Raw genomic sequence first — 106,523 nt, forward strand, 5'->3', positions numbered from 1 at the left:
TTATTCCTGTAGTTTTAGGACTGTGGACTAAAATTACTAACGTAGATGTCTAACATTGACTACTTTTGGGTAGCTTTGTCCATGTTTTTACGAGCGGTTAGATGTACGAAAAGACGGATCGCAGCCCTAGAACAGAGTTAAAAAACTCAGGTTTAAAAATCTGGAGTGCCTAATCAATGATTTTTTTGGCAAAACTTAATATTTTCAGGGAATAATTGGATTTGTTTTTACGATAAAATATGGCAACAATTCGGTTAATAGGAGTTGGCAATCTAATATCGGGATCAAAAAAAACTAGGAAAAGGCACGTCAGTCAATGGACTTATCTAAAAAAATCTCTGTATGCTTAGTTTGAAAAGGCTTGATGAATCATTTGATTTTCAGGAAATTAATTTCTCGCTTCATTAAATAATTGACCTGCTAACAATAGACAGGAAAAATGGCTCTAGAAAAAAATGGTAATTGACAAAGAAAGCATTCACATTTTAGTTATTGATGACCAGCCTAACAACCTTCGGTTTATATCAAATATCTTAACGAAAGAAGGGTATAAAGTTCAGCGGGCTATTTCTGGAGGAATGGTTGTAAATGCTAAATTTACCGTTCTACCAGACCTGATTTTGCTAGATATTGCCATGCCCCGAATGAACGGCTACGAAGTATGCGAAAAACTGAAGGCCAACGAAAAGACTCGGGAAATTCCGGTAATTTTTCTGAGCGTTTTTAATGAAACTTTTCATAAGGTAAAAGCTTTTGAAATTGGCGGTGTTGACTACATTTCTAAGCCTTTTCAAGTGGAAGAAGTTTTAGCGCGGATCGAAAGTCAATTGACTATCCAGCAGCTATCGAAACAATTAAAACAGCAGAATGTCCAACTGCAACGAGAGGTAGAATTTCGGAAGCAGACAGAACAAGCACTCCGGGAAAGCAAAGCGCGGTTGCAGAAATTGGCGGTTAATATACCGGGCGTTATTTACCAATTAGTGCAAAATCCACAGGGAAGTTATAAGTTTGAATATATCAGTTATGCTTGTCGGGAAATTTACGAATTAGAGAGCGAAAAGATTTTAAAAGATGCTGGCTTGGTATGGGATCGAAATCATCCAGATGACCGAGAATATGTGATGGAAACGATTGCAGAAAGCGCTCGAACTTTAGAACCTTTTGCCTTTGAATGGCGGATTGTTACGCCGTCGGGAAAACTCAAATGGCTGCAATCTAATTCTCGACCAGAAATGCGCGACAATGGCGATATAGTTTGGTATGGCGTGCTTTTTGATATCAGCGATCGCAAGCAAGCAGAAATAGAAACTGCCGCAGCTAAATCTGCTTTAGAACGGAAAGTTCAGCGAGAGTTGCTGATTGCCAAAATAACTCAAGAAATTCGATCGAGCTTGCATCCAGAACAAATTTTTCAAACAGCCGCAACTCAAATCGGTCAGACATTCTACGTCAATCGCTGCTTGATTCATACTTACATTACTACTCCCCAAGTCGATATTCCTCTGGCGGCGGAGTATCTCGAACCCGAGTGGGAATCTATTTGGAACGTACCCATTCCTATTTGGGGAAATCCTCACATCGTACAAATGATGATACAAGATCGGCCGATCGCCTCCAACAATGTTTACTCAGACCCTCTTTTGCAAGCTATTAGACCGATTTGCCGCGAGATTGGGTTAAAATCGATGCTGGCAATTCGCACTTCCTACCAAGGCAGGGCAAATGGCGCTATCTGCTTGCACCAGTGCGATCGCTACCGGGAATGGACGAAAGATGAAATCGACTTGTTAGAAGCGGTGGCGGCTCAACTAGGGATAGCGCTGGCTCAAGTTCAACTGATCGATCGAGAGAAAAAGCGAATTGGGCAGCTCGATCGGCAAAATAAACAGTTGCAAGCAGAAATTCGCACCCGCATCCTCGCCGAGCAAGCTCTGCAAGAGTCAGAAGCAGAATTGCGGACTATTTTTGCTGCCATGACTGACATAGTTTTAGTGAGAAATGTAGAAGGGCGCTGCATCAAAATCGCCCCGACATCAGCGACGAATTTGGTAAAACCTGCCAGCGAAATGATTAACCGAACAGCCCATGAAGTCTTGCCGGAATCCGTGGCAGATTTGGTATTAAATGCCATCCAACAAGTGCTCAAAACGAAGCAAAGCATCAATGTTGAATATAGCTATACAGTCGGAGATCGCGAAGTTTGGCTAGATGCTAAAGTTTCTCCGCTGTCAGCAGAATCAGTAATTATGGTAGCGCGAGATATTACCGATCGCAAACAAGCAGAATCTGCACTCCGAGAAAGCCAGCACTTCATTCAGGCGATCGCCGATTCCAATCCCAACCTATTGTACGTTTACGATTTAATTGAGCAGCGGAATATCTACACCAACCGCCAAATTGCGACGATCCTCGGCTACGGGGCAGAAGAAATACAAGATATGGGTAAAGCCATGCTCCAAACTCTGGTGCACCCCGAGGATTTATCGGCTTTTTTTCAACATATTCAAAAGTTCGATCGATCTCAAGGTGGTGACATCATCGAATTTCAATACCGGATGAGGCACAAAAACGGCGAATGGCGGTGGATGCACAGTTGGGATACAGTATTTCTGAGACAAGCTGATGGTAAACCGAAACAAATTCTCGGCACGTCTAATGATATCACGGATCGCAAATTAGCCGAAGAAAAACTGCTAGCATCGCAGCAAAGAATCTCATTTTTATTGCAGCAAACGCCGATCGCAGTGATCGAGTTAAACCTGAGTTTAGAAATTATCACTTGGAATCCCGCAGCAGAAGCTATTTTTGGCTACAGCGAGCAAGAAGCCAAAGGGAGAGTCGCCACCGATTTGATTGTACCTGAAAGCTACCGCCAACAAGCATCTGAGATTTTCGATCGTGGCTTGAGTGCCAAATCCAGCGCCACTTCCGAAAATCTGACCAAAGACGGCAGAATTATCATCTGCGAGTGGTACAATACTGAGCTAATTGACGAGAATGGCAAAGCAATCGGTACGGCTTCAATGGCTGTAGATATTACCGAACGCAAGCAAGCAGAAACCGAATTGCAAGAAAGTGCTTTGCGCCAAAGAGCGATCGCCCGCATCATTGAAAGAATGCGGCAGACTTTAGATCTCCGAGAAATTTTTCACGCGACAACCCGAGAATTGCGCCAAACCATGAAATGCGATCGAGTCGGGCTTTACCGTTTCAATCCTGACTGGAGCGGCGAATTTGTAGCCGAATCCGTTGACAGCAAGTGGATTTCTTTCATCCAAGCACAGCAAATAGACCCCAACTTCACAGAAGGCGCCTTAGAAAGCGAAAATTGCCTCGTCCAAAAATTCGATAGCACCTCACAAGAAATCTGCGATACTTATTTGCAAGAAACCGCAGGTGGAGCCTACAGCAGAGGTAAAACTTACCTTTGCGTCCAAGATATTTACAAGCAAGGCTTCAGCCCTTGTTACATCGAATTGCTAGAAAGATTTCAAGCCAAATCCTATATTACCGTCCGAATTTTCTGCGGTGACAAGCTCTGGGGATTGCTAGCATCCTATCAAAATTCAGCTCCCCGTCAGTGGAGCGAAGCTGAAATCAACGTTGCAGTTCATGTAGGCACCCAGCTAGGAGTAGCATTGCAGCAAGCCGAATTGCTCGCTCGCACTCAAAGGCAGTCAATGGAACTGATTAAATCCAAAGAAAACGCGGAAGTTGCCAACCGCGCCAAAAGCCAATTTCTCGCTTCCATGAGTCACGAATTGCGGACGCCTCTCAATGCCATTCTCGGTTTTTCCCAAGTCATGGCTCGCAACATTTCTATCACACCAGAACAAAAAGAATACATAGAAATTATCAACCGCAGCGGCGAACATTTGCTAGAACTCATCAATGATGTTTTGTCAATGTCCAAAATAGAAGCAGGTCAAATTACCATTAATGAAAGCCGCTTCAACCTCTACAACATTCTCGACAGCCTCAGAGAAATGCTGCAACTAAAAGCCAACTCCAAAGGCTTGCATCTAATCTTTGAAAATATCGGCGATTTGCCGCAGTACATTCAAACAGACGAATCTAAATTGCGGCAAGTTTTAATTAACTTGCTCGGCAATGCAATTAAATTTACTCAACACGGAATTGTTACTCTGCGCGTTAGCAGCCAAGCAGAAACCAACGTGACTGAAGAAAATCAATCTCAATTGCTGTTTGAAATTTCCGACACCGGCCCCGGCATTTCCCCCTTGGAACTTCCCACATTATTCAAGCCCTTCGTACAAACCGAAACAGGTCGAAGATCCATGCAGGGAACCGGGCTAGGATTGCCGATCAGCCAACAGTTTGTCAGGATTATGGGAGGTGATATTTCTGTGGAAAGTCAACTCGGTCAAGGCACAACTTTCACGTTTAATATCCAGGTTAAGTTAGTAACAGAAAGCGACGAACAAGAAAAAACGACGGCAAAACAAGTTATTGCTTTAGAAGCCGGACAGCAAATTTATCGGATATTAATAGTTGAAGATGTAGCCGAAAATCGCCAACTGCTGCTTAAGTTGCTCGCACCGCTGGGATTTGAAGTCGAGGAAGCAACTAACGGTCAAGAAGGAATTGCTTTACAGTCAACTTGGAAGCCGCACCTGATCTTAATGGATATGCTGATGCCAGTGATGGACGGGTACGCAGCAACCAAACTGATCAAACAAACTCCAGAAGGAAAAGAAACCATAATTATTGCCCTGACTGCTAGTGCTTTTGACGAGCAGCGACACATAATTTTGTCTGCTGGTTGTGATGATTTCATTTGTAAACCGTTTCGGGAAGAGGTACTATTTGAAAAGATAGCTCATCACCTGAACCTGCGGTATATTTATGAGGAAGAAAACTCATCTACTTCTGGTTCGGCACCGCAACTGCTGAAAAGTTTGACCGCGGAGGATTTGAGTGTAATGCCCAGAGACTGGGTAGTCGATTTGTACCAAGCAGCACTTTGCGTTGACGACAATCGCATTCTCCAACTGATCGAGCAAATTCCCGAAACTGAAGCAAATCTCGCTAACGCTTTAAAAGATTTGGTCGAGAATTTTCGGATAGATATCATTATTGATTTAACTCAATTATATTATGATGAACGACCAGCCACTACCAGCGACTCCTAGAGACATTCTGATCGTTGACGATATGCCGGACAATTTGCGACTTTTATCCACTATGCTCGGATCCCACGGGTATCAAGTCAGGAAGGCGATTAACGGACAACTGGCTCTGCAAGCGGCACAAATGTCTCCTCCGGATCTAATTTTACTAGATATTAATATGCCGAAAATGAACGGCTATGAAGTTTGTCAGCAGTTAAAAATAATTGAAAATACTAAAGATATTCCGGTGATTTTTATTAGTGCGCTAGATGACGTGCTGGAAAAAGTTAAAGCTTTTCAAGTAGGAGGAGTAGATTATATTACTAAGCCTTTTCAAGTAGAAGAAGTTTTGGCCCGCGTCGAAAACCAACTTTCGCTGCGATCGCTGCAATCGAAACTGCAACAGCAAGCCAGGGAATTGCACGATCGCAATTCGAGATTGCAGGAGGAAATCGCGGAACGGCAGCGGGCTCAAGAATCAATCCGGTTTTTGCTGGAAATTACGCGGGCGATCGGCGAAGCTGTAAACTTTGACTCAGCTTTAGAAGTAATTCTGCACCAAGTTGGCGAAACAATCGGATGGGATTTAGGAGAAGCTTGGATTCCCAATGCAGAAAGAACTTTCCTGGAATCTGCCAGGGGTTGGTATGCGGGCAACGCCAGCATGGACTGGTTCCGCAGGGAAAGCAAAAAACTGACATTTGCCAGGAATATTGGGCTGCCGGGACGAGTTTGGGTATCCAAGCAACCGGAGTGGGTAGAAGATATTACCCAGGGCTACCCGCCTTTTACTCGAAGTGCAATAGCACAAGCAACCGGATTCAAAGCAGCTTTTGGTGTGCCGATTGTGGTAGGCGATGAACTCTTGGCAGTGCTGGTTTTCTTTAAAATTTTGCCAGGTAGGAAAGACGCGCGATTTATAGATGTTTTTGATGCTGTAGGCAGTCAATTAGGTTCTTTGATTCAGCGCAAAAAAGCCGAAGAATTACTGCGAATTGCTGAAGAAAGATATCACAGCATTGTCGAAAATGCGATGGAAGGCATTTTTCAAAGCACGCCTTCAGGAGGGTTTATTAGCGCTAATCCAGCTTTAGCAAAATTGTATGGTTATAACTCGCCAGCAGAACTGATGTTATGTATTAAAAATACTTCTCAAGTGTACATTGAGCCGGAACGCCGCCAGCAATTCGAGGCGGCTATGGATGCACAAAATGCTGTGTTGGGCTTTGAATCTATGGTCTATCACAAAGACGGCCACCGGATTTGGGTATCAGAAAATGCCCGAGCTGTTAGAGATGAAAAAGGTGAGCTGATGTATTATGAAGGTACTGTTTCTGATATTACAGAGCGTAAATTAGCTCAAGAAGCGCTCAAAGTTCAACAGGAACAAAGCGAGAAGTTGCTGTTAAATATTTTACCGAAACCAATAGCTGAACGTTTGAAAGCGGAGCAAACTACAATTGCTGATAGTTTTGCAGAAGTCAGTGTTTTATTTGCTGATATTGTTGGCTTTACTGAACTGTCGGCGAGAATGTCTCCGACGGAGTTGGTGAAGCGATTGAACGTGATTTTTTCGCACTTCGACCAGTTAGCTGAAAAGTACGGTGTGGAGAAAATTAAGACGATTGGTGATGCTTATATGGTAGTTGGGGGATTGCCGACGCCGAGAGACGATCATGCTGAGGCGATCGCCCAAATGGCCTTGGGAATGCAGGCAAAAATAGCTAAGTTGTCGGCCGAGACAGGAGAAAAACTGGCAATTCGCATCGGTATCAATTCCGGGCCGGTGGTAGCGGGAGTGATTGGTGTGAGCAAGTTTACCTATGATTTGTGGGGAGATACGGTGAATGTGGCGGCGAGGATGGAAGTTACGGGATTTTCCGGAAACATTCAAGTTACTGATGTCACTTATGAGCTTTTGAAAGATAAGTATTTGTTTGAGAGGCGAGGAATGATTCCGGTAAAAGGTAAGGGGGAGATGATGACTTATTGGTTGTTGCAAAAAAAGTAAAAATTGGGAATGGGGCATGGGGCATCGGGCATGGGTCATGGGGCATGGGGCATTGGGCATTGGGCATTGGGCATTGGGCATTGGGCATTGGGTATTGCAACTGACAACAAATAACCAATAACCAATCACCAATCACCAATCACAAATCACCAATCACCAATCACCAATCACCAATCACCAATCACCAATCACCAATCACCAATCATTAATCATTAATCATTAATAATTCATGACTACTGACTACTGACTACTGACTTCTTCCTTCTGCTATGATGAAAGTAGTTAACGAAACTTTACATAATAGCCGTGACTGCACAACAATTAGTATCTGCAACCAGCTTTGAAAAATTAATTTGGACTTGGAAAGGTCACAAAATCCAATATACCGTCCAAGGCACGGGCCGCCCTCTGATTTTGATTCATGGATTTGGGGCTTCGATCGGGCATTGGCGGCAAAATATCCCCGCACTCGCTGCCGGCGGCTACCGCGTATTTGCCCTGGACTTGTTGGGATTCGGGGCTTCCGCGAAACCGGCCCTCGATTACACCCTGGAATTGTGGGAAGAATTACTCACCGATTTCTGGGCAGATTTGGTACAGGAACCGGCGGTATTTGTCGGAAATTCGATCGGCGCATTGCTAAGTTTGATGGTAGTCGCCAACCATCCAGAAATCTCCGCCGGCGGTGTCTTAATCAACTGTGCCGGCGGACTCAACCACCGACCCGAAGAACTGAGTTTTCCCCTGGGATTAATCATGGGGACTTTTGCTAAATTAGTTCGATCGCCCATCATCGGCCCCTTTGTCTTCAACAACATCCGGCAAAAACACCGCATCCGCAACACCCTGCGCCAAGTCTACGGCAATCGGGAAGCCATTACCGACGAACTCGTAGAACTCCTCCACGCGCCCTCCTGCGAGCCCGGAGCTCAACAAGTATTTGCCTCGATTCTCACGGCCCCAGCAGGCCCTCAACCGTCGGAATTGCTGCCAAAGGTCGATCGTCCGTTATTGGTACTTTGGGGCGCAGATGACCCCTGGACGCCGATCGCCGGTAGCCAGATTTACCAAGAATTGGCCACCAACGGTAAACCCGTCAAATTTGTCTCAATTCCCAACACAGGCCACTGTCCCCACGACGAACGACCAAATGAGGTGAATACTCTGATTTTGGACTGGCTGGTTGAATTCAAGTAAATTTTTTCGGCTTGGATGGATGTGCAGGGCGATCGGCTAAACCCTTGCATTACAAAGGTTCTGCCTCGATCGCACGCACCCGCAGCAGACTCAAAAAAAAACTTTTGTTAAAAGTATTGACACAATGTACTGAGTTAGCTATATTAATGGACGTGTGAGGAGCGAACCAGAAGAAGCACCGAGACGAAACACGGCCAGTCGTCGGTGCTTTTTCTGTTGAAAGACATTTTTAAAATTATTATTGCTACAAATATCAGCGATCGCCCAAAACAAATTGTTCGATCGCCAACGCCACCCCATCTTCCTCCACATCCGGCGCCACCCAATTAGCAACAGCCTTCACCCCATCAGGAGCATTCCCCATCGCCACGCCCACACCCGCGTAGGAAATCATTTCTAGATCGTTAAAATTGTCGCCGATCGCCATCACATTCGCCGCCTGCAAACCCAAAATTTCCTCCGCCAAATACTTCACCGCATCTCCCTTATTCGCCAAAGGATGCGTCGCTTCAAAAAAAGTAGCAACGGATCGAGTTAAATAAAGCTCCGCAGGCGTGTAACGCTCGCGCATACTAATGAGCAAGCCGTCGAGTACCTCCGGATTCTGGCACAAAGCCAAGACTTTCGTCGGTTCCCCCGGAATATCTCGCCGCAAATCTTTAATTACATTTGGTTCAATACCCGATCGTTCGGCATAAAGTCGGGTAGCTGTGGTAATTTCCGGTACATACAGTTTATCGTCAATGTAGAAATGGATCGACAGGAGCGATCGCAATTCCGGTACTTCAAAATGCTCTAACAATTGCAAAGCCCTTGGTATCGACAGCGGTAAGTGGCGCAGCCGCTTTTGACTCGCGACATCTTGAATCCACGCGCCCTGGTAGCAAATCAGCGGCAGAGTTGAGCCGATATGCGAGTGGAAACGCAAAGCAGACTGGTACATCCTGCCCGTAGCGACAGCTACTTTCACTCCCCGCGACTGGGCTGCCGAAATGGCCTGCTTGACCGGTTCTCGGATCTGATTTGACAAACCTGCGATCGTCCCGTCGATATCCACTACCAGTAGTTTAATGTCTGCGGTGCCCAAAGCGCGATCGGTCGCAGTAGCTGGATTTGAGGCAGTTATATTCTGCATGATTGTTTTGAGATTTTACCTGTTGATTTGCACGCACCAGTTTATTTTGGCACTGGCGCGATCGCAAAATACAATTTTTGATTTTTTGAATACTACAATATAGATAAGTATTACCTGAAGTCAGGACACGGCAGTGCCGTTTCCCTACGATTAATCTGGTGTAGAAATCAGGACACGGCAGTGCCGTTTTCCTACGATTAATCTGGTGTAGGGACTAAGGCCAAGCCGTCTCCTCTCTATCATTCCAGCCCAGCCGAAATTTATATAAAACTTCAATTTTTAAATCACTCCCAAACAGCATGATTACTATTCCAGGATACCGCATTGACGGAGAACTTTATACAAACCCCCACACAGTTATTTATCGAGGGATGCAGCTTGAAGAACAAAAACCAGTTATCCTGAAAACTCTCACACCGACCTACCCTACCCCAGCGCGAATAGCCCAACTCCTGCACGAAGCAGAAATCCTTAAAAATTTAAATTTACCAGGAATAGTCAAACTTTACAAGCTTGAAAAATACAATCACTTTCCTGTTTTAATTTTAGAAGATTTTGGTGGCATTTCCCTAAAAGATTTTCTCAGCACCAACCAGCTAGAGTTACAACAATTTCTCCAAATAGGCATAAAACTAGCAGAAACTCTCGGACAACTCCACGAAAATCACATCATTCACAAAGATATTAAACCCAGCAATATTATTGTCAATATCCAGACTGGGGATGTCAAAATTACTGATTTTGCGATCGCCTCCCTGCTACCAGGCGAAAACCCCACCCTGGCCCACCCCCATTTACTCGAAGGAACCCTCGCCTATCTGTCTCCCGAACAAACGGGACGCATGAATCGGGCGATCGACTACCGCACCGATTTTTATTCTTTAGGCGTCACTTTTTATGAAATGCTCTGCGGCGAATTGCCTTTTAATGCGATCGATCCGATGGAATTAGTGCACTGCCATATTGCTAAAACGCCCGTTTCTCCTGGCGAAAATAGAAAGCAGAAAGTCAAAGGCAGCATCAATCAAACAGAAAGCGACGAGATTCCTCTAGCCGTTGACGATATCGTAATGAAGCTATTAGCAAAAACTGCCGAAGACAGGTATAAAAGTGCTTTCGGACTTTTGTACGACTTGGAAAATTGTCTCGCTCAACTCCAAACAAGCGGCGCAATTTCTCACATCACCCTCGGCGAGCAAGATCGGTCAACTCACCTGCAAATTTCCCAAAAACTTTACGGACGAGAAGCCGAAGTTAATCTACTTCTCAATACGTTCGATCGCATGAAGCGAGGCTATACAGAAATCCTACTTATTTCCGGTTGTGCCGGCCTTGGCAAATCGTCGCTTGTCTATGAAATTTACCAACCCATACTCCGGGAAAATGGGTATTTTATTGACAGCAAATTTGAGAAATTCAAGCGCGATATTCCCTACGCTTTTTTGCTCCAAGCTTTTCAAGACTTGTTGCAGCAAATTCTCACAGAAACAGCCGCCAAAGTGCTAGTTTGGAAACAAAAAATTTTAAATGCTCTCGGTAGCAACTGCCAAGTAATTATTGAAGTTATTCCCGAAGTAGAACTGATTGTCGGGTCGCAGCCTTCTGTGCCAGATTTAGGATCGAATGAATCTCAAAATCGCTTTAATTTAGTATTTCAAAAATTCATCCGCATCTTTACTCAAAAAGCACACCCGCTGGTAATTTTTCTCGATGACTTGCAGTGGATTGATTCAGCCTCGCTCAAGTTAATCCAACTGCTAGCAACTGACATGCCCAGCCAATACTTATTAATAATCGGAGCCTATAGAGAATCAGAAGTAGATGCAAATCATCCCGTAATGCTAGCCGCAGAAACAATTAGGAAAGCAGGCGGGAATGTAAGTACGATCGCCCTTTTGCCTTTAGATATTAACAGCGTCAATCAACTCGTCGCGGATACTCTGAGCTGCGCCCCAGAAAAATCGCTACCTTTGGGACAATTACTGTTTCACAAAACCGGAGGAAATCCATTTTTTATAGCCCAATTGCTGAAGTCTCTTTACTCCCAAAAAATGCTACAATTTAAATTTGTAGCCTCTGAAAATTCGGTCGATCGAGCCGAACCTCACTTGTCTGACTTTGCCGAACAAATCCCAGAACAAGCTGTGAAAAAATGCAAAATCACAGGCGAGTGGCAGTGGGACATTGAGCAAATACAAGAAATAGGAATAACTGACAATGTTGTGGAATTAATGATAGACAACATTCAGAAACTTTCAGGTAATACGCAGGAACTGCTAACATTAGCCGCTTGTATAGGCAACAAATTTGATTTAGCAATTCTCTCCCAAATCAGCGAACAACCTCTGACTTCCGCAGCAACACACCTCTGGGAAGCAGTTCAGTCCGGTCTGATTTTGCCCGTGAATAACGCTTACAAAATTCCGATCGCACTAGCAGCAAGCACAGGGTTAACAGACCAAATATCTAGAGACGTTACAGATGAATTGTCCCTACCAGTTGCTGATGCTGGTAGCGCAACTTATAAATTTTTGCACGAGCGAGTTCAGCAAGCAGCTTACGCTTTAATATCCGAATCTCAGAAACAAGAAATTCATCTCAAAATCGGCAGATTCTTGCTGCAAAACGCGCATCCAGAGCAATTAGAAAACCATATTTTCGATTTAGTCAACCAACTAAATGCAGCCCAACCAATCATCAGCAGTGAATTAGAAAAACTTCATTTATGTAAATTAAATTTAATGGCGGGCCGCAAAGCAAAAGCCAGTGCAGCTTATGAACTCGCTGTCAAATATTTGGCCGCAGGTATTGCATTGCTTCCCATGCAAAGTTGGCAAACCGACTACGACTTGACTCTTGCACTCTACGAGTCAGCAGCAGAAGCAGCTTACCTCAATACCGATTTTGAACAAATGGAAAAATGGGCAAAAATTGTCTTGCAATACGCCAAAAATGAACTAGACAAAATCAAAGTTTTTGAAATCCGAATCACAGCTTGTGCGATGCAAACCAAACTGCAAGAAGCGGTAACAATTGGTCGGGAATCACTCACAATGTTAGGAATAAACTTTCCAAAATCGCCAACTCCCCTCCACATTCAGCAAGCACTTACCAAAACCTCAGCTTATTTAACAGGAAAAAAGATAGAAGATTTAATTGACTTGCCTATGATGACCGAGCCGCGTAAATTAGCAACTATGCGCGTCCTTTCCAGTATGTTGTCGGCTACCTCGATTGTTGAACCCATACTGTTGCCGTTGATTGTCTGCGAGCAAGTTAATTTATCTATAAACTACGGAAACTCTGCTTTTTCTGCCTTCGGTTATGCTAATTACGGAGCAATTTTAAAAGGAATAGTTAGAGACATTGAATCGGGCGAGCGATTTGGTCAATTAGCATTAAATTTGATCGCTCGGCTAAATGCTTTAGAATTCAAAAGCAAGACTCTTAATTTAGTTGCCTTCATTTTGATGCACGGCAAACATCACGTTAAAGATACTTTACCTCTGTTAGAAGAAGCCTATCAAAGCGCGCTCGAAAATGGTGATTTAGAATCGGTTGGATATTCTGCCGTAAATATTTGTCAGTCCTTGTATTTTATTGGTCAAGAATTGCCGCAACTGGAACGAAAAATGGTAAATTACAACCATTTGCTATTTCAACTAAAGCAAGAAACGGTATTGACTTGGAATCAAATATATTGGCAAACAGTTTTGCAATTGATGGGGAAAATGGAAAGCCCCGACATTTTATTACGTGAAGCTTACAGCGAAAAAACATTATTGCCGCTGCTGTTGAAAGTTAACGATCGAGTGGGACTTCAAACTTTTTACTTACAGAAATTAATATTAGCCTATTTATTTGGCAATGTCGAGCTGGCGCTAGAAAATGCAGCGCAAGCCGAAGTTTATTTAGACGGAGTTGTGGGGTTTATTAATGTTCCTGAATACCATTTTTATGATTCTCTAGCCCGACTCGCAGCATATCCATCGGCAACAAAAGAGGTACAAGAAGAGCATCTTTTTTACGCAAACACCAACCTAAAAAAAATGCAAAAAAAAGCACTTTCTGCGCCGATGAACCTCCAGCACAAATGTGACTTGATTGCTGCTGAAAAAGCTCGAATATTGGGAGATATTGTGAGAGCAATGGAATATTACGACTCCGCAATTGCTGGAGCGCAAACAAACGGATACATACAGATACAAGCACTAGCAGCAGAATTGGCAGGAGCATTTTATTTATCGATTGGACGAGAAAGAATTGCGAAAACTTACTTGACAGAAGCGCGTTATTGCTATCAGCGCTGGGGAGCTAAAGCGAAAGTAGCGCATTTAGAATCAAAATACTCGCAGTTGCTGACTTCACCCTCGATTTCAACTAATATCGAAACTCACAAATCTACGAGTAGCGCTTGCACTACGAGCGACGGTGCAGGCGTACTAGACTTGACAACAGCAGTAAAAGCATCGCAAACCTTAGCGGGCGAAATAGTTCTAGACAAACTGCTGGCAAAACTGATGAAAATTGTTATTGAAAATGCCGGGGGACAAAAAGGCTTTTTAATACTAGAAAAATCTGGTCAATGGGTGATTGAAGCATCAGGCTCTGTGGATGTCGAGCGGGTTAATGTAATGCAATCAATTCCGATAGATTTTGTATGTGAGGATCGAGAAGTAACTTTGCTGGCAGTTTCTGTTGTCAACTACGTCGCTCGTACCCAGGAAAGTATAGTTTTAAATGATGCCACCCGCGAAGGACAATTTACTCGCGCACCTTATATAATTGCGGTTCAACCTAAATCAATTCTTTGCACTCCCTTAATCCATCAAGGCAAACTCAGTGGCATTTTATATTTAGAAAACAATCTGACTACAGGCGCTTTTACGCCAGACAGGTTGGAACTATTAAAACTGCTGTCTTCTCAAATTTCTATCTCGATTGAAAACGCCCAACTTTACATGAACTTGCAGCAATTCAATCAGAATCTTGAAAACTTAGTTCAGCAGCGTACCTGCGAATTGTCCCAAACTTTAGAAGACTTAAAATCGGCTCAAAATAAACTGGTAGAAGCGGAAAAAATGGCTGCTCTCGGAGGGTTGGTTGCAGGTGTCGCCCACGAAATAAATACTCCCATCGGCGTAGGTATCACTGCCGCCTCGCTACTGGCTGAAAAAGTCACCAAATTTTTGGATCTTTACAGCAAGGGACAAATTAAACGATCGGAGCTAGAAAAATTCCTGGATACGGCGCTGCAAAGCAGTAATATGATCTTATCCAACCTCACGCGGGCGGCAGATTTGATTCACAGTTTTAAAGAAGTGGCTGTAGATCAGTCGAGCGAATTAAAACGCACGTTTAACGTGAAAAACTATCTAGAGGAGATTTTGACATCCTTAAGCGCCAAACTCAGAAGAACTAAGCACAAAGTAGAGATTAAGTGCGATGAAAATATTGTACTGGACAGTTACCCCGGTGTGTTCTCTCAAATTGTGACAAATCTGGTGTTGAATTCCCTAATTCACGCTTACGATGGAGAAAATGGGGGGATTCTGGCGTTTGATTTGAAACTAGAGGGCGATCGGCTAATATTTGAATATGCCGATAACGGCAAAGGAATTACCCCAGAAAATCTCAGTAAAATTTTTGAACCATTCTTTACGACAAAAAGAGGTCAGGGCGGCACAGGATTGGGACTGCACATTATTTACAACCTTGTCACGCAAAAACTAAAAGGCAGAATTCGCTGCGAAAGTCAAGTACAAAAAGGCACAAAATTTATGATAGAATTTCCTGTTATAAGAAGAAATTAGTTATTATACTGTCAGTTTTAATATAATTCTATTTAGGAGAACGATAAATGTCAGAAGCTAGTAAAAATGTGTTGGCTGCGGGCGATGACGAATTAATAGTGGCAGGCGACGATGAATTAATATTTGCCGACGAAGACGAGACGGAAGACAAGCCGATCGCAGGCAGTTGGAAAATATTGATTGTAGACGATGAAATAGAAATTCATAATATTACAAAACTCGCTTTAAATGAATTTATATTTGAAAACAAAGCGATCGCATTTATCAGCGCTTACTCAGGTAAAGAAGCCAAAGAAATAATCGAAGCCCATCCAGACATAGCCTTGATTTTACTCGATGTAGTCATGGAAACAGAAGAGGCAGGCTTGGAAGTAGTAAAGTACATCCGCGATATTTTAGAGAATCAAGTAGTACGGATTATTTTGCGTACCGGACAGCCAGGACAAGTGCCAGAAGATGTAGTAATTGTCAGCTACGATATTAATGATTACAAAACAAAAACAGAACTAACAAACAAAAAGTTATTTACCACGGTAGTGACAGCACTCAGAGCATTTCGCGCCCTGACTCAAATTGAAGCCAGCAAAAGTGAACTAGAAAAAATAGCAGCAGCGTCAGCGCGCTTTGTACCCAAAGAATTTTTGAAATTCCTCCAAAGAGAAAGCATAGTTGATGCCAGATTGGGAGACTCTGTACAGGCAGAAATGACGATTATGTTTGCTGATATTCGTTCATTTACAAGTTTGTCAGAGAGTATGTCTCCCCGAGAAAATTTTGAATTTCTCAACTCTTACTTAAGCCGAGTTGGCCCAGTTATCCGCCAGTACAACGGTTTTATAGATAAATATATTGGCGACGGGATTATGGCTTTGTTTCCTAACTGTGCTGAAGATGCTGTGCAAGCGGGAATAGAGATGCAGCAGCAAGTTAAAATTTATAACAAACACAGACAAAATTGTGGATACAAACCTATTTCTATAGGGATTGGCTTGCATACTGGAACTTTAATGTTGGGTACTATTGGCGAGGCGGAACGGATGGAAAGTACAGTCATTTCTGATGCTGTAAATTTAGCCTCTAGGGTGGAAGGATTGACAAAGCTTTATGGAGTTGGTATTGTTGCTAGCGTTCAGACTTTGTGCCGGATTGACGACCCCCAACATTATAAGTGCCGATTTCTCGATCGCGTTCAAGTAAAAGGAAAACAAGCGCCGGTGGCTGTGTTTGAGATTTATGACGGCGATTCGGATATGATGATCGAACTAAAAGGAAAAACCCAAACTGATTTTGAACAGGGCATTTTTTTTCACTACCAGCAGCAATTCGCGCAAGCGAGGCAAATGTTTATGCGTGTCTTGCAAGTGAACAAGTATGATAAGGCTGCATTGTTTTATGCAGAACGCTGCGATATGTTGATGAAGAATGCACTGATTATGACTTTGGAAGGGATAGAGATATAGGGCATGGGGCATGGGGCATGGGGCATGGGGCATGGGGCATGGGGCATGGGGCATGGGGCATGGGGCATGGGGCCGAAAAGAATTAGGAAATGGGCATCAGCTAAGACAGTGAACAGTGAACAGTGAACAGTGAACAGTGAACAAATAACTTAATTTATGCGATTAAAATCTCTTGATGTTTTTCGCGGAATTGCGATCGCCTCAATGATTCTAGTGAACAACCCCGGCAGTTGGAAACAGGTGTATCCGCCGCTAGATCACGCAGAATGGCACGGGTGCACCCCGACAGACTTGGTATTTCCCTTTTTTCTGTTCATCGTTGGCTGTGCGATGTCCTTCTCGCTGTCAAAATATACTGAAACTACTACAAAAATAGAAACAAATATTTATTGGCGAATTGCGCGGCGGGCGGCGATTTTATTTGTATTAGGATTGCTGCTAAATACATCTTCGATCGCCCTTGACGTACTTTTGAACGGCGCCCCAGTGGAAAATTTCGGTAAAATCAGGATTATGGGAGTATTGCAGCGCATCGGTTTAGCGTATGCAATTAGTGCGATCGCGATTCTGAACCTTTCCCCCCGCAATCAAAAACTGCTCGCTGTTGCGGTGCTTTTAGGCTATTGGGGCGTATTATTCGTATTTGCTGTAGGGGGGTACACTGAATACGCACTGACGCCAGAGGGATATTTGGGTGGATATGTCGATCGGCTAATTCTGGGTAGCCAACACCTCTACAAAGGCGGCCCCTTCGATCCTGAAGGACTGTTGAGTACGTTACCAGCAGTTGTCACAGTTTTGTCTGGCTATTTTACAGGGGAATGGCTGCGCGTGCAGCCAATCAAAACCCGGACGAGTTTAAATTTAGTAATTAGTGGATTGTGTTGCTTAGTAATTGGTCATTTGTGGGGATTTTTATTTCCGATCAACAAACAATTGTGGACGAGTTCCTATGTAGTTTTTACCGCTGGTTGGGCTTTGCTTTTGCTAGCAGCTTGCTACGAAACAATAGAAGTGCGAAAGTGGAAATGGGGATGGCCGTTTGAAATCATGGGATTGAATGCAATTTTCTTGTTTGTGGCCTCTGGTATTGTCGCTAGACTTTTGTTAAAAACTCATATCGGCATTGGTAAAACTGCTCCAACTACCTACAGTTGGATTTATGAAAACTGGTTTGTGCCTTGGGCTGGGCCGTTGAATGGTTCTCTGGCTTTTGCGGTGACTGCGGTATTGTGTTGGTGGTTGATTTTGTATGGAATGTACCGCCGAGGTTGGACGATTAAAATTTGATAAGTTTGGTGTAGTTGATGTAACTCTTTTAATAATCTCAGATAAGGGCGATCGATCTTTCTAGCAAAACACCTGTTTAAGTTATAATTGAAGGCAGGAGGATATATTATGCCGACTAATGTTCGAGAAATTTATCTTCAAGTTGTCCGCACTTTGCCACCAACGGAGCAACTACACTTAGCAACTCTAATCCTCAACGATTTATCACAAGAAAATGTCTCTGTCGTGGAGCAAAGTGATACTTCGACTCAGGAAGATTGTCTCGATGTAACAACTCGATCGATTCAAATTGAAGAAGTCCTAGCAGGGGTGAATAATGATAGTGGTTTGGAGAATATTCAACAACAGCTTTGTCAAGAAATTTGCGATCGCCAACAAGCTGAAATTAATTTGCAACAAACCCTTGCTACCTTACGGGATGCACAAATGGAACTACTACTAAAGGAGAGGGAGCGATCGCACCTATTAAACCTCTTACAAAAATCCTTTTGATCAATTGATGGGACGGGCTCTCCGGCCCATCCCACAAAAAAAATAAATCTTGTGGGATGGGCCGGAGAGCCCGTCCTAATTATTTTTGCAAGAGTTCTATTCTTAAAGCTGAGTTAGATCGATACCCAATTCTTGCAGTTTTGCAGCCATGCGATCGCGCTGTTGCTGAATTTCATCCCGCTGTTGCTGAATTTCATCCCGCTGTTGCTGGATTTCATCGCGCTGTTGCTGAATTTCATCCCGCTGTTCCATTAACTCGACATAAGATAAAAACCTTTGTCCGTCGGGACGAATTATCTCTAATTCTGGTTCTGCAAATACGAACCGAACTCCCAAACGCGGACTGATCCAGCCATCTAAAGACTCAATTACTGTTAGTCCTGCTTCAGTTCTTTGCCATCCAGTCAGATCGTTATTATCTGGATCGTAGAGATAATATTCTTCCACACCAAAGCGGTTGTAAAACTGCAACTTCAGCGCCATTTCCGATAGCGTATTTCCCGGCGACAAAATCTCAAAAACCACCTGGGGCGCGATATTATCTTCAAGCCATTGCTGATAAGACCCGCGATATCCTTTTGGTCTGCCAAATACCACCATAGCATCGGGGGCACGCCGAGTTTTATTGTCACCTTCGACGGGATACCACAATAAATCTCCGGCTACGAATACAGTTGGATTGTCTTTAAATAAGGCTTCGCACCCTTCTTTGAGTTTGACAATCCAACCAAATTGAAGGGTGTTATCTGACATGGGCTGTCCGTCGCTGTCTGGATACAGAACTTTTTCTGGTTGTTGAGTTGGCAGTAACTTAGTTTGTAATTGAGAAGTCATTTCATTTCTACCAGAAACTTCCACACCTAATTATAACCGACGAGAATGCCTCAACTGGTTTCAGCTTCAAGCTTTTAGCCTTCAAAGCCGATCGCCCGCCACCGCACCCTAACTATAAATGAGCCCAAATCGCTAAAATAAAAAAAAGATACGTAATAGGCAGGCCCGTTCAATGATCCCAACAGTTATAGAACAATCCGGTCGCGGCGAACGCGCCTTTGACATTTACTCGCGACTCCTGCGCGATCGCATCGTCTTCTTGGGCCAACAGGTTGACTCCGACTTAGCCAACCTGATCGTAGCCCAATTGCTATTTTTAGACGCCGAAGACCCGGAGAAAGATATTTACCTCTATATCAACTCCCCCGGCGGATCGGTAACAGCAGGTATGGGCATTTTTGACACGATGAACCACATCCGCCCCGACATTTGCACTATTTGTCTTGGTTTGGCCGCCAGCATGGGCGCTTTTCTGCTGAGTGCGGGCGCTAAAGGCAAGCGCATGAGTTTGCCTCACTCCCGGATTATGATCCACCAACCTCTGGGCGGAGCTCAAGGACAAGCTACCGATATTGAAATTCAGGCGAAAGAGATTTTGTACCACAAACAGCGCCTGAATCAATTTTTGGCAGATCATACCGGTCAGCCGCTTTCCCGCATTGAAGAAGATACCGAACGCGATTTCTTTATGTCGGCTGAAGAAGCAAAGGACTATGGTTTGGTCGATCAAGTGATCGATCGCCGTCCTTCTGCTAGCCGCCCGATCGCTGCTGTGGCGTAAATAGTCCTAGACGCACGGGTAGTCAGAAACCGGGTTTTTTGCGAAAATCCTTCGTTGTAATCCACAGATTAAGTAAAAAACCCGGTTTCTTTGGCCGGAAGCATCTCAGCTTTGCAAAAAGCATTTTTTTTTATAGTGCGAGCTGTCGCGAGCTCGCGTATTCTACAACTCGCGAGCGGGGACGCTCGTTGTAATCCACAGATTAAGTAAAAAACCCGGTTTCTTTGGCCGGAAGCATCTCAGCTTTGCAAAAAGCATTTTTTTTTATAGTGCTGTCCCCGCTCGCGTATTCTACAACTCGGGAGCGGGGACAGCACTATAAATGCCAAACTGAGATGCCCCCCCTTTGGCCTCAATTCGTCCAGAACTGGTAAATTAAAAATTAAAAATGGAGAATATTTCCCTGTTTTTAATTTTTATTTTTTATGAACCGCTCAATTACTGTTAATAAAAACAGTTTATAGTGATTCACTAAAGTCCGCAAGAAAGAAGGACTGAAGTCCTCACTACAAACCTGCAAGAAAGAAGGACTAAAGTCCTCACTACAAACCTATTTTCCTGATTGTTAAGGTAAAGATTCGAGATATTGCAGGAAGTCGAACAATTCTTCTCTATTTAAGAAATGTCGTGCTTCTTTGCCGTAACCTTGTTTGAGATAATCTTTTCCTTGGTTGGCTGTCCATCCCAATCTCTTGATTTCTTCGGTGGTTCTGCTGTAGATTTCTAGATATTCTAGGAAATCTGCCAACTGTTCGCTAGCAAGTTCTCTCTGCGATGACTTGCCATAATTTTGTTCGAGACAGTCGGTTTCCTGTTTTTTTGTCCATCGCAGCCGTTTGAGAATTGCGTCTATTTGGGCGATCGTATCAGAATCATCTTCGATCGCATCGCTGGGAATTCCTACCGCGATCGGTTGCAATTCCCGGACTTCGGCCGCACCTTGCGACAGTTCGCTTTGGCTAGTATTTGGCACTTCCAATTCTGGAAGCGGTTCGCCGTAGCTGGAAGACAGCCAAGCGTCCGAGTCTAACTGCTTCGGTACAAATCCCACCGCCGGAGGTAAATCGACTGTTGGCGGCAAAGGTTCCGCTACAGGTGCGATCGTCGGCTCTGCATTTAATTTGGTTTCCCTATTGACAAAATTGCTTTGATGTGGTATGTCAATTTTGTCTGGAACAGGCATTTCTAAAACCGGAAGCGGAGCAAGGGCTGGCCCAACGGGAACGGGAACGGGAACAACAGGAGGGGGGGCTACGGGAACGGGAACAACCGGAGCCGGAGCCGGAACGGGAACAACAGCAACCGGAGCCGGAACGGGAACAGCAGCAACCGAAGCCGGAGCCGGAGCCGGAACGGGAACAGCAGCAACCGGAGCCGGAGCAGCAGCAAATGCGAGGACAGCAATCGCTCGCGATCGGGCGCGGTCTTCAGCATCCTCAACAGACTCAGCAGCGGACATACCAGTAGCGAGAGTTTTGCCGTCAACCTGAACCAGACAGCGAACCACAAACTTACCGTGATGAATAGTCAGCAACTCACAGATCAACTGTCCAGCGGGATAAAGGGCGCGAAATTCAGCAAACATAATTTTTTGACCCCGAAACCAGAAGGGGCTGATGACTTAAGTTTAGTACAACCCAGAGAAAACATTTTTCTGAAAGCACATATTCAACATACAATAAATGTAAGGTGAATCATCCGCGCAACCTTTCACGCGACTAAACCCTATCCCACATCCGGCGGTTTAAGCTAACAAGCACCGGGCGTCATTTCTACCTATAGGAGATGACACAGCAACTAGGCAAAAGTAGTAAAAGTCTCCGGTTTTGTGTACCTTGCACTTTCTACAGCACAGATTGCTCCCTACCCTGAATTGCACCTCCGTCCGCAAGGGCAGAACGCTTGCAAAAACAGGGGTATCGCAGCGGCGAGCTACTAGCAATTTTGCCTTGAGACGGTAAAATCTTTGGCTTTAGCACAAGGCAAGAGGCACTTCAAAAAGCAGAAGAAAGCAGGAAAAAGGCAGAAGGAAAAAGGCAGGAGGCCCAAATGCAAATTTTCTCCCTCTGCATCTCTCCATCTCCCGATCCAGGACTCAACCCGTCGCTTTCAGCATCGAGTCATCTTTTAAGAACCGACAGGGGCTTTCTACTTCGCGAAGAGCTCGGCGCTGCAAGCCAAAAGCAAAGGAACCAACGCTAAAAAATTGTATTGGGGAATAGGGTATGGGGTATTTGTCTGCACCATCATCTGTCATTTGCTGACAGACAGCAGACAATTAGCGACTGCTGGTGTGGGGAAATAATCTGAAAAAATCCCCGCGCACGGGTAGCACCGACTGTGCTGGTATCTCCACCTACTAACCCGCGCATTTGTTGGGAAGCAGGCACAGCGAGGGCAAGAGAGGGTGCGGCTGATTTCGCCAAAATTAGACTAATTGCTGGAAACAAGAGGATCGATCGCTACATGGAATTTTCTATCGCTGCACTGCTGGCAAATTTTACAGAAGACAAATTAGTGGCTCCCAAAGCACTAGAAAAAAAACTCGACTGCAATGATGAAACCAGTCAACTCAAACTTCAAATCGCATTAGAAGCTCTAGAGAAAATTGGCATATTAGTCAAAGACAAAGGCCGCTATCGTCGAGTAGCTGAAGATGACGTGGTAGAAGCAAAACTGCGCTGTTCGAGCAAAGGATTTTGCTTTGCAATTCAAGATGCTGAAGGTTCAGAAGACGTTTATGTGCGGGAAAGTCACCTCTCGACTGCTTGGAATGGCGATCGAGTTTTAGTGAAAATTATCAAAGAAGGTAGCCGCCGCCGATCGCCCGAAGGCGAAGTTATGCTGATCCTCGAACGCGCTAACCCCTCGGTACTGGCGCGAGTCAAGCAAACCGCCACCCCCACCGGCCGCGTCAGCTACAGAGCAATTCCCCTGGACGATCGCCTGTTGTTTGAACTAGACTTGCTCGCCAACGGTACAAATCTCCAAGAGGCGATCGACCATTTAGTACACGTCGAAGTCAAACGCTATCCCCTGGGAACCCACCGCCCAGTCGGGAAAGTAGTACAGGTACTCGGTTCCGACGCCGAAGCCGCCGACGACCTCGACATCGTATGCTGCAAGCACGACTTGCCGCGCTCCTTCCCCGCAGCCGTCATCAAAGCAGCCGAAAATTTGCCCAGCAAAGTCAAAAAAACCGACATCAAAAAACGGCTAGATTTGCGGAACATCTTGACTGTTACCTTCAGCAGAAATGAACCGATAGAAACCAACGGCGAAAATGATGCCCCGAAAACTCAGCAGGAAAGTTTCTCAGACGACGCAACCGAAAACGAGTTTGACCCCACCTCATTCCTCTCAGATCCGCCAATAGAACACGCATTGTCGATCGAAAGTCTGAAGTCCGGCGGCTGGCAAGTTGGAATCCACGTCACCGACGCCGCCGAGTACGTACAGCCCGAAACTCCCCTAGATCGCGAAGCCCGCAAACGAGGCACAGCAGCCCATTTGGGAGAAAAAATCATCGCCGTAGTGCCAGAACTCCTCAACGAGCGCTGCTCCCTGCTGCTAGACACCGAACGGCTGGCATTCAGCATCATGCTCACCCTAGACGAATCAGGAGAACTCCTAGAATACGAAATTCAAACCAGCGTCATTCACATTGACTACCAGCTAACCTACGAGCAAGCTCAAGCAATTATCGAACCAGGCTCCGATGCCGAAGATCCCGCTTTATCCTCCGCCCTCCGTCCTTTCCTCGCTCAAATCTCCGCAGCCTCAAAGGCTGCCAGACAGGCGAGGCTCAAGCGGGGAGCTTTTGAACTAAATTTGCCAGATGCTAACTCTCACTTCGACGACGAAGGCGAATTAGGAGCTTTTGCAACGGCTCCCGCCGCCCAGTCGGCTGTCTCGGAGTTGGTCGTACTTGCCAACGAAGCTGTCGCCACTCACCTGCAAGCCTTGGGAGTGCCAGCAATCTACCGCGTCCAACCGATGCCAGATCCAGCAGACATTCAAGAGTTCATCAAACTCTCCAACAACCTCGGAGGCGAACTGTATCTCGAAAACGAGGAAGAAGTTCTGCCCTTTGACTTCCAGCGATTTACCCAACAGTTTGCCGGCCTCAAGTCCGAAAGAGTTCTCACCTACCTGCTCGAAGACACGATGAAGCCCGCTGTTTACAGCACAACTCCCAAGCCGCACTTCGGTTTGGCCCTGTCAGATGGCTACACGCGCTGCACTTCGCCGCTTTCCCGCTACGCCGATTTGCTGGTGCTGCGGGTGTTGCACGCTGTGTTAGAGCAAGGCCGCAGCAGCCGCACAACTCGTGCGAAAGAAAAAGTCAACCTGCACCATTCCTCCTGTCACGGTCAAATTACTTGGAATGTCCTGCCGCCAGACTTGCACCACGAGTTTGAGACAGAGTTTGCAGCGGCGGTGGTACACCTGACGGAACGCGAAAGGGTTGCTGAGGATGCCGAAAGCGATTTGCAGGGATTGAAGAAAACTGGATTGATGAAAGAGCGCACCGGTCAAACTTTCCAGGGTTTGATTACAGGGGTGCAGTCTTACGGTTTCTTTGTGGAAATTGAGGTGCGGCCGCCGGAAAGTGAACTTTTGCGAGTTGAAGGGTTGGTGCACGTTTCTTCGCTGAAGGATGATTGGTATGAATATCGATCGCGCCAGCAAACTCTAGTTGGTCGCAAAAACCGCAATCAGTACCGTTTGGGCGATCGGGTAGAAGTTCAAGTCAAAAGCGTTGACTACTACCGCCAACAAATTGACTTAGTTGCAGTTGGTGGTGGCAGCCAAGCTTTTGATGATGAGGAATAGTCAGGTGACAGTTGACAGTTGACAGTTGACAGTTGACAGTTGACAGTTGATTTTCCTCAATACTTAGTTGTCATTGTCTAGCAACTAAGTATTGATAAATTGGGAGCAAACTATAGTCATAAATCATCCAAAAATAATTAACAACAGTCAACAGTCAACGGGAGCATCTCAGTTTTGATTTTATAGTGCTGTCCCCGCTCGCGATCTATCCAACTCGCGAGCTCTTAAGCTCGCACTGTGAAGAAATTGCTTTTTTGCAAAAGGTGAGATGCTCCCACAGTCAACTAATAACTAACAAATAACAACTAACAAATAACAACTAACAAATAACAAATGACAAATAACTACCCGCTGATTGTAGGAGTGACTGGAGCATCGGGACTGATTTACGCCGTGCGGACTTTAAAATATCTGTTGGAAGCCGATCGCGCCGTCGAACTGGTAGCATCAAAATCTACCTACATAGTTTGGCAAAGCGAACAGAACATCCGAATGCCCGCAGAACCGACTTTGCAAGAAGAATTCTGGCGAGAACAAGCAGGAGTACCCAATTCTGGCAAACTCCGGTGTCATCCCTGGCAAGATGTTGGTGCTAATATTGCTAGCGGATCGTTTCGCACCGAAGGGATGATGATTATTCCCTGTAGCATGAGTACACTAGGCAAGTTGGCGGCTGGCTTGAGCTCGGATTTACTCGAAAGAGCGGCCGACGTTCAGCTCAAGGAAGGGCGAAAATTGGTACTTGTACCTAGAGAAACCCCTTTTAGTTTGATTCACCTGCGGAATTTAACTACCTTAGCGGAAGCTGGAGCTAGAATAGTGCCAGCGATTCCTGCTTGGTATCACAATCCGCAAACTATTGAAGATTTGGTAGACTTTGTTGTGGCTCGGGCTTTAGATCAGTTGGGGGTTGATTGCGTTCCTCTCAAACGCTGGAAGGAAGAAGAGTAGTCAGTTGGCAGTTGGCAGTTGGCAGTTGGCAGTTGATAGTTGATAGTTGGCAGTTGGCAGTTGGCAGTTGGCAGTTGGCAGTTGATAGTTGATAGTTGGCAGTTGGCAGTTGGCAGTTGATAGTTGATAGTTGATAGTTGACAATAATCAATAATCAATAACCAATAACCATTACCCATTACCAATTACCAATTACCAATTACCAATTACCAATTACCCATTACCAATTACCCATTACCAATTACCCATTACCCATTACCCATTACCCATTACCAATTACCAATTACCCATTACCAATTACCCATTACCAATTACCCATTACCCATTACCCATTACCCATTACCAATTACCCATTACCAATTAAAATTTGATATGCGTCCTGTATTATTGCTCGTGATTGTGGTAGGGCTAACTATTTTTGCCTTACAAAATGTGGAGCCGGCATTATCGCTGGTATTTTTGGGAATTCGATCGCCCGCTTTACCCTTATCTATCTGGATTTTGCTCAGCATGGGGACGGGAGTTGTCACGTCTTTATTGATTTCTGCTTTGCTTTCCTTTTCAAATTACCTATCTCAAACACGAACTCCCAGCGGGCGCAACATTCGCAGCCGTGAGGCTGTCTCAGCAGACAGGAGAACAGCTTACGCGCCTCCTCCTCCTCCCAGAAAACAGGAGATTGACCCCGATTTTGAGACGGAAAATAGCCAAACTTCCGATCGAACTGAGTACGGGACACCGGCAGGCTACACTCCGCAGACTTTCCAACCAGAAACTCCAAACCCTGCTGTTGCCAAGAATTACAATCAACCGACAATTATTCAAGCCGCAGATGATGAAGATGATTGGGTTTCAGATGGCTCAAAATCGGTCTCTGGCGGCAGCGATGATGATTGGGGGGACGATCGCGATTTTGCCGATCGACCGCAGGTAAATGACGTTCCAGCAGCAAATCCGAGGGCTTACGAATCGAAGCAGGAACCAAAAAGCAAGTCTTGGGCTGGCTCAGTATACTCCTATGGCTATCGAGATCCCAGCAAGTCGGGGGTGGGACAAACAGAGTCTGTCTACGATGCAGAGTATCGAGTGCTGGTTCCCCCGCAAGATCCCATACCTCCAGGGGGTGGCGCCCAAGTACCCCAAAATCCTAGTGCAGACACAGAGGATGATTGGGGATTGGATGAGGATGATGTCTTTGATGAGGACGACTCACGTCCCAGCGACGGCCCGATTAACCTGAAAAAATAGCAAAATATTGGAGGATTTGACGGTGGATTTGTTGAGGGGAGTTAATATCTATCTCGTCGGGATGATGGGTGTGGGCAAAACCACGGTGGGGCGGATTTTGGCAAGGGAATTAAAATACCGTTTTTTTGATACGGATGAACTAATTGTGCGAGTTGCTAATCAGTCAATTGCTGAGATTTTCGATCGCGAAGGCGAAGAGGCTTTTCGGGAATTAGAAACGAAAGTGCTCGGCGAATTGGCTGCTTATCAAAATTCGATCGTGGCTACGGGCGGCGGTATTGTTGCCCGATCAACAAATTGGGGTTACTTGCATTACGGTATCGTGGTGTGGCTGGATGTGCCGATAAACCAATTGTGCGATCGACTGCGATCGGACAGCACTCGGCCCCTACTGCGGGAGGGAGACCTCAAATCTAAGTTGGAAAGCCTTTTGAGCGAACGAGAGCGTTTCTACGCTCAAGCAGATGTCCGAGTTGGCATTTCCGGAGGCGAAAGGCCTGAAGAAGTTGCGCGTCGGGCGATCGAGGAAATCAAAAAAGTTCTAGAGGAAGGAAGAAGGAAGAAGGAAGAAGGAAGAGGGAAGTCGGAAGAAGAAAGCAACGGTTTCGACAATTAAAAACGTCCTAACCCTCTGGCTCGGTTGCTCGATCGGATCTAAAACAGAGTCTGATATCAATTGAGACAGTCATAAAGCGGGTTTCTGGGAAAATAGCCGATTTTTGATGACTTGTGAATTCCGTAAAAATACTGATTTCTGGGTGAGTGTGTCGGTTTTACCACCGAATATTTGGGAATCAACCGGGTTTGAATAAATGTGGCGCGTAAGTTTTATTAAGTGTGAGGATTAAGCGATGGAGCTTTTGTGCAAAAACTAATGGCAGACTCGTCTGATGCGTTAAAGTCGGCTATTGAGTTCTCTCTAAAAATAAAATGGCCCCACCGCTGAAGGGCTGTAGGGCGCAAGGACAGTTAAACGCTAACCTCATTGTCGGAAAAATTAGCATTGATGTTATCCTCCTGTGTGACGATTTTGCGATCGTCCATTGACTCATCAATGCTCTCGTATCAAAAAATGTAACCCAAGATCGATCGAATTCAACCTGTCCTATTCTAAAAACAATACCTCATGCATTCTGACGAGCAGCTCCCTAAAGCTGCTTTTTTATTGGGATTTAGTTTTTGGCTGCCGGAGTTACGGATCTTGGGAATAAGATTTTGAACAACAGTCGCTACAGATTGATATTGCCATAGTGGTTTTCAGTTGCACTCCAGGTTCATTAATTGGTAATGGGGAATTGGGAATTGGTAATTGGTAATTGGGAAGCTCTACCTCATGAAATTTGAAAACTGCTAGAATTAAGGCCCGAAGACCTTAGTCGGGGGCGGTGGGTATTGAAAAAAACGATATGTATTTATTGATGAGCGATCGCATAGTTTTGCGCTAAATATCCGTTGCGAGTTGTAGAATTTGGTTGGGTGAATTGCCCGTTCCTCATTAAGGTAATACTAGCCTGCCTGTTCTTGACAAAAACTCGATCGCTCCGCCCACCCCCAAACCAGTTAAAGAAATAGTAGCTAATATCGCAAAAGTCCGCCATCTTTGGTGCCCAAACATTTGAATATCTAGTCTTGCCAAAGCTCCGGCTGAAGTCAAGACTAAAACCGTCACAAAAAGGTGCATCCAGGTAACAACTATAACTGCCAAAAAAGCTCCTACAATAATCGAAATAAAAGCCCCACTATCACTCGAAAACCAGCGCATGAGCCATCTTTTTATCTCCTTCAGCGGGAATGACAACGCGATAGCTAACACTAAAACAGCAGCCACGGCGAAAAACCAAGTCAGGTGCGGGGGAATATCAAATTCAGATAATTTCCAGCCAAAAATGAAATAAGTAACAAAAAGTAGAGTTAAGGAAAACCAAGAATTTAGTTTCATTCGATATACAAATTAGGGGAACCAAGCAACATAAAGATGACCCCGCCCAAAAACGGTTATTTGCTTGCCGGCACTCATAATGGTCGATTCCAAAATTTTAGACTCATGCTTAAACTTCCAGATTCACGGCGCTACGAGTAAATCTAAAATTATTCAATCTAAAATCTAAAATCGGCTGACCCGATAAATTTGTGTGCGGGCTTAGAGGTTAGTAGAAATAGCTTGCACCGGACAAGTAGGGATGCACTGCTCGCAGACGATACAGCGCGATCGAGCAAACGTTAGTTTAAAGCTTTCTGGGTCAAGGGTCAAGGCTTCTGTCGGGCAAACCCCCGTGCACAAGCCGCAGTGAACGCAGGTATCTTCGTCGATGAGTATTTCCCTGCTGGCTAGGGAAACGCCGATATTTTGCGATCGCATCCAGTCGATCGCCGCTTCTAGTTGGTCAATGTCCCCTGATAACTCTAGCACCAGTTTGCCCACTTGATTCGGAGCCACCTGAGCGCGGATAATGTTGGCTGCAACATTAAAATCCTTGGCCAGTCGATAGGTGACAGGCATTTGGATCGATCGTTGTGGAAACGTCAGCGTTACCCGTTTTTTCACTGTTACCTCGGTAATTTACAAACACAATCTTTCTTATCTTATTGTTTTAGCGCACTTGCTCTAATTACTGGCCTCAGCCAATTTTTTGATGAGATTGGTCTGATTATCTCAAAATGTGGTATAATTTAAAGTGTTTATTAAAAATAAAAACATAGAAATAAGATCCCAATTTATTTTATGAGTCTTAATTCGCCCAACTCAACTCCTGCACCCGCAGATTCCGAAATAAATGCCGCCGCGCGCGTCAGAAACTTATTGATCGTATTAGCAGCGATCGCCCTTTCAGTATCCCTCTTCTTAGGAGTGCGAACTCAAACGCCATCAAGCAGTCTCACCGAAATGGCAAAAGCCTCCGCACCGATAGCAACAGCCTTAACAAACGGCAAGCCAACACTCATGGAATTTTACGCTGATTGGTGCGGTAGCTGTCAAGCAATGGCTAAGGACTTAAGCGCCATCAAACAGAAATATGCCGAACCAATGAATTTTGTCATGCTGAATGTAGACAATGACAAATGGCTGCCAGAAATCAGCAAATATCGAGTAGATGGCATTCCACACTTTGTCTATTTGAATAATAAAGGCAGCAGCGTTGCTGAAACGATCGGCGAAACACCGCGCAGTATTATGGAAGATAATTTAGAGGCTTTAATTGCAGGAAAACCAATACCGCACTCGCAATCTTCCGGTCAAGTTTCTGATTTTACTCCCGCCACAGGCCCTGTAAAAACAAGCAGTTCAGACCCGCGCGCCCACGGAAGTCAAGTACAGTAAATTAAGGAAGAAGGAAGAGGGAACAGGCATCTTGCCTGTTGCTATTTGTGGGAGCATCTCAGTTTTGCATTTACAGTGCTGTCCCCGCACAGCAAAGCTTGTACAAGCTTTGCTGTGCGGGGACAGCACTACGATAAAAAATGCTTCTTGCAAAACTGAGATGCTCCCCTATTTGTGATAATGCAAGATGCTTGTTCCACAATCAATAAACATTCTTGTGGAACAGGCATCTTGCCTGTTCCTATTTGCGATAACTTACAGAAATTCAACAGCCGATCGCAACTTATGTCAATTTCGGTTGAGGGCGACTACCTCTAAAGGAATATTCAAAAAAACTTTATTTACATTTTATTGAATTTTATTATAATTGCAAAAAGTGGAGTGTAAATAGTCGATCGCTCCCAATCAACAATAAAATGCGATCGAAAAGAAGTTGGTCGCAATCCCCCGATTCATGCCTTCGCAGGCTGAGTGAGACCCTAAACTTTTCAATCTAAAATCGAATAATCCCCAATAGTCTAATCTAAAATCTCTAATCTAAAATCGCATGACAGCCGACAAACCCGGATTCAGCATTAGCAGCATCTCAATCCGCCGCCACATCGGCACTATAATGCTGACATTGGCGATCGTCGTAGTGGGCATTTTCTACATCACCCAACTGCCCGTTGACTTGCTACCCTCCATCACCTATCCCCGCATCAGCGTGCGCCTAGACGCACCGGGAGTCTCCCCAGAAGTCGCAGTTGACGAAATTACCCGCCCCCTCGAACAAGGACTTTCCGCCACAGAAGGAGTCACGCAAGTGTTTTCCCGCACCCGCGAAGGACAAGTCAGCGTCGATTTATTCTTCAAACCCGGCGGAGATATCAACCAAGCCCTCAACGACGCCACAGCCTCCGTCAACCGCATTCGCAACCGACTTCCCGATACCGTTGCATCCCCCACTCTATTTAAATTTGACCCTTCCCAACAGCCGGTTTACGAATTTGCGCTGACTTCAGACTCGCGCCAAGGCGTAGATTTGCGAGTATTCGCCGATGACGAATTAGCCAGGGAAATTAATGTAATTCCCGGAGTAGCTTCCGTTGACGTTTCCGGCGGCGTTCAAGAAGAAATTCAAGTTAATATTGACCTGAACCGGCTGCAAAGTTTAGGAGTTAATCTTAACGATGTTTTTAGTGCTTTGCGCGATCGCAATTTAGACACTTCCGGCGGCCGACTGCGCCAAGAATCCAACGAACCGCTGACTCGCACAATCGGTCGATTTAAAACAGCCGCCGAAATCAACAACCTTTCCTTTCAAATATCCGGTTCCAACCCGCCAAAACGAGTTTACCTGCGCGATTTTGCCAAAGTCAACGACGGCACAGAAGAACAGCGAGTCAAAGTTTTTCTCAATCAAAAACCCGCCGTTAAAATCAGCATTTTGAAACAGCCGGACGCCAACACAATTACTGTTGTAGACGGCGTAAAAAATCGCCTCAAAGAAATGCAGAAAGCGGGCTTGATTTCGGCAGATATGAAAGTAGTTACTACCTTAGACGAATCCCGCTTTATCCGCAATTCCTTAGCCGATGTAGCGAATGCGGGAATTTCCGGGGCCGTCTTGGCTGCGATCGCCGTTTTGTTCTTTTTAGGTTCCCTCAGACAAACGCTGATTATCTCTCTGACTATTCCCCTGTGTACTTTAGCTGCGATTATTTTAATGCGGCTGTTCGGCTTGTCGCTGAACTTGTTTAGTTTGGGCGGTTTAGCCTTGGGAATCGGTCAGGCAATTGACACCAGCGTAGTTATTTTAGAAAATATTGTAGTCGGTTTAAACAGCAACCCCGACCTCAAAAAAGGCAAAATCAAAAATCGCAAAGAACTCACAATAGAAGAGTCGGTAATGCGAAGTCAAGAAGTAGAATCAGCAATGGTTGCTTCCACGGCGGCGAACTTAGTATCGGTGCTGCCATTTTTGCTGATTGGCGGCTTCTTTTCCCTGCTATTTAGCGAATTAATTTTGACAATTTGCTTTGCAGTAGCAGCATCTTTGCTAGTAGCTGTAACTGTAGTACCGATGCTGACTTCTCGCTTGATGGGAATGTCTTATTCTAGCGGCGTCAGTCAATTCGGGCCGATAAAACATTTCAACCGCGGCTTTGAAAACGGCACGCGGGCTTACGGTGCGGTGCTGTCAAAAGTGCTGGGTTTGCGCTTAATTATCATTCCACTGGCTTTTATAATTTTAGGCTGCGGAACTTGGGTGATGGCAAGTCAAATTCCCCAGGAAATATTGCCAAGAATCAATACCAGCCAAGCCCGATTATTTGCTTTGTTTCCTCCCGGTACTAACTTGGAAACCAATCAAAAAGTAGTTGCAGCCGCCGATAAACTGCTGCTCGCACAGCCAGAAACCGAGTATACTTTAACCACAGCCGGAGGGCTGCTGTTCGGCAACAATACGATCGAGAATTTGCTCCGGGGAAGCAGCACGATTACGCTGAAAAAAGGCACAAATACGATCGCCTTTACGGAAAGAATGACTGAGGAATTAAGGAAAATAGACGTTCCAAAAGGCACTCGCCTGCGCTTAGTCCCAGAGGGAATCAGGGGTTTAGTGTTAACGAATTCCCCAGTCAGGGGCGGCGAAATTGATGTCATACTTCAGGGCCCAACCGAAAAATCATTGCAAGAAGCAGGCCGTAAGATATTAAAAGAATTGGATGAAAAGGTAAAATTAGCGCGGTTTCGGCCGGATGGAGACGCGCCGCAGTCGGAAGTGCAAATCCGTCCTGACTGGGAAAGAGCTTCTTTGTACGGGCTCAGTGCCCGAGACATTGGGGAGACGGTTCAAACAGCAATTGAAGGTTCTGTTCCGACTCAAGTGCAGCGGGGAAACCGTTTGGTAGACGTGCGCGTGCAGTTCGATCGCACTTCTGTCAAATCGATCGCCCAACTCGGACAAATTCCCTTATCTGGCAATAATAGCATCGTCCGTTTGAGCGATGTGGCAAAAATTGCGATCGGCCAAGCGCCGGGAGAAATTCAGCGTCTCAACCAGCGGCAAGTTTTCTTAGTTGTGGGAAACTTAAATCGCGGTGCAAGTTTGGGCGATGCTGTCAAACAAGTCGATGCAGTTTTATCAGAAATAAAGCTGCCGCCAGGAGTTACAATTGTGCCGAGTTCGGCTGCGGAAACCAACCAGCAATTGCAAACTTCTCTGAAACTTTTGGGCGGATTGGCGACTTTTTTAGTGTTTGTCGCGATGGCGGTACAGTACAATTCTCTAGTCGATCCGCTGGTGATTTTGCTGACAGTGCCGCTGGCGTTGGCTGGGGGTGTTTTCGGGCTGTACGTGACCAAAACTGCGATCGGGGCGACGGTGATGATCGGGGCAATTTTGCTCGTAGGAATTATCGTGAATAACGGCATTATTATGGTAGAATTAGCCAACCAAATTCGGGAAGACGAAAAGGTCGATCGCGCGACAGCAATTGTCAGGGCGGCACCTCAACGTTTGCGTCCGATTTTGATGACAACTATTACCACAGTTTTGGGTTTGTTTCCCCTCGCTTTGGGAATTGGAGAAGGTTCGGAGTTTCTGCAACCTTTGGGGGTTGTGGTGTTTTCGGGTTTGTCGCTGGCGACGCTGCTGACGCTGTTTATTATTCCGTGTTTTTATATTTTGCTGCACGATTTCTTTGGGATGTTTGGGGCGAAGAAGAAACCGCAAGCGGTTGCTGTTCCCGTGCAGAAGGCGGGGGGGAAAACTACGAATTGATGATAATTTAGTGCCAGCAAATACGCGCTTTACCGCAGTCCGGCAGGGGTTTAAACCCCTGCCTCAATATCTACAGTCGGTTTTTAACCGACTGTAGATATTGAGGGAAAGTGCGATGATTTTAGTTCTCTTCCAGAGGACTTTTGCTATGAGACAGGGGTTGAAAACCCCTGTCGGACTGGGAAACTTAGCAACAATACCAATACAGCATTTGATGTTAAGCGCGATCGCCCTTCACAAGATTTATCATCGCCCCCCATCATATTTCAAGCCTTTAAGGGACACCCCAGCCACCCCAGCCGACGCCCCACCAGCACCCCACAGACTGATATTTTGTAGCCTCAGTCTCATAAAGTTACATTCCGTTACAATAAAAAAGTAAACAGAACTTGCAGGCGAGCTTAAGAATCAATGCGCTTAATCTTAATGACCGGAAAAGGCGGCGTCGGGAAAACCTCCGTAGCCGCTGCTACAGGGCTGCGATGCGCCGAATTGGGATACAAAACCCTAGTGCTGAGCACAGATCCCGCCCACTCCTTGGCCGACAGCTTCGACATGGAACTCGGACATGACGCCCGACTCGTAAAACCCAATTTGTGGGGAGCAGAATTGGACGCCCTCAGAGAATTAGAAGGCAACTGGGGAGCAGTAAAACGCTACATTAGTGAAGTTTTGAGAGCCCAGGGACTTGATGGCGTACAAGCTGAAGAACTAGCCATTTTGCCGGGAATGGACGAAATATTCGGTTTGGTGCGGATGAAACGGCATTACGACGAGGGAATATATGATGTTTTAATTATCGATTCTGCTCCCACCGGCACAGCATTGCGGCTCTTGAGTTTGCCAGAAGTTGGAGGCTGGTACATGAGAAAATTTTACAAGCCATTGCAAGGCATATCAGCCGCCCTCAGACCTTTAGTTGAACCAATTTTTAGACCAATTGCGGGCTTTTCTTTGCCGAACAAAGAGGTGATGGATGCACCTTATGAATTTTATGAGCAAATCGAGGCTCTGGAAAAGATTTTAACTGACAATACTGTGACTTCGGTCAGGTTAATTACTAATCCCGAAAAAATGGTAATTAAAGAGTCTTTGCGCGCCCACGCTTATTTGAGTTTGTACAATGTTGCCACAGATTTAATCGTAGCAAATCGGATTATTCCCGAAGAAGTAACCGATCCCTTTTTCAAGCGCTGGAAAGAAAACCAGCAGCAGTACAAGCAGGAAATTCACGAGAACTTCCGGCCGCTACCAGTGAAAGAAGTGCCGCTTTATTCCGAAGAAATGTGCGGTTTGCCAGCCTTGGAACGCTTGAAAGAAACGCTTTACAAAGACGAAGATCCTAGCAAAGTTTATTACACAGAAAATACGATTAGGATTGTGCAGGACAACAATCAATATGTTCTAGAACTGTATTTGCCGGGAATTGCTAAGGATCAGATTCAGTTGAGCAAAACTGGTGATGAGTTGAATGTTCGGATTGGGAATCACCGCCGCAATATGGTATTGCCGCAAGCTTTAGCTGCACTGCAACCTTCCGGGGCGAAGATGGAGGATGATTATTTGAAGATTAAGTTTGCTTAATTTAACAGGACTTACGCAGGCACAATATAAATAGTTTGCCTGCCTAAGCTCTGTTGAATAGTTCTCTACCGATTCCTTGCCCAGCAAATTCTCTGCGGACGAACAACAACGACAGATGATTCCCTCTCCGAAATGCAATAAAACCAACAACTATCCCATTCCATGTAGCGACTAACTTTTTCTCGCTACTAAAGATTCTTGCTCTTAATTCTTCTAGGTCAGAAATCTTTTTCCATTCGGCAACGCTTTCTGGTGTTCCATCTGTGAGCTCCCATAGATCCGCAGAAGCCCACATACAAGCACTAATTTCTTGTTCGTCCCCAAGCTGCGGAGGTCGATAGGCAATTGAATTCATCATTGTGGTGCGATCGCGATATCAGTCTTCATTCATGGTTGAAATGGTGTACGCTGATGAAAGCGAAGTACCCAACCGCTGGTTGTTCGCGACCCAAGAGAGCTTCTGTGTGTATTAGTGTTAGTCTGCCGATCGCAACAGACGAGTAAAACCCTCTTGGTCAAAGTGTCTATCAGTGGTCAAGGCTTCCAGAATACCTCGATCGCGCATCAACACAAAAATTATACCCTTATACAGAGAATAAGTTCGATCATTTCGCTAGACCTTCCTGTTTGATTTCGTATCCCAATAGTCTAGAGAAGTAATCGAAAGTTTCTTGATGTCTGTCATACATATGTATGACCGAAGCCAATTTCCCATCTACAGTGAATACTCCATCAGGACAAACTTTAAAGCGATTCAAGGATTCGCCAGCAATTGTTAGTACAGGGCCTACGGCATTTTCATGAACTTCAAACGGAATATTATTAAACCCATCAGTATAGAAAAGATGATTAAAGACTGATTGCTCGATACCAATAAAGGGAGTTTTCAAAATTTCTGCACATAGAACTTCAAGGAAAGCATCGACTCCCTTGGAGCTTCCCATAATTGTGCCAATGCAAATAGCTGGTTTGCCTACCACCTTTTGCAAAGCCTTGGAACCGTAGCTATCGCCATACCACTTTGTATCCCAGTAATCGTCACCTCCATATTGGACATCCTGCTTAAAAAAGTGTAATTCTGAGGAATCTACCTCATCAAAAAAGGGTGACTGAAAAGCTACATCTTTTACATCTGACATAAAGACTTTCTTATACTGTGGATTCGTTTTTAGGAAGTCTCTGTAACTGAACCACCGGACAAAATGAGGATGATGCCATAGCTTCAATAGTTGAACGTACATTTCGTAAAATATAACTCTTAATGACGGTATATTTTGAGTTGATAGTGCTAGCCATTTTGTTGGGTAGAGTATACTTCTATTTAGAAGCTTCGAGAACTTATTTACACTAAAGGAATAGGTATTTGGAGTGTATGAAAATGTTACCGAATACTCTTTGGCTATTTGACAAAGCTGATTGTTAACATTATTCGTGCAGATTACTAAGTCGCATACTTGAGGAGCATAAACGCTACGAAGAGTTTTTGCAAATACCTCTAGTCTCTCTGGATTTAGATTAGTTGCAAATCCAAGGACAACATTCTCAATTTGGTAATCAGACATAGTTATAATCCTTCCTCAAAACAGATAAAACCTAACTATAGCAGCCCTAAATCAGTCGAAAAATTGATGGATGCCAGAACCTTTGGAGTGTAAGCGTTTTACTAGCGTATAATGCCAGCAAATCATTTAGGATTGGTATATCTAATATTACAGGCCGTTTAGGCTGATTGTCAAGTTTCTGGCTAAACACCCTATATGGGTTCAAAAGCCGAAAGTTTATGCCTAAAATCCCTATTTTATCTGATTAGACCGAAAGTTTCTGCCCAATCACCCAAATCGTGGTGTTATGTGGAAAATTTCGGGCATTATTATTTAGACCTGCACGCGATCGAGTGCGAGTCAAGCATTAGTCGTAGGGAGTGATTAGTCCGCTCGATCGCTAGCAAGCAACATCAAGTCAGCGCCGATCGCAATCTATTAGGTGATGGATTAATCGTCACACCCACGCTGAGGATCGCAAATTAAATAATTTACACAAGTTTGTGGGATGGGCGGGAGAGCCCGTTCTTTCTGGACGGGCTCTTCTGGCCCATCCCACAAGAATCATCAAATTATAAGTTATTTAATTCTCATTCCTTAGTGCGTCTAAATTAGGCATTCTCACTGTTTTTGAATCAGGATTACTCCAATCAGCAATAATGCAGTTCCTAAGATGCGAGACACGCTGAGAGAAATCTGGGTAACACCAAATGCGCCAGTAGAATCCAAGACAAGTGCCGCAATCATCTGTCCGGCAATCACCAATGAAAAAACCACCGCCACACCTAATTTCGGGATTGCGATCAATGATGCAACAAGATAGTATGCTGCAAAAACCCCACCGAACCAGGCCCATTGTGGAAGAGAATTGAATGCGGGAATGGAGCCCCGATTAGTCGCTCCGCTGGCCCACACTAAAGCGAGTGAAAGCAGAGTTACGAATACTGAGATCATTGTAGTGAGAACCGGAGAGCCGGTTGACGATCGCAAACGCGCATTCCAAGCCATGTGGTGGTAGTGTGTCAGCATCATTTTGCGATCGTCTGCGTTCATAAGACAGTGACTTTTGTAATGAGATGCCGTGTTGTGTTATATCACCACAAGCCATAACTCTTCGTGAACTCCAACGAAATGTCTGGGAGATTGCGAGGCATATCATCCCATGTATTCTGTCCTTGTAATGCTTCTATAACGACTTGAAGTGGCTTTGAGAATATGGCTGGAAAATCCGCCTCTTATGGAAACTGAATCTTAAACGCTAACTGTTCCTGAGGTGGAGTGAATTGAGCGTTGACTCCTTCTTTATTACCTCTGGCATCAACCCGATACCAGCCAACTTCAGGTAAATGGATAGCATTGAAACCGTGCAAGCAGTAAGGCGCACCTCGATCGTCAATACTCAACCGCTGGTAACAAAGACCGGCCGGAATGTCATTTGCTCTTAGTAACGCTGCTAACAAGTGACTTTTCGCATAACAATAACCTGTTTGGCGTTGCTGAATCAGGGTATGAGACGAGAAAAAATGCGAGATTGGAGCCGAAAATGATTTCTGGGATTTTGATTGGGAATTGGAACATCTCCAAATTTCAGATAATGAATTAGTAATTTTATTGAATATTCTAGCATTTGTGACGACTTAGAATAACAAAGAGTTTTTCTTTTTAGCCGAGCCAAGTAATGTCTGAGTCTTGTATTTTCACCCTCAACTCTGGTCATATAGGTTTTGCTGATAATTTGATCTCCCTCCGGCACAAACATTGGGTAAACTTTCCAGCCATCTGTCACATAAAAATAGCAGTTCCATTTACTAACAATCTCCCATAGAGGTTCAAAAGTTTTGGCGCTATGGTCGCCCAAAACCCATCCTAAAATACCTGGCTTAAAATGGTCTACCGCTGTCCACAGCCAGGTTTTGTTTTTTTTTGAACCGACAAATGTTTGTAACTCATCTAATTCTCCAACGGCAGGAGTCGTTTCTGGAGCGTAACAATTTGGCAAGAGTTCTCCAGCTTGTTTTACCCAATTAATAATTGTAGTATGATGTACATTTTTGACTCTTTCAATGGCTCGAAAACCCATGCCATTAACATACATTTTGAGACATTCGCGTTTCACTTCTTCCGAGTATCCTCTTTGAGATTGATAATCATTTACAAATTGTCTTTTACATCTGACGCAAATATAATTCTGCTTGCCTTTTTTGTGACCATTTTTATTGATATGAGTAGACTGACATTCCGGGCATTGCATAATATTCCTTTTAAATGTGTGTGATTTGTGACGCTCCGACGACCATTTCATCATACCCTAGTTCAGCAACGCCACCTGTTTTGTGCTGAAGAACATCGGAAGCTCGACAGGTAACAGGACTCATTTGATAGTCATAACTGTGACGAATTTCATCTCGAACCCACTCAAAACACGCTTTGGCGATCGCCGTTGGTGTCTCATGTCCCGATGCGATTTGTTTAGCACATTCCATAATTTTGGGATGTTGCCAATCAATAAATTCACTCACTTTTAAGTATTCTTCCATTTCCATGACTATTACTCTATTAACAGGATTTAGCATGAATGACTTCGTTTAATGCCTCATCAATCACTGCATCACTGACACCTCGACGCTTCAAACTTGCGACTAGGGCTGTCACTGTCTCGCTCTCAAATCGTTCTAAATCAACGCGCAAACCTTGACCAATATAAGCACGAATTAATGGCTGATAACCCGAAAAACCTAACAATGGTGCAACTTTCTTCAGGTCTTCCACAACATCTTCGGGCATACGGATAGTCACGCTAGTCATTGGACGGTTGCGGTTTAATCGCTGCTTTAATGCTTCAACTTTCATACTCTGCCCTCTCCTGACGAGTTGCTTTACGTGCTGAAATAATCCGAATGACATTCTCTTCACGCTCAATGTGAACCACATACAGTAGATTCCACCGACTATCTAGCCCAATCACAGCATCACGCGCTTCGTCATTGCGGCTGGCATCAACGACAACTAGAAATGGGTCAAAGAAGGATTCAGCAGCTTGTTGAAAAGTAATCCCATCATGATTTAGGGGATTAATCCGCGCTTTTCCGTCATCCCATACAAAGGTAATGCCATTGAGCATGAAGTATACATTCATACTCCTTAGTATAGGTAAAATGTATTTACAATGTCAATACGTTATCATAGTACGGTCTGGTGCAGTGATTTCTTAGACCATATTTACTTTGCGGAGTTCTACGTTGCCTCCTTCAAAGACTTGAACCACGATCGGCATTGGCGATTCCTGGGATCGTACAGATGTCTTGGTTCGTCCACCGAATCGGTTAGGATGTATCCGTTCAACCTTAAACAATTGAGAAATAATGGCTCGGATCAACATTTCTGCTGACCCCAATGCACAGGGTACGGATAGTGATGATGTTATCACTGACACTGATAATGGTCGTCGCACCTTTGGCCTCGGTGGCAATGACTTCATCAATGGCTTTGGTGGCAATGATGAGCTGTTCGGGAATCTTGGCCGTGACACGCTACGGGGCGGGGCAGGTTCCGATACGATCTATGGTGGCCAAGATGGAGATGAGCTCTCCGGGGGATTGGATAACGACTTGATTTTCGGCAATCTTGGCACAGACGATCTGACGGGCGATCGAGGTGACGATCGAATGTTTGGCGGACGAGACAACGATCGGATCTCTGGAGGTGATGGAGACGATTTCTTGTCTGGTGATGGGGGGTTTGACATTTTGACAGGTGGCCCCGGACGAGACACCTTTGTGGTTCAAAATGAGCTAGCTACCAACTCTTTCGATCACTTATTTGACTTCGTTCTCGGTGAAGACAAGATTGCTCTTGGCGGTGGTTTATCGTTCAACGACCTACAAATCTCAACTATACCAAGAGAGGTTGCTAATAATCGGGCAAATAATGATTTACTTGACAGACAGTTTGCTCCGTGGTCAGGAGCAATCGCTATTAACAATGATCGCGATCTACTGATTACACTCAGATCAACGGGGCGGACGATCGCTCGTGTGAATAATCTACAAACAGGACAATCTCAAATTACACCAGCCAGCCTGACAGCAGAAAATTTCATCAGTATTTAGGACTTGGTTGCTCATCTACTTAGGAACTTATCCGCTGGGATAAACAACCCGGTTTCGTCAATATCTCTTGATTTGATGTAGGGTTTTGATCGGAAACCGGGTTGTTTGCGGCATATTCTTGAATCTCTGCACCGATGTCATATCAATTCCGGTTGCACCGATGTCATATCAATTCCGGTTACACCGGAATGATAAGAGGAGACGGCTTGGCCTTAGTCCCTACCGTGATTAATTGTAGGGACTAAGGCCAAGCCGTCTCCTCATTTCGACTAAAATTATACTCCGTTTCCATGACTATTCCTATTCCTCTCCCTCTTCTTTTCCATCCTCTGTGCTCTCTGTGTCCTCTGCGGTTCCTTCACTCTTTCCCGCATTAACCTCAATCTTTTGCTGATGACGTTCCGACGCAGTTGTTTGCAGCATTTTCAATTTTTCTGGGTCGGAATCCGATCGCCAAAACAAGCGATGACCCTTGATTTTGACGCAACTTTCCTCCAAACTGTTCAGCAATTCCCGCTCCTTAAATCCACCGGACTTATCAAAAATTCCCAACTTTTCCTCTTGGCGACTGAGCTTCGCAAACTTCTGATAATGCGGATAACTAGATGATACAAAAGCTTCTTTTCTAACTAAAATTGGCGGATTAGACAAATTAGAATAGTCTTGATAGCCGACAGAAAGACCGCGCAAATTGATGTGCATGGAAGTGTGAAGAACTGGATGTGGATCGGTATCAAAATCGGGATAAAATAAATAGGAAATTTTCGGTTTATTAGCATAAAATTTGATGATTGTCGCGCCGTCAAGTCTGCCGATTGTCCGGTTGGCACAGCCTTCGTAGAGTCGCAATAAAGGGTCTAGTTCTTCTAATGCAGAGACGTGAACCGAAAGGGAACCGTGTTGTTTGTAGCCGATCGCACTATCCTCGCAACAGTCCGCCACAATATCCGGTTTGCTCAGGCTATATAGCATTAAATCTGCCAAAGTGCAAGCCCTGTGATAACTGTCAAACAAACCCTTGATGTCATTGCGGATTTGAGCCGGAAGCCGCCGCATCGGAGGGCGATCGCCTAAACCGTTGAGAGCGAGATATACTAGCAAATCCTGGCGGCGCTTGTCGGCGATAGTCTCCCAATCATCCGCATCCGTTGCTTGCAAAATCACCCGCCAAGCGCGGTTAAAACTGTGAAATTCTTCCTTGATTGGCGCTTCTTCGGCTAATTCGCCCTTCACCGGGAGGCGGCCGCGATCGCTCACAAACGCCATCAAAGGAGCCAGCATTTCCTCGTAATCCTCAAAGCGCTTGACTTGCGATCGCACTCTGGGAGTCGATAAGCGCGATCGAAACCGAGAAGCCCGAAAACCCTCACCCTCCGCCGCATCCCGAAACACAAAATAGATTCCCAAAGCCACAGGAATCGCATCAACATTCAAAACTTGATCGATATAAACCTTCAACTCTTCCTGCTCGTAATACTTCTGAAAAGTATTGCGAGAAGTGATCACCCCATCCCCGTAAGCAATTTGACCTCTATCGCCATCATCAATCAAAACCTGAGCCGCCACCACCAATAAATTCTTAGTTAATTCCCAAGCATTTAGCAAAGATTCTCGGCGTTCCGCCAAAGATTCAATCACATTAATTACATAACCAATATTCACAATATCCGCACCAATTTGCGGAGTATCCGGCTGATAGTATGGGTCCCAACCCGCAGCAACATAACCCTCTTGGGCAATATATTTAACATCGCCACCGTAGCCACAGCCGTAATCAAAAAAAGTCATTCCATCAACAAACAAATCAGATTCCAAAACTAGACGCACAGGTTTAGAAATAGAGTTGCGTACCATCGCAGCTTTGTGCCGCTCAATCTTGGGAATTGATAACTCGCTATTCTCCTGTTTCAAACGCTCGACAACAGCATGATCGTGGATTTCAACACCGCAATATCCCAAATATTTAAGCCAACCATCGCGAGTGCCGATCGCGCTTGTATTGTCCAGCAGTCCCCATCCTTCCTCGCAGCGAGTCAGTCGAGCAAACTTCTCGTAATTGGGATAATCCGGTGTCACAAAAGTTTCTTTGCGGTGCAAAACCGGGGGATTTTCACTGTTGCTGTAATCGAAATATTTAACTTCCGCTGTTTCCAGATTAATTTGGATGCTGGTTTGTAAAGCAGGGTGAGCGTCCGTATCGAAATCGGGGTAAAAAAGATAAGATATTTTAGGTTGATTGAGGGAAAACTTAACTAAAGTTGCTTCATCAATATTTTCGAGATGGCGTCTGGCACAATTTTCGTAAATTACCAAGACAGGATTGAGTGCTGACAATGCCGAAACGTGAACGTAAAAAGCCGTTGGTAATTTTTTGCCTATTTTGCTTTCCCGACAGCACCGAGCTATTTTGGCCACCAGACTATCAACAGAAAATTCATTGATTTCTTCGGGCGCACATGGCACAGCATTTACATAACTTTCCCCAGCAAGAGGATTGTTTTCATGTAATAAAACTTCCCGAGCAAAAGCCATCAAAGGCGTTAGAATTTCTCCATTATTTTCTAATGGTTCGCTATGTGAAACAGGGTTTGTATCGGTATCGTAAGTCATAGGTTAACTCATCGATTTTTTCTTAAAGACTGGGCGGTTGAAACCGCGTCTATACAGACAAAACCCGGATGGTGCGCGGGTTGAAGATAATTAGACCGTGCGGTTAAAATTACCTTGTTTTCTTGAGTCAGCCGAGGTGTTCGGCGAGCGAAGTCGAGTCGCGGACATCGTTTGTTTGGCGTGCGATTTTAATCGCCGACTATAATTGCCGACGTATCTAACAACTTAAATATTAACCAAACATTCGAGTTTCCACAAACTCTTGAACTCTGGCTAAATGACTGGACAAACTCGCTAATATGCTTTCAACCCTCTCAATAGTTGACAATCCCGAAGCTGGCGGTTGAGATTGAAAGCCTCGCGCCTGATGCTCCAATTGTGCTGCTAAATCCGACATCTGAGCAACTCCCACATTTGCAGAAGTTCCCTTGAGACGGTGAGCTTGATATTCCACAGTTGACCAATCTTTAGCTTCTGCGGCTATTTTGGCAGCAGCCACATCAGCTTGTGCGTTTCCCACAAATGCTTGCAAGAGTCGCTCGGGCAATTTGACATTAACCTGTCCGAGTTGCTGCAATCTGCTTTGGTCGAACAGTCCGTCGCAGTCTGCGTGTTCCCAAGCTTGCAGTTCGTGAAGCGAAGCTATCCCGCAGGGAATCGCCCTTGGTGCCGGCACAGCCACAGGCATTGCTGCTTCCAAAACTTCTGGATAATTTGTTTCTAATTGAGGATTTTGTACCAAATTAATACCTTTAACTCCATACTTATTTTTAAACTCAACATTTTGGGATTCATATTTTTTCAGCGCCACGGCCAAAGTATCTAAATCTACAGGTTTGCTGAGATAATCATCCATCCCCGCCGCCAGACACTTTTCTCGTTCTCCCGGCATAGCGTGAGCCGTTAAAGCAATCACAAAAGTATGCCGATCGCCCTTTTCTCGCTCCCTTAACTTTTTTGTCGTTTCATAACCGTCAAGTATTGGCATTTGACAGTCCATCAACACCAAATTATAGCTTTTTTGTGCCAGCAAGTCCAGCGCTTCTTGACCGTTGGAGGCGCAGTCAGCATGATAGCCTAAAGCTGTCAACTGTTCGACAATAACTTGTTGATTGATCGGGTGGTCTTCCGCCAGCAATATTCTCAGAGATGAGGGTGAATAGGGAGTAACATATCGAGAATTGACTCCTAGTAATTTGCAAGTATTAGCAGCCTCCAAGCTGTCAAACTCTCCCGTTCCCTTAACCGATGCCAGCAAAGCTTCAAGCAAGCGGGAAGGCCGCACCGGCTCGATTAAATAGCCGCTAAAACCATGACAGCAAAGTGCTTCAGCTTTTCGCTGTTCCCGCAAAGCAGTCATGGCGATTAACGAGGCAAATGTCGAGGTCGATCGCACTTTCCGGGCAAATTCCTCAGCATCCAAATCCGGCATTTGCAAGTCCACCAGCACCGCATCGCAGCTTTTTTCGCCTTCCTCTGAATGCCCAGAAATGCTGCTATTGGCATTTTTCAACCAAGTCAAAGCAGCAGCAGCGCTTTCTGCTTCGTAGCAGCGGGCGCCCCACCTTTGAGCGAGCGATCGCACCGCCGCCCTCTTCAAAGCGCTTCCCGAGACTACTAACAGCTTCTTAAGAGCAAGTTCGGCAGTCTGAGGCTCAACTTGCAACTGTTTTTCCAAAGGTACAGCAAACCAAAATGTCGAACCGTTGCCGAGAAAACTGCGAATCCCAATGGCACCTCCCATCATTTCGACTAACTGCTTGCAAATAGCCAAACCCAAACCCGTGCCTCCGTAAGCCCTAGTTGGAGAAGCGTCTACCTGAGAAAAAGATTGGAACAGTTTTGTCTGCCCTTCCGGCGAAATTCCAATGCCAGTATCGCGCACCGAAAATAGCAAATTTTCTCCTTGTCTGCCGTCTGCAAATCGGTTGCTCCGTTTCACCGTCACGTGAACTAAGACTTGGCCGCGATCGGTAAATTTGATCGCATTTACCGTCAAATTGAGCAATATTTGCTTCAACCTGCCCGAGTCGCCCACCAACTTTTTAGGCACCGCACTGTCAATTAAAAAATCCAATTCAAGACTTTTTTCCTCAGCCAAAGGTGCCACCATTTCTATCACCGATTCCAGGCAGCTATCCAAATCAAAATCTGCCTTTTCCAGCCGCATTTCTCCGGCTTCTATCTTAGAAAAATCGAGGATATCATTAATCACGCTCAGCAAATGTTCGGCACTGCGGAAAATAGTCTGAGCCGACTCCCGCTGTTTTGGTTCCAGAGGAGCGCGCAGCAGCAATTGAGCCATGCCCAAAACGCCATTCATCGGAGTGCGAATTTCGTGACTCATATTCGCCAAAAACTGCGACTTTACCCGGCTCGCTTCTAGGGCAGTTTCCCGCGCTTCCACCAACTCATTAATCTTGTCGGCTACCATTACCATTCCCCCCACTTGGCCGTCGGGATTGTACCAAGGGTGAGCTGCCCAGCGCAGGTATATAACAGAGCCGTCTGCTCGTTCCCAAGCATCTTCGCTCACAGAAATTACCTCACCCTTTAACACTTCTTGATACATCATTTTCCAGCGATTTGGCGTATCTGGAAACAATTCGTAATGACTGAGATTTGTCAGGGACTGCCACTCGAAATTAAATTGAGTCAGCCATTGGTGAGAGTTAGCTAAATAGCGCATTTGGGTATCGAACATCGCCATTGCTACCGGCACGCAGGTAATAATTTGTTTCAGTTGCTGCCGTTCTCTTTCTAGCGCGTCTTCGGCTTGTTTGCGATCGGTAATATCGCTAATCATGCCGGCCATCCGCAGCGCTTTTCCTTGGGAATTTCGCTGGGCTTTGCCCTGGGAAGTGCAGTAGCGGTAAGCTCCTGAGGAGTGCAGCAGCCGGAATTCTACATTGTAGTCGATCGCTTGTTCTAGATGAGCTGCGATCGCCCGGACGATGCCGTCCTTGTCATCGGGGTGCAGGCGGCTGTAGAGAGCATCCATCGTGCTGCCAAATTGCTCTCGCGGCAAACCGATAATTTCCAAAAGGCGATCGTTCCAATAAACCTCATTTTTACTTAAATCCCAATCCCAAATTCCGTCATTTACACCCTCTAAAACTAACCTGTACCTTTCCTCGCTTTCCTTAAGTTGTTGACTGGCATGAAACGCCTGAGATTCGGCGCGGTAAACGCGAAGGGCATTCTCCAAACTGCGCGACAAACTCTCAGCAGACATCTTGCCTTTAGCGATATAATCAGAAGCTCCCGCCTTCATCAATTCCACAGCAATTTGTTCGTCGCCTTGCCCGGTAAGTACAATTAAGGGAACTTTCAGCCCAGCTTCCCGTACATTTTTTACCAAACTCAGTCCGTCTCCGTCTGGCAAGCGGTAGTCTAGGAATACGCAGTCAAATTTGCAGTCAAATATCTGATTTAATAGCAGCGAATTTTCGGTTTCCTCAACCTCGCTTAACTTTTGAGATTTATCTGGATGCGAGAGTTTCGCCGCTGCTATACTAGAACTTTTCCTCACCGATAGTTTTGCCAGAGCATCGGCGCAGTCTTCGGCTTCAGTAACTTCTACCGAAACCCGAGCAGACTTGAGCGAGCGTTTGACCGCCATGCGATCGACTTCATCGTCATCAACTATCAGAATTTTGATAAGTTTGTCCATAACAACCGAATTGTGAATTAATCTGAAAAAAACTGCGGCATCCCAAAAGTATCTAAAACAAAGGTATAGCCTTTCTCAGAAAGATTCGCGGACGATTGGGCATAGGGCATAGGGCATAGGGCATAGGGCATAGGGCACGCAGGCATACCTCACTTTTTTGAGAACCGCTATACCGCTCCCAAAATCACAACAGCCATCTTGAAATTTTGCTGTTCTCTTTTCTATGGCTTAGGGAATTTCGCTCAGCATCCAGTATTTGTTGAGGGTAGCCATAACTTCCACAAAGTTAGAAAAAGTGACGGGCTTAAGAATATAACCAGCTACATTCAAATTATAAGCTTCTACCTTGTCTCTATCTTCATTAGAAGTTGTCAGGACTATCACTGGAATCGACTTCAACTTTTCATCCAGCCGCAATTCTCGCAAAAACTCGATGCCGTTCATTCTCGGCATATTCAAGTCGAGCAAAATCAATCGGCGTGCTTGAGGCATTGCAGGCTCTGTTTTGCTTTCTTGGCGCAATATATGCAGAGCTTCTAATCCGTTTGCAGCCAAGTAGAGGGGGTTAACAATGTTATTTTTTTTGAACGCTCGCCGGACGTTCATCACATCCACCTCATCATCTTCTACCAAGAGGATATGAATTTTTTTGTCTTCCATAAATCAGCCATTTTACAGATGTTTTTTAAGCGCCAGTCTGTATGGTGAGCTTCATTCAGCACCGATCGCGAACCCAGCAGGTCTAATCTCTATTGTGCTTTGTCAAGAATCATTTATGCCTGGGCCGATCGCAGTATATATCTGGAGGCTTCCACAGTTGACAGTTGACAGTTGACAGTTGACCCCCAGAGAGCGACCTCTACGCAGAAGTCCGAGGATTGAAGTAATGAATAGTCTGATTTTAATTTCTCCCTACAAGGGTTCCGGCTTTAATCCAATTCTTTCTGGTAACAATACTTCGGACAGTTTTAGATCTAGTCGAGCCTCCGAAACCCTTACTGACCATATGCTGGACTATTTTTTCAATGTTTAAGTTCAGCCCTAAGTTTCAGAAAATGCGTAAAAATGGCAGGGCTTACTCGCTCTCGGCTTACACGGCCGTTAAAAAACTGTCCGAAGTATTGTGGTAAGTAAGCTCTAAACCTATACACGATCGGGCATTCCCTATCTAAAATCTCACATCTAAAATGGTATAATTTGCGATCGAGCTACGGTAAAATCTCAAACTCATCTATATTATTAATCGCCATGTCAGCCGATCGCAAACTCTACGAAGGCAAAGCCAAAATCCTGTACTCCACCGAAGACAGCGAAATCTTGCTGACCCACTTCAAAGACGACGCCACAGCCTTTAACGCCCAAAAACGCGGCAGCATCGCCGGCAAAGGCGAAATTAACTGCGCCATATCCGCCCACCTGTTTCGGATGCTAGAAGCCAAAGGCATTCCCACCCACTTCATCGACACGCCCGCCCCCAACCAAATGCGAGTCTGCCGCGTCGGCATCTTGCCCTTAGAAGTCGTCGTCAGAAACATTGCCGCCGGTAGTCTTTGCAAACAAACGGGAATCGCCCTCGGTACAATTATCAATCCGCCGCTGGTGGAATTTTATTACAAAAACGACGATCTGGGAGACCCGCTGCTAACCCGCGGCAGATTGCAGTTAATGCAGCTAGCTACCCCCGAACAAGTAAAGCAACTGTCGATCGCCGCCCGTGAAATTAACGAAATACTCAAAGAATTTTTTACCCTGTGCGGCATCACCCTGGTAGACTTCAAACTGGAATTTGGTATCGACCAACATCAAAATCTGATCCTCGCCGACGAAATCAGTCCCGACACTTGTCGCCTCTGGGACAACGCAGAAACTGACCCCGACGCCCGTGTGATGGACAAAGACAGATTCCGCCGCGACTTGGGATCGGTAGAAAGCGCTTACCAACAAGTTCTCCAGCGGGTTTTAGCTCAGAAAGTATAGAGGCTGGAAATGCGCTAGAATTGCACAGTTTGTACCCCTTCTGCCTTTAATGTCAGCAATCAGCGGTGAACAGTCAACAATTAAGTAGTAGTTCCGAATTAATTACACGAAATTTCGACTGAAACCCTTGCCTAGCAAGGAGTCTTTATGTAATTATTTTTGTGTGGTTATTTAGCGGTCAGTCGATTTTAAATTTTAGATTTACTTCACAAATGAATCTGGGAGGTTGAACTCTTAGTCTAAAATTTGGGGGCACTACGACAGCCCTGCGGGGGATAGATAAACAGTTGACAGTTGACAGTTGACAGTTGACAGTTAACTAATGACTCATGACTAATGCTGTTCGCGAGCTCCGAGACTCGCACTAATGACTAATGACTAATGACTAATAGACCTCTTGCAAAAATCGGAAAACACCCTGAAATCATCTGCGTTTATCTGTGTTTATCTGTCTGACATCTGCGGTTGAAGGATCGCTCAAAGACCTAATGACTGATGACTAATGACTAATGACTAATGACTAATGACTGATGACTAAATAATGTCGTGTGTGCGATCGCCCAAAAGAGTGAACAAAAATGCGTTTATCTGCTGTATTGGTGGCAGTTTTTACTGTCTCAGCAACCTTCGGATTATCAAATTCGGCAAGTGGTCAAACATCCTACTCTGAATCAACAGAGGAAGCTTTGGCTGCCGTTCCTTCCGCCCCGTCGATCGAATTACCCGATCGCCCCGTTCCAGAATTAACCGAAAATTCTCCTCAAAACCGCACAGCCGCTAACAGCAGCCCAGCGGCAGCCCTAAAAATAGCGGCGGCCCCTCGCAGAGGAGAAGACGATCGCGAACCCCCAAACCGAGTCACAGACCCAGTAACCCCGGTTTCGCCCGCACAGGTGCAACTCAAACCCGAGATTGCATCCAATCCCGTCGCCTCTAGCAGCCAAAATGCCCTGCCAGAGGCACAAGTGGCTAGCCCGCTCCCCCCCTCGGAGACGGGTGTTTCGCCCACCTGGGTTGCCGTAGAGCCTCGGAAACAGGACGAATCAGGGGCGATCGTCCAAGACCTCCAAGTTTCTCCTAAACCAGCCCAGGATGAATCAGGGGCGATCGTCCAAAACGCCCAAATTCCCCCCAGACCGGCCCCGGCTAGACCGGCCCCGACCAGACCGGCCCCGACCAGACCGCCGGCTAACACCCTTCCGACATTGCCCTCGGGCCCAGGAACACCGCAGCCCAGACCAGCCCCCGCACCAGCCGGGGCAGCAGAACCGCAAGTGCTAGTTGCCGAAGTTACCGTTACCGGGGCAACCGGAGACCTGGCAAGCGAGATTTACCGAGTCATCAGCACCCAACCGGGACGCACGACCAACCGCAGCCAACTGCAACAAGACATCAACGCCATTTTTGCCACCGGCTTTTTCAGAAACGTGCGTGCAGTCCCGGAAGACACCCCCTTAGGCGTGCGGGTGAGTTTTATCGTGCAGCCAAATCCGGTGCTGCGGGGAGTGACAATCACCGGTCAGCAAGTGCTGCCCCAAAGCGTAATTGACGATAGCTTCCGCGATCAGTACGGCAAAATTCTCAACCTCCGCCGCTTTGAGGAGGGAGTGAAAAAAATTAATGCCTGGTATCAAGAAAACGGCTATGTTTTGGGCCAAATTACTGATGCGCCACAAGTAGCAGACGACGGCACTGTCACCTTGGTAGTGGCAGAAGGCCAGATCGAATCCGTTGATGTCCGCTTCCTGAACAAGGAAGGAGAGGCAACGGATGCGACCGGTCAGACGATCGGAGGTAACACCCGCCGCTATGTGATCACCCGTGAAGTACAACTCAAGCCCGGAGATATCTTTAACCGCACCAAGGCGGAAAGAGATTTGAGGCGAGTGTTTGGTTTGGGGATTTTTGAAGACGTGCGGCTTGCTTTGGAACCGGGAACGACTGACCCCCGCAAGGCAAGGGTAATTGTCAACGTCATTGAGAAAAATACAGGTTCTCTGGCTGCGGGTGCGGGTTTGAGTTCCGCGACGGGTTTGTTCGGTACGGTGAGTTACCAGCAGCAAAACTTGAACGGTAGGAACCAAAAATTGGGGGCTGAAGTACAAATCGGGGAACGCCAAACCCTGTTTGACTTGAGTTTTACCGATCCCTGGATTGCGGGCGATCCTTACCGAACTTCTTTCACGGCTAATATTTTTAGAAGGCGATCGATCAGCGTGATTTTTGACGGCGGCGAGAGGGAAGTCAGATTGGCAAATGACGATCGACCCCGCATCGTCCGCACCGGTGGCGGCATCAATTTTACCCGTCCCTTGTCGCGCGATCCTTTTGCAGATTCTGAGTGGACAGCTTCACTCGGTTTGCAATACCAGCGAGTCTCAATTACCGATCGCAAAGGCCGGCGCGAATCCGAGGATGCACTCGGCAACCAGCTAAGTTTTAGCAACTCTGGTTCCGATGACTTGACAACCATTCAAGCAGGTGCTGTGCGCGATCGGCGCAACGACCCACTCCGCCCCACCAGCGGTTCCCTGCTCAGATTTGGCATGGAACAATCGATTCCTGTAGGTTCCGGCAGCATCCTGCTCAACCGCCTGCGTGCCAGCTACAGCTTTTATCTACCAGTCAAGTACACAAACTTTACCCCCGGCCCCCAAACCCTGGCATTTAGCTTCAAAGCCGGCACCGTATTCGGAGATTTGCCTCCCTACGAAGCCTTTGCCTTAGGTGGCGCCAACTCTGTGCGCGGATACAACGAAGGCGAAATCGGAGCCGGCCGCAGCTTCCTAGAAGGCAGCGTGGAGTACCGTTTCCCGATTATTTCGTTTATCGGCGGAGCGCTATTTTTGGATGCAGGCACCGATTTGGGCACGGGCAAAGATGTCCCCGGCGACCCGGCTGGTGTTCGCAGAAAGCCCGGTAGCGGTTACGGTTACGGCCTCGGCGTGCGGATTCAATCTCCTTTAGGCCCGATCCGGATCGATTACGGTATCAACGACACTGGTGATAATCAAATTCACTTTGGGATTGGCGAGCGATTCTAATTGAAGAGTCATTAGTCAGTAGTCATTAGTCATTAGTTAGGGGTAATGGGTAATTGGTAATTGGTAATTGGTAATTGGTAATTGGGGAAAAGGTAATTGGTAATTGGTAATTGGTAATCGCTAATTACTGATTCTCCCTCTCTCCCCCTCTTCCTTCTTCCCTCTTCCTTCTTCCCTCTTCCTTCTTCCCTCTTCCTTCTTCCTTCTTCCTTCTTCCTTCTTCCTTCTTCCATGACTCAAAGTACCTTAAAATCTAAATTTGAAGTGTCGGGAATTGGTTTGCACAGCGGCGAACAAACTCGCGTCCGAGTCTTGCCCGCTGCGGTTGGAGAAGGCCGCTATTTTGTCAGAATTGACTTGCCCGGTGCTCCGATAATTCCGGCAACAATTGAGGCGGTTTGTCAGACTGCACTTTCTACTGAATTGGCTGGTGCGACAGGTGATCAAATTCGCACTGTAGAGCATCTATTAGGCGCTTTGGTGGGGATGGGAACGGATAATGCTCGAATTGAGGTTGATGGGCCAGAAGTACCGCTGCTGGACGGTTCGGCTCTGGTTTGGGTAGAGGCGATCGCCCATACTGGCTTAATTCCTCAAGAATCGCAGGAAGAGCCAAATCCCTCATTCGTCCTGACTGAGCCGATTTGGGTGCGTCACGGGGATGCTTTTGTCGCCGCCTTACCGTCGGATCGAACTCGGTTTAGTTACGGAATTGATTTTGAGGAACAGGCGATCGGCAATCAATGGTACAGTTGGTCGCCAGAGGTAGAAAGTTTTGCCAGCGCGATCGCCCCAGCCCGAACTTTTGGACTTGCCCGCCAAGTTGAACAATTGCGACAAGCAGGTTTGATCAAAGGTGGTACCCTAGAGAACGCCCTAGTTTGCGATCGATCCGGCTGGCTCAACCCGCCCTTGAGATTTGCCAACGAACCAGTGCGGCATAAAATCTTAGACTTAGTAGGCGACCTCAGCCTGCTGGGAACTTTGCCAAAAGCTCATTACTTGGCTTACAAAGCCAGTCACAACCTCCACGTCCAACTTGCCAAAGCCCTGAACTCCCAAGCTTCAGCCGTGCTGGAGACAAGTTAGAAAAGGTTCCAGGCTATATACAGTTATAGTTTGCAGTTACAATTCACAACCAAAGACGCGATCCCTTGCGTTTATGTAGCAACGGCCAAGGCGCTTAGAACATTCTTAATTGCTGAAACCATTGCAGTGAATCTGTTCTCTTGCGGCGATAACTAAAGCCTTCCATCTTCCATCTTCCATCTTCCATCTTCCTTCTTCCATCTTCCTTCTTCCATCTTCCTTCTTTCATACCACACTCAAAAGTCTTCAAGCAATGTCCACGCTGACTGAAGTTAACACCCTCAATACTGCTAATTCCGAATCCGTTTCCACAGAAAACGGTGAGAATTCTCCAGCGGTTAAATCTACTTTTACTCTCGAAGAAATCCAGAAAATATTGCCTCACCGCTATCCTTTTGCACTCGTAGACAGGATTGTTGATTACGTGCCGGGAGTGCGGGCTGTAGGAATTAAAAATGTGACTTTCAACGAACCACATTTTCAAGGGCATTTTCCCGGAAGACCGATTATGCCGGGTGTCTTAATTGTCGAAGCGATGGCTCAAGTTGGCGGTATGGTTCTCGGTCAGTTACCGGACATTGAGCAAGGATTGTGGATGTTTACCGGCATTGATAAAGTCAAATTCCGCCGTCAGGTTGTACCGGGCGATCGGTTGCTGATGACTGTAGAATTGCTCTGGGTAAAACGCCGCCGCTTCGGAAAAATGCAGGCGATTGCAGAAGTGGACGGGCAAAAAGTTTGTGAAGGAGAATTGACGTTTTCGATGGTAGATTAAATTGTTATTGGTTATTGGTTATTGGTTATTGGTTATTAGTTGTTGAGGAATTTTTATTTGTTCCTGATGACAACTGATAACTGACAATTGATGGGACTACTGATACTAAATCCTGGTTTGTTAATCCTTGATGATTCGGCGATTGAAATCGCTACTACACAAGCGAAGTCCGCCTCCGCGGACTAAGAAATAAACGGGGTATTTAAGCTTGATTTGGTATGAAAACTGAAAACTGAAAACTGAAAACTGAAAAATGCTTACTTTGATTCACCCAACTGCTGTGATTCATCCCCGCGCTGAACTGCACCCGACTGTAGAAGTGGGTGCTTATGCTGTAATTGGGGAAAGAGTGAAAATCGGGCCGGAGACTAAGATTGGTGCCCATGCAATTATCGACGGGCTAACAGAAATAGGTGCTCGCAATCAAATTTTCCCTGGTGCGGCCATTGGTTTGGAACCTCAAGATCTCAAATATGAGGGTTCTCTGACTAGGGTGACAATTGGCGATAACAATGTGATTCGGGAATACGTGACAATCAACCGCGCTACTGGAGCGGGGGAAAGCACGACGCTCGGCAATAATAATATGTTGATGGCTTACGTTCATGTGGGCCATAATTGCGATATTGCCGATCGAGTAATCATTGCCAACGCTGTAGCCCTAGCGGGACACGTCAAAATTGAGTCTCAAGCCAGACTCAGCGGGGTTTTGGGCGTTCATCAGTTTGTCCACATCGGCCGCTTATCCATGATCGGTGGCTTGAGCAGGATCGATCGAGATGTGCCTCCCTATATGCTAGTCGAAGGGAATCCTTCGCGAGTGCGAGCTATCAACAAAATAGGCCTCGAACGTGCAGGTTTAACTCCAGAAGATTTGCTAGTTTTAAAGAAAACTTTTCGGATTTTATACCATTCTGGCTACACTCTCAATCAAGCTTTGGAACAATTGGATTTGTTACCGGAAAATCATCACTTGCAGCACCTGCGGAGATTTGTGCAACAGTCTGTAACCAAAGGGCGGCGAGGCTTGATTCCTGGTAAAAAATGAATGAGCCTTATATTAATTCTTGCGGACTCAAAGAATTAGTATTATTGAACCGCGAAGACGCGAAGGACACGAAGGAAGAGAAGGAAGCTGTACGGTGCGTCAGTCACCAGCTATAGGTAACTCAAACAGTTTTTGTCTGACGCACCTTACCGAGGATATTGAGGAGTTTATGAAAATTTTTATCAGCACTGGTGAGGTTTCTGGCGATTTGCAAGGAGCTTTGTTAGTTGCAGCTTTAAAACGTCATGCTGTCGCCGCTGGTTTGGAGTTGGAAATAACCGCATTGGGCGGCCCTCGTATGGCTCAAGCTGGCGCTACTATTTTAGGCGATACTCTGGGTATTGGTTCTATGGGTATTATAGAATCTGTGCCGTATATTTTGCCAACGATCGCTGTTCAGCAAAAAGCTAAACAATATCTCAAAAAATTCCGTCCCGATGTTGTTGTATTGATTGATTATTTGACTCCCAATCTCGGTATTGGTAGCTACATCCGCCGCTGTTTGCCCGATTTACCTGTGGTTTGGTACATCGCACCTCAAGAATGGGTTTGCTCGATTTCTCCTCGCAATACGGATCTGATTGTCAATATTGCCGATCGCATTTTGGCGATTTTCCCCCAGGAAGCTACTTATTATCGCGCCAAAGGCTCTCAAGTCAGTTGGGTTGGTCATCCTTTGCTGGATAGAATGCAATCTGCGCCCAGTCGGGAAGTTGCCCGCAAAACTTTGGGAATTGAGCCGGAACAGGTTTCAGTCGCTCTAATTCCCGCTTCTAGAAAGCAAGAACTCAAGTACCTGATGCCGGTGATATTTGAGGCTGCTCGCATTATCCAAGCTAAAATCCCGGAGGTTCATTTCTGGATTCCGGTTTCTCAAGCAGCTTTCCGCAGCAAAATCGAACAAGCGATCGAGAATTACGGTTTGCGGGCTACTTTGTTGGAAAATCAAAATCTGGAAATCTTGGCTGCTGCCGACTTTGCGATCGCCAAATCTGGTACTGTTAATTTGGAATTAGCTTTGCTCGGCGTTCCGCAAGTTGTCGCCTACCGCGTCAGTCGCATTACGGCGATGATTGCTCGCCACCTGCTGAAATTGTCGATTCCTTTTATCTCTCCGCCCAATTTGGTGCAAATGAAGGCGATCGTTCCGGAGTTGCTGCAAGACGAGGCTACTGCCGAAAATATAGTTTTCCACGCCCTGGAATTGCTGCAAAATGCCGATCGACGCCAGCAAACTTTGACGGATTATCGCCAAATGCGCGAAAGTCTGGGAGATGTCGGTGTGTGCGATCGCGCTGCTGCCGAAATAATCAAAAATGTTAAAATAAATACAGCTTCTTAAAACAATTTTAGTATTGAAATATTATGTCAAGCTATCGGAAAAAGCGACCGATCGCTGTTGATTTATTTGCAGGCGCAGGCGGCATGACGCTGGGCTTTGAACAAGCAGGTTTTGATGTACTTGCTTCAGTCGAAATTGACCCCATCCACTGCGCTACCCACGAGTTCAATTTCCCGATGTGTTCTGTATTGTGCAAAGATGTCTCAGAGCTGACGGGAGCAGAAATTCGGCAAAAATCTGCGATCGGCAAGCGCGAAATCGACGTAGTAATCAGCGGTTCGCCCTGTCAAGGATTCTCGCTGATGGGGAAGCGCGATGTCGGCGATCCGCGAAATTCTCTAATTTTCCACTTTCAACGCTTAGTTTTGGAGCTCAAACCCAAGTTTTTTGTAATGGAAAATGTGCCGGGAATTGTAGCAGGCGAACACAAAGAACTCCTGAATCTTTTAATTAGCTCTTTTCTGGAAGCAGGCTATCAAGTAGAAGAAAACTATCAAGTTCTTAACGCAGCTCACTACGGAGTACCGCAAGCTCGCAAACGATTGTTTCTGATTGGTTGCAAAAAAGACTACGATCTGCCAAACTATCCTCAGCCAACTACTTTTTTGCCTAAAAAGAAACTTCCTAAACGCTATAAAAAAGTTAATTTACCTGCGGTTCCGACAGTTTTGGATGCGATTGGAGATTTGCCGGAAGTAGAAAAGTATAGCGAGTTGCTACACCGAGATTGGGTAATGGTGGAGTACGGAAAGTGCAGCAGCGATTACGCGAGTTTTTTGCGCGGATTCGATGATTTTGAAAATGATTATGCTTACGATCGCCAGTACGATCGACAAATCCTCTCATGCAGTCGGCGCACCAAACATTCTGCCGAATGTATTGAAAGATTTGCAGCCGCAGCCTACGGCGAAAAAGAGCCGATCAGCCGTTTTTACAAGCTGCACCCCGACGGAGTTTGCAACACTCTCAGGGCTGGAACAGACAGGGCGAGGGGCGCTTATACTTCGCCAAGGCCAATTCACCCGATCGCGCCTCGGTGCATTACAGTCAGAGAAGCAGCGCGATTGCATTCCTATCCTGACTGGTTTAGATTTCACGTCACAAAATGGCACGGTTTTCGCCAAGTCGGAAATTCTGTACCGCCACTATTGGCGAAAGCTGTAGCAGCGCAGATTATTAGCGCTTTGGGCGTAAAACCAATTAAGCCGAGTTTCAAGCTTTCAAGTGGAGAAGATTCGTTACTTAAACTAAATTGGTCGGAAGCAGAACAATATTATTTCACAAGATCAGACGGCGGTTGAAACCGCGTCTATACAGGCAAAACCCGCCTTCGCGGGTTGAAGAACAGGCAGTGAAAATTACGTTCGGCGGTTGAAACCGCGTCTATACAGGCAAAACCCGCCTCCGCGGGTTGAAAACCGGGCTAAAATACGTTATCCTCTCTTAGTCCGCGGAGGCGGACATCGTTTGTATAGGCGCGGTTTCAACCGTACGTCCGATCTTATCCCAAGCGTATTGAATGAATTAAAAATCAACTTCCAATCTTCCTTTTAATAAATAAGCAGCCATTTGGCCCTTACCTTTGACATTGATTAAACCGCGTTTTTCAAAATCATACTTGTCTTCTATAAGCAAATAAGTTGCGTCGGAAATCTGAATTCCGTCCGGGATACCGTGAGATTCCATGCGGGAAGCGGTATTTACCGTATCGCCCCACAAATCGTAAATAAACTTTTTTGTCCCGATGATTCCAGCTACCACTGGGCCCGAATGAATGCCGATGCGGATGCTAATAGTGAGACCGAACTCTTCTCTGTATTTCACTATGGCTTCTTGCATATCTATCGCCATTTCCGCGATCGCATCTCCGTGATCTGCTCTCGGATTTGGCAACCCCGCCACTACCATATAAGAGTCACCAATTGTCTTAATTTTTTCTAAACCGTGTTTTTCGGCGAGATCGTCGAACTTGGAAAATATATCGTTGAGTAAATGTACTAATTTTTTGGGCGATATTGATGCTGACAACTGGGTGAAGCCAACAATATCCGCGAACATCACGCTAACTGCTGCGAATTCGTCGGCGATTACACCTTGTTCTTTTTTTAATCTTTCGGCGATCGCCTCTGGCAATATATTTAACAGCAACTCCTGAGATTTTTTTTGTTCTATCTCTAATTTGACTAGATAATCCTGCATGGTTTGATAGGCGAGATTCCTTTCTTGCAGGTGCATATAAGCTTTTGAGTGATAGCGAATTCTAGCAATGAGTTCGACTGGATTGGGCAGTTTTACTAAATAATCGTTAGCACCCAAGGAAAATGCTTGCGCTTTTAGTTCCGCTTCTTCTTTACTGGAGAGAACAATCATCGGAATGTCTCGCGTCAGCGAATTCCCTCGAAAAAAGCGCAGCAACTGCAATCCATCTATTTCTGGCATTACTAAATCTTGGAGGATTACTGTTGGCTTCACCTCTAATGCTTTCTTAATTGCTTGAGCTGGATCGTTACAGTAATAAAATTTAATGTCTTTTTCATTAGCAAGCATTCGGCGCACCGCTTCGCCGATCATTTCCTGATCGTCAATCAGTAAAACTGTAACAGTGTATTCGGTCAAGCTAGATATTTTTTTGCTTTCTGAATTTAAAGGTAAATTTAAGTCGATCGAGTGACGGCTTTTCTCCAATTTGAGGTTACTGAGAATGGCGCTATCTCTGGCGGTAACTGGGTTTTTCCCATTGTTTCCCCTATCCTCAAACTTCAACTTTACCACGTTGCCGTTGACTATTTGACTTTCTCGTTGATTTAGTGCACAACTGCAATCGAATTCAATAGCCTGAGAGTGAGTTAATTTCATAACTAGATCGGGCAACGGCCATTGTCTGGAGAGGATCGAAACTTTTACTTAAATATTTTCTAAGTGTCAATAGCGACCCGGTATTATTTAAGTACGCTTACCAGGTGATAATACCAGGTTGGTAAAGTTTTATCCGCTGATTTTTGTAAAATCTTTACACAGCCTAGCACGCTTGACATTGATTGCAAGGGCTACGATCGCTAATTGTTGGGTCAGCCGACTGCTGCTTGCTAGCAGGTGCCCGGTAACCGCAGCATTCCGTGAAATTACAGACTGCTGGCAAGATACACGCGCGATCGCGATCCCAAAACATCACCCCAATAGATTGATTATGATCGCTGAGAGTCTGGCACGACCTCGGCCATTGTGCTCAACCACTTAAGCCTTATGGCCCAAACATCTCTAGTATTTTCTACACGAGATATTTCATGCAGGCTGGGGCGATCGCCTCGATCGGCAAAACCTGCACAGCCGCATTCAAATCAGCAGCAGCTTTCGGCATCCCGTAAACTACTGAGGTAGCGCGGTCTTGGGCGATCGTGTGCCAGCCTGCCGATCGCAAAACTTTGAGCCCTTTAGCGCCGTCTTTGCCCATACCGGTTAACAGCACTGCCACCCCTTTGCCCGGCCAGTATTGAGCGACACTCTCAAAAAAAGTGTCCACTGAAGGGCGGTAAGGATATTCTAAAGGTTCTTTCGTATACTTAAGTGTTAAATTCGATTGTAATACTAAGTGGTCGTTAGTCGCGGCAATTATCACCTTACCGACTTCCAAAGGTCGATCGGCAACTGCGACACTCACCGCCAACTTACTTTTTTGACTCAGCCAATCTGCCAAACCAGGAGCAAACTCAGCATCTACGTGTTGGACGATCGCCACAGCCGCCGATAAATTGGCAGGTAAAGCCGATAGCAGAGTTGCCAAAGCTTGGGGCCCGCCAGTCGAAGAGCCGATCGCCAGCAGCGGCGGAGTCAGGCATTTGGGAGTTGCGCTGTGAAATAAAGAAGTCGAGTTACTTTTACCAATCAATCTAGCGACTTTAGAAATAGTTTTTAACAACTCCATACCGCCGCTTGGGGAATTGCCCATCAACCCCAAAATTGGCGTATTAATAGCATCCAGAGCTCCATATCCCATAGCTTCAAAAACCCTGCCCGCATTACCTGTCACCGAAGATGTCACTAGCAGAATCGCGCAGGGAGATTGCTTCATGATCAGGCGCGTCGCCTCAACACCATCCATCACCGGCATGATCAAATCCATCAATATCACATCCGGTGTATTGCGGGCGCACTTGGACACAGCTTCGGCCCCATCCGCCGCTATCCAAATAATTTCATACTCCGGTACCGTCACCAAAACTCGGCGCAAAGCTTCAGCAGCAATCAACGTGTCGTTGACGATCGCTATTTTCATGTTGAAATTGCTCATAGTTAATTAATTTTCAGTTGCGGGTAGTTGTCGAAGTCTGCCGATCCAGTTTCTTAGGCTGTGGCCTTTTCTTTAAAACTGAGATATTGCACTATGGTCAATAAGCCTTTTATGAACAGGCAAGATGCCTGTTCCACAAGAGATGAATTTTTTTGTGGAACAGGCATCTTGCCTGTTCCTGAGAATGGTGCTCGTCGGTCAGTTAAAACTAAACTTGTAGACGGAGGCAGCAAACAGCTTCTCAATTAGCGATCGATACTGTTGGGTTAACACTTTTTCGGGCCCGAAGATCCCCCTAAATCCCCCTTAAAAAGGGGGACTTTGAGTGCTTCCGGTTCCCCCCTTCTTAAGGGGGGCTAGGGGGGATCTCCGGGTTCGGAGCCAAGCGTATTGAATTACCGATTGAATTACGAACTATCACGCACCCTACGACTATTCATACCACATTTTGGTCGTATTTTTAGTTTTTAATTAAAAAACTTAACCCGAGATTTTTTTTCAAGCCTCACCGATTAAATCAACCACCGCATTTAACAGCGTATCGTCGTGAAAACTGCTTTTAGTTAAATAATAATCCGCTCCCACTTCCAATCCTCTGATTCTATCTTGCTCGCGGTCTTTGTAAGAAACAATAATTACCGGAATCGACTTTAGGGCCGAATGATTTTTAATTTGACTAACCAGCTCAATCCCCGTCATGCGCGGCATATCAACATCGCTAATTACCAAATCAAACTGCCCGGTACGCAGAGCATTCCAACCATCCATACCATTAACAGCTATTTCTACCTCATATCCTTGATTTTCTAAAAGTTTGCGCTCTACTTCTCGAACAGTAATTGAATCATCTACTACCAAAACGCGCTTGCGAGTTGTTGATTCAGCAGTTTGTTCGGTTTTACTAACTTTCTGTAACTGACTTTCAGCCAGCAGTTTATCAGTCGATCGCACCAAATCTTCAACATCGATAATCAGCACCGGCGTACCGTCTTCCATAAAAGCAGCCGCGCTGATATCCGCTACCTTACCCAAACGCGGATCTAAAGGCCTGACAACTAAATCGCGTTCGCCCAGAAACTTATCCACAGCTAAACCATAACTGCTAGAGCGATCGCTCACAATGATCACCGGCAGCAAATCCAACTTTTCAGGTGGCGCAGCTAACTCCAACACCTGATAAGCTGTCACCAAACCAATATTTTGGTTGTCAAGAGTAAAATACTGTCGGTTTTCGGCGATCGCAATATCAGCAGACTCAACCATCACAATGCGATCGATCCGAGTCAGCGGAAAAGCATAAGGTTCCCCCGAAATTTCCACCAACAGCGTCCGAATTACCGACAGAGTTAGCGGCAACTGCAAATGAAAACTCATACCTTTTTCCGGCATAGATGTCGCCCGGAGAATGCCACCAACCTCCTGCACCATACTTTGCACAATATCCAAACCAACACCGCGGCCCGAAATTTCCGTCACTTGACTAGCAGTAGAAAAACCAGGCAAAAACAGAAAATCCATCAATTCCGGTTCAGTCAATTTCGCAGCCATTTCCGCACTTACCATACCTTTCGTGACAATTTTTTGGCGGAGTTTTTCCGGTTCTATTCCTTTTCCATCATCCGAGACGGTAATTGATAGCATCCCGCCCCGATGTGCAGCTTCCAGTCGGATCGTACCTTCAGCCGATTTTCCCGCAGCCAAACGTGCGTCTGGGAGTTCAATACCGTGGTCGATAGCGTTACGCAAAATGTGTGTTAGCGGTGCTTCTAATTTTTCTAAAATATCTCGATCTACCTGAGTAGATTTGCCAACAACTTCAAATTTCACTTGCTTACCCAACTGTCTCGCCAAATCTCTCAGCATTCGCCCAAAAGCTGAAACGCCGTCAGCAAACGGTCGCATATTGCTGGCAATAACTTCTCGGTACAAGCGATCGGACAAGTTGGCAGAACGGCGGGCAAACAGTTCTAGTTCGTTGAGGCGATCGGACAAAATATGGCGGCAATCATTAGCTTTTTTGCGAGCACTGCCGAGATAATCTTCCGAGCGCTGATCTAGAACAGAATCGCTTAAAGATTCCTGCAATTTTTCCAACAAATTATAAAGTTGCCCTTGGTTTTTTCTCAGTTTTAATAATGAATCAGCAAACGGTTGCAGCCATTTTGCTTCTACTAAAGATTCGCCCGCCAAACCCATAATCCGGTTTAAGTTTTCCGCATTGACTCGTACTACGCGGTCAGTGGTTTTAGGCTTTTGAGCATTTTCCCTGAGATTTGAAGGTGCAGGTTTTGCGCTAACAATTTTAGTCGGTCGTTGCTCTACAGCTACTGCTGTAGAATTGGCGACGGGGGAAATTTGACCGCTATTCTTTGTGCGTTGGGAAGCATTATCTTGAGGTTTTGGTTGTGGTGTCGGGGTTGTTTGGGGACTCGTTGCTTCGGCAGATTTTTGTGAAACAACTGCGGCAGTTGTTGCCGATTGTTTAGTTGTTAATAATTCAAGAATCTTACTTATATCTGCGACAATATTATCTATTTCTGCCTCTTTTTCTGCCAGCCAAGCTTCGATTTTCAGTACCGGAATTTCCTGCATATTTACCAGAAAATTTACTCCGGCGAGCAGGGTGTCAATTTGACTGGCATTTAAGCTAGATTTGTGCTTCTGAAGTGCCACAAATGTATCTTCTATCGCCTTCGCAAGTTTAACAACTTCATGGAACTGAACTATTCTGCCAGCACCTTTTATTAAATGAGCGGATTTAACAAGGGAGTCTAAGTCTAAATATTCATTGGGGTCATTTTTGAGCGAGAGTAAAGTTTGGTTTAATAGTATTGATTGTGCTTCTACTTCTCCGGCAAATAAAGCTAACATCGATAAATCAGTTTTAAGCAACCGAGTTTCTGGACTTTCAACCTGTGGCAAATCGGGCAATATTTCATGAGGAATATCAGAATTGAATTGTACGTGGTCTGTTATTTCTGCGGTAAAATCAACAGGTAATTGCGGCTCCCATTCCGGCAGAATTTCTGTTTCAACAATGGTCTCTTGTTCTATTGTTTCTGCTTCATCTGGGCTGCCCAAATCTAATTGTTCGTTATTGATAATTGCTAAGATGGCAGTTTCTAAGGTTTCAATTTGCGATCGATTAACCGGGAGCCAATTTTCGATCTCGGTTTCCGGAATCTGGCTGATTTGGGCCAAAAGGTCGATCGCCCGCAGCATCACATCAATCTTATCAGGTGAGTCTAGGGCGATCGAGCCAGCCTGCGCCGCCACAAAGCAATCCTCCATCACGTGAGCGATTCGCACAGCAGCATCCAGTCCCACAATCCGCGCCGCGCCCTTGAGCGAGTGGGCCGCCCGCATCAAAGATTCCAGTTCAGCCGGAGAATTAGGGTTATTTTCTAATACCAAAATGTTCTCATTTAATACTGCTACTTGAGTGTCCGCCTCCATGCGAAATAAATCCATCATGGAGAAATTGCTCATATCTTGATTGCTCATTTTTTATTAGTCCTTAATTTATTCCAACCCACTTTCGCCCGGTTTTGTTCATGTAGGCGCGAATTCCCTTCGCCCGTTCTTCAACCCGCGGAGGCGGGTTTCGTCTGTGTAGGCGCGAATGACCTTCGCCCGCTTTTATTCGCCAGATTCCATTCACCCAATGCCCAATTCCCAATGCCCCATGCCCAATTCCCAATGCCCCATGCCCTATTCCCAATTCATTAGATAATCTTCTTATTCAACGTATAAAACAGCAAATCATCATCGAGATAACAAACACTTTGCCCCTGCCAACTGATAATCCCTTTAGTATAAGTTTCTGGCACTTTAGAAACAGTAGATGGAACATTTCTGATTTGTTCCGGGAGAATGCGGTGAATGCCGTAAATTTCATCCACTCCAAACACCCAGCGGCTGCCTTCTCTCTCAACAACTACCATCCTTTCGTAAACAACAGGACTAATATTTTGTCGGCTAGCATCTGCTGCTTCCAATCCCAAAAGTGCTTTTAGCGAAATGCACAACTGAATTTCGCCGCGAATATTCACCAAGCCGATAAGTATATTATTACTGCGGTGTGGCAAAGTGTGGATAACAGAAATCTGCGTCACTTCCTTAAACAGCGCCGCCGGTAAAGCCAACCATTCGCCGTTAAGCCTAAAAATACCTACAGATATAGTACCCGCAGCCGTGACGGCGTTAGTTACTCCTTGACTCGATCGCAATAAATTAGTCCACTCTTCCAGATATCCAGTCGGCAATTCCTGTTCCAGCAAACTCCGGCCCGCGTCGGAATAGACTGGACAGTTGCGGCAGTGAATAAATGTTTTTAATTGAGGACAAGTGCGATCGCCCCCAACTCCGATCCGATTCCAGCAATCATCAGTCATTCGATTTTAGATTTTAGATTTTAGATTTTAGATTGTAGGGTGTGCACCGCGCACCAGTTTGTAGTTTGTAGTAGTTTGTAGGGTGTGCACCGCGCACCAGTTTGTAGTTTGTAGCGTGCGCACCGCGCACCAGTTTGTAGCGTGCGCACCGCGCACCAGTTTGTAGCGTGCGCACCGCGCACCAGTTTGTAGCGTGCGCACCGCGCACCAGTTGATTTAAGTGACATACTCCCACATCAACCTGAGTACAGGTATGATGTGGGCTTCTTAGCAGCCCGATGAAGGGTATGCAAGATTTCCTTCGCGGTACTGTCGTCCATAGTTCCTACTACAGAAAGATTCCCGCTACGGCGTTTTATTTTGGGGAAAATGTCCAACCCCAATTTCTTCAAATTAATCGAAGCGTTGATATCGCGATCGACCATTAAAGAATGTTGCTCGTCCCAATAGCTTCGCATACCGCAATCGGTGAAAACGATTTCATTCCGATAGCACAGAAGCATTGAGGTATAAGCAGGTTTTTGCGGAACGACGGCTGATCCAGCTTTTTCGGCTATGTATTCCAGCGTCTTGAAAAATTGACCAAACGCAGCATCCAGCCAAGACTTGTTTAGTCCTGATTTGGCTGATTGACCGTTTGGGAGGTAGTTACCCTCATCGTCTTGCTTAACTTTATTCCGCTTCGTTAAGCCTTTTAAGTTCAAATCTTCGTGAAAAAAGAATTTAGCTCCAGACCTGACAAGTTTGTGAGCTGTTTTATAGTGGAAGTCTTGGCGAGAACGCGCTATTTTTTGGTGCTGTCTCGCTTCTTTTTTTGCTAATTTCCGTCGGGCGCTACAGCCACGCTTCCGCTTATTCCGCTTTTTTGAAATGCGGTCTAACTTAGCTTGGTTTTTGCGAAGCGGTTTCAATGAAGGCAACTTTTCGCCCGATGACGTTGCTAAATAGACATCTTCATGCAGCACCGCATCTAACCCAATTGAGTTATCCCAGTTTGGGGTAACTTTGTCAGAAATAAACTGGGGTACTGAAGCGTCTTCAAGCATTATCTGGGCGAACCAACCATCAGCCTTTCTAGTTACACTAATTTGCTTGACGGTAAATCCATCGGGGATTGGGCGGTGCCTCCGAACTTTTATCACGCCCAACTTCGGCAATCGGATATAAAACCAATTCTTGCGAACCAACTTAATCCAATCGCTGTTAGCCGTAGAAAAAGTCATCGTCCGGTAATCAGCTTCAGTCTTGAATCGGGGTTTACCCGATCGACCGCCTTTACTATCCCCTACTATAAACCGTTCAAAGGCTTTATCTACTCGTTTAGAAACATCTTGCAGGATAGTTGAATCTACCTGCTTGAAGTCCAATAGCTCACCACTGTGGAAGACTTTTACTAGGTCTTTTTTGAGGGCGGGCAATTGTTGCTTTTGAGAGTAGTAGTTGGGCTTTTCGCGAGGCGCAGAGATGCTAGCAACCAATGGACAAGCATTTATAGCAGTGCGGTTTTTTTCCCACCAATCAAATCGATCGCCTAGCTGTCTGTTGTACCAATAGCGACAAATTCTCAACCAATGGTTGAGGGTTAATTTTTGATTGGTGTCGGGATAGAACTGATACTGATACGTTACTTTCATTGCGCTACGACCTTTACGCATTTGCTGGTCATAAAAATACCAGAAAATACTAGATAAAGTCAAGTAGTAATTTAATAATTGTGTCGAGTAATGATGCTAGCAGATAAAGATTTGTTGATCTCGTCATCCACACCTTCATTGCTCGCCCGCTATGCTGACGAGGACATGAAGATGTGGAATCCTCGGTTCACGCGCCTTTCATCCCACACTAATCGAAGCGATATAGTGTGGGGATTCCCGTCTGACTAGCTAAAAAAACCGACTCGATCCGCCGACTCCCTATTTACTTTAAAAACGCTAGCATTTCGTGGCGTAAACCGAGTGTAGCATCATTAACTTGCCCGATCGCCCCATTGATATCCCGGAGCGCCGACGCAGTTTGCGAAGAAGCCTCACTCAACTGCACCATCGCCTCGCTAATTTGCACAGCACCCTGAGACTGTGCATCCATCCCCTCATTCACCTCTTCAAAACGCGGAGTCAAAGCTTGCACCCGCTGGATAATCGATTCCAACTGCAAACTAATAGTTTGCACATCTTCCACCCCGCGGCGCACCTCATTAGTAAACTTATCCATTTCCATCACGCCAACACCCACCGCAGACTGCATTTCTTTAACCATATTTTCAATATCCAAAGTAGCCACCGCCGTTTGATCTGCCAGTCGGCGAATTTCCCTAGCCACCACCGCAAAACCCAACCCGTACTCTCCCGCTTTTTCCGCTTCAATAGCCGCGTTGAGCGAAAGCAAATTAGTTTGATCTGCCACCTTCGTAATCGTCGTGATAATACTGTTAATATTATTAGCTTTTTCGCTAATAACTCCCAATTTACCCGAGATCGCACTGGTAGAATCTGCTAATTTATTCATCGTGGATTCCATGCGACCAATTTCTTGTTTACCGCCGCCGGCAGATTGAGCAGCTTGGTGGGACATCTCCGAAACTTCATCCATTGTCCTCGCCAGTTGCATAGCAGTAGCAGCAATTTCTTTAGCCGTGGCTACTACTTCATTAGTCGAAGCCACTTGTTGATTCATCGTCGCTTCCAATTCCTTGCCGGAGGAGGCAATTTGGTTCGTAGATCCACTAATTCTGAGGCCCGACAGATCTATTTGATTTTCCAGAGTTTGGGATACCGTACTCGTGAGAAACAGTCCAAACAGTCCAGCCGTTAGCGGCCCGAGAATCATGCCCAAAATTACCCAGAATGTGGTTTGACTAATATCGTTTTTAGACTGCTGTTTAGCTAGTTGTCCCGTTGTTTCATTGATTTTGAGGTCTTCCAAGATTAAGTTAGTAGCTGATTCAAACGAGGATCGATTCGCTTTGGCGCGATCGCTCAATTGATTGTAAAACGCCCCAGCCCTTCTAGCAGCCTCGATATCGGGCGACTTAGTATTCCCTTGGCCAATCAGTTCGATCTGCCTTTTAAATGGGTTGAGAATTCCTAAACTCTCAAATCTTTTATTTAAATCTAAAAAAGCTTCGTGATTTTTCTTCCAGATATCCCATTTAGCCTGCAATTCTTTGTATATCTTATCTTCCTCCGCAGTTCTGGATGTGGTTTCATACTCTTTGAAACCCTCATTAATCTGCTCCCAAGCTTTCTGAATTCTCGTCAACTCACTTCTCCTTTCCTCTGGGCTGAGTTCCAGATCCAGTAATGCCCGTTCCGACGACTCAATTTGCGTTTGTCCTTCATTAACTTTCCACAATCCACTAACGCTCGGCAGGCTATTGTTAGCTAGCGTATCAATATGTCCACCTAGCCGATAAGTGCCACTCCAACCAATACAAGCCACAGCTAAAACAATCACAGCTAGAAAAATAAATGCAGCATTCAGGCGCTTTTTAAAACTGATATTTTTAAACATTTTCTACATCCTTATTGCTTACTTTAAACCGAGAAATTTCTTGACGCAAACCTTGAGATGCCTCATTTAATTGAGAGATAGCACCGTTAATTTCGCGCAATGCGCCCGCCGTTTGCGACGACGATTGACTCAGATACACCATCACCTCGCTAATTTGCTGAGCGCCTTCCGATTGAGCCTCCATACTCTGATTTACCACTGAAAAACGCGGAGTGATAGCCTGCACCTGCTCGATAATTTCAGTCAGTTGCCAGCTCACACTTTCCACATCCTCAACGCTATCATTTACTTCTTCAGTAAACTTGTTCATTTCCGTCACCCCAGTAGAAACTGCTGCCTGCATTTCTTTAACCATTTTTTCAATATCTAAAGTAGCAACAGCAGTTTGATCGGCTAAACGCCGAATTTCTCTAGCAACTACAGCAAAACCCATACCATATTTTCCTGCTTTTTCTGCTTCTATGGCAGCATTCAAAGAAAGTAAATTAGTTTGGTCAGCTACCTTGGTTATTGTAATAATAATTCGACTAATATTATTAGCTTTTTCGCTGATGTTGCTAAGTTGGCTAGAAATAGAAGTTGTGGCGGTTGATAATTCCCGCATGGTATTTTCCATGTGGCTTAAATTCCGCTGACCGCCCTCTGCTGCTATTGTGGTAGTTTGGAAGGTAGAAGTAATTCCCTGCATTGCTTGCTTCAGTTGTCGAGAAGTAGCAGCTATCTCTTTTGTAGTAGCTTCCACCTCTCTAATCGAAGCTGCTTGTTTGGCGATTACTTCCTCCAATTCCTTGCCAGAGGCAGCAATCTCATGAGAGGAAGCAGTTACTTGAAGGCCAGAATTTTGTACTTGCCCGATCAAGGAACTTAGGCTTTGAGTCATGCTTTGGAATCCGGCGAGTAGTTTGCCAACTTCTCCCTGATAATTTGCTGAAATATTGGCAGTTAAATTGCCCGCCGATACCTCTTCTGCAACTTTTACTGCTATTCCCAAGGATTGCGCGATATTCCGGATAATTACCCAAGAAATTAACACCCCAACTCCGACAATAATCAAAGTGCTCGCCCCAGCAAAGTAAGTTGAAAAAATTTCAGCTTCCTGGGCGAATTTCTTTCTTTCATCCAAGAATCGATTTTCAGTTTCTTTGATTTCTGTGATTTTACCCCTCAACTTCGCCATAATTTCTAGTCCTGTTCCAGCACTTACTATTTTTTTTACCTCCTCTTCTCGACCAGATTTGCGGAGTTGAATAGTTTTTTCTAAATAATCGATTCTTTCTCTAATCAGGATTTGCAATTGACCGAGTTTTTCTTGTTGTGTCGGATTTTTCATCTTCTCTCTCAACTCTGCTAGTTGCACGTTAATGCTTGCATTTGCTTCATTGTATGGCTCTAAAAAATTCTCTTTTCCCGTGTACAGATAGCCGCGCTGACCAGTCTCAGCTTCCAGCAAAAGCATATCTAACTGTGCCAATTCTTGCAAAATTTTATGGCTCGAAGTAACGTTATCTAAAGACTTAACTAAAGTATTTTTAGTGTGTTGTGCTACAAGATTCCCTATAAGTATTAAGGTAAATATTGTGCCAAACCCCCTCCACAAAATTTGTTGAATAGTTGACTTCTTCTGCACTGAATTTACCTCTTTTTTGCCTGCTACAAATAACGAATAAAATTTGATATTTTAGAGTTTAGATACTGACGAATATTGGGTGTGAGTAACTATCAATTGACTTTGAATCGCGAAATTTCGTGGCGCATCCCGTGGGCTGCTTCGTTCAAAAGGCCGATCGCACTATTGATTTCCCGCAAAGCATCAGCCGTTTGCAGGGAAGTTTCGGCCAACTGCGCCATAGTTTCGCTAATTTGCTGAGCTCCTTCCGATTGAGCTTCCATGCCTCTATTTACCGAATCGAAGCGGGGAGTGAGAGATTGTACTTGCTGAATAATTTCGGCTAATTGCACGCCGATGTTACGAATATCTTCCATCCCTTTGCTGACTTCATGGGAGAATTTATCCATTTCCATCACCCCAGTAGAAACGGCTGACTGCATCTCTTTAACCATGTTTTCAATATCGAGTGTGGCAACGGCTGTTTGGTCGGCTAGGCGGCGAATTTCGCGGGCGACGACGGCAAAACCCATGCCGTATTCTCCGGCTTTTTCGGCTTCGATCGCTGCATTTAAGGAAAGTAAATTAGTTTGATCGGCTACTTTTGTAATCGTGGTAACAATGCTGTTGATATTGTTGGCTTTTTCGCTAATGATTCCGAGTTTGTTAGAGATAGAAATGGTAGCATTTCCCAAGACTTTCATGGTATTCTCCATGCGAACTAACTCTTTTTGACCTGTGCTAGCTTCGCGGGCAGTTGACTCTGCCATGTGGGAAACTTCATCCATCGTTTTTACGAGTTTACCACTGGTGGCTGCGATTTCTTTGGCAGTAGCTACAACTTCGTTGGTGGATGCTGCTTGTTCGTTGACTGTGGCTTCTAATTGTTTGCCAGAAGCGGCTATTTGGGTGGCTGATGAAGTGATTTGTATGCCCGATGTTTGCACTTGTTTGATTAATCCGGCCAAACCGCGATTCATGCTGCGGAAGGAGTTCTCCAATTTGCTAATTTCGTCTTTGGTGTCGCTGACATGAACTTCTCCTGTTAAATCGCCGATCGACATTTTCTCTGCTACATCCACCACTCCGGCAATTTTAGCCCCTAACGGTTTGGCGATCGTATTGCTAAAGTACAGTCCAAACAGTACGGCCGTTAAAGGGCCCAGCAGCGTGCCTAAAATCACCCAGAACCGAGTTTGACTGATATCTTCGGTGGCAGCTTTGCCTGAGTCTGCTGCTAATTGGCGATCGTAGTTCAGGAGTTCCAGCATTCCCTCTGTCGCAGCTTGAAATGTAATTACTTTCTCGTTCAAAGCTTTGTCGTTCATTCTGTTAAGCACCTCAACTGCTGATGCAGCAGTTGCTAGTTCAGGTGATTTAGTTTTACCCTGTTTGAGCAAATCAATTTGGATTTGCCGGGGATTGACAATGCCTATTCTTTCATATTCTTTATTGAGTTCTTGGAATTCTTTGTGAGCCTCAGTCCACTTTTGCCACAGCGGTTTAAATTTTTGATAAAGTTTGTCTTCTTCCTCGTTGCGCCCAAGTTTATCGTACTCTTGAAAACCTTGATTTATCTGATTCCAAGCATTATTTATTCTCGCGATTTCTCGGCGTCTTTGGTCAGCATTGATTGCTTCGTTGAGCAGCATCCGATCGGAAGACTGCACCTGTGTTTGTCCTTCGTTGATTTTCCACAAAGCGACGGTGCTGGGATAAGCATCGTTGGCGATCGATTTCAGGTGCCCGGATAGCCGAAAATTTCCGCTGGCGCCGACTAAAGCTACAACAAGCACGATCGCCCCCATGAACACAAACGCAGCGATCATGCGTCTTTGCAAAGTCATATGCTTAAAAATATTGTCCATGCTTCGATTCTCAGTTATTACCAGAAAGAATTGGTTGAAAGCCTCTCCCTTTGAGGGAGAAATTAAACTCAGACTATTAATTACTCCAATCCTCTTCCTTGTAGGTAGAGGTCGCCCTCAACTGTCAACTGTCAACTATCAACTGTCAACTGTCAACTGAATTCTTAGGCTATTTTTCCATTCGCTGAATGCGCCGGCGGACGATCGCAGCACCGGCAATATCTCCTCGCTCTTCTTTGAGCAAAGCTAGGTGAATTAGTCCTTCATAGTGATCCGGCTTGAGGTAAGTTGCTTTTTGGAAAGATTGCTCAGCTTGTTGGCGATCGCCCCTTGCTTGGTAAACTTGGCCCAATAAGACGTAAGCGTCAGCATTCGTGGGATTTTGACTGAGGTAAGTTTCGCACAGTTTGGCCGCTTCCTGCAATTGTCCGCGATCGGCCAAACGTCGCGCTGCGTCTAAATCCGCACTCGCAGACTTAGCAGGATCTGGTGGTGGGGCGATCGCCCGAATTGGCAAAATCCCCGAATTCTCATTCTCTCTCGGATATTTTTGATGGGAAGTAGAGGATTTACTGTTAATACTTGGCAACTGATCGTTGCGAAGATTTTCCCTATTTCCCGCGTGTTTAAACTCTCGAACAATCCGCGAATAACTGATATTAGTCGGCTCTTTTTTGACCTGAACTTGCGGGCTGTATGGAATATCTGTTTTGCGGTAAGCAAATGCTAGGGAATGACGCACCGAGACAAATTGAGGAGGCAGTTTCTGCCCGCTTTCTGAGTGACCCAAAAATAATATTCCTGTTTTGTTTAACAATCGATTTAACAGTTGAATGGTCTGATTTCTGCCTGTTTGATCGAAATAAATTAACACATTGCGACAAAAAATTGCATCGTAAGGAAGTTGGTTAGATAAAAAATAGCTATCTAGAATATTACCCTGAATAAAATTAACTTTCCTTCTCACCAAGTCGTTCAACTGATAAAGATCTCCCGGCACCGGAGTAAAATAGCGATCGCGAAAATCTAAGTTTTTGTCGCGGAAAGAGTTTCTGCCGTAAACTGCGCGCTGGGCTTTTTTGAGAGCAACTTTGCTGATGTCTGCCGCATCGATGCTGAAGTTGATCGGATTTAAACCAGCGTCTAGTAGGGCGATCGCGATCGAGTAAGGTTCCTCTCCCGTCGAACAAGGAAGGCTCAACACGCGCAGGGTTTTGCCGGGATTTTGTGGAAACCATTCCGAAAGCGCGTAGCGGCTCAAAAAAACAAAAGGTTCGCGATCGCGAAAAAACCAAGTTTCCGGTATCACTACAGCTTCGATTAATTCTTCCAATTCTGGAGGGGATGTTTGCAATTTTGTCAAGTAAATACTGATATCCGTTAAACCGCAATCTTCCATCCGACGGTTTACGGCTCTAGTAATTGTATTAGAACCAATAGTCAGGGCATCTAAACCAATTGTTTGTCTGAGTAGAGCTTCAATTGCTACTTGTGTCATTGATTTTAGCTCGTATGACAGTTGACAGTTGACAGTTGACAGTTGACAGTTGACAGTTGACAGTTGACAGTTGACAGTTGACAGTTGACAGTTGACAGTTGACAGTTGACAGTTCCAATTACCAATTACCAATTACCAATTACCAATTACCCATTGCCAATGACTAATGACCAATTACCCATTGCCAATGACTAATGACTAATGACCAATTACCCATTGCCAATGACCAATAACCAATAACCAATAACCAATAACCAATAACCAATAACCAATGACCAATGACTAAATCTCAGTCTTCCTGCTGGGGAAGCAGATAAGTTTTTTGGGATTCAGGCAGCAGATGTTCTACCCTGACAAATTGAATCATACCGCGATCGTCTGCAATCATTTCTCCCAAATAAGGAGTGCTGTCAATCTTAATGCCGGGACTAACAAATTCGGTTTCTGGTTTGTCGAGAGTTTCTGTCACCCGTTCCGCCATCAGCCCTAAAATTAGGGGGCCGTGCAAACTGTGGTTGTTCCCCTCAGAAGTATTGGGAAACTGGCAATTGACTAAGACAATGCGCGTGCTCAAGTAAGCGCGGGCGGCCGTCCCCTGTATCATTTGGCACAAATCAATGACCGGGACGAGATGTCCTCGGTAGTTAAACAAGCCGGGAATGTATTCCGGCGCGTTGTGGAGTTTTTTCAAGGTGACAGTGGGAACTACTTCGACTACGCGCCTGCTATCGAGGGCATAGCGATCGTCCCCGACATAAAAAAGTAACATCAACATAGGGATACCATTGGAGATTTTAGATTCTGAAAGTCGGTCGAAAAAGCATTTTCAGAAATTTCGCTTAGTTTTGCAACAATTACGATTCTTTTGGAATTCTAGAGCTATCTTGGAAAAAGTGTATTTTCTGGAGACTCAACTTCTATGGGTTGGTTTAAAAGACTGTTTGGAATGGAAAAGCCTGAAGAGCAGGCTCAACCGATGGCAGAAGTAGTACAGCAAGCTGCCGAAGCACAATCGATTGCTCCTGCTAAAGTCGGCCCAGACGGAAATTTTGACGAAAGCGGCCTGGCGAAGCGGGTGGCCTTGGCTTTTGACGGCGATTCAGAAGTTGCTGATATCGAGACTGTTTGGGTTGCTCAGCTCAGCGGCACGGTTGTTCTCAAGGGTCAAGTTCCCAGTCAGGAAGTTCTTGACAAGTTGGTGGCCATTGCCTCTGCTGAAGAGGGTGCGACGGGCGTGCAAACCGATCAAGTGACAGTCGGGTAGTTCTTCGGATCTCGATCCGTTTCGTTCTGAGTACGATCGAATTAGTCAAAGCTCGATTAAACCCGCTATGGCGGGTTTTTTCCTGCCTTCTCACCCTCAAAATATTAATTTTTGTAAGTAAGCGCGCTTTAGTTAAAAAACAGTATAATTGAATACAGAAACTAAATAAGTTTTAGGTAACAAAAAGCAAACCTGACCTGACCCCGCCCAAAAACGGGTACAAGCCGGGACACTCATGAGGGTCGATCGCAAAATTTTAGACGAAAGTCCCAGCTACCAGATTCATCTGTGAAGTAAATCTAAAATCGACTGACGATCGTTTTTATCTCAATATAAGGATCGAAAAATATGAAACTCACTTATCGCGGTGCCAACTACGAGTACGACATTCCGACAGTGGATATGATCGAAGGGGAAGTCGCGGGCAAATATCGGGGTCAAGACTGGAACTATCGGTATCCGAGACACCTGGCTGTCCCCAAAAAATACGGCGGTATCAACTCTACCACAAAGCGAGATTTTCAAGCCCAGCAGCAGGTCACAACACCTTGCGCGGCGGTTGAATCTGCACCAACTGCTGCGGATTTGGCGCAAGTTCACCGATCGCATATTTGCAGTATTCTCGATCGACGGAAACAAGTAGCCACAGCCAAAGGTGATGAAAGATTACTGCGCTTGCTAGAAAGAGAGTGGCAGCAAATGGCTTGTTAGGAAATAGATTCAGACAACAAAGCGTTTGTTAAGAAGGGGAAGTTGAGTTAAGCTCAATTTCCCCTTTTTGGTGTTGGTTTGGCGACGATTTTGCACCAGCGAGATCAATTGTCTGGATTTGGGGTGATGCGAGGTTGATAAGGGCGATCGATCTTTTCAACATTCTTTCGGCTGCGATTAGCTTTGATGATTAACTCAATCCCCTGAAATATCATTCCCTGAATCACATCCAGGGCGGGTTTCCCAGATACTACATCGAGATTGCCCTTCACACCAATGATGGCTGCTTGCAGGATAAATGCACTTGCGATGACTCGCCACACAAACTTTTGAGTAGCTTTTTGTGGTTGATTCTTCTGGATAGGCATTGAACTCACCTTGTTTTTGGTTTACAAGGTCAATTGTTTTTTTGGGTTTTTCCCCAAACAACTTCCCCACGCAAACCTGGGAATGCTTGTAGAATGAGGATTAGCAGCTTGGGGGTGCAAGCTGGTTTGGGCAACTCAAAAATTTTTTAGTACGACTTACGCACGGGTGGCCAGAAACCGGGTTTTTTTACGAAAATCCTCCGCCGTAGTCCGCAGATTAGGTAAAAAACCCGGTTTCTTTGTCGGGAGTGGGTAATCCCAAATCCAGGTTTACGGCCTCTTGATTCTTGAGTCGGCGTAGGCCGACTTTGTTTGTATAGAAGCGGTTTCAACCGCCGAATCATCTGTTTAGGTTTTCTTTATCGTTGCGGTATGCCAAGAAATAGTGGTTGGGGAGAAACAGAGCAGAAAAATAGCTTAAACTTAGTAGAAGCTTTACTCTCTCATGCAGATGAATCACTGGAGTTAGACGACGCACTCAAAACCGCTGTTCAGGTTGAGTGGGTTTCTGCTAACCAGTTGCGCGTGACAGGGAAAGAAAAGCAGAAAACAGGGAATCGAATTGTTGATGTTGGCACACGGAAGGAACATTTAGTTACACTGATCAAGAAAACTGGCAAACGCTTAGAACTTGGCAAGCGACAAGGAAGCCAGCAAGACAACGAATTGGATGCAATTCAAACAGTCATTGACCGCTTGAGAGATTTGGAAGTGTTGAAGGAAGATCCCAACAATAAAAAAACTCAAGGTTATTGGAAATTCACGCTGACGCTGCAACACCAAACAGAATCAAGGGATCGGAATCTGGCTGTAGTTAAACAGAAATGGCAAGAAAAAACAGCTTCAAATGTACCGGAATTATCACCGATACCCGATAAAAATATCGACTGGCGCGAAATTTGCGACCAAGTTTTAGAAACACAACAACTCCGCCGCCAAGCAACAGCGCAACAATATGAATTAAATATTTACGTTCCCTTGGGATTAATGGAACGTCCCAAAACGCCAAACCCCAGAACAAATGCGATAGGGGAAGATTCGCGATCGCAGAAAGAACCAGAACTGCAAATCGTCCAAACTTATAAAGATGATGCTTTTTTCCAGAAAGCAATTGCCGAAAATCGCACCGAAAAAGGCAAGCATATCGCGATTATTGGCGAACCGGGTGCGGGAAAAACTACGCTGTTAGGAGAATTAGCGGAACGGTTGCCGAAAAATTCCCCAGATTTTCCGATTTGTATTCGACTGGCAGATTTACGGGAAAGCACCATCGAAGATTATTTACTCGATAATTGGCTAAAAAAAGCGCTACAATTTATCGATGCTGATGCGGAAAATGTAACCCCAGAAATCAGAAAAGCACTCAAACAACTGTTCCGTCAAGGTAAAGTCTGGTTGCTGCTTGATGCCGTAGATGAAATGGCGGCGGAATCGCCTGTGCAGGCGTTGGCGAAAATTCGGGAACAACTGACTGACTGGGTGGGTAAGGCGCGGGTGGTGCTAACTTGCCGTCTGAATGTTTGGGATGCAGCGATTAGCAATACCCTGACAAATTTTGATACTTATAAAACGTTGGAATTTGAACCCGATGATGTCGATGAGTTTATTCACCAGTGGTTTGAGCAAGCGAGTCAGGATGAGAAACGGCGCAATTCTGGCAATGAAAATTTTTGGCATTCCCAGGGAAAACGCTTACAGCAAGAGTTAAAAGCACCGGGCAAAGAGCGAATTCGGGAACTGGTACGCAATCCCCTGCGGTTGTCCATGTTGTGTCAGTCTTGGTGCGTACCCGAACAGGATTTGCCGTCAACGAAGGCGGCACTTTACGAGCAGTTTACCACTTATTTTTTTGAGTGGAAACAAGAGGAATTTCAGAAAAAGCACCGAGTATTAAAGGAAACGGATAAAAAACAGATTCAACAAGCTTTGGCAAAGTTGGCTTTAGCGGCAATGGAAAGCGCTAATCGGTTTCGGATTGAGCAAGATTTTGCCATTGAACAGATGGAGGAACAGTGGTTTAATTTAGCTGGTGAATTGGGATGGTTGGTTTTAGTTGACAGGGATACCCGCACAAAAAAGCCTGTTTACGCTTTCTTCCATCCGACGTTTCAGGAATATTTTGTGGCTTTGGCTATTGATGATTGGGATTTTTTCTTACCTCGCAATCATATTGATAAACCTGTGTTAGGCAAGCGATACCGCATTTTTGAGCCGCAGTGGAAGCAGGTAATCTTGCTGTGGTTGGGGCGTGAAGATGTAGAAAGGAAGCATAAAGAGGAGTTTATCCAAGCGCTGCTACAGTTTGATGATGGGTGTGGTAAATTTTCTAATATAAAACCACTATATAAAAGCTTCTATGAGAGTCAAGCCTATTTTCTAGCCATAGTTGGTAGTTCTGAAGTAAGACATTTTGTTTTATCCGATAAATTTGTCGGTGAAATAGTTAGTCAGAGTCTTTGTGATTCAGATTTATTGCGTGAAGTTGCAAGTACAGCGTTAGTACAATTAGATCGCACTCAAGTAATTAATAGTTTAGTCCAATTAATTCAGTTTATCCAAAAGTGGAATCCTCATGATAAATTGAGCCTCTGTTATGCAGCAGAACTTTTAGGAAAAATCGATCTTCATAGTGATTTGGCTCTTAATACTCTATTAAATCTATCTTTAGCAAATAGATACAATGATTACTCAATCCGTATTCAAGCAATAAAAAGTTTAGGTAAAATTTGTAAATATCATCCTAAAGCAATTAGTTATCTAATGGATTATTCTAAGTATGCTTTTGATAAAAATATTCGTTTAGAGGCGATAAGTAATTTGATAGATGAAGTCAATATATCTGCTCCTATAATTGCAGATGCTTTACCTCTAATTGTAAAGGATTTACTTGAATTAAGCAAAGGTGATAATTATGAATATAGCTTAGATGAACCTATATTTTTGTTAGAAAAGATCGCTCGGTCAAGCTCTATTGCTGTTGATGCTCTAATCCAGTTAATCCGATTTCCAAATAGACATAACTTTTTTTTGGTAGCATATAGTTTAGGAAAAATTGATGAAGGTAAACGCCTTGCCGTTGATGCCTTAGTCAGTGTAATCCAGAATGATTGGTGGAGAAGCGCTTACAGCGGGAGAGCAGCAAGTATTTTATGGAAGATTGGCGCAACACCTAGTTGCATTGTTGTTGATACCCTTGTTAGATTAATCCAGAACTGTGAATATGAAGATACCTGTTGGCAAGCAGCATATAGTTTAGGAACAATTGACCAAGGCAACCCTATTGCCATAGACACCCTAATCACACTAATTCAAAATTCTCAGGATAAAAATATTCGTGCAGAAGCGGCTGCAAGTCTAGGGCTAATTGACAAAGGCAATTATATCGCTATTAATACTCTAACTAAGTTAATTCATAATTATTGGTGGGATGTTTATACTCGTAGCCAATCCGCTTACTACTTATTGCAAATTGAGCCAGGTAACTCTCTTGCTATTAATACCTTAATGAAAGAGATTACAAGCTATTCTTCTAAGGAATGGAATCGTAGAAGTGCGGCAGATAAATTGAAGATAATTTTGCGAGAATCTGAAATAAAGCAAGTTATCGCTGCCCTGAATCATTACTTATCAGCTAATCAATTTAAATATAACCATGAGCGATTCAATGCTTGCTACGAATTACTCTGGCATTATGCTCAAACTCTACCCTACCCTGAATTCTATCAAGCTTGGCACAGTGATAAGATTTTAAAAAAGTTATACCGAGCATTGTTCCATCCCTAACCACATTTGATGAAGTGCTTCAAAAGCTAATTTGCATCTCTACTCACCAATTCATCGACCCGGATAACCCAGCCCAAGAAATTTACGATGAAATGCTAAATCAAAATTGTCCAGAGTGGCAGAATGGGTATCCAGATACCATGCAAAAACTCAAACTGTATTGGAATTCCCTACGCCGCCAAAGCGAAATTCCCCTATTTTTCATCTGCTACGATTCCACAGCACTCTGGGCCACACCCACAGGATTTAGCGCTCCATTTCTCAAAGCTTTAAGCAAATTCGATCGCGCGATTTGCATAGTATGCGAAACAGAGGATATTGCGCTGCAAACTTTCTCACCCAGTCAACCGAACTTAATTGGGGCAATAGTTAAGTGGATAAAAGCCCACTAGAACAATTAAATTCTCACATCGAAATGGCTAAAATATAAATAGATAATGTATTATTTATTTAATTGCTCCTTGATTTTTAAACAAAAACTTATAAAATCTTGAAAACTCAGTAAGTGATCTGAATTTGCCTCAACTCTTGCGATGAGTTGTTTAAGATAATATTCTTCTTGCACTTCTCTCGGTCTAGGTTTACTATAAGATAAATGCGTTTTTGAAGCCAAACTACGTTCTTTAAAAATTCCTCTAAGATAACCTTCATGAAACAGAGCTTTTGTTTTATATCCGAAAATTTCCTTTGTATTTTCCGCATTTTGGACAAATTCGCTCGCTAAATCTTCAGGATTATCTTGACAGACATCAAAATATTTAATATATTGCTTCAAAATTTCATTATGTTGTGGATTTCTCACAAAAAATTTTCGATTTCCTAAAAACCAAGTTTCCAGACAAACTTTCTGCACAATAACTTCAAGTTGACAATTTACCGGTAGAGATTGAAAAGGTTTATCTTTTAATTCCGACTTAATTTGCTCATCAGCTTCCGCTTGTTTCTCCGAAACTGTAAAACGATCTGCGTCTGTGAATAAAACCAAGTAATTATATTGAGGAAATAGGTTTATTTCTTGGATAGCATTAGCAGTAACTCTATAGCAACTGGGAACGCCCATATCACTTTCGTAATAATAATTATTCTGAATTACCGCATCAAAACTATCCACTTCCGTCAATTCTGGAAGCAGCACAGATAACCACTTTTTATAAACAATCGGTTCTGTCTTTCCTTCAAATACAAAATACAAATTCATACTACGATTGTTTTTCGAGAATTTTGTTTAACTGAATAAATGCGTCTTGTTTAGATTTACCTAGATGATAATCCGAGGCATTACAGGTTCTAATGTGTCCGCCTTGTCGAGTAACAATTTTCCAATATTCATAGGGAATATTATTTATAATATAAGGGTGATGACTGGTGGCAATAAATTGCAAGGTTTTATTTTCGTGAATCAGGTCATCAGTTAAGATATCAATACAATTAATTCCCAAACTATTCTCAAATTCATCAATCAATATTACCGAACCTTCATTTGAAAGAAAAATTTCGCCAAGATGAATAATTGTACGTAACATACCCGAAGACATCCTATCTTCCCTAATCCATTTAGGCACAGATTTCTCTTTGATAGAAATAACAGGGACAAATATATCAGCAAATCCTTTGAACAAGTCGTCTGTTTTAAAAGGCTCAACTCTGACATCTTCGATTTGTTGAAAAACATCAATGAATCTTGACTTAATTGCTTCAAAAATATCTAACTTATTTTCATAAATCAGATATAGCTTAGTTCTAATATCCTCATCGCTATTTACTATGCTCTGTAAGGTTTGATATTTGTTTTTAATCGAGTGCAAAGATTGCTTTGAGCTTCTAAGACGCAGACCGTTGATTGTATGGTCGCGATATTCTATTTTATTTAGAGCATCAAAAGCTTCTTTTATAACAGTTTCTTCTTTTAATAAATACATCATTGATTGATGTGAAGAAAGCTTTGGTATTTGGCTATTTTTGAATTTTATATCCTCTTTATTCCGCTCAAATAATACCTCATTTTTTGAAATCAGTTTTTCATAAATAAATGATGGTTTTTCATTTTCATCTGGGTTTTCTTTTTCAGGATCGTCAAAATTTAGTTCATTGGTTTCAACAGTATCAAAACCACCTTCCCAAATAAATTCAGTGTTATTTACAGTAGAAAATATGATTTTCCATTCTAATCCATTGATAGCTTTTCCATTGGCTATACGTTTTAAATCGATAATTCCACGCAAGATTTGGGTTTTGCCTGCACCTGATATGCCAACTAAAAGAGTTAAATTGGATGAAAATTTAATTTCATCAAAATCCCAACCCAAAAAATGATTTTTTAATTGGAGTGAAATAATTTTCATAAGTTAATTCTTTTTGTTCAAATTGCTAAAAATATTTAAATTGTTGCAGTTGAGCAATATTGTAGCATGGAAGAAAGAGGAGACGATCGCAAAACTTCAACCCTAAAATAGGCTGAAAATCTCTCCCCACTTCCCCCATCAACCCTTGACGCAAACCACCTGCTTCAGAGTCGCCACAACTTCCACCAAATCCGACTGCTGACTCATCACCTCCTCAATCGGCTTATAAGCCCCCGGAATTTCATCTAAAAATTCCTCATTTTTTCGACACTCAACCCCCTCAGTTTGCCGCACAAAATCATCAAGAGTAAATACATTCTTCGCTTTAGTTCGAGACATCAATCGCCCCGCACCGTGAGAACAAGAACAGTAACTTTCCACATTACCTTTGCCCTTCACAATGAAAGATTTTGTCCCCATCGAACCTGGAATAATCCCCAAATCGTCAACTTGCGCGCGCACAGCACCCTTGCGAGTCACATACACATCTTCCCCAAAATGCACCTCTTTTTCCGCATAATTGTGGTGGCAATTCACCTCTAAAAGTGGCTTCGTAACTTTGCCACCAGCGAGATGCTTTTCCACAATTTTCTTAAACCGATTCATCATAATATCGCGATTAAAACTCGCATAATCCTGTGCCCACTGCAAATCGTGCCAATAAGCAGCAAACTCCGGCGTACCCGCTACAAAATAAGCTAAATCTTTGTCAGCCAAACTAATTTCTGCGAGTTTAGCTAAATCTTTAGCAGTGTCGATGTGGTGTTGGGCTAGCAGATTGCCGATACCGCGCGAACCAGAGTGCAGCATCAGCCAAACCGAGTTTTCCGTATCAACGCAAACCTCAATAAAATGATTGCCGCCGCCGAGGGAACCTAACTGTTTTAAAGCTTTATTATCTTGGTGCTGCACTCCTTGATGCAGTTCCTTGAAATCGCCCCATCTTTGCCAGTTGGTGACAGATTTTTCGACTTCTTTATTTTCTGCAAATCCGACGGGAATTGCTGCTTCGATATCGAGGCGAATTTGTTTGAGTTTGCCTTCTAATTTGTTGGCGCTGAATGGCATTTTTACGGCCATCATCCCGCAACCAATATCCACGCCCACAGCAGCAGGAATAATTGCTTCTTTTGTGGCAATTACTGAACCGACTAAAGCTCCTTTTCCTAAATGTACGTCGGGCATTAATGCGACGTGTTTGAATACAAAGGGCAAAGATGCTACATTGGTTGCCATCTTGGTCTCTTTGTCGCCCAGGGCGTGATTTGCCCAGGATAATACTGGTTTTGGGGTGGATATTTCTAATTTTTCGTAGGGCATTTTTGTTTAAATATATTTAACTCGATCTACTGTGTAGTATATTTGTAGCACAAATATCGGCTAAGGTCAATAGCCCGATCGCCCAAAACGCGGTTTTCAACCAAAAAACTTACTTCAAACCTCGAATATCCGTTAAAAACCCCGATCGCAGGCAGAAAGTTTGTAGTGAGGACTTCAGTCCTCCAAAAGAGCGCCCTACAAGCTCAACCCGCTCGCAGTGCACACCCTACAGGCTACTTACAGGCGGTTATTTGTCGATCGCAAATATTAGTTGTTTCAGCACATCCAACCGCGAACAGTTCCAGTAATCGATGTGGGAAACGATTAAACCGTCGCCGTTAACCTTCAGTTCGCTTCTACCCGCGATCGCCATTTTCGGTTTCCAAGGTAGAGGCGCGATCCAACTCAGAGTCCAGCGAGTTTGTACAGTATCTCCAGACTGAGAAATCTCGTGCAAGTCGAGTTTAATCTGTTGAAAAAAAGTTCCCATAAAGCCGATCATTTTTCGGTAGCGATCGACTCCAGTAAATCGATTTACTGGGTCTTCAAAATAAACATCTTTTGCATAAATGCTGTAAGTCTGATTTTCAGGAAATCTGCGGTAGTCATCTTTAAGAATTTCCAGAATATTCATTATTATTAATCATACGCCTTAAATCACTATAATATAATCATACCAAAAAATAGGGTTTCCCATCCGGGTTCCCAGGATTCCCCAAGTTTTTAGAACAGGGTATAAATTCCCGTCTTAAAAACCTTGTCCTCAACTGTCAACTGTCAACTATCAACTGTCAATTATGATCGACCTCTACACTTTTACCACACCGAACGGCCGCAAAGTCTCGATCATGCTCGAAGAAATAGGTTTACCCTACAACGTGCACGTCATAGACATCAGCAAAAACGACCAATTTAGCCCGGAATTCATCGCCATCAACCCCAACAGCAAAATACCCGCTATAGTCGATCGCGATAACAGCATTACAGTCTTCGAGTCAGGCGCCATCCTGATCTATCTAGCCGAAAAAGCAGGCCAATTTCTGCCCACCGACAAACACAAATACTTTCAAGTTATGGAGTGGCTGATGTTTCAAATGGCCAGCGTCGGGCCAATGTTCGGACAACTAAACCACTTCAGACGTTTTGCACCCGAACAAATTCCCTATGCAATTCAACGCTACGAAAAAGAAACCCTGCGACTCTACGGAGTATTAGATTCTCAACTAGCAAAATACGAATACATTTGCGGCGAATATTCGATCGCGGATATCGCGACTTATCCGTGGGTGGCTATTTACGAATTTCAAGGATTAACCCTCGACAACCATCCCCACCTCAAACGTTGGGTAGAAAACTTGCAGAAGCGTCCCGCCGTTGAGCGCGGTATGGCTGTTCCAGCTATACAAAAATAGCACTTTTTGTAGCGGGCTAGGAGCAACGCCCCACAATCAAATATTCTGGTTTTGGGCGGGCTAGAAGCCCACCCCACAATCAAATATTCTGGTTTTGGGCGGGCTAGAAGCCCACCCCACAATCAAATATTCTGGTTTTGGGCGGGCTAGAAGCCCACCCCACAATCAACTTCACTCTTTCTTTGTGGAACGGGCTTCTAGCCCGTTCAAAAAAATCCCTCAAACCTAATCAGCAAAGTGCTTAATAATCGCTTCAGCAAACTCCGAACACTTTAACTCAGGTACAGGCGGCTCCATCAACCTTGCCAAATCGTAGGTAACTTCACCGTTAGAAATTGCCGCGCCCAAACCCTTCTTAATCAAATCTGCGGCTTCCTGCCATCCCATATATTCTAACATCATCACCCCCGACAAAATCAGGGAACCGGGATTAACTCGATCGAGACCGGCGTGTTTAGGTGCAGTGCCGTGAGTCGCCTCAAAAACAGCACATTCATCACCAATATTCGCACCGGGGCCCATGCCCAATCCGCCGACAATTGCTGCGGCAGCATCTGACAAATAATCGCCGTTTAAATTCATCGTCGCCAAAATTGAATATTCGGCTGGTCGAGTTTGAATTTGTTGGAAAATACTGTCAGCAATTCGGTCATTGACCATGATTTTTTCTTTCCACTTTCCGCTACCGTGACTTTCCCAAATTGCGGACAGAACATCGGCAACTTCTTTACAAATTACGGCTTGTTTTTCGGGTGTCAAAGCATCGTAGCCCGGATCTATTTGGCGGGCATTTTCTTCTAAGCTAATCTCGGAATTGTGCTCTTTGTTGCCGAGAATCCAGGACTCTCTTTCTGTTACGCAATCAGCACGAAATTCGGTGGTTGCCAACTCGTAACCCCAATCTCGGAAACCTCCTTCGGTGTATTTCATGATGTTGCCTTTGTGCACCAAGGTTACTTGCTGCTTATCTTTTGGCAACCGCAAAGCGTGGGTAATTGCCCGCCGCACTAAACGCTGAGAACCACTTTTGCTAATTGGTTTAATGCCGATCGCAGAATCGAGGCGTATTTGTTTTTTGCCGTGTTCTGGCGTTGCAGGAATTAACTCATTGTTGAGGTATTCAATTAGTTTGTTACCGATTTCACTGCCTTGTTTCCATTCAATTCCCAGGTATATATCTTCTGTATTTTCCCGGTAAATAATTACATCTAGCAGTTCGGGAGTTTTGTGCAGCGATGGGGTGCCATCGTAATATTTGCAGGGCCGCACGCAGGCGTAGAGGTCAAATATTTGGCGCAATGCTACGTTGAGCGATCGAATTCCGCCACCTACTGGGGTTGTCAGCGGGCCTTTGATGGCGACGCCGTACTCTTTGATGGCATCTAGGGAATCTTGGGGTAAATACTGGTAAGTACCGTAGACATCGCAGGCTTCGTCGCCTACGTAAATCTTGAACCAGTTGATTTTCCGCTGGCCTCCGTAAGCCTTTTCTACGGCAGTATCCATGACTTTCTGGGATGCTGGCCAGAGGTCTACGCCCGTACCGTCACCGCGTATGAAGGGGATAATTGGGTCGTTGGGGACGATCGGCGAACCGTCTTTGAATGTAATTTTAGAACCAGTTGTGGGGGCTACAATCTTTTCGTACATATCTTAACAGTGCGGATAGCAATTCTCCTTATTTTGCCACGATTATCTGTCTAAACCTCAAATTTTTCTAAATAATTGCCAAAAATTTGGATGACTTTATTTTTTACCGCACAGCAAAGCAGATGAACGCAGATAAACGCAGATTCTTTTGATGATGTCTTTATTTGCGATATTTTTCCTTCTGCATATTCTTTTTCACAACCCACAAAATAAAGCCGATGACAATAGTCACGGCAACTATTTTGGAAACGGGAGCGAGGTAATCATCTACAAGTGCATAATTTTCACCTAATTTATATCCGGCAAAAGTGAGGAAACTCACCCACAAAATTGTGCCGATTGTTGAGTAGACTAAAAACGGGATTAAAGCCATATTGTTGATGCCGGCGGGCAGGGAAATCAGAGTGCGAACTCCCGGTACGAGGCGACACAAAAATACGGCTTTGTTGCCGTGTCTGTTAAACCATCTATTTGATTTGTCAATATCTGCACCGGATACTGTAATCCATTTGCCATATTTGTCTGCTAAATTTCTCAAGCGTTCTTCGCTCAATAATTTGCCGGCATAGTACCAGGGAAGTGCTCCGAGAATGGTGCCGATTGTCCCTGCTGCGATCGCCAGGGTTAAGTCCATATCGCCCTTCGATGCGGTGAATCCTGCCAGCGGCATGATCAATTCTGAGGGGATCGGCGGGAACAAATTTTCTAAGAACATCAACAGTGCAATGCCGAGATAGCCCATCGACTGCATTGTGTTAGTTATCCATTCAACCATTTTGATTTAATAATTGGTAATAGGTAGTCAGTAGTCAGTAGTCATTAGTCAGTAGTTTGCTCGTTCCTAGGCTCTGCCAATTGGTGACAACTTAAGACTGAAAGCCCTGAGAAATGTCGTTTTTACCTGAGTCTAGATCCCCCTAAATCCCCCTTAAGAAGGGGGACTTTGAGAAGATTCCGGTTCCCCCCTTATTAAGGGGGGTTAGGGGGGATCTAGACTTCGACACAAACAAGAAAGACTATCGGTTTAACATTAACTTGCCAGCAATGGGATTGCCGCTACAACTCAATACTATGATTAAGTGCCCGAAGTCCAGGAGTTGGTGTACTCAATTTGATCGGGAGTCAAGGTATCAATGTAAATACCCATTGCTTCCAATTTGAGACGCGCGATTTCTCTGTCAACTTCCACAGGGATTGAGTGAATACCTGGCTCTAGTTTGCCTTTGTTTGTGACAAGATGTTCGGCGGCTAAAGCTTGGTTGGCAAAGCTCATATCCATCACGGCGCTAGGGTGTCCTTCGGCGGCGGCTAGGTTGATCAAACGGCCTTCGCCCAAGACAATAATCGACTTGCCGTTATTGAGACGGTATTCTTGAGTGAAAGAACGTACTGTCTTCACGCCAGTGCTTTTTGCACCGAGGGATTTGAGGTCAATTTCGATGTCGAAGTGACCGGAATTGCAAACCATTGCGCCGTCTTTCATGGTGTCGAAATGTTCGGCACGAATGACGTGTTTGTTGCCGGTGACGGTGATGAAAATGTCTCCGACGGTGGCTGCTTCGTCCATTGGCATCACGCGGAAACCGTCCATCACTGCTTCGATCGCCCGAATCGGATCGATTTCGGTGACAATTACGTTAGCGCCCATGCCGCGAGCCCGTTGTGCCGTGCCTTTGCCGCACCAACCGTAGCCTGCAACTACAATATTTTTACCGGCTAACAAGATGTTGGTAGCGCGGATAATGCCGTCTAGAGTGGATTGACCGGTGCCGTAACGGTTGTCGAAGAAGTGCTTGGTGTCGGCGTCGTTAACGTTCATGGCTGGGAAAGTCAGCACGCCATCTTTCAACATCGCCCGCAGACGTACAATGCCTGTGGTGGTTTCTTCGGTAGTTCCGATCAAGTCGGCAATTTGGTTGGGGCGGTGCTGGATCAGGGCTGCTACCACGTCGCTGCCGTCATCGATGATGATGTTTGGACGGTGATCTAGGGCTGTGTTAACGTGACGTTCGTAGGTAGCCGCGTCTTCTCCTCTCAGGGCGAAGACGGAAATGCCGTAGTCTTCAACTAGGCAAGCTGCTACGTCATCTTGGGTGCTCAAGGGGTTGCTAGCGATGAGTACAGCGTCTGCACCGCCCATTTTCAGCGCGATCGCCAAATGAGCTGTTTCTGTGGTGACATGGCAGCAAGCTGAAATACGGATGCCTGCGAAGGGCTTTTCTTTAGCGAAGCGTTCTTGAATTTGACGCAATACCGGCATTTCGCGGCCGGCCCACTCGATACGTTGCTTGCCCAACGGGGCGAGGGATAAGTCTTTGACTTCGTGTTTAATTTTGACGGATGTAGCTACCATTTATGTTATTTCCCAGAAATCATTCAACTTTGTTAGTTGTACCAGATTAACCTAGGTCGCTGCAAGTTCCCCGATTTATAGATATTGTGCCCGATCGACCTTTTTGACACACACCAGTCTCGCACTCCTCGCCATCAATCTTTTTTGTTAGCGCGGCGTTCTTGAATTATATGAATAACTGAAGGCACAAAAGAAAGTACAATTATTACACCAACAATCGGCAGTAAATATTGGTCAACTTTGTCCGGAGGAATCATCTTTCCCAAAAAATAACCGAGTAGAGTCAGCCCCACCGTCCACACAAACCCGCCGATCAGGTTGTAAAACATAAAAGTTTTGTATTTCATTGCCGCCACTCCCGCCACTATCGGTGCAAAAGTGCGGACAATTGGCATAAATCTCGCCAGTACAACTGCTTTTTGGCCGTGTTTTTCGTAGAAGTTTTCGGTTTTATCTAAATATTCTTTCTTAAACAGCCAGGAATCTTCCTTGTTAAATAAGCGACGGCCCCAGCGGTGTCCAGTTGCATAGCCCACATTATCGCCAGCCACCGCGCAGACAAAACACCCAAAAATTAGCGTCCAAATATTCATAGAGTTTGGCCCCGACGCCACAATTCCAGCAGCAAATAGCAAGCTGTCTCCCGGCAGAAAAAAACCGAACAGCAATCCGGATTCTGCGAACACAATAGCCCAAATTCCCAAATAGCCGAAGGTTTTAATCAGTTGCTGCAAATCAAAATTCATCTTTCTGTTTTTCCGGGGAATGAACTCAGCAGTACATATGACATCTCGGATATCATTGTCTGTTGAATATAGCATAAACGAGGGTCAGGCAAAATAATAAATTAGCCAGCGATCGATATATTTACCTAAAAATTTTTAGTTCAAATTTAACAATGGGCGCCATAATTCAACAAATCCAAACTAGCTTGTTAAATCTGCTGGGTCAAGCGATCGAGGCAATGCCTTCAATAGCAGCGGCTGTGGTAGTTATTGTGCTGACGAACACGGCAGCAAAGTTTGTTAGCCTCGCAGTCTCGGCAGCTACTCAACAGACTGTCAAAAGTTTATCCTTGCGATCGCTCTTGGTGCAGATAGCCTTTGCCCTCACTTGGGCGGCTGGCAGTTCGATCGCCTGCGTCATTGCTTTCCCGGCTTTGCGTCCCGGAGACATCATCGGTTTGTTAGGATTGGGTTCAGTAGCTGTTAGTTTTGCCTTCCAAGACATCTTCAAAAACTTTTTAGCGGGAATATTAATGCTGCTGCACGAACCGTTTCAATTAGGCGACCAGATAGTTGTAGAAGGCTTTGAAGGTACAGTCGAAGAGATTTCGATGCGATCGACTCAAATTATGACTTATCAGGGAGAGCGAGTGATTGTGCCGAATGCGATCGTCTTTACCAATTCAGTGCGGGTACTCACAGCCATGCCGCACAGGCGAACTGACTTGCCTTTAATTTTGGACTACGATACCGAACCTTCCTTGGCAATTGAAACCTTGGTCAAAGCTATTTCCGAAGTCGAAGGTGTTTTTTCGCAACCAACCCCAGAAGTAGATATTTCAGGTCTTAACGATGGTTCTTTGCATCTGATTGTCCGTTATTGGACGCTGCCGGAACTTTTCACAGGTGCGACGGACAAAAACCAGGGCTGTGGTGGCGATTCTAGCCGCGTGCGATCGAGCGGAGATTAAAATTCCTCAACCCGTACCGGTAAAGTTGTATGACTTACGCTCCTCGAACAACTCTGCGTCAAATTCAGCTAGCGACGCATAATTAAGGATCGCAAATTAAATAATTTACACAAGTTTGTGGAATGGGCGTCCCGCCCGTCCAGAAAGGACGGGCGGGACGCCCATTCCACAAGAATAATAAAGATTGTAAGTTATTTAATTCTCATTCCTAAGCTACTGCCAGAGTGGGAGAGTGGGAGAGGGGGAGAGAGGGAAAGGGGGAGATGGGGAGATGGGAGCATCTCAATTTTTGCAAAAAGCATTTTTTATTCTAGTGCTGTCCCCGATCGCGTATTTTATAAGCCAATACGGTTGACTTAACGCTTTTTGACGAATGTCATCTCAGGATTTTCTAGGCAATACAGGCATTTCTTGAAAGTCAGATTGTTCTTAAGTCAACCGTATTGTTTTATAAGGAATGAGAATTAAATAACTTCCACAAGTTTGTGGGATGGGCGTCCCGCCCGTGCTTTTTGGACGGGCGGGACGCCCATCCCACAATAACAATTAAAATTGTAAGTTATTTAATTTGCGATCCTAAGCAAGCGAGTGGGGACAGCACTACAAATGCAAAACAGAGATTCTCCCTGCGAAACATCCTCTTCCCTCTTCCTTCTTCTTTCTTCCTTATTCCTGATGACTACTGACTAATGACTTCTTTCTTCAAGCAAAAGGCGAGCCGATTTCCCATCAGCGCGCCTGAAAATTTTATGCTTTTTTTGTCAAACGTAATTGAACAGATCGTTCCGTTTCAAAAAATTATCCAACTGTCTTGCTAGCGCGGCGGCGGCGGGCTGCAACCAAACCGCCCAAACCGAGAGCCAAACCAGTCATGGTAATCGGTTCTGGAACTGCTTCTGCGCTGACGGTGAAGTCTTGGAAGTCTGCGTCGTTACCGCCACCGCGATCGTCAAAGGAGATCAGAGTGCCTCCGTTAGACAGAGAAGCTGTTCCATTTGTATAGCTTCCAGCAGCTTGGAAAGCGTTTGTTGTTTCTCTGCCGAGCGCTGTCCACAAGGAGGATCCGCCAAACACGGCTTGTTGGGTGCCAGCGTTCAATGCCGAGGTCGAGTAGACAGTGCCGCCATCGCCGCTGTTGAGTCCCAAAGTGTAAACTTGATTTGCCAGGAATGTGAATACTGCTGTTCCCGAACCCAAGACTGTATTGCCCAAAGATCCTTTCCATTCGTTCTGGTCGCCATTGTCAGAGGATTTAGTTTCCGAAAACAGCGTGCTAACTAGAGATGTCACCGAGCCCACGCTGTAAATTCCCAAAGAGGAAGTGTAGCCACCGTGAGACTCTTTGAAGTTAAACTTGACATCTGTATTGTTGGCGAAGGTGATACCGTTGGTACCAAAGGAGAAGGCTTGGGCTGGAGATCCTGCCCCTAACAAAGCGGTGGCGACTGCGGTAGCTGTTAGGGCGGATAAGAGTTTGGTATTCATGACCTGATTCCTTGTGTTGCAATAATTAATTAATAATTTCATTATCTGATAGTTTGTGTTTGTTTTTTTCACTTTATGTGAATTTTGACCAACTCTTTATCAAGCCTTTACAATACCTTTATAAATGCTGTCGAGCCAATCGGTAAGCGGGCGATCGCTCCCTAAAAATACACACCAAAAATTATAAAAATTAGGGCTATAAACCTTGCACTCGCGGTCATGCGAGCGCTAACCCCCAACATAGATTTCGGTGAGTTTATCCTAATTTTTAATTTTCTTCCAAGTCTAAATCTTTAACAGCCAACACTTAGGTACAAACACTGTCAGTCTATTTTAGATTTTAGATTTTAGATTTAGTTGCACGATTGAATCTGGGAGATTGAACTCGGGTAGAAAATTTTGGCTTGTACCCTGACGCTCGTGCACGTGGGACGGTACCTGTTTTTGGGCAGGGTCACTGTCTGGGAATCTAACAGTTATAAAAGTTTTCTATTAATCCAGAAACTAGGAATATTTGTTGTTTCCGACTCGCGTATGGGAATTAAAGTAGTCGATCGCTCGGGTAAATTACTTACAAAGTGCGATCGTTTGGTTTAGGTCTTGTGGTTGAACAACACAGAGCCCGCACCGTGATGGATCCCAAAGATGCGATCGAGAGGGGCTTTCTGCTTTGAAAATTGCCAAAAAGCAGATTTCCATCAGAAAATACCATATATAGATGCGCTTGGCAAGCCCTATTCGCGATAGATCATCAGATCGCATCAAAAAAGACCGCTGTAGCGTTCCTCAGCCCAAGGTTCGCCCCTGCGGTGGTAGCCGTTGCGTTCCCAAAAACCGAGTTGTTCGGTTTCTGTAAACTCCAGGCCGTTAATCCATTTCGCGCTTTTCCAGGCGTAGAGGTGCGGAACTACCAACCGCATCGGGCCGCCGTGATCGGGGGATAGCGGTTCGCCGAAGACGGTGTGGGCGAAAAAGTTTTCTTCTCGGAGGAAGTCGGCGATCGCAATATTAGTAGTGTAGTCGCCGTAGCAGTGTTCCAGGACGTGGAGGGCTTTAGGATCGACTTCTATGCTGTTCATAAAATCCGTGACTTTGACTCCCGTCCACTGCACGTCTAGTTTTGACCAGCGGGTGACGCAGTGAAAATCCGCAGTAAAGTTACTTTGGGGCATGGCCTGGAAGTCAGACCAAGTGAAGGTTTTTGGTTTTGCCAATCCCCAGACTTTAAATTCCCAAGTCTCAATGCTGACGGAGGGTGTATCGCCGTAAGTCAGAACGGGAAAGCCGTTGGCGAGGTATTGACCCGGGGGGACGCGATCGCTGTTATCTGATTCTGGCTTGCGAAAAAATTTGCCCTGCATTTATTCAAACTCTACAGTAAATGACTGCAATCCTCAGTATAACTTAGAGACAACTACAAACAACAGCTTTACCGGTGGATGATTTACCGACTTTGACCGAAATTGCAACGCTTGATTTTTTCCCGTTTTCGCCACCGAAATGATGCTGATGAACATTGGCGAATTATTAAAATATTGCTGCCGCAAGTGGAGTTTGCGAGATCGTTTTAGGATGGCAACCTCAGCGACTGGGGAAACGTTTTCACGTGCAGATTGCCCGAGGATGCGTAGAAAAAATATATTAGAACTGGGAGTGTCGATCGGCTATGCTAAAGAGAGAAAATTCACACCACACTAAAACTCAAAAGGCTAGTTCCAGCAGTTAATATTGATTGATGTAGCACAATGATATATCCTACACCAACTACCACGATTCGGCTTTCGCCGGCGCTAAGCGATGTCTACCGAAACATTAGTTAACTGGCTCGAAGAGAACACGGAATTAGGCATATTATCCCGCGATATCTTACAGGCGATCGCGCTGGAAATGTCCATGTCAACTTTTCCCCCGGGATTTCGAGTGGTAATCGAAGATACACCAGTCACCAATCTCTACATCCTAGAAAGAGGACAAGCCGATCGCTACCGCCGCAAACAACCGGGTTTAATGTGGGGGAGTAGTTTGTTACCGGGGGCGATCGTCAATTTATCGGCACTCCAGCGATCGCAAGCTGCGGATAGTAGAATTATTACTCGTACAGAATGTCAATTTTGGGTCATTAGTGCCGATCGCTGGCGCAGTTTGCTAGAAAGATATCCACGCATCACCGAAGCCTACGCTCAACGCTTGGCCGCGAAATTAGAGCAGCTAGAAGCAGAAATCGCCTACGAAAGAGAGCGTCAAAATGCCCTTCGTAGCTATCTAGTACCGCAGGCGAAACGGGGAGTAATTGGGAATAGCCGTTATGCGGTAAAATTGCGCCAACAAATTCGGGCTGCATCGAGTGACGAGCGATCGGTGTTAATCTCTGGCGAACCTGGTTTAGAAAAAGATAATTTAGCTGCTTTAATTCATTTCGGTTCAAGTCGCCGCAACGAGCCAATTATTCAGATCAAAAGTGCCTTGCTTCAGAGCAATGGAGCAGAATTATTCGGGCGTTTGGGCGGTAAGCCAGGGCTGTTGGAATGGTTGGGAGAAGGTACGTTAATTTTAAATGACGTTCAAGAATTACCCGCTCAATTAAGCCCCCAAATTCAGCAACTATTAACCCAGGGAACCTATACCCCAGTTGTCAGAGAAGGACAAATACCGCCGCAACCGCGTTCTAGCAATGCCCGAATAATTTTAATCTCAGAAATCGTCCAACCCCAGCTAGATAAGCTAACGCAACACAAGATTAAAGTACCGTCATTGCGGGTGCGTAAAGAAGATTTAGAAGCACAAGTCAACTATTATCTCAACATCTTTTGTCGCCAAAAGAAATTAGTCAAGCCCCAAGTCACGCCGGAAGCAATTCGTCGCTTGCAAGCCTACGATTTTCCAGGGAACTTGCAGGAATTGCAGGGAATGGTCGATCGCGCTTTAGTTCAAGCACAAGGCAGTCAGGTATTAACGGAAGAAGTGTTTTGGGCCCAGGCGGCAAAGCAACAAAAATTTCGACTCAATTTATTCAAGATATATCCCAAATTCCGGCAATTTTTACGTAGCGATTGGTATCCCGATCGCGTGAATTATTGGTTTACCACTTGGGTATTTGCATTAGTGGTAACTATCCTGTTTGTTGCTCCCCAAGATCGACAGCATAATTTTGCCCTAAATATCTTTTGGGCTTGGTGGTGGCCGTTAATTTTATTATTATTCCCCATCATCGGGAGATTGTGGTGTGCTTTTTGCCCTTTTATGATTTATGGAGAAATCGTCCAGAAACTATCGCTGAAAATTTTCCCACGAACTCTCAATAAATGGCCGCGCCAATTAGCCGAAAAATGGGGCGGATGGTTTCTCTTCGGAATGTTTACTTTGATATTTCTGTGGGAAGAGTTGTGGAATTTAGAAAATACTGCCTATTTATCCAGTTGTTTGTTATTGCTAATTACGGCGGGCGCGGTAATTTTTTCGCTAATATTCGAGAGGCGGTTTTGGTGTCGTTATTTATGCCCGATCGGGGGTATGAATGGATTATTTGCTAAACTCTCAATTATCGAACTGCGCGCCCAACAAGGAACCTGCGCGGCGGAATGCAGCACCTACCATTGCTATAAAGGAGGCAAAGGTTTTGGGGAAGGATTAACTACGAATGGATGTCCGGTTTATTCCCATCCCGCCCAATTAACCGATAATAAAGATTGCGTCTTGTGCATGACTTGCTTAAAAGCTTGTCCGCATCGATCGGTAGAATTAAATCTGCGCCCTCCCGGAATTGAATTGTGGACTACCCACGTTCCCCACGGTTATGAAGTTGCACTATTATTTCTATTATTAGGCGGAATTTATATCCACCGCTTGCCGGAGATAAATATTTTGTTGGGGCTGGGCATCAATTTAGAACAATTTTTACCACATTTAGGAATGTCAATCGCGGTGTTAATTATCCCGCCGATGATTCCGTTATTTGCCTATGCAGTCATGCAAGCAATTTATCGATTGGGAAAAGCAGAAACTCTCCCATTTAAAATTACTAAACCCCTTTCATTTGTCTGTCTCGCCTACGGATATCTACCTCTAGTTTGGGGCGGTAGTTTGGCTCACTATTGGCGATTGGGTTTGCAGGAAGGCGGGCGAGTGATTCCCGTAACTTTTGCGACTTTCGGACAAATTAGAGATGATTTGCCGAGTTTTGTGGGAGATCCGGCGGTGATTAGTTTCTTGCAAGGTTTCACTTTAATTGTGTCATTGTTGGTGACGATATTTGTGACTCAGAAAATTGCCAAGCGATCGATTAAATCTTTGATGCCTCAGCATTTAGCGAGTTTGTGTTTGATGGTGAGTTTGTGGTATGCGATCGTGGGAAATTAATGTAAAATAAAACAAGGAGGATTTACTATGACTTCACAACTTCAACAAGCGATCGATCTTGCTCAGTCACTGTCATTGACAGAACAACTTGAACTACTTAAAACACTATCCGATATTATTCAACGCACCCATTCTCTGGAAACTCAAGCTGCAACAACAGAGGAAGATACAGATTTTTCACGTCTCAGCTTTCGCCAATCTTGGGAGCAAGCAATAACCGGACAAACCTTACCCCTTTCTCAACTGTGGGAGGGAATCGACGTTGACTAATTCTCCCCTTGTTGAGATTCGTCTCACACCTGAATTTCAGCGAAAACTGAAAAACCTCGCCAAGAAATACCGCCAAATTCCAACCAATATTCAACCTGTGCTTGAACAATTACAAGTTGGAGAATTTCTGGGAGATAGAATCCCTGACATTGGCTTCCCAGTTATGAAGGTGCGGATTAGAAACAGCGATACTCAAAAAGGTAAGAGTGGTGGTTATCGCCTAATTTACTGGATTTCATCAACCACGCTGATTGTTTTACTGGACATTTACTCAAAATCAGAGCGCGAAGACATTGAGATAGAGGAGATTCGTCAAATTATCAAAGGGTTCAGCACAACTCCTGAAGAAACAGATGCTTGAGTTTTTTCGTTTTAATCACGCAAGTAAGCCAGCTTGAAGCAAACTATGTCAATACCGAAAAAAGGAACAAGAAAAATCCTTGTTGACGGGGAGCCTTTCATCTGGCTCATCCGCAGACAAGCTAGTAATATGCAAGCAGACTACGGTTGCGGAAAGCTTCATGTTGCTGTCGAACACGCTGAAAATTCTGGTTCGGTATTAGTTATTATTACCGATCGACCTCACCCTCAAGATTGTCTTCGATCCAACAAAGTAATACCAGTAACACCCTCTGATGTAGCACAATGGATACGGCAAGCGATGCAACTCGGATGGCAGCCAATGCGATCGGGAATAACTTTTCGCGTGCAGATTGCAGGGCAGTGTATGGAAAAAATATAATGCTTTATGCTGTTGCCCAACATAAAGCATTATATTAAAGCTAATTCAGTTGATTTGGTAAATGTAAACATCGTCTGAAAGTTAAAAGTGTATAATTAAGTTGACAACCACAGAGAACTGCGATGACTATTCTGAAACCCCGTTATAGCAAGCAAGAGTTTGCACGACTTGGCGATGAGATATACGATCGCATAGTGCGATCGCAAGTTGAGCCGAGTAACAAAGGTAAAATTGTGGCGATCGATATTGAGACATCTGCATGGGAGATCGATAGTAACGAGATAGTTGCCTGTAGCCGACTCCGAACAAAGTACCCCACTGCTCAGATATGGATCGTGCGCGTTGGTTCAACCTATGTGCGTCGTTTTGGTGCCGGTCGCATCCAAAAAGCCAAATGATTACAGGAGTAGTTAACGGCGATTATGAACCAATTCTTCGCATATCCATCTACAGCAATAACGGTGAACTATACGAGCGAGATGCTGTTGTAGATACGGGTTTTAATGGCTGGCTATCTCTACCACCAGATTTGGTTGTTATTTTAGGATTGCCTTGGCAGAGACGAGGACGGGCAATACTAGCTGACGGCAGTGAGAGTATATTTGATATCTATGAAGCAACTATTCTCTGGGATAGTCAGCCAGTTACTATACCAATTGATGAAGCTGATTCAGATCCACTTATTGGTATGTCATTGATGGATGGCTACGAGCTAACAATTCAGATTGTAGACAGCGGTATCGTAACTCTCAAAAAAATATAAAGTCTAACAAATTACTACGCTCGATGCTGGGCAACAAAGTTGACAAAGGACGCTAATTGTGATAATAATATTTACACATTCAAATATATATAGCCTTTCTCAAAAAGATGAGGTATGACTGACAGCTTGTATAACCAGTTCAACTAAGAGGGCCCAAGCCCAACAACATACCTCATCTTTCTGAGAACCGCTATAGTTATCGACCCACTCCAAACAAAGAAACCGGGTTCTCAACCGAGATAGAGGGCCTCAAGCAAGTATTTGGATAAAAACCAGGTTGTCGATCGCCACCCGTGCGTAAGTCCTAATCTCCCAAAAATTGTCAAAAATAATTTATTAAATATAAAAAATCATCGCGAACTTATGAGCGAATTATCAACCAGACCAGCCCTAATTACCAAAGTTATCCCCGACAGCATCTGCGCGGAAATGGGATTTGATGCCGGAGACTCCATCGTCGCCATCAACGGCCAAAAACCCCGCGACTTGATCGACTATCAATTCCTGTGCGCCGATGAATTTCTGGAACTAGAAGTTTTAGATGCTAAAGGCAAAACTCACAAGTTGGAAATAGAAAAAGAGTATGACGAAGACTTGGGTGTGGAATTTGAAACCGCCCTCTTCGACGGATTAATTCAGTGCAACAACCGCTGTCCTTTTTGCTTTATCGACCAGCAACCTCCGGGAAAGCGCGAAACTTTATATCTCAAGGATGATGACTACCGCCTCAGCTTTCTTTATGGCAGCTATCTGACTCTCACCAATCTGACTGAAAAAGAATGGAACCGAATCGAACAAATGCGACTTTCTCCTCTTTATGTTTCCGTGCACGCTACGGAACCGGATGTGCGAATTCGCTTGTTGAAAAATTTTCGGGCTGGGAAGATTTTAGAACAAGTTAAATGGTTTCAAGAGCGCCGCTTGCAAATTCACGCTCAAGTTGTGGTTTGTCCGGGGATTAATGATGGCGAACATTTGGAACGCACTTTGTTGGATTTGGCAAAGTTTCATACTGGAAATATCCCGGCTGTAGCGTCGGTGGCTGTGGTGCCGGTGGGTTTGACTCGCTTTCGTCCTGCTGAAGATGAATTGATTGCTGTAACTGCGGAAAAAGCGCGGGAAGTTATCGCGCAAGTGCAGAAAATTCAAGCGGTTTTGAGTCAAGGGAAAGGCGGTAAAAAGGCTAATAAAAAAAGTTCAAAATTCACCCCCCCCAGCCCCCCCTTACTAAGGGGGGGAGAAGAGTTAGAAGATTTAGAAGATTTAAACTTCCCTGTGGTAAGGGGAAATTCAAAATCGCGCTGTATTTGGCTGGCTGATGAGTGGTTTTTAATCGCGGGTTTGGATTTGCCGTCGGCGGCGGATTATGAAGATTATCCCCAAATTGGTAACGGTGTGGGTTCGATTCGGCAGTTTATTGGGCAGTTTGAAACGGCTTTTGCTAAGCTGCAACCGCTGCCGGTTATTGGGCCGCGCCGGTTGGTTTGGGTGGTGGGAAATGCTGTTGAAAAGGCTTTTTTGCCGATCGCACAACAACTAAACCAAATTCCCGGCTTGTCTGTCAACATGGTGGCACTGTCCAGCCGCTACTGGGGACAAACTATCACTGTTACGGGTTTGCTCACCGGGCAAGATTTACTCGAAGCTTTGCAGGGAAAAGACTTGGGAGATGGTATCCTCCTGCCCTCGGTTATGCTAAAACAGGGGGAACCTCGTTTTCTTGACGACATGACGGTAGAACAGCTCGAAAAATCGCTGAAAACCCGGATTTGGCCGGTAAGTGGCGTAGAGGAACTAATCTCGGGGGCGATCGGTCTGGCAACTGCTGAAGTTCAATTGTAAATTTTGAATCAAGCCTTCACAAGCAACACGAGTACGGTAATTATGACTTGTAACTGTCGAGTTCAGGTCACAAACTAGAAACTTGAGACTTCAATCTTGATCTAAAATTGTCTCTAGAATTGCAAAGTAATTAAAAAATTATGCGTGTTTTTCGTCAAATCGTGGTGGTCGGAGTGGGCGCTGCAATTACTTTCAGCAACGCCGGACAGAGTGCTTCAGCACAGCCTCCGGCTCAATCTCAGGACGGTTCCCCCCTTAGCAATCCGATCGAATTAGCGCAGAATATTCGATCGACCTCGAACACAGCCTCAGAACCAACATCAGAAGATCCACAACAGTCGATCGCCCAAAACCCACCAACCTCGGAGTCTCAGGAACCTGGGGAAGCTACGGCAGCAACTCTCCCAACCGAGTCAGACCAAGCATCAAAGCCCCAACAGGCTGCTCCGGCTGCCCCATCAACCCAGCAGCAGGAGTATTTGGCGCAGTCTCCAAAACCAGCACCGGCAAACAATCGGCAGAAACCTGTTCCGAGCAACCCCAACAATGTTCCGGTGCCGAATTTGCCAGCACCAGTTCCCCGCGGCACTCCGAATGAAACTTTCCCGCCTCTGACCCCGAAGGGCATTTTAGACACCAAGCCCCCGGCTTCCCTAGCACCCAACCCGAATCCGCTACAGTTTCCGACAAAGCCCGAGGATGTCAGAATCGAGGAAATTCAGTCAATTACTTTGCAGCAGGCGATCGATCTGGCCCGCCGCAACAGCCAAGTTTTGCAAATCGCCCAGAAACAAGTCGAACAAACTCGATCGGGCGTACGGGAACAGCAGGCTGCTTTATTTCCAGATCTGACTTTTCAAATGGCCGCAACCCGCCAAGTCAGCGCCAGCGGACAGATTGGGGTGCAGACTCGACTTCGCCAGAATGAGACTTTACCCGCCAGTCGCCAACTCCCGACAAATTCTCCCGAGTTTCAAAATTTCGGCACGATCGGTCTCAACAACACTTTACAGTTGAGCTACGATCTAGACATTTTCGGCCGCCGCACCGCTAATATCCGGGCGGCTAGGGAACAGTTGCGCTTTCGGGAACTGGATTTGGAACGCCAAGCCGAGCAACTCCGCTTCGACACTTCTGAGGCTTACTACAACCTGCAAAACTCCGACGGACAAGTTGCTATCCGCCAAGCTTCGGTGAGAAATGCCCAGCAAAGTTTGCGGGATGCGGAAGCTTTGGAACGCGCCGGGGTGGGAACCCGCTTTGCTGTGTTGCAGGCTCAGTCAAATGTGGCCAACGAAGTGCAGCAACTGTCCGTGGCCCGTCGCGATCAGCGAGTGGCCCAGCGGCGGCTGGCTGAGATTTTGAATATCAGTCAGTCGGCGAACTTGACGGCGGCTGACCCGGTGGAGCAAGCTGGCTCCTGGAGGCTGTCTTTGGAAGAGAGTATCGTGCAGGCTTTTAAGAATCGCCCTGAGTTGGAACAGCAGTTAGTACAGAGGAATATCAGCCAGCAACAAAGGCGATCGATTCGGGCGGGGGGGCTACCTCAAGTTAATGTCACTGGTTCCTACAACTTTCAAGGGCTAACTACTGACGATACAAGACCGTTTTCAACTCGCGGCTGGGCGAGTGGCTATGCAGTGCAAGCCAATCTGACTTGGAATTTCTTCGACGGGGGCGCGGTGAAGGCGAGGGTGAAACAGCGGGATGCCGATATCTCGATCGCCGAAAGTCGATTTGACCAAATCCGCAACCAGGTGCGCCGAGAAGTTGAACAAGCTTATTTTGGTTTGGAGTCGAGTTTTGAGAATATCGAAACTTCTGAAGCCGGAGTTTTGCAGTCGAGGGAAGCTTTGCGTCTGGCCAGACTCCGGTTTCAAGCTGGCGTAGGCACTCAGACTGATGTGATTCAGGCGGAAACAGATTTGACTAGGGCTGAGAGAAACCGATTGTCGGCAATTGTCAACTACAACCTGGGGCTATCGTCTCTCCAGCGCGCTGTGAGCAATCTTCCCACTAATAACCTCTCGGATGCTCCTTGATATCAGTTGACAGTTGACAGTTGACAGTTGACAGCGACCTCGACCTGTAACTTGAAGGAAGAGGATTGGAGGAATCAATAGTCTGATTTTAATTTCTCCCGACAAGGGTTCCGGCTTTCAACCAATTCTTTCTGGTAAAAAAAGCCCACTGTACCTCAACTCCAAGCCACGATCTGCATCAGTCAATCCCACTCATCACTCATTCCCAATTCTAAAATCTAAAATCTAAAATCTAAAATGGGTTGGGTTGAGTTGGGTTGGGGCTATTCCTTGTCGGGATAGCTAGGCCACGTGTCCTTGAATCAAAAAAGGTAATTAGACATTTGTTAAATATCCGACACTTCACCAAAAAACTGGGCGGAGCGAAGCGGAGGGCTGAAGCCCCGTCCTTATAGGACGGCTTTAATTCTCTTCATTTCTGTCAATTATATCAGCAATACATGGTAAAATAGAACAATCAAACAATAGTAAACAATGAAAGCAAGATATCGCTACAGAATCTATCCAACCGACCAACAAAAGCAGAGCCTCGCTCAGCTATTTGGTTGTGTTCGGGTAGTCTGGAATGATGCTCTTGCAATTTGCAAACAGTCTGAGAAAAAGCCCAGTTCGGCAGATTTACAAAAAATCGTCATAACCGGGGCAAAACAAACTGAGGAAAGAACTTGGCTGGAAGATGTGTCATGCGTTCCTTTACAACAGTCCGTTGCCGACTTAGATATTGCTTTTAAGAACTTTTTCAATTCCTGCAAAGGGAAAAGGAAAGGACGTAAAGTCGGATATCCTAAGTTCAAGAAAAGAACTAGCAATCAATCGGCAAGATTTACTCTTCGTGGATTTTCATGCAAGAAAAATGGTGGTGTCTATCTAGCTAAGATTGGTATTGTGAATCCGATTTGGTCAAGAGAACTGCCATCTGAACCTAGTTCTGTCACAGTAGTCAAAGATTGTGCGAACCGTTATTTCCTGAGTTTTGTCGTAGAAATTCAACCCATTTCATCTGAGGCTAAAAGCCTCAGCATCGGAATCGATTTAGGAATCAAAACTTTTGCGGTGATGAGCAACAGCGAAAAAGCCGAAAGTCCTAGCTACAAAAAACTAGACCGGAAGGTTCGCAAACTACAACGCAAATTAGCCCGCCAACCCAAAGATTCTAAGAGAAGGAATGTAACTCGGATTAGAATCGCCAAGCTGCACAATAAAATTGCGGACACCCGTAAAGACTTTCTGCACAAATTGTCAACCAAAATTGTCAACGAAAACCAAGTGATTATTTTGGAAGATTTGAATGTATCGGGTATGGTCAAGAACCGGAAACTTTCAAGGGCAATTAGCCAACAAGGATGGTATGAATTCCGAACTTTGTGCGAGCGTCAATCTGAAAAGTTTGGTAGAGAATTCAAGGTTATCAGTCGATGGGAACCTACCAGCCAGGTCTGCTCAGACTGTGGTTTTAAATGGGGTAAAATCGATTTGTCTATTCGCTCAGTGCTTTGTTTGAATTGCGGCACAGAGCAAGACAGAGATGAAAATGCGGCTAGAAATATAGAGAAAGTCGGGATGGGAAATCGCCACGACTCTAAACGGACGCAGAGGGATCGTCAGACTATTTCGGTAGCAGAACCCTGCGAAGCGTCAAGAATCACCGCGCCTGATAGTCGGTGAGTATTTCAATTAATATTTTGTAATAGAGTTCTATGTCAACTGCGTTAAAGGATCGGCAATGGCTAATATCAAGTTTGTGAAGGAAAATCAGGAAGTCATCGCAGCAGACGGAGCAAATTTGAGATTCAAAGCTCTAGAAAACCGCATCGACTTATACACGTTTTCGGGAAAGATGATGAATTGCGGGGGCATCGGTCAATGCGGTACCTGCATTGTGGAAATTGTCGAGGGTAGTGAAAATCTGTCGCCCCGCACTGACTTTGAGAACCGCAAGCTCAAGAAAAAGCCGGAAAACTATCGGTTGGCTTGTCAAACCATGGTCAACGGCCCGGTGAGCGTCAAGACTAAGCCTTAACTGCCGGTGGGCGAAGTGAAGCGGAGGGATGGGGGATGGGGCATGGGGGATGGGGCATGGGGCATGGGGCATGGGGCATGGGGCATGGGGCATGGGGCATTAGGAAATAAAAATTCTTGGATTTTGAATGTGGATTTTTTACCTATTCAACTGTCTGGTGCTACCTTCTGCTCCATTCCAGTTTCCCTTTTGCCTTTGAGTGATATCCTAGTGGTGTGTATTTTCCTATTTTCCGATACAGGCGGGGGTCTTCATGGAAGTTAACGATTTAGGGTTTGTGGCAACCATTCTGTTTGTATTGGTTCCCAGTGTTTTTCTAATCATTCTGTACATTCAAACCGCTAGCCGTCAAGGCGGAAAAGAGTAGCAACTGCTGCTATTTATTTCTGGTGAAAGCTAGTTGTAAAAAAAGCGCCAACAGTTTTTTGCTGGGGCGCTTTTTTGTTAACTATTAGTATTGAGAGTTTAGCTGACGATCGTCCGGGCTAGCAAGACGGGACAGTTGGCGTAGACTCGCACGTAATCTGATAGGGAATTTCCTAGGAGTCGATCGAGATCCAGGAAATTTTTAGCAACGTTTGGCCGCCGATCCGGGGAACCGATGACCAACAAATCTGCATTCACTTCCTCTGCAATCTGACAAATTGCTTCACCGGGCTTACCTGTAGCACTCACGCAACGGTAGCTAACTCCCATTTGTTTCGCCAGTGCTACTCCCTCAGCCAATACGGGGTCTTTTTCAGCATTTGCTGTCACATCTTCGGTGTATTTTCCCGTCAAATCTTTGGTGACGTGTACTAGAATTATCTGCCCGCCACTCACTTCTTTAACCAAAGATAGCGCAAGCTGCAATGACTGTTTGGCAGATTCTGACTTGTCGAGCGCCACCATGACGCGCCTAATTTTTTTGACGTAGATGTCGTCTTTTACTAACAACATCGGTCTCGATGTTAGCTGGAAAACGTACTGACTGACTGAGTTTTCCAAAATCGATTGCAGCCGTCCAAATCCCCGCGAACCCATAATTACTAAGTCGGATTGTTCTTCTTCTGCGACTTGGCAAACTGTGGTTTTCGGGTCTCCCTGTTTCAGCCGCGGATTGACTTTGCTGGGATCTATTTTCAAAGACTGCACTGCTTGTGCTAAAATCTTTCCTCCTTCTTCCAACTTGTCGGCCATGCCATCGGAAGTTACTTGCTGCGGCACGACGTGCAAAACGGTGACAGAGCTTTGTTGCAAGGAAGGGATGTCCATCAACATATTAAACATCTCTTCGCACAAGCCGCGACCGGCGACGGCTACTAAAATTTTTTCTATCATGGTTTTTGGTGTGAAAACAGTTGAGTTTTGTTGTGGGGCGCTCTTACTAGGGCGTTGTTATACCAATTTAATGTGAAGTTGCACATATCTTGATCCCCCTAAATCCCCCTTAAGAAGGGGGACTTTGAGCGGAATCTTGTCCCCCCCTTATTAAGGGGGGCTAGGGGGGATCGGATTCTATGCAGCTTCATAAAAAATTGGTATTACTCTAGTGGGTTAATGTTAAGCATAAGCCTGAAGTTTGCTTTATGATTTGTAGAAATGTAGCGTTTTGGAACAATTTGTAACGTGTTAGAGAACGATCGAACTCAACCAGAACTTGCAGCGGCTGGCGCTATTCAAAAGCGGTCGGGGATGATGGACTCGGAGGGCTGGTTTGAATATTTGGTGCGAGTCTACCGCTCGTAAAAACATGGACAAAGCTACCCAAAAGTAGTCAATGTTAGACATCTACGTTGGTAATTTTAGTCCACAGTCCTAAAACTACAGGAATAAACGGCAATTCCTCTATTCCCTTCATGAAGTCGGGAATTACTTTTCTCGCTATATTTATGCTG

General features: G+C 45.1%; 81 protein-coding genes. 40 read left to right on the forward strand and 41 right to left on the reverse strand.

The features are described 5' to 3' along the window. Positions 1–455 precede the first annotated feature (455 nt). From JGK11_RS09395 to JGK11_RS09405, 3 genes are all read left to right on the forward strand, one after another. On the forward strand, positions 456–5,156 hold the full coding sequence (locus tag JGK11_RS09395) for a PAS domain S-box protein (RefSeq protein ID WP_293211370.1): 4,701 nt from the start codon (positions 456–458) through the stop codon (positions 5,154–5,156). Continuing rightward, positions 5,122–7,146, forward strand: a complete 2,025-nt coding sequence (locus JGK11_RS09400; RefSeq protein ID WP_293211372.1) for an adenylate/guanylate cyclase domain-containing protein — start codon at positions 5,122–5,124, stop codon at positions 7,144–7,146. The genes JGK11_RS09395 and JGK11_RS09400 overlap by 35 nt, the downstream gene beginning before the upstream one ends. Positions 7,147–7,452: 306 nt before the next feature. Further along, the gene (locus tag JGK11_RS09405; protein WP_293211374.1) at positions 7,453–8,343 is read left to right on the forward strand and encodes an alpha/beta fold hydrolase; all 891 of its coding nucleotides are present in this window, start codon (positions 7,453–7,455) and stop codon (positions 8,341–8,343) included. A gap of 253 nt (positions 8,344–8,596) precedes the next feature. On the opposite strand, the gene JGK11_RS09410 is transcribed toward JGK11_RS09405, so the two are convergent. Further along, positions 8,597–9,478: a Cof-type HAD-IIB family hydrolase gene (locus JGK11_RS09410; protein ID WP_293211377.1), complete on the reverse strand. Its 882-nt coding sequence runs from the start codon at positions 9,476–9,478 to the stop codon at positions 8,597–8,599. 299 nt (positions 9,479–9,777) lie between these two features. Here JGK11_RS09410 and JGK11_RS09415 point away from each other — a divergent pair, with 299 nt between their 5' ends. The 4 genes from JGK11_RS09415 to JGK11_RS09430 all read left to right on the forward strand — a co-directional run bounded on the left by JGK11_RS09415 (position 9,778) and on the right by JGK11_RS09430 (position 18,533). Beyond that, complete coding sequence (locus tag JGK11_RS09415; RefSeq protein WP_293211379.1) at positions 9,778–15,291, forward strand: ATP-binding sensor histidine kinase; 5,514 nt, start codon at positions 9,778–9,780, stop codon at positions 15,289–15,291. A 47-nt stretch (positions 15,292–15,338) separates the two neighbouring features. Continuing rightward, a complete protein-coding gene (locus JGK11_RS09420; RefSeq protein WP_293185645.1) occupies positions 15,339–16,751 on the forward strand; it encodes an adenylate/guanylate cyclase domain-containing protein in 1,413 nt (470 codons plus the stop codon). Positions 16,752–16,907: 156 nt separating this feature from the next. Beyond that, positions 16,908–18,041 (forward strand): DUF5009 domain-containing protein, encoded by a 1,134-nt coding sequence (locus tag JGK11_RS09425; RefSeq protein ID WP_293211381.1) that lies wholly within the window; start codon positions 16,908–16,910, stop codon positions 18,039–18,041. A gap of 108 nt (positions 18,042–18,149) precedes the next feature. Beyond that, positions 18,150–18,533 carry a hypothetical protein gene (locus JGK11_RS09430; RefSeq protein WP_293211383.1) on the forward strand — a complete coding sequence of 128 codons (384 nt, stop codon included), beginning with the start codon at positions 18,150–18,152 and terminating at the stop codon, positions 18,531–18,533. Between the two features lie 102 nt (positions 18,534–18,635). Here JGK11_RS09430 and JGK11_RS09435 read toward each other — a convergent pair whose 3' ends face one another. Further along, a complete protein-coding gene (locus JGK11_RS09435; RefSeq protein WP_293211385.1) occupies positions 18,636–19,367 on the reverse strand; it encodes a Uma2 family endonuclease in 732 nt (243 codons plus the stop codon). Between the two features lie 148 nt (positions 19,368–19,515). Between JGK11_RS09435 and clpP the strand changes: the two genes are divergently transcribed. Then, positions 19,516–20,148, forward strand: a complete 633-nt coding sequence (gene clpP, locus JGK11_RS09440; protein WP_293149808.1) for an ATP-dependent Clp endopeptidase proteolytic subunit ClpP — start codon at positions 19,516–19,518, stop codon at positions 20,146–20,148. 565 nt (positions 20,149–20,713) lie between these two features. Here the strand turns inward: clpP and JGK11_RS09445 are convergent. Both JGK11_RS09445 and JGK11_RS09450 read right to left on the reverse strand, forming a co-directional pair. Continuing rightward, entirely contained in the window at positions 20,714–21,733 is a 1,020-nt protein-coding gene (locus JGK11_RS09445; RefSeq protein ID WP_293186337.1) for a hypothetical protein, read from the reverse strand. Positions 21,734–22,243: 510 nt separating this feature from the next. Next, the gene (locus JGK11_RS09450; protein WP_293190355.1) at positions 22,244–22,426 is read right to left on the reverse strand and encodes a hypothetical protein; all 183 of its coding nucleotides are present in this window, start codon (positions 22,424–22,426) and stop codon (positions 22,244–22,246) included. A gap of 188 nt (positions 22,427–22,614) precedes the next feature. On the opposite strand from JGK11_RS09450, the gene JGK11_RS09455 reads away from it, so the two are divergent. After that, a complete protein-coding gene (locus tag JGK11_RS09455; protein ID WP_293186356.1) occupies positions 22,615–24,984 on the forward strand; it encodes a ribonuclease R family protein in 2,370 nt (789 codons plus the stop codon). A gap of 333 nt (positions 24,985–25,317) precedes the next feature. After that, a complete protein-coding gene (locus JGK11_RS09460) occupies positions 25,318–25,935 on the forward strand; it encodes a flavin prenyltransferase UbiX (RefSeq protein ID WP_293190357.1) in 618 nt (205 codons plus the stop codon). Here the strand turns inward: JGK11_RS09460 and JGK11_RS09465 are convergent, their stop codons facing one another. After that, positions 25,936–26,079, reverse strand: coding sequence for a hypothetical protein (locus tag JGK11_RS09465; protein WP_293186341.1), 144 nt, complete (start codon positions 26,077–26,079; stop codon positions 25,936–25,938). A 228-nt stretch (positions 26,080–26,307) separates the two neighbouring features. Here JGK11_RS09465 and JGK11_RS09470 point away from each other — a divergent pair, with 228 nt between their 5' ends. Both JGK11_RS09470 and JGK11_RS09475 read left to right on the forward strand, forming a co-directional pair. Next, a complete protein-coding gene (locus JGK11_RS09470) occupies positions 26,308–27,183 on the forward strand; it encodes a LapA family protein (RefSeq protein WP_293186343.1) in 876 nt (291 codons plus the stop codon). Between the two features lie 22 nt (positions 27,184–27,205). Further along, positions 27,206–27,799 (forward strand): shikimate kinase, encoded by a 594-nt coding sequence (locus JGK11_RS09475; RefSeq protein WP_293186345.1) that lies wholly within the window; start codon positions 27,206–27,208, stop codon positions 27,797–27,799. An 879-nt stretch (positions 27,800–28,678) separates the two neighbouring features. On the opposite strand, the gene JGK11_RS09480 is transcribed toward JGK11_RS09475, so the two are convergent. Together JGK11_RS09480 and JGK11_RS09485 are read right to left on the reverse strand one after the other, a co-directional pair. Next, positions 28,679–29,122: a hypothetical protein gene (locus JGK11_RS09480; protein WP_293186347.1), complete on the reverse strand. Its 444-nt coding sequence runs from the start codon at positions 29,120–29,122 to the stop codon at positions 28,679–28,681. A 201-nt stretch (positions 29,123–29,323) separates the two neighbouring features. After that, complete coding sequence (locus JGK11_RS09485; RefSeq protein WP_293149705.1) at positions 29,324–29,728, reverse strand: NIL domain-containing protein; 405 nt, start codon at positions 29,726–29,728, stop codon at positions 29,324–29,326. 177 nt (positions 29,729–29,905) lie between these two features. On the opposite strand from JGK11_RS09485, the gene JGK11_RS09490 reads away from it, so the two are divergent. The 3 genes from JGK11_RS09490 (at position 29,906) to JGK11_RS09500 (ending at position 35,855) form a co-directional block, all read left to right on the forward strand. Further along, positions 29,906–30,502, forward strand: coding sequence for a thioredoxin family protein (locus JGK11_RS09490; RefSeq protein WP_293211387.1), 597 nt, complete (start codon positions 29,906–29,908; stop codon positions 30,500–30,502). A gap of 547 nt (positions 30,503–31,049) precedes the next feature. After that, positions 31,050–34,271 carry an efflux RND transporter permease subunit gene (locus JGK11_RS09495; protein ID WP_293205856.1) on the forward strand — a complete coding sequence of 1,074 codons (3,222 nt, stop codon included), beginning with the start codon at positions 31,050–31,052 and terminating at the stop codon, positions 34,269–34,271. 411 nt (positions 34,272–34,682) lie between these two features. Continuing rightward, positions 34,683–35,855, forward strand: coding sequence for a TRC40/GET3/ArsA family transport-energizing ATPase (locus JGK11_RS09500; RefSeq protein WP_293186475.1), 1,173 nt, complete (start codon positions 34,683–34,685; stop codon positions 35,853–35,855). Positions 35,856–35,898: 43 nt separating this feature from the next. Here the strand turns inward: JGK11_RS09500 and JGK11_RS09505 are convergent, their stop codons facing one another. From JGK11_RS09505 to JGK11_RS09540, 8 genes are all read right to left on the reverse strand, one after another. Continuing rightward, the gene (locus JGK11_RS09505; RefSeq protein ID WP_293211389.1) at positions 35,899–36,213 is read right to left on the reverse strand and encodes a GNAT family N-acetyltransferase; all 315 of its coding nucleotides are present in this window, start codon (positions 36,211–36,213) and stop codon (positions 35,899–35,901) included. A gap of 247 nt (positions 36,214–36,460) precedes the next feature. Next, entirely contained in the window at positions 36,461–36,994 is a 534-nt protein-coding gene (locus JGK11_RS09510; protein ID WP_293211392.1) for a hypothetical protein, read from the reverse strand. A gap of 1,023 nt (positions 36,995–38,017) precedes the next feature. Continuing rightward, on the reverse strand, positions 38,018–38,449 hold the full coding sequence (locus JGK11_RS09515) for a DMT family transporter (RefSeq protein ID WP_293186480.1): 432 nt from the start codon (positions 38,447–38,449) through the stop codon (positions 38,018–38,020). Between the two features lie 182 nt (positions 38,450–38,631). Then, positions 38,632–38,856: a transglutaminase family protein gene (locus JGK11_RS09520; RefSeq protein WP_366053551.1), complete on the reverse strand. Its 225-nt coding sequence runs from the start codon at positions 38,854–38,856 to the stop codon at positions 38,632–38,634. Positions 38,857–38,897: 41 nt separating this feature from the next. After that, positions 38,898–39,647: an IS1 family transposase gene (locus tag JGK11_RS09525; protein WP_293211394.1), complete on the reverse strand. Its 750-nt coding sequence runs from the start codon at positions 39,645–39,647 to the stop codon at positions 38,898–38,900. A gap of 10 nt (positions 39,648–39,657) precedes the next feature. Further along, entirely contained in the window at positions 39,658–39,915 is a 258-nt protein-coding gene (locus JGK11_RS09530) for a hypothetical protein (protein WP_293211396.1), read from the reverse strand. A 37-nt stretch (positions 39,916–39,952) separates the two neighbouring features. Then, positions 39,953–40,246 (reverse strand): hypothetical protein, encoded by a 294-nt coding sequence (locus JGK11_RS09535; protein ID WP_293205848.1) that lies wholly within the window; start codon positions 40,244–40,246, stop codon positions 39,953–39,955. Continuing rightward, on the reverse strand, positions 40,236–40,532 hold the full coding sequence (locus tag JGK11_RS09540) for a BrnT family toxin (RefSeq protein ID WP_293186486.1): 297 nt from the start codon (positions 40,530–40,532) through the stop codon (positions 40,236–40,238). Before JGK11_RS09540 ends, JGK11_RS09535 begins: the two co-directional genes overlap by 11 nt. Positions 40,533–40,758: 226 nt before the next feature. Here JGK11_RS09540 and JGK11_RS09545 point away from each other — a divergent pair, with 226 nt between their 5' ends. Continuing rightward, positions 40,759–41,505 (forward strand): calcium-binding protein, encoded by a 747-nt coding sequence (locus JGK11_RS09545; protein ID WP_293186488.1) that lies wholly within the window; start codon positions 40,759–40,761, stop codon positions 41,503–41,505. Positions 41,506–41,805: 300 nt separating this feature from the next. On the opposite strand, the gene JGK11_RS09550 is transcribed toward JGK11_RS09545, so the two are convergent. The 3 genes from JGK11_RS09550 to JGK11_RS09560 all read right to left on the reverse strand — a co-directional run bounded on the left by JGK11_RS09550 (position 41,806) and on the right by JGK11_RS09560 (position 48,448). Then, complete coding sequence (locus JGK11_RS09550; protein WP_293211398.1) at positions 41,806–44,115, reverse strand: DNA phosphorothioation-associated putative methyltransferase; 2,310 nt, start codon at positions 44,113–44,115, stop codon at positions 41,806–41,808. 232 nt (positions 44,116–44,347) lie between these two features. Then, positions 44,348–47,788 (reverse strand): response regulator, encoded by a 3,441-nt coding sequence (locus JGK11_RS09555; RefSeq protein ID WP_293211399.1) that lies wholly within the window; start codon positions 47,786–47,788, stop codon positions 44,348–44,350. Positions 47,789–48,016: 228 nt separating this feature from the next. After that, positions 48,017–48,448 (reverse strand): response regulator, encoded by a 432-nt coding sequence (locus JGK11_RS09560; RefSeq protein ID WP_293186494.1) that lies wholly within the window; start codon positions 48,446–48,448, stop codon positions 48,017–48,019. Between the two features lie 588 nt (positions 48,449–49,036). Between JGK11_RS09560 and purC the strand changes: the two genes are divergently transcribed. Further along, complete coding sequence (purC, locus tag JGK11_RS09565; RefSeq protein WP_293186504.1) at positions 49,037–49,765, forward strand: phosphoribosylaminoimidazolesuccinocarboxamide synthase; 729 nt, start codon at positions 49,037–49,039, stop codon at positions 49,763–49,765. A 578-nt stretch (positions 49,766–50,343) separates the two neighbouring features. Continuing rightward, complete coding sequence (locus tag JGK11_RS09570) at positions 50,344–52,809, forward strand: BamA/TamA family outer membrane protein (RefSeq protein ID WP_293211400.1); 2,466 nt, start codon at positions 50,344–50,346, stop codon at positions 52,807–52,809. Between the two features lie 32 nt (positions 52,810–52,841). On the opposite strand, the gene JGK11_RS09575 is transcribed toward JGK11_RS09570, so the two are convergent. After that, positions 52,842–53,042: a hypothetical protein gene (locus tag JGK11_RS09575; protein WP_293198150.1), complete on the reverse strand. Its 201-nt coding sequence runs from the start codon at positions 53,040–53,042 to the stop codon at positions 52,842–52,844. Here JGK11_RS09575 and lpxC point away from each other — a divergent pair. The 5 genes from lpxC (at position 53,041) to JGK11_RS09600 (ending at position 58,364) form a co-directional block, all read left to right on the forward strand. Continuing rightward, positions 53,041–53,898 carry a UDP-3-O-acyl-N-acetylglucosamine deacetylase gene (lpxC, locus tag JGK11_RS09580; RefSeq protein ID WP_293211401.1) on the forward strand — a complete coding sequence of 286 codons (858 nt, stop codon included), beginning with the start codon at positions 53,041–53,043 and terminating at the stop codon, positions 53,896–53,898. The genes JGK11_RS09575 and lpxC overlap by 2 nt on opposite strands. Positions 53,899–54,151: 253 nt before the next feature. Next, on the forward strand, positions 54,152–54,673 hold the full coding sequence (fabZ, locus tag JGK11_RS09585; protein ID WP_293186502.1) for a 3-hydroxyacyl-ACP dehydratase FabZ: 522 nt from the start codon (positions 54,152–54,154) through the stop codon (positions 54,671–54,673). Positions 54,674–54,926: 253 nt separating this feature from the next. Beyond that, complete coding sequence (gene lpxA / locus JGK11_RS09590; RefSeq protein WP_293183966.1) at positions 54,927–55,721, forward strand: acyl-ACP--UDP-N-acetylglucosamine O-acyltransferase; 795 nt, start codon at positions 54,927–54,929, stop codon at positions 55,719–55,721. Between the two features lie 169 nt (positions 55,722–55,890). After that, positions 55,891–57,063 (forward strand): lipid-A-disaccharide synthase, encoded by a 1,173-nt coding sequence (gene lpxB, locus JGK11_RS09595; protein WP_293183963.1) that lies wholly within the window; start codon positions 55,891–55,893, stop codon positions 57,061–57,063. Between the two features lie 23 nt (positions 57,064–57,086). Then, complete coding sequence (locus JGK11_RS09600; protein ID WP_293211402.1) at positions 57,087–58,364, forward strand: DNA cytosine methyltransferase; 1,278 nt, start codon at positions 57,087–57,089, stop codon at positions 58,362–58,364. 223 nt (positions 58,365–58,587) lie between these two features. Here the strand turns inward: JGK11_RS09600 and JGK11_RS09605 are convergent, their stop codons facing one another. The 10 genes from JGK11_RS09605 to JGK11_RS09650 all read right to left on the reverse strand — a co-directional run bounded on the left by JGK11_RS09605 (position 58,588) and on the right by JGK11_RS09650 (position 75,002). Continuing rightward, positions 58,588–59,919, reverse strand: a complete 1,332-nt coding sequence (locus tag JGK11_RS09605; RefSeq protein WP_293197944.1) for an adenylate/guanylate cyclase domain-containing protein — start codon at positions 59,917–59,919, stop codon at positions 58,588–58,590. Positions 59,920–60,331: 412 nt separating this feature from the next. Further along, positions 60,332–61,351: a chemotaxis response regulator protein-glutamate methylesterase gene (locus JGK11_RS09610; RefSeq protein ID WP_293183954.1), complete on the reverse strand. Its 1,020-nt coding sequence runs from the start codon at positions 61,349–61,351 to the stop codon at positions 60,332–60,334. Between the two features lie 498 nt (positions 61,352–61,849). Beyond that, complete coding sequence (locus JGK11_RS09615) at positions 61,850–64,855, reverse strand: hybrid sensor histidine kinase/response regulator (RefSeq protein ID WP_293211403.1); 3,006 nt, start codon at positions 64,853–64,855, stop codon at positions 61,850–61,852. Between the two features lie 221 nt (positions 64,856–65,076). Further along, a complete protein-coding gene (locus tag JGK11_RS09620; protein WP_293211404.1) occupies positions 65,077–65,745 on the reverse strand; it encodes a chemotaxis protein CheW in 669 nt (222 codons plus the stop codon). Between the two features lie 236 nt (positions 65,746–65,981). Beyond that, a complete protein-coding gene (locus tag JGK11_RS09625; protein ID WP_366035292.1) occupies positions 65,982–67,379 on the reverse strand; it encodes a transposase in 1,398 nt (465 codons plus the stop codon). Positions 67,380–67,662: 283 nt separating this feature from the next. After that, positions 67,663–69,255 carry a methyl-accepting chemotaxis protein gene (locus JGK11_RS09630; protein ID WP_293183948.1) on the reverse strand — a complete coding sequence of 531 codons (1,593 nt, stop codon included), beginning with the start codon at positions 69,253–69,255 and terminating at the stop codon, positions 67,663–67,665. Beyond that, the gene (locus tag JGK11_RS09635; protein WP_293211405.1) at positions 69,248–70,882 is read right to left on the reverse strand and encodes a CHASE3 domain-containing protein; all 1,635 of its coding nucleotides are present in this window, start codon (positions 70,880–70,882) and stop codon (positions 69,248–69,250) included. The genes JGK11_RS09630 and JGK11_RS09635 overlap by 8 nt, the downstream gene beginning before the upstream one ends. A gap of 92 nt (positions 70,883–70,974) precedes the next feature. Then, entirely contained in the window at positions 70,975–72,729 is a 1,755-nt protein-coding gene (locus tag JGK11_RS09640; RefSeq protein WP_293206711.1) for a methyl-accepting chemotaxis protein, read from the reverse strand. A 169-nt stretch (positions 72,730–72,898) separates the two neighbouring features. Then, entirely contained in the window at positions 72,899–74,227 is a 1,329-nt protein-coding gene (locus JGK11_RS09645) for a CheR family methyltransferase (RefSeq protein ID WP_293211407.1), read from the reverse strand. 289 nt (positions 74,228–74,516) lie between these two features. Next, on the reverse strand, positions 74,517–75,002 hold the full coding sequence (locus tag JGK11_RS09650) for a chemotaxis protein CheW (protein ID WP_325315537.1): 486 nt from the start codon (positions 75,000–75,002) through the stop codon (positions 74,517–74,519). 144 nt (positions 75,003–75,146) lie between these two features. On the opposite strand from JGK11_RS09650, the gene JGK11_RS09655 reads away from it, so the two are divergent. Both JGK11_RS09655 and JGK11_RS09660 read left to right on the forward strand, forming a co-directional pair. Next, the gene (locus tag JGK11_RS09655) at positions 75,147–75,491 is read left to right on the forward strand and encodes a BON domain-containing protein (protein WP_293126189.1); all 345 of its coding nucleotides are present in this window, start codon (positions 75,147–75,149) and stop codon (positions 75,489–75,491) included. Positions 75,492–75,839: 348 nt separating this feature from the next. Continuing rightward, positions 75,840–76,202 (forward strand): DUF4278 domain-containing protein, encoded by a 363-nt coding sequence (locus JGK11_RS09660; protein WP_293206709.1) that lies wholly within the window; start codon positions 75,840–75,842, stop codon positions 76,200–76,202. A gap of 104 nt (positions 76,203–76,306) precedes the next feature. On the opposite strand, the gene JGK11_RS09665 is transcribed toward JGK11_RS09660, so the two are convergent. Next, a complete protein-coding gene (locus tag JGK11_RS09665; RefSeq protein WP_293206706.1) occupies positions 76,307–76,570 on the reverse strand; it encodes a hypothetical protein in 264 nt (87 codons plus the stop codon). 372 nt (positions 76,571–76,942) lie between these two features. On the opposite strand from JGK11_RS09665, the gene JGK11_RS09670 reads away from it, so the two are divergent. Beyond that, positions 76,943–80,353 (forward strand): NACHT domain-containing protein, encoded by a 3,411-nt coding sequence (locus tag JGK11_RS09670; RefSeq protein WP_293206703.1) that lies wholly within the window; start codon positions 76,943–76,945, stop codon positions 80,351–80,353. A gap of 14 nt (positions 80,354–80,367) precedes the next feature. Continuing rightward, positions 80,368–80,745 (forward strand): hypothetical protein, encoded by a 378-nt coding sequence (locus JGK11_RS09675; RefSeq protein WP_293206700.1) that lies wholly within the window; start codon positions 80,368–80,370, stop codon positions 80,743–80,745. A gap of 50 nt (positions 80,746–80,795) precedes the next feature. Here JGK11_RS09675 and JGK11_RS09680 read toward each other — a convergent pair whose 3' ends face one another. The 4 genes from JGK11_RS09680 to JGK11_RS09695 all read right to left on the reverse strand — a co-directional run bounded on the left by JGK11_RS09680 (position 80,796) and on the right by JGK11_RS09695 (position 84,649). Continuing rightward, entirely contained in the window at positions 80,796–81,551 is a 756-nt protein-coding gene (locus tag JGK11_RS09680; RefSeq protein ID WP_293206698.1) for a hypothetical protein, read from the reverse strand. A 1-nt stretch (position 81,552) separates the two neighbouring features. After that, positions 81,553–82,695 carry an AAA family ATPase gene (locus JGK11_RS09685; RefSeq protein WP_293211408.1) on the reverse strand — a complete coding sequence of 381 codons (1,143 nt, stop codon included), beginning with the start codon at positions 82,693–82,695 and terminating at the stop codon, positions 81,553–81,555. 138 nt (positions 82,696–82,833) lie between these two features. After that, a complete protein-coding gene (locus tag JGK11_RS09690; RefSeq protein WP_293211409.1) occupies positions 82,834–84,015 on the reverse strand; it encodes an RtcB family protein in 1,182 nt (393 codons plus the stop codon). A gap of 247 nt (positions 84,016–84,262) precedes the next feature. Continuing rightward, a complete protein-coding gene (locus JGK11_RS09695; protein WP_293211410.1) occupies positions 84,263–84,649 on the reverse strand; it encodes a DUF2358 domain-containing protein in 387 nt (128 codons plus the stop codon). A gap of 163 nt (positions 84,650–84,812) precedes the next feature. Here JGK11_RS09695 and JGK11_RS09700 point away from each other — a divergent pair, with 163 nt between their 5' ends. After that, positions 84,813–85,427: a glutathione S-transferase N-terminal domain-containing protein gene (locus JGK11_RS09700; protein ID WP_293190605.1), complete on the forward strand. Its 615-nt coding sequence runs from the start codon at positions 84,813–84,815 to the stop codon at positions 85,425–85,427. Positions 85,428–85,652: 225 nt separating this feature from the next. On the opposite strand, the gene JGK11_RS09705 is transcribed toward JGK11_RS09700, so the two are convergent. From JGK11_RS09705 to JGK11_RS09720, 4 genes are all read right to left on the reverse strand, one after another. Next, on the reverse strand, positions 85,653–87,077 hold the full coding sequence (locus tag JGK11_RS09705) for an NADP-dependent isocitrate dehydrogenase (protein ID WP_293183923.1): 1,425 nt from the start codon (positions 87,075–87,077) through the stop codon (positions 85,653–85,655). A gap of 160 nt (positions 87,078–87,237) precedes the next feature. Then, positions 87,238–87,852: a DedA family protein gene (locus tag JGK11_RS09710; protein WP_293183920.1), complete on the reverse strand. Its 615-nt coding sequence runs from the start codon at positions 87,850–87,852 to the stop codon at positions 87,238–87,240. 300 nt (positions 87,853–88,152) lie between these two features. After that, the gene (ahcY, locus tag JGK11_RS09715) at positions 88,153–89,430 is read right to left on the reverse strand and encodes an adenosylhomocysteinase (protein ID WP_293206694.1); all 1,278 of its coding nucleotides are present in this window, start codon (positions 89,428–89,430) and stop codon (positions 88,153–88,155) included. Positions 89,431–89,564: 134 nt separating this feature from the next. Beyond that, on the reverse strand, positions 89,565–90,176 hold the full coding sequence (locus JGK11_RS09720) for a VTT domain-containing protein (protein WP_293190606.1): 612 nt from the start codon (positions 90,174–90,176) through the stop codon (positions 89,565–89,567). Between the two features lie 152 nt (positions 90,177–90,328). On the opposite strand from JGK11_RS09720, the gene JGK11_RS09725 reads away from it, so the two are divergent. Continuing rightward, positions 90,329–91,126 (forward strand): mechanosensitive ion channel domain-containing protein, encoded by a 798-nt coding sequence (locus tag JGK11_RS09725; protein ID WP_293183911.1) that lies wholly within the window; start codon positions 90,329–90,331, stop codon positions 91,124–91,126. Positions 91,127–91,924: 798 nt separating this feature from the next. On the opposite strand, the gene JGK11_RS09730 is transcribed toward JGK11_RS09725, so the two are convergent. Together JGK11_RS09730 and JGK11_RS09735 are read right to left on the reverse strand one after the other, a co-directional pair. After that, positions 91,925–92,611: a PEP-CTERM sorting domain-containing protein gene (locus JGK11_RS09730; protein ID WP_293190607.1), complete on the reverse strand. Its 687-nt coding sequence runs from the start codon at positions 92,609–92,611 to the stop codon at positions 91,925–91,927. Between the two features lie 761 nt (positions 92,612–93,372). Then, positions 93,373–93,972 carry a sulfite oxidase-like oxidoreductase gene (locus JGK11_RS09735; protein ID WP_293190608.1) on the reverse strand — a complete coding sequence of 200 codons (600 nt, stop codon included), beginning with the start codon at positions 93,970–93,972 and terminating at the stop codon, positions 93,373–93,375. Between the two features lie 436 nt (positions 93,973–94,408). On the opposite strand from JGK11_RS09735, the gene JGK11_RS09740 reads away from it, so the two are divergent. The 11 genes from JGK11_RS09740 to psbM all read left to right on the forward strand — a co-directional run bounded on the left by JGK11_RS09740 (position 94,409) and on the right by psbM (position 105,013). Further along, positions 94,409–96,967 (forward strand): sigma 54-interacting transcriptional regulator, encoded by a 2,559-nt coding sequence (locus tag JGK11_RS09740; RefSeq protein ID WP_293211411.1) that lies wholly within the window; start codon positions 94,409–94,411, stop codon positions 96,965–96,967. 27 nt (positions 96,968–96,994) lie between these two features. Next, positions 96,995–97,237: a hypothetical protein gene (locus JGK11_RS09745; protein WP_293183901.1), complete on the forward strand. Its 243-nt coding sequence runs from the start codon at positions 96,995–96,997 to the stop codon at positions 97,235–97,237. Next, complete coding sequence (locus tag JGK11_RS09750; RefSeq protein WP_293183899.1) at positions 97,230–97,598, forward strand: type II toxin-antitoxin system RelE/ParE family toxin; 369 nt, start codon at positions 97,230–97,232, stop codon at positions 97,596–97,598. Before JGK11_RS09745 ends, JGK11_RS09750 begins: the two co-directional genes overlap by 8 nt. Positions 97,599–97,643: 45 nt before the next feature. Then, positions 97,644–97,979: a hypothetical protein gene (locus tag JGK11_RS09755; RefSeq protein WP_293183897.1), complete on the forward strand. Its 336-nt coding sequence runs from the start codon at positions 97,644–97,646 to the stop codon at positions 97,977–97,979. Positions 97,980–98,101: 122 nt separating this feature from the next. Next, positions 98,102–98,377, forward strand: coding sequence for a hypothetical protein (locus JGK11_RS09760; protein ID WP_293183895.1), 276 nt, complete (start codon positions 98,102–98,104; stop codon positions 98,375–98,377). After that, the gene (locus tag JGK11_RS09765) at positions 98,374–98,742 is read left to right on the forward strand and encodes a clan AA aspartic protease (RefSeq protein ID WP_293183893.1); all 369 of its coding nucleotides are present in this window, start codon (positions 98,374–98,376) and stop codon (positions 98,740–98,742) included. The genes JGK11_RS09760 and JGK11_RS09765 overlap by 4 nt, the downstream gene beginning before the upstream one ends. A gap of 363 nt (positions 98,743–99,105) precedes the next feature. After that, positions 99,106–100,584, forward strand: a complete 1,479-nt coding sequence (locus JGK11_RS09770) for a DUF512 domain-containing protein (protein ID WP_293197927.1) — start codon at positions 99,106–99,108, stop codon at positions 100,582–100,584. Between the two features lie 140 nt (positions 100,585–100,724). Next, entirely contained in the window at positions 100,725–102,626 is a 1,902-nt protein-coding gene (locus JGK11_RS09775; protein ID WP_293211412.1) for a TolC family protein, read from the forward strand. 474 nt (positions 102,627–103,100) lie between these two features. Continuing rightward, on the forward strand, positions 103,101–104,291 hold the full coding sequence (locus tag JGK11_RS09780; RefSeq protein ID WP_293197925.1) for an RNA-guided endonuclease TnpB family protein: 1,191 nt from the start codon (positions 103,101–103,103) through the stop codon (positions 104,289–104,291). 58 nt (positions 104,292–104,349) lie between these two features. Then, the gene (locus tag JGK11_RS09785) at positions 104,350–104,646 is read left to right on the forward strand and encodes a 2Fe-2S iron-sulfur cluster-binding protein (RefSeq protein WP_293151570.1); all 297 of its coding nucleotides are present in this window, start codon (positions 104,350–104,352) and stop codon (positions 104,644–104,646) included. Between the two features lie 253 nt (positions 104,647–104,899). Further along, entirely contained in the window at positions 104,900–105,013 is a 114-nt protein-coding gene (gene psbM / locus JGK11_RS09790) for a photosystem II reaction center protein PsbM (protein WP_193970859.1), read from the forward strand. 98 nt (positions 105,014–105,111) lie between these two features. Here psbM and JGK11_RS09795 read toward each other — a convergent pair whose 3' ends face one another. Then, positions 105,112–105,966, reverse strand: a complete 855-nt coding sequence (locus tag JGK11_RS09795) for a universal stress protein (protein WP_293183883.1) — start codon at positions 105,964–105,966, stop codon at positions 105,112–105,114. Positions 105,967–106,523 lie beyond the last annotated feature (557 nt).

The organism is Microcoleus sp. PH2017_34_RAT_O_A, assembly GCF_020737885.1.
GTDB lineage: Bacteria > Cyanobacteriota > Cyanobacteriia > Cyanobacteriales > Microcoleaceae > Microcoleus.

Excerpts from the sequence above, each read along its gene's own strand:
- JGK11_RS09600 (WP_293211402.1), top strand. The coding sequence starts at position 57,087 with ATGTCAAGCTATCGGAAAAAGCGACCGATCGCTGTTGATTTATTTGCA.
- JGK11_RS09690 (WP_293211409.1), bottom strand. The coding sequence starts at position 84,015 with ATGCCCTACGAAAAATTAGAAATATCCACCCCAAAACCAGTATTATCC.
- JGK11_RS09455 (WP_293186356.1), top strand. The coding sequence starts at position 22,615 with ATGGAATTTTCTATCGCTGCACTGCTGGCAAATTTTACAGAAGACAAA.
- lpxA (WP_293183966.1), top strand. The coding sequence starts at position 54,927 with ATGCTTACTTTGATTCACCCAACTGCTGTGATTCATCCCCGCGCTGAA.
- JGK11_RS09755 (WP_293183897.1), top strand. The coding sequence starts at position 97,644 with ATGTCAATACCGAAAAAAGGAACAAGAAAAATCCTTGTTGACGGGGAG.
- JGK11_RS09695 (WP_293211410.1), bottom strand. The coding sequence starts at position 84,649 with ATGAATATTCTGGAAATTCTTAAAGATGACTACCGCAGATTTCCTGAA.
- JGK11_RS09535 (WP_293205848.1), bottom strand. The coding sequence starts at position 40,246 with ATGAAAGTTGAAGCATTAAAGCAGCGATTAAACCGCAACCGTCCAATG.
- JGK11_RS09730 (WP_293190607.1), bottom strand. The coding sequence starts at position 92,611 with ATGAATACCAAACTCTTATCCGCCCTAACAGCTACCGCAGTCGCCACC.
- JGK11_RS09625 (WP_366035292.1), bottom strand. The coding sequence starts at position 67,379 with ATGAAAGTAACGTATCAGTATCAGTTCTATCCCGACACCAATCAAAAA.
- JGK11_RS09720 (WP_293190606.1), bottom strand. The coding sequence starts at position 90,176 with ATGAATTTTGATTTGCAGCAACTGATTAAAACCTTCGGCTATTTGGGA.
- JGK11_RS09400 (WP_293211372.1), top strand. The coding sequence starts at position 5,122 with ATGATGAACGACCAGCCACTACCAGCGACTCCTAGAGACATTCTGATC.
- purC (WP_293186504.1), top strand. The coding sequence starts at position 49,037 with ATGTCAGCCGATCGCAAACTCTACGAAGGCAAAGCCAAAATCCTGTAC.
- JGK11_RS09470 (WP_293186343.1), top strand. The coding sequence starts at position 26,308 with ATGCGTCCTGTATTATTGCTCGTGATTGTGGTAGGGCTAACTATTTTT.
- JGK11_RS09560 (WP_293186494.1), bottom strand. The coding sequence starts at position 48,448 with ATGGAAGACAAAAAAATTCATATCCTCTTGGTAGAAGATGATGAGGTG.
- JGK11_RS09505 (WP_293211389.1), bottom strand. The coding sequence starts at position 36,213 with ATGATGAATTCAATTGCCTATCGACCTCCGCAGCTTGGGGACGAACAA.
- JGK11_RS09415 (WP_293211379.1), top strand. The coding sequence starts at position 9,778 with ATGATTACTATTCCAGGATACCGCATTGACGGAGAACTTTATACAAAC.
- JGK11_RS09705 (WP_293183923.1), bottom strand. The coding sequence starts at position 87,077 with ATGTACGAAAAGATTGTAGCCCCCACAACTGGTTCTAAAATTACATTC.
- JGK11_RS09445 (WP_293186337.1), bottom strand. The coding sequence starts at position 21,733 with ATGTTTGCTGAATTTCGCGCCCTTTATCCCGCTGGACAGTTGATCTGT.
- JGK11_RS09670 (WP_293206703.1), top strand. The coding sequence starts at position 76,943 with ATGCCAAGAAATAGTGGTTGGGGAGAAACAGAGCAGAAAAATAGCTTA.
- JGK11_RS09555 (WP_293211399.1), bottom strand. The coding sequence starts at position 47,788 with ATGGACAAACTTATCAAAATTCTGATAGTTGATGACGATGAAGTCGAT.
- JGK11_RS09650 (WP_325315537.1), bottom strand. The coding sequence starts at position 75,002 with ATGTTGATGTTACTTTTTTATGTCGGGGACGATCGCTATGCCCTCGAT.
- JGK11_RS09525 (WP_293211394.1), bottom strand. The coding sequence starts at position 39,647 with ATGCAATGCCCGGAATGTCAGTCTACTCATATCAATAAAAATGGTCAC.
- JGK11_RS09515 (WP_293186480.1), bottom strand. The coding sequence starts at position 38,449 with ATGAACGCAGACGATCGCAAAATGATGCTGACACACTACCACCACATG.
- JGK11_RS09420 (WP_293185645.1), top strand. The coding sequence starts at position 15,339 with ATGTCAGAAGCTAGTAAAAATGTGTTGGCTGCGGGCGATGACGAATTA.
- fabZ (WP_293186502.1), top strand. The coding sequence starts at position 54,152 with ATGTCCACGCTGACTGAAGTTAACACCCTCAATACTGCTAATTCCGAA.
- JGK11_RS09395 (WP_293211370.1), top strand. The coding sequence starts at position 456 with ATGGTAATTGACAAAGAAAGCATTCACATTTTAGTTATTGATGACCAG.
- JGK11_RS09760 (WP_293183895.1), top strand. The coding sequence starts at position 98,102 with ATGACTATTCTGAAACCCCGTTATAGCAAGCAAGAGTTTGCACGACTT.
- JGK11_RS09430 (WP_293211383.1), top strand. The coding sequence starts at position 18,150 with ATGCCGACTAATGTTCGAGAAATTTATCTTCAAGTTGTCCGCACTTTG.
- lpxC (WP_293211401.1), top strand. The coding sequence starts at position 53,041 with ATGACTCAAAGTACCTTAAAATCTAAATTTGAAGTGTCGGGAATTGGT.
- psbM (WP_193970859.1), top strand. The coding sequence starts at position 104,900 with ATGGAAGTTAACGATTTAGGGTTTGTGGCAACCATTCTGTTTGTATTG.
- JGK11_RS09435 (WP_293211385.1), bottom strand. The coding sequence starts at position 19,367 with ATGACTTCTCAATTACAAACTAAGTTACTGCCAACTCAACAACCAGAA.
- JGK11_RS09770 (WP_293197927.1), top strand. The coding sequence starts at position 99,106 with ATGAGCGAATTATCAACCAGACCAGCCCTAATTACCAAAGTTATCCCC.
- JGK11_RS09735 (WP_293190608.1), bottom strand. The coding sequence starts at position 93,972 with ATGCAGGGCAAATTTTTTCGCAAGCCAGAATCAGATAACAGCGATCGC.
- JGK11_RS09710 (WP_293183920.1), bottom strand. The coding sequence starts at position 87,852 with ATGGTTGAATGGATAACTAACACAATGCAGTCGATGGGCTATCTCGGC.
- JGK11_RS09425 (WP_293211381.1), top strand. The coding sequence starts at position 16,908 with ATGCGATTAAAATCTCTTGATGTTTTTCGCGGAATTGCGATCGCCTCA.
- JGK11_RS09640 (WP_293206711.1), bottom strand. The coding sequence starts at position 72,729 with ATGGACAATATTTTTAAGCATATGACTTTGCAAAGACGCATGATCGCT.
- JGK11_RS09615 (WP_293211403.1), bottom strand. The coding sequence starts at position 64,855 with ATGAGCAATCAAGATATGAGCAATTTCTCCATGATGGATTTATTTCGC.
- JGK11_RS09620 (WP_293211404.1), bottom strand. The coding sequence starts at position 65,745 with ATGACTGATGATTGCTGGAATCGGATCGGAGTTGGGGGCGATCGCACT.
- JGK11_RS09575 (WP_293198150.1), bottom strand. The coding sequence starts at position 53,042 with ATGGAAGAAGGAAGAAGGAAGAAGGAAGAAGGAAGAAGGAAGAGGGAA.
- JGK11_RS09745 (WP_293183901.1), top strand. The coding sequence starts at position 96,995 with ATGACTTCACAACTTCAACAAGCGATCGATCTTGCTCAGTCACTGTCA.
- JGK11_RS09460 (WP_293190357.1), top strand. The coding sequence starts at position 25,318 with ATGACAAATAACTACCCGCTGATTGTAGGAGTGACTGGAGCATCGGGA.
- JGK11_RS09765 (WP_293183893.1), top strand. The coding sequence starts at position 98,374 with ATGATTACAGGAGTAGTTAACGGCGATTATGAACCAATTCTTCGCATA.
- JGK11_RS09490 (WP_293211387.1), top strand. The coding sequence starts at position 29,906 with ATGAGTCTTAATTCGCCCAACTCAACTCCTGCACCCGCAGATTCCGAA.
- JGK11_RS09685 (WP_293211408.1), bottom strand. The coding sequence starts at position 82,695 with ATGAAAATTATTTCACTCCAATTAAAAAATCATTTTTTGGGTTGGGAT.
- JGK11_RS09645 (WP_293211407.1), bottom strand. The coding sequence starts at position 74,227 with ATGACACAAGTAGCAATTGAAGCTCTACTCAGACAAACAATTGGTTTA.
- JGK11_RS09510 (WP_293211392.1), bottom strand. The coding sequence starts at position 36,994 with ATGTCAGATGTAAAAGATGTAGCTTTTCAGTCACCCTTTTTTGATGAG.
- JGK11_RS09500 (WP_293186475.1), top strand. The coding sequence starts at position 34,683 with ATGCGCTTAATCTTAATGACCGGAAAAGGCGGCGTCGGGAAAACCTCC.
- JGK11_RS09655 (WP_293126189.1), top strand. The coding sequence starts at position 75,147 with ATGGGTTGGTTTAAAAGACTGTTTGGAATGGAAAAGCCTGAAGAGCAG.
- JGK11_RS09495 (WP_293205856.1), top strand. The coding sequence starts at position 31,050 with ATGACAGCCGACAAACCCGGATTCAGCATTAGCAGCATCTCAATCCGC.
- ahcY (WP_293206694.1), bottom strand. The coding sequence starts at position 89,430 with ATGGTAGCTACATCCGTCAAAATTAAACACGAAGTCAAAGACTTATCC.
- JGK11_RS09780 (WP_293197925.1), top strand. The coding sequence starts at position 103,101 with ATGAAAGCAAGATATCGCTACAGAATCTATCCAACCGACCAACAAAAG.
- JGK11_RS09680 (WP_293206698.1), bottom strand. The coding sequence starts at position 81,551 with ATGAATTTGTATTTTGTATTTGAAGGAAAGACAGAACCGATTGTTTAT.
- JGK11_RS09775 (WP_293211412.1), top strand. The coding sequence starts at position 100,725 with ATGCGTGTTTTTCGTCAAATCGTGGTGGTCGGAGTGGGCGCTGCAATT.
- JGK11_RS09610 (WP_293183954.1), bottom strand. The coding sequence starts at position 61,351 with ATGAGCAATTTCAACATGAAAATAGCGATCGTCAACGACACGTTGATT.
- JGK11_RS09660 (WP_293206709.1), top strand. The coding sequence starts at position 75,840 with ATGAAACTCACTTATCGCGGTGCCAACTACGAGTACGACATTCCGACA.
- JGK11_RS09665 (WP_293206706.1), bottom strand. The coding sequence starts at position 76,570 with ATGCCTATCCAGAAGAATCAACCACAAAAAGCTACTCAAAAGTTTGTG.
- lpxB (WP_293183963.1), top strand. The coding sequence starts at position 55,891 with ATGAAAATTTTTATCAGCACTGGTGAGGTTTCTGGCGATTTGCAAGGA.
- JGK11_RS09540 (WP_293186486.1), bottom strand. The coding sequence starts at position 40,532 with ATGAATGTATACTTCATGCTCAATGGCATTACCTTTGTATGGGATGAC.
- JGK11_RS09570 (WP_293211400.1), top strand. The coding sequence starts at position 50,344 with ATGCGTTTATCTGCTGTATTGGTGGCAGTTTTTACTGTCTCAGCAACC.
- JGK11_RS09700 (WP_293190605.1), top strand. The coding sequence starts at position 84,813 with ATGATCGACCTCTACACTTTTACCACACCGAACGGCCGCAAAGTCTCG.
- JGK11_RS09630 (WP_293183948.1), bottom strand. The coding sequence starts at position 69,255 with ATGTTTAAAAATATCAGTTTTAAAAAGCGCCTGAATGCTGCATTTATT.
- JGK11_RS09480 (WP_293186347.1), bottom strand. The coding sequence starts at position 29,122 with ATGAAACTAAATTCTTGGTTTTCCTTAACTCTACTTTTTGTTACTTAT.
- JGK11_RS09545 (WP_293186488.1), top strand. The coding sequence starts at position 40,759 with ATGGCTCGGATCAACATTTCTGCTGACCCCAATGCACAGGGTACGGAT.
- JGK11_RS09410 (WP_293211377.1), bottom strand. The coding sequence starts at position 9,478 with ATGCAGAATATAACTGCCTCAAATCCAGCTACTGCGACCGATCGCGCT.
- JGK11_RS09740 (WP_293211411.1), top strand. The coding sequence starts at position 94,409 with ATGTCTACCGAAACATTAGTTAACTGGCTCGAAGAGAACACGGAATTA.
- JGK11_RS09725 (WP_293183911.1), top strand. The coding sequence starts at position 90,329 with ATGGGCGCCATAATTCAACAAATCCAAACTAGCTTGTTAAATCTGCTG.
- JGK11_RS09795 (WP_293183883.1), bottom strand. The coding sequence starts at position 105,966 with ATGATAGAAAAAATTTTAGTAGCCGTCGCCGGTCGCGGCTTGTGCGAA.
- JGK11_RS09550 (WP_293211398.1), bottom strand. The coding sequence starts at position 44,115 with ATGACTTACGATACCGATACAAACCCTGTTTCACATAGCGAACCATTA.
- JGK11_RS09785 (WP_293151570.1), top strand. The coding sequence starts at position 104,350 with ATGGCTAATATCAAGTTTGTGAAGGAAAATCAGGAAGTCATCGCAGCA.
- JGK11_RS09605 (WP_293197944.1), bottom strand. The coding sequence starts at position 59,919 with ATGAAATTAACTCACTCTCAGGCTATTGAATTCGATTGCAGTTGTGCA.